The following is a 109915-nucleotide window of genomic DNA, read 5'->3' as shown; positions in this document are numbered from 1 at the left end:
GAGATCGTCTCCTTCTCCGAACTCGAGAGCGATGCGTTCGTCGAGAACGACGACGATCGCTGCTATCACTGCCGGACGATGCGCTTAGGTGAGATGCTCGAGACGGCCCGCGAGGTCGGCATCGGGACGGTCTGTGACGGCACGAACGCCGACGATCCGGGTGCGGGTCACCGCCCCGGCCTGCAGGCCGTCGAGGAACTCGAGGTCCACTCGCCGCTGCTGGCTCACGACATCACCAAAGGAGAGGTGCGCGAAATCGCCGACCGCTACGGCCTCTCCGTCGCCGACAAACCGTCGATGGCCTGTCTCTCTTCCCGGATCCCGACGGGCCTCGAGGTCACCGAGGAGCGACTCACTCGCGTCGAGCGCGCCGAGGCCCTGCTTCGCCAGTGGGGGTTCGACCAGTTCCGCGTCCGCGACCACGACGGCCTCGCCCGCATCGAAGTCTCGCCCGACGAACTCGAGCGCGCACTAGACCGCGCGTTCGTCGAGACGGTTCGAGACGAACTCTCGGACCTCGGCTTCGATCACGTCACGCTCGACCTCCACGGCTACCGGACCGGCAGCGTCAGCCCCGAGAGCGACGACCGCGCCGACGAGGACGCCGTCGAATCCTCGAGCGACGACTGATAATCGAGCGACGGCCGAGCACGGGGAACCAATAGCGATCGTCGGGAGCGAGCGAAGACCCAATTGCAGTTCGGGACTAGATTCACCGTTCGTCCTCCTTTCCTCGCATTCGATGACCATTCATTCGAAATATAATCGCATTTCGCGGAGTGGATTTGCCATTGTTTGTATTTCTGTGTTATCGTCCGGTAATATTGCGCATTTCGGTACGAACGTAGCGCATGGTCCGGTATCAGTGATCGATGGACGCCGACGTGCCGCTCGAGTGGACCACCGAAGAGTGTCGAACCTACACCCCGGCTGAGACAGACCGGGAGATGCAGTATCGAACGTATCGCCACGAATCGGGCGATCTCCGGCTAAAGGTCGCGCCGGCCTCGCTCGACGGCGAGGATCATCCCGGGTACACACTGACCGCGACGAGCTATCCCGGGCTAGATCTCTCCGAGACGATGCGAGTCAGAACCGTCCTGACGTTCGAGCGCTGCGAACGGATCGCCGGCGAGTTCATGGACCTGTTTTCGGCCAGCTACGACGGCCCCGGTTCGCTCGAGGACGCACTCGACTATGCCTACGAGCGGACCCGCGACCACCGCTGACTCACTCGATTTCTAATCGGCCGCCGTCGCCGTCGTCCGCGCCGGCCTCGTCCCACTCGAGTTCGAACTCGACGCTGAGTTCGCCGGGACCGTCCGTCGGCCCCTCGCGCTCGGCTTTCACCTCGAACGTCGGGCGCGCAGGCGGCTCGAGCGTCACGGAGTCAGATCCGGCTGTGAGGGTGATCGCCTCGCCGTCGTCTAAGTTGTCCGCGACGCGTCTGAGCATCGATGCGATCTCCGCGCGGCTGTGCTCGCTTTCGGTTTTGAAGAGGACGTCTTCGGGCATACGCTCCGATACGTCGCGCACGCTGATAAATACGCGCTCGGCCGCGGCCGGATCGACAACGGCCGATCGGCGGTTAGTCGTCCGACGAGGCCACGGATTCGTCGGCCGTCGCGGTCGCCGCGGACTCGCTCTCGGCGAAGGGGTACCACGACTGCTTGGCGTCGGCCATGTAGGGCGCCTCGAAGTCCGTCTCCTCGGGCTCGCAGAACTCCACGAGCTGTTCCTCGGCCGTCGCCTCGACCCACTCGCGGAACGTCTGACCGTCCTCGCGGTGGGCCGCGTAGGCCTCGAGCAAGTTTCGGATCGCGCCCGGGGCCTCGTCGGCCGGGACGCGCTGCTGGACCCAGTCGATGAAGGAGGGGGTCTCGCCGACGCCGCCGCCGACGCCGATGTCGAAGGCCTCGACCATCTCACCGTTCTTGCGGGCGCGCATTCCCTGCAGGCCGATGTCGGCGGTCATCGCCTGCCCGCAGTCGGCCGTACAGCCCGAATAATGCATCTTGATCTTGCCCACGTCTTCGGGGAGGTCGACGGTTTTGTTGAGCCAGCGCAGCATCCGCGCCATCCGCCCTTTCGTCTCGGTCAGCGCGATCGAGCAGAATTCCGTTCCCGTGCAGGCCATCGCGCCGCGTTCGAACGGGCTCGGTTTCGGCGGGTACTCGGAGAGAAGGGGGTCGGCGAGTAGGGCCTCGAGGTCGTCGTCGGAAACGTCGACGATAACGGGGTTCTGTCGACGGGTCAGCCGGACCTCGCCGGAGCCGTACTCGTCGGCCAAATCGGCGAGTTCGATCGCATCCTCGGCCGGCAGGCGGCCGACGGGCACGCTCAGACCGACATAGTTCCGGCCGTCTTGCTGGTCGCCGACGCCGACGTGGTCGTGCTGGCCGTCCGCGACGGGCCGCCCGGCGTTGTACGTGTACTCCTCGCGGAGGTCCTCGCCCGCGGTGTGCATCTCGAAGTCGACGTACTCCTCCTGGAGGGTCTCGCGGATCTTCGCCATCCCCCAGTCCTCGGCGAAGAACCGCGCGCGGTTCTTCGAGCGGTTCTGGCGGTTCCCGTAATCGTGGTAGAGTTCGACGAATCCCCGGCCGACCTCGTAGGCGTTCTCGGGCCGGACGAAGACGTCCAGCGGCGTCGCGGCGCGGGGCTGGCGACCGCCGAGGCCGCCGCCGATGCGTACGTTGAAGCCGCGGATTTCCTCGCCACCGTCGGACTCGGCCGACGAGCCTCCGGCTTCGCCGGAGACGTCTATCTTCTTGGTCGCCGGCTCGAATCCGATGTCGTTGATCGAATCCTGCGCGCAGCCGACCGTACAGCCCGAGACGCTGATGTTGAACTTCCGGGGCATGTTCGCCAGCGCGTCGTCCTTTCGAAGCTCCTCCTCGAAGCGCTCGAGCAGGGGGCCGGACTCGACGAACTCCTCGGCTTTCCCGTGGAGCGGACACCCCGAGATGTTGCGCATCGTGTCCCCGCCCGACGAACGCGAGTGGACGCCGACCGACTCGAGTTGCTCCCAGATCTCGGGGATGTCCTCGAGTTTGATCCAGTGGAGTTGGACCGATTGGCGGGTCGTCAGATCGATCCAGCCGTTACCGAATTCGGGGTTCTCGACGGGACCCTTGGCGTACTCGCGGGCGACCTCGCCGATCGTTCGCAACTGATCGGGCGCTAAGATGCCGCTGGCGTTGGTCAGCCGCATCATGAAGTACGATTCCTGCCCCGAGCGCTGATGGAACAGCCCCCAGAACTTGAACCGGGTGAACCACGTCTCGCGTTCGTCCTCGGGAATGGCCTCGTAGCCGCCGTTCTCGGCGAACTCGAGGATGTGGTCGCGGACCTCGTCGCCGTAACAGCCCTCCTTGCGTTCTTCTTTCTTATGCACCATCGTCACTCACCTCACCGACCGAACGATCGGAGCCGAATTTCCGGGTTGTCTCACCAAACATGTCGCAATTCACGTTTTATGGCCATGTTTCTAAACTATATAACGATAATCATTTACAAACATCTGGTTTTTCTCCGCGTTCGAAATCGGTCGTGGTATCTCCAATGGAATATGGTCTATATTAGGACGTATATCGCGAGCGAGCGGAGGATGGAATGGGCGATTGGGAACACGAATTCGCGGGCATCCGCGTCATTGGACTTCCGTCCGAAACGAAGAGCGCGGCTCGCCGCCCCGATCGAGAGCCCGTCGTTGACGCTGGCGGTCGGAATCACCATACCGAAACGGCGTCGACACTCGGACGATCGAATCGGCAAACGGCGGGCGATCAGTCGTCTGCCGGGAGCGGTTCGCTCGGCGTCGGCCCCGCTCGAGCGCGGTAGAGCCCGGCCGAGAGCCCGACCGAGACGATCGCGAGGACGAGGAAGACGACGAAGCCGTTCGCGTAGCCGGCGGTCCCCTGAATATCGACGAACAGTCCGAGGATCGGTGGAAGAACGAAGCCGCCGAACGCGCCGAGACCGCCGACCAGTCCCGACGCGCCGCCGACGGCCTCCGGCACGTATTTCGGCACGAGGCCGAACACCGCCGCGTTGGCGACGCCGATGCCGATCCCGAGGAGGACCGTCGCGCCGATCGCGAGCGGGACGGTACGGGCTGCGATCAGCAGGGACGCGGCGATGCCAACGACGACGAAACTCGCGATCGCGGTCGGCTCGCCGCCGATACGGTCGCTTACGACGCCGCCCGGCACGCGGACGAGCGCCGCGAGCAGGGTAAACGCGATCGCCGTGAGGGCACCCGCGGCCTGTAGATCGAGGCCGTGAACGGCCGTCCAGTAGGAGGGAAACCACGTCGTCAGCGCGAGAAAGCCGCCGAAGGAGGCGAAAAACAGCGCGACGAGCACCCACGTCCGGGGGATGGCGGCCGCCTCGCGGATCGACGCCATCGCGTCGCCGTTGGGGAACAGGTCCTGGCCCTGCGCTTTGGCCTGCCGTCTCGCAATGCCGGCCTCGAGCCCCCGTTTTCGAAGCTGGAAAAACGGAGGGTCGACGGCGACGATCGCGTAGACGACCGTCCCGCAGACGAGGAACCCGAACCACGCGAGATACGCGCCCGTCAGGCCGAGCGCGGCGAGCGCGACGGGGACGAGAAGCGTAAAGAGGCCCGGCGAACTGTTCCCCAGTCCCGCGTACACCGCGAGCATCGTCCCCTGTCGCTCCTCGGGCGACCAGTACGACGTCTGGGTGGCCCCGACCGAGAACGTCGCGATGCCACACCCGCTCAACGAACCGAAGAGGAAGACGAGCGGGTAGTGGGCCATCGTCAGGCCGTCGGTTCCGAGGGTGACGAGCAGGGTCGACAGGCCGCCCATCCCTGCGATGGCCCCGCCGAGCAGAATCACGAACGGCTTCGCCGCACCGACGTCTTCTACCCACGCGCCAAAGGGAATGCGAAGTAGCGAGCCGGTCAACTGCGGCGCGCCGACGAGCAAGCCGAGTGCAAGCCCGGAAAGCCCCATCGCTCCCTCGAGTTCGGTCGCGACGGGGCCGTAGCAGACGACGCCGGCGAAGCCGACGAAGAAGCCAAGCGTCGCGGACGCGACGCCGCGGCGAGGACTCCCGCGGATATCGGCCCTCCCGTCGCTCGCCGAGTCGGCGGTCGATTCAGCGGACATGGGCGGTCAGGCGCTCGCTTCCGCGACTGCGCCCACGTCTCGCTCTCGGGGCGGCTCGAGGCGGACCGCACACTGTTTGAAGTTGGGCTCGTTCGAGCGGGGATCGACGTCGGGCAGCGTGAGATCGTTGACGTCGGGGTGGTGGATGGGGAGCCAGACGACACCGTCGGGGATCGCCTCGTCGGTCTCGACGCAGACGGTGACCGACGCGCGCCGGGAGACGACCCGGCCGTATCGGGCGTCATCGTCGTCCGCAGGGGCGTCGGTGGGTGCCTCGAGGTCGTCCGCGAGCGCGGCGGCCGTCGCCGGGCTGACCCGCGCCGTCGGCGGCTCGTCCCCGCGAGTCCGCACGCCGGTGTTGTACGCGTCCGGGCGGCGCGCGGTCGTCAGCGTCAGCGGGTAGGACTCGTCGGTCGGCTCCGGGAGCGGGCGAGCCTCGCCGCTCGAGAATCGCGCGCGACCGGAGCCGGTGGGGAACGACCACGATTCCTCGGCCGACGACGGGTCGGCCGACTCGTTGTCGCTCCCAGCGTCGTAATACCGGTACCCAGCCGACACGTCCGGTTTGGGTGCCGGCCAGCGGACCGCACGCTCGGTCTCGAGGCGCTCGTAGCTGATTCCCGAGCAGTCCGCGGGGGTGCCAGCGGTCAGTGCGGCAAACTCGTCGAAGACGGCTTCGGGCTCGAGCGACTCGTCGAACAGGTCGGGAACGACGCGGTCGGCGAGATCCCCGATCAGCTCGAGGTCCGTGCGGACGCCGCTCGGCGTCTCCGTGGCGGCGCGAACCCGTGAGATCGTCCGTTCCATGTTGGTCGTCGTCCCCTCGGACTCGCCCCACGTGGCGGCGGGGAGGACCACGTCGGCCAGTTCGACCGTCTCGCTGTGGAAGGCGTCCTGAACGACAAGGAAGGACTTCTCGAGCTTCTCGCGGACGTGCGTCGCGTCGGGCATGCCCGCGACGGGATTGGTCGCGACGGCGTAGACGGCCTCGACCTCGTCGCCGATCGCGTCGACGATGCCGACCGGTCCCGGCCCCGGATCGTCGGGGAGCCGCGAGGTTGGCACGTCCCACGTCTCGGCGACTTCGCGGCGGTGATCGGGATCGGCGAAGGGGCGGTGGCCGGGCCAGGAGCCCTTCGAAGAGCAAACGCGAGTTCCCATCGAGTTGGCCTGTCCGGTCAGCGAAAACGGTCCTGTGCCCGGCCGGAGGTTGCCGGTCGCGAGACACAGGTCGATCAGCGCGCCCGCGGCCGCGGTCCCGTTGACGCTCTGGTTGATCCCCATCCCCCAGTACAGCAGAGTGGGATTCTCGAGTGCGTCGGCCAGATTGTCGACGTCGGCCATCGAAACGCCCGCCATCTCGGCGGCCTCGGCGGCGTCGGGTAGTTCCGAGCGAAGCTCGTCGAAGCCGGTCGTGGCCTCGGCGACGAACGTCTCGTCGACGCGGTCGGTCTCGACGATTCGGGCGAGGACGGCACGAGCGAGCGCGAGGTCGCCGCCGGGCTCGAGCGGGACGTGGTGGTCCGCGACCTCGGCGGTCTCGCTGTAGACGGGGTCGACGACGATCAGTTCGGAGTCGTCCGCGTCGGCCGACTGGCGAATCCAGCGGAACATGACCGGGTGTGCGGCCGCCGGGTTCGCCCCCCAGACGATGTGGCGCTCGGCCTCGGGAATATCGTCGTAGGTCGGCGGCGGCGCATCGCTACCGAACGCGTCGTAATAGGCCGTCACCGCGCTCGCCATACACAGGGTCGTATTGGCGTCGTAGTACCGCGTGCCGAAGCCGCCGCGGGCGAGTTTGCCAAGCGCGTAGGCGGCCTCGTTGGTCTGCTGACCGCTGCCCAGCACGGCGACGCCGTCGCCACCGTCTGCCAGCGCGGTGCTCAGTCCCTCCGCCGCGCGCTCGAGGGCCGACTCGATGGTCGTCGGCACGAGGTCGCCGTCCGTGCGGACGAGCGGTCTGGTCAGCCACTCGCCGTCGGGGTCGGCGGTTTCGCTGACGCCTCGCTGGCAGGCCAGCCCCTGATTGACCGGATGGGCGGCGTCGCCGCGGACGGTCTCGAGGCCGTAGCCTCGCTCGGGGGCCCGCTGGACGTGCCCACAGCCGACCGCACACCGCATACACGTGGTCGGCACGAGGTCGGTCACGGGCACCACCCCGCGACGTCGAATCGAACGGGATTTTGTAGTTTACAATCAGTCTCGTCTGAGGCACATTCCCTCACTATCATTCAGCTAACCACGCCACAGGGGAACATATCCAACCACTAAACGGTAATCGTTTACGAACTGCAATTTTTCGCCGTCGAATCGGCCGGAGTCCGCAATATGCGAACGGATAAGGAGAATATAAGGACAGTATACGTCGGTGACCGGGGCGGGACGGTCGGACGAATGTCCACGAACTGGCGGTCAGTTTACGCGTGACAAAGGAGAATTCGGAGAGTCGAAAACGGACCGGCAGCCGAGCCGATCTACTCGGTGCCGACCCACTTCAGGACGAGCAGCGTCCCTTCGAACAGCAGGATCATCGTGACCGCGACGAGGACGGGTGCCATCATCGTCGGGTCGATCGTGAACATGAACGCGAGCCCGGCGAACGCCGCCCAGAAGTACAGCCGCTTTTGGATCAGCCAGCGGCGGGTCGTCACGCCCAGCATGATCGCCAGCATGATGAAGAGCGGAATCTGGAAGACGATCGCGAGAAAGCCCGTCAGCGTGATAATCAGGTCGAACGTGTCGCCGAGCGCGTACGCGATCTGTGCGCTCCCCTCTGCGTAGTAGGTGAAGTACTTGAACAGGACCGGCAACACGAGGTGGTAGGAAAACACCATCCCGCCCGCCGCCAGCACCACGCTCGTCGGCACGGCCGCGAGATAGTACTTGCGCTCGTTGGGATACAGTCCCGGCCGCATGAACAGGTAACACTCGTAGACAAACGCCGGCAGCGCGACCATGATCCCCAAAAGCGACGAGATCTTGATCCGGGTCAGCCACAGCTCGAGCGGGTGATAGAGATGTGGCGGCGGCACCTCGCCGTCGGCGTACGGGAAGACGTTAAACCAGACGAAGTGAATGGCGTCAGAGGCCCATAGCAGACCGATCGCCGTCCCGCCGGCCCCGAATAGCAAGACGACCGCCAACCGGAGGACCATCTCCTCGATGTGGTCGGCCAGGGGCATTTCCTCGTCATCCGGCGGCGTCGAGATACCGCCGATGTCGTCGTCGGGGTCGGGATACGTCGGCTCGGGGTCGTGGCGGTCGCCGACGACGCCTTCACCGTCGGTCTCGAGTGTCGAGGCGTCCGCTCGGTCGCGCTCGACCGGGCTAGTATCGGCCGCGGGATCGGGTCCAGCCGCGTCGGCGGGCGCTGGCTGTCGCTCGTCAGGGGCGTCTCGTGGCCCTTCGGAGCCCTCGACGTCGCGTTCATCGACCGGCTCGTCCGACATCTAGGGGGTAGTGATAGGCCACCGGTTATAGGCCTTTTTCTTACGACCCCCCGGTGAAAGTGAGAAGGGCGTTCGATCGACCTTCAACCCGCATACCCACTCGAAAGGTTGATAACTGGATGTCAGTTACCCCAACCCAATGAGTTCTGCCCTCGACGAGGACACCGCCCGCGCCATCAACGCCGGCCGGGAAACGATTGGCACGCTTCTCGCGGGTGCCCAACAGCACCTCCAGAAGGTGTTCATCGTGTTCCTCCTCGGGTTCATCGGCTCCTTTTACGCGCTTCGCGTCGTCATCTGGGATTTCCTTGAAGCGACCGCGACCTCCCGGATGGGAACCGGCCTCGCTGGCTCGACTGACGTCATCACCCGGACGCCGTTCGAAGTGATCCTCTTACAGGCCAAGATCGGGATGATAAGCGGGGTCATCGTCGCGATCCCCGCGCTGCTCTTTTTCACTCGAAAATCGATCCATCGTCGCGGCTACGACAGCGTCGTCCCGATATCGAAAGGTTATCTCGCCGGCTTCGTGGCCATGTCGCTGTTCCTGTTTTCGCTCGGCGTCTTCTACGCCTATAGCGTCTTCTTCCCCTTCGCGTTCGATTTCCTCGCGGGTAACGCCGTCAGCGCCGGTATCAAGCCGAGTTTCGGTATCACCGAGTTCACCGAGTTCATGGCGTTGCTGACGCTGTCGTTCGGACTCGCCGCCCAGTTGCCGCTGATCATGGGCGTGCTCTCCTACACCGAGATCGTTCCCTACGAGACGTTCCGTGACAAGTGGCGACACGCCGTCGTCACAATCTTCGTCTTCGGGGCCGTCTTCTCGCCGCCGGATCCGTTCACGCAGGTCATGTGGGCGACACCGATGCTCGTCCTCTACGTCTTCAGTCTCGGGCTGGCCAAGGTCGTCTCCAACGCCCGACGGCGTGGCGCGGCGAAATCTGAAGGATCGGGAACGGCGCACGTCAAGCGTCGCCTCCTCCAGTTTGGCAGCATCATAACAGTCATCGCGGCCGCTGCCACCGTCGCCGTCGAACAGGGCGCGTTCGACGTCCTCCATCAAGCGGTCTTTCCCGCGTTCCCAGAGCTGATCCGACCCACGGAACCGCTCGGCCTCGAGACGACGGCGGACACCCACGGCCTACTTGGCGCGGTCGCAGTCGGCATCATCGTCAGCCTCGTTGGCGGCTTCGTCGTCCTGCTCGGCTACACGGTCCGCGTCTTGCGGGGTCCGGTCTACCCGCGCGAGGACGATATTCAGCGCGCCGATACACACGAAGACGTCGACTTCGAAACGCTCGGGGCCGACGACATCGCCGACGTGCCGACGCAGGTCTTCCTGAGTATGAGCGAAGACCAGGCGCTCGAGTACTCCCGGCAGGCAATGTACGACGACGACCGGGCGAAGGCGGAGGCGATCCTCGACCGCTTCGACGCGCTCGAGGAGGGTGCCGAGAGCGGCGGCGGGTCGGCCGCAGGCGGGGCGGCAAACGCCGCAGCGAGCGGTGCGGGAGGTGGGGGTGGCGGGGACGGAAACCTCTTTGCAAACACCGCCGCGGGCATGCTCGATCCCTTCACCGAGGACGAGACGACAGAGGACGACATCGGCGGCTACGCCTACGACATCGCCTTCGTCTTCAACAGCCTCACCTCGAAGGTGTTCCGCATCGTGGGGCTGTTCATGGTCGTCATGGGCGGGACCTTCTTCTGGCTCTACTCGGACGGCATCGGACGAATTCTCAAGCTCTTCCTCAGCCGGGTTCCCCGAGACGTGCTCGTTGAGACCGTCGGTAGCGACGTCGATCTGGCCAGCCTGAGCAACTCCGAGAGCCTCGAGGTACTCATCAGCGAACTAGACATCGTCGTCGCCTTGCATCCCGTCGAAGTGCTCATCTTCGAGGCAAAGGTGAGCGCGCTCATCGGCCTCATCGCCACCCTCCCGCTGGTGCTGTTTTACGCCTGGCCGGCCGCCAAGGAGCGCGGGTTGGTCTACGGCGACCGGCGGACGTTCGTTATCTGGGGCGGCGGCCTGCTCGCCGGCTTCGCCGTCGGAATCTACCTCGGCTTCTTCTGGGTCGCACCGTCGATCATCTCGTATCTGATCTCGGACGCACTCGCCAACGGAATGGAGATCTCATATCGGATCAAGAACTTCTTCTGGCTCGTAATCCTCACCACCGTCGGCATCGGCTTCCTGCTGAATATCATCGTCACGATGGCACTGTTCCACGTTGGCGGCATCGTCAGCTATCACTCGATGCTCGAGCGCTGGCGGCCGGTCGTCGTCGGAACCTTCGCGCTCTCGGCCTTCTTCAGCCCGGAGGGAATCCTTATGATGCTACTGTTCGCCATTCCGATCTCGGTCACCTACCTGCTCGGACTGGCCGTCCTCTACGTCCTTACCGGCGGCGGCCGGCTGTTCGGCGGTGGCGGCGGTTCGACAACACAACCCGATGCCGAGGACGCAGCGGCGAAGTGACGACAGCAAGCCAGAAACGCTTTCCTCGGTCTTTCCCGTAGCGCAGATATGTCGACGACCATCGCAACGCCAGACGCGGACCAGGACTGTGCGTACTGTGGCTCGCAGATCTTCGATCACGACCCGATCTGCGTCCGCGACTGTACCGACGACTGTGGATCGCCCACCTACTTCTGTAACTACGCATGTCTCTTGGCGTACGGAGACGAGAACGACCTGACGACCGGCGATGCATGCACGTGGTCGCCCGACGAACGCGATTGCTGTTGACCACGGCGAACGGACGCTGGCCACCAACTACCCTTAAGTCAGGGACGTGCAAACGGCTACCTAACTGATGCCCAAGATCAGCGTCGAAATCCCGCAGGAACTCCTCGAGGACCTCGATGACCACGTTGGCGACGACGGCAAGTTCGTCAATCGCAGCGATGCGATCCGCGCCTCGATTCGAAAGACCCTGGATATCATGGACGAGATCGACGAGCGCCACGACCGCCTCGAGACCGACGAGTGACGGACGGGGGAGACGGTCCACTGGAAGACAGCTCCGGCGTCCCCCGAAAGCGGGTCCGGAGACGCCAGTCACCAGTGATAGCAGCCCGTCTCAGTCCTGCTCGAGACGCTGTGCGAATCCGAAGGTCGGTTTGACGTCCTCGACGCGGACCGTGACGGTCTCGCCGACCTCGGTCCCCGGCACGAACAGTCGGTAGCCGTCGACCGAGGCGATACCGTCGCCCTCGCTGCCGACGTCTTCGATCTCGACCTCGAGTTCGTCGCCCGGCCGCACGGAGGCGGTGAGCCGACCTTTGCCGATGAAGTAGACCTCGGAGGACTCGTCGCGGCTGGCTTTCGGCGAGGTGGCACGGACGTACTGGAACTCGTCTTCGACGTCGGCCCGGAAGTCGTCGACGTCCGGCCCCTCGAAGACCTTCACGACGAAGTCCCCGCCGCTGTCGAGTAGCTCGAGGGCGGTCTCGAAGGCCTGCCGCGCCAGGTGTAGCGAACGGGCTTGGTCGAGCGAGTACTCGCCGGACATGTTGGGTGCCATGTCCGAGACGACTGCGTCGACGGAGCCCCCGGCGGCGTCGATGACTCGGTCGCGCGTTTTTTCCTCGGTCATGTCCCCGCGGAGCGTCTCGACGTTATCGTGGTCGTCGAAGTCCTTGATCCGCTGGAAGTCGACGCCGATCACGTGCCCCTGCGGGCCGACTTCCTCGGCGGCGACCTCGAGCCAGCCGCCCGGTGCGGCCCCGAGGTCGACGACCGTGTCGCCCCGGTCGAGGACGTTCTCGAGGTCGTCGAGCTGTTTGAGTTTGTAGGCCGCTCGAGAGCGATAGCCCTCCTGTTTGGCCTTGTTGTAGTAGTGGTCCTTGCGACTCATTTGGGCCAGATAGCTGCTCGAGGGGGATACGCGTGTCGTTCACCGCTGACCGCGGGGGAACGCCGTGCGCGGGCGGTTTGCTCGTCGGCGTGGTGCGATCTCCGCCCGTGCGTAAAGGGTGGCTTTTTATGGCAACCGTCCGTACGGCGACCTATATGTTCAAGGCCATCGTGAGCGCCGAAACGCTCACCAGCGCGCTCGACTCGGTGAGTGTGCTGGTCGACGAGTGCAAGATCCACCTCGAGGAAGACGGACTGGAGATCCGGGCCGTCGACCCCGCGAACGTCGGGATGGTCGACCTCTCGCTCGATGCGGCTGCGTTCGAGTCCTACGAAGCCGACGGCGGGCTGATCGGCGTCGACCTCTCGCGGCTGGAAGACATCGCCGGCATGGCCGACTCCGGCCAGCTCATCCAGCTCGAACTCGACGAGGAGACCCGCAAGCTTCACATCCAGATCGACGGCCTCGAGTACACGCTCGCGCTCATCGATCCCGACTCGATCCGCCAGGAACCCGATATTCCGGACCTCGATCTGCCCGCGGAGGTCGTCCTCGAAGGGAACGACGTCAACCGCTCGGTGACGGCCGCCGACATGGTCTCTGACCACATCGCGCTGGGCGTCGACGAGGCCGAGGAGTACTTCTACGTCGACGCGGAGGGCGACACCGACGACGTCCACCTCGAGCTCACCCAGGCGGATCTGATCGATCTGCAGGTCGGCCCGGCGCACTCGTTGTTCTCGCTCGATTATCTCAAAGACATGAACAAGGCGATCCCCACGGACACCGAGGTCACGCTCGACCTCGGCGAGGAGTTCCCCGTCAAGATCTACTTCGGCTTCGCGGAGGGACAGGGACAGGTCACCTACATGCTCGCACCGCGCATCCAGAGCGACTGACGCTCCCGATCGGCGACGGGACGTGCCTCACAGCGAGACGGGCCGACGCCGCGAACGCCGTCCGGTAATCGACCCGTCGTCGGTTCTTCAAAGATCGATATGAACAGGGCAGTGATTACCTGACCGCTGGCCCAGTGGGCGCGTATGTCCTCCCCGAACGATTCGCCGGACGAGTCTGCGTCGCGCGAACACGGCTACGTCACGGCGTTCGATCCCGCGACCGAGCGACCGAGCGAGGCCGTCGTCACTGCGGTTGCCGCCGTCTTCGAGGCCGAGCCCGACGATCTGTCAGCACTGTACGATACTCTTGATCCAGACGCGCTCGACTCGCTGGTCGATCACGCCCAGCGGGCCGGGTCCGCTGGAATCCATCGAATCTGGTTCACCTACGAAGGGTTCGACATCGGCGTTCGAAGCGACGGCCAAGTCCGGATTCGAGACGCCACCGCGGCCAGCTAACGCCCTCGCTTCGCTCGGCGACGGCATCGCCGCGCCAAGCATCCTCAGTCCTGTTCGTCGAGGAACTCAAGCAGCCGCTCGTTGACGAACTCGTCGTCCTCGATGAAACAGAGGTGGGAGCCGCCTTCGATGAGTTCGAGACGGCTGTCGGAAATCTTCTCCGCGAGTAGCCGCGCGTTCTCGACGGGGACGACCCGATCGTTCGTCCCGTGGAGGAGCAGCGTCGGCACGCGGAGCCCGTCGAGGCGGTCGCTCACGTCGAAGTTCTGAACGGCGGCGGCCTGGGCCTCGCGGGCGGGGTCGCCGGCGTCTTGCTCGAGTCGCCACTCGAGGATCTGATCCATCAAATGGGGGTTCCGGTTGGTGAAGCGATCGTTGAAGGCGGGCCGCATGCGATGGCGAAGCGTCTCCCGCTTGTTCGCGACGTCGGGCGTATCGAACATGTGCTCTTGTGTTTCGTCGGGGACTGGTGCCGCGTCGGGACCGCCGTGGCTCGTACAGAGGAGCGTCAGCGACGTCGTCCGATTGTACTCGAGTGCGTAGCGCTGGGCGATCATTCCGCCCATGCTCGCACCGACGACGTGAGCGTCGTAGATCCCCGCATTCTCGAGGACGGCCTCGAGATCGGCCGCCAGCCCGCCGATCGAGTAGCCGGCCAGTTTGAGGATAACGAGGGCGCGAAGCCGCCCCGGAAGCCGCGGGACCAGCGGCGGGAGGCCGACGTCCGAACGGCCGGTGCCCCTGTTATCGGGAGCGATGATCTCGTATTCGGGGGCGATGGCTTCGCGTTGCCATCGCCACATCCACCGTCCGAACCCCAGCCCCTGTACGAAGACGACGGGGGTCGACCGGTCGCCGTCGCCACCCTCGCGCTCGTAGTAGATCGACACGCCGTCTCTCGTCGCCTGTGGCATACTCACCGTGACGTGTCGAACACCCTTGAAATCGATCCTCGAGACGGGCACAGACGACGGCAGATGCCGACGGCGGCCGCCGACCGGCGGTAATAGCGTATTACCGCCCCCTGAGAGCCGACCAGCGCAGCGACGGCGAAGACCGACTTTCGGTATCGAATCAGCGAATCGGACGGCCTCTCATAAAAGACGATTAGTGGAACCAGCGCGCTTATCCCGCCGGAGTAAAATCGTCTTACCGATGCAGCGACGCCACGCTCGGTACCCGTTTCTCGAGGCCGCTCGCGAGTCCGTCGCGACGGAGGCGGTCGATCTGGCGACCGTCGTCGAGCAAGACCGGGCGGTCGTCGACCGCGCGCGCCAACGCGTGATTGCCGCGCTCGAGGCGGGCGAGACCGGCGAGCCACACCGCGACACGAGGGTCGAGTTGCTCTCTTATCCCGTTGCGCGCGTCCTCGTGTCGCTGGTCGAGGAACAGATACTCGTCCGGAAGTACGCCCGCGCCGAGGCCGAGACGGCTTACGATCGCTTCACCGCCGATATGGCGGACACGACCGAACTCAAGAGCGTCGAGTCGACGGGGCTGGAACTCACGGACCTCCTCGTCGAGTTCGAGTTCCGAGAGTCGGTCCGCGAATTGCCCGACGGTGACGGCTACCGGATCGACGTCGGCACGTATCTCCTGCTGGCCGCGGACCTGCGGGGCGACGAGTGGCGACTCGTGAACCGGCCACTGGACGCGGGCGAAGTGCCCGTCGACGAGGATGAACTGCTCGCGCTCGTTCGAGAGGCGATCCGGAGTCGCATCGAGGACGGGCTTCCCTTCGATGTTCCCGACGCGATCGCGAACGCGCTCGCGGACGACGCCGCCGAGATTCGCGAGATCCTGGCCGATCTCGACCTCACTCGAGAGATCGACACCGTCGTCCCGGAGCTGTTCCCACCGTGTATGAAGGCGCTGCTCGATCAGATTCAGAAGGGCGAACACCTGCCACACCACTCGCGGTTCGCGATCACGGCCTTCCTCGCGAGCATCGGGATGACCACCGACGAGATCGTCGAACTCTACCGGGTGAACTCCGCGTTCGGCGAGGAGATGACGCGCTATCAGACCGACCACATTCGCGGCGAGACCTCGCCGACGGAGTACTCACCGCCCTCGTGTGCGACGATGCAGTCCTATGGCGACTGCGTCAACAAAGACGACCTCTGTGAGCGCATTCCCCACCCGATGGCCTACTACGAGGAGCGGATCGACGACGCCGACGACGAACTCGAGGACTGGCGGGAGCAGACCGACGCGGGCGAGAACGAAGCCGCGAGCGGCGACTGACGGAACGACGTTCTCCCGGCCGTCGGTCGCAGTCCGTTGCCACGAGAGCACGGTCGCGAGCCCGAACAGGCGGGCCAGCACGACGAGGATGATCCGATCCGACGAGAGATGCCGTGGCGGTGAGAGCGGCAAACAACGGCTGTGAGTGCGAGCGAGACGGCGATCCCCGGAGTGTTACTCGAGGAGACCGATCGACGTTCCCGTCGGTATCAGTCATCTGAGATGGCAGCCGTGAAATGATGAAAGCGTCCCGGCGCGTTCAGAACGTTCCGTTCGCGTCTGAGTCGAGCCCGTCCTCGGGATCGTTCAGCACGAAGGCCAGTCCGATCCCGATCGCAGTGAGCAAGACGATAAAGCCGACGATGACTCCGACGAGCATCCAGCCCCCTTCGAGCGAGAGCGTGCTGGCGGTTCCGTAGGTCGAACCGACGGCGGCCATGGCCGCCAGCATCAGGAGGACGGCGGTGATAGAGACGGCGATTTCGATGACCTGTTCGCGGTCGAGCATCGTTCGATCGGTTTCGGCGGCCGGGTGAAAAGCGCTTCGAAGAGGCCATCGGCGGAGACCCGGTCTCGGCGGTCGTGGGCACGTATAAACCGCGGCCATGAAGGCGCAAGCGAGCCCGTTATCCCCTTCGAGACCGTACTTTCGTCGAATAGCCAACCGACCAGCGAGCCCGTTTCGACGCACCCATGAAAACAACAGCGTCACCGAAAGCACCGCTGCCAGTACCGTCAGACGACCACCTCACGAAGCGATCGCGCCGCGCCCGCACCGAGCCGATGTCGGTGTTGCCGCTGGGCGACGGCCTCTACGAGGTCGAGTCCGCGAGCGATCACACCTACCTCGTCGATCTCGAGGGGGGCCGGTGTACCTGCCCGGATCACGTCTTCCGCAAGGCCCGTTGCAAGCACATTCGCCGCGTCGCGATCGAGATCACGGAAGGACGGACCCCGCCGCCGGGCGAGGTTGCCGTGGACTGTCACGACTGCGGCGAGACGCTCTTCGTCGACGAAGACGAGAGCGAGCCGTTCTACTGCGGGACCCACGAGATCTATCCGGGCGATACCGTCGTCGACCGCGAGACCGGCGACCGACTCACCGTCGTCGACGTCTCGGAACGTCGGGCCGACGCCGTCGAGATCGGCGCGACCGACACGACGGTCGCCGACTACGAGACCAACGCGGACTACGATGCCGACGTGCCCGTCGTCGGCGCGGTCTATCCCCACGCCAGGGTCGCCCGTCGCGGCGTCGTCCCATCGTCGCTGCAAGTCTACGTTTTCCCGCGGACGCGCCTCGAGCGTGAGACCCGAGTCAGGCGGGACTGACACGAGCGGCTACAACTGGGTACCGGCGTTCCCGGACTCGCTTTCGGGGGACGCCGGAACTGCTTTCCAGCCGACCGTATGAAGCGAGGGACCTCGAAAAGGCGACGGCGAAGGACCTCGAGAAGACGACGAAACGCCGTGTCGCCCTCCGAGAGAACACACACCGAGTTGCCACACCACCGCCCGTTTCTCGCCAGTGCTATGGATCTACTCGAGGAGTTCCGCGGCCTCGTCGACGTCCATCACGCCCTGTTCGACGGCGTTGAGCACGCGGAGGGTGTCCTCGTCGGGGCCGTCGTCGCCGTCGGCCGCCGCGGCTTCCTCGAGCGTCACTTTCTCCGAGCGGCCGGTGAACTCGGCGAAGTCGGTGCCTTCGGCGAGGGCGGTTTCTTTTTTGACGCGGTAGTTCCCCCCGTCGGTGACGTGGAGGTCACCGGGATGGAAGAAGTACCAGTCCTCGCGATCGAAGCGGACGCCGATCCGGGGTTTTGCGCCGAAGTTTTGCGCGAAGTAGATCAGCGCCTCGACTTCCTCGCCGGTCAGATAGATGGGGTCGCCCGAACTCGATTTCGCCTCGATCGCGTAGAATTGCTCGCTGTCGCCGGCCAACACGTCGGGGAGTTCGCGTTCAGTCGCGGAGCCGCTGGCGGGCGCGCGCATCACCGCGAAGCCGGCCTCGTCGAGCGCGTTGACGAGTTCCCGTTCACGGCGGTCGCCCTTCGCCTGAGACATATCCCGACCGTCACGGCCCGTCGATAAGAAAGAACCGAACGCGTCGCGAACGTGATCGACCGCGGACAGCTACAGCGGAACGGCGGCGGCGAGATCGACCGCCACCGACATCGATTCGGCGGTCTCGAGGTTGTACTCGAGGACGAGATACTGGAGGCCAAATTGGACGCCGTTGAAGACGGCGTGGGCGGCGATCGGCACGAGGAGGTTGTCGGTCTCCGCGTAGAGGAAACCGAAGATCGCGGCACCGCCCATGACGACCGCGACGGGGACGGCGGTCGCAAGCAGCGACTCCGAGAGCGCGGCGTAGACCGGGAAGTGAATCAGGCCGAAGATGACGCTGGCAATGGCGACCGCTCGTCGCCGAGAAAAGGCGTCGTAGAGGCGCTTCTGGACGATATTTCGGTAGAGGAACTCCTCGGCCGGCGCGTTGAACAAGAAGACGATGGCGATCATCACCAGGAGCATCGTCTGATCGTTTCCGATGTACGTCGAGACCTGATTCTCCGCGGTCGGCAGTGAGAGCAACTGGACGGCGATGCTGATCAGGACGTAAAACGCGATCCCGCCGACGACGCCGGCGAGAACGTAGCCCCATCCCCGCCGCGTCGGCCAGCGGAGGTCGACGTACGACCAGCCCCGGTCGGTGACGGCGAGGTAGATACCGCCGGCGACGACGAACCCGAGGAACCCGAGAATCAGCATGCCTGCTCGGCTGGCGATCGACGCATCAGTCGGCGCGGTGAGCAGTTCCGGATCGAGCAGAAATGCCGGCAGCGTGGTCACCTGCTGGACGCCCAGCCCGAAGAGCGCCAACACGGCAGCGATGACCGTCGAGGAAATCGGACCGTCGGTCCGGCGATGTGAAAACGTGGCCATACCAGCGGTACGGTCACTGTCCCCTTGGGCGTTCCCGTCGAGGAAATCCCGGCTTCGCGAGTCCGGCCGGCGGTCTCGAGAAAGAGAATCCCCGCGTTCATCGTCGAAACGATCGAAGAAACCGTGGGGGCCAACCGCCGGCCGGCCGGTCCAGCTACGTCCCGTGGTCCCAGCTGCTCATGTAGTCGCGCTGGGTGTCCGTCAGCGAGTCGAAGTCGACGCCCTCGGCCTCGAGTTTGATCTCGGCGATCTCTTTGTCGAGGTCGTCGGGAACGTCGTGGACGCCGGCGTCGTACTCGTCGCCGTTTTCCAGCATCTCGCGGACGCAGACGGCCTGAATCCCGAAGGACTGGTCCATGACCTCGACGGGGTGGCCAAGCGAGACGGGCGCGGCGAGGTTAACCAGTCGGCCCTCGGCGATGACGTTGAGTCGACGGCCGTCGGCCAGCTCGTAGGCCTCGACGCCATCGCGGGCCTCGTAGCGGTCGACCGCGAGATCGTCTAAGGTCTCGAGGTCGATCTCGATGTCGAAGTGGCCCGCGTTGGCGAGCAAGACGCCGTCGCTCATCTTCTCGAAGTGTTCCTCGACGATGACGTCTCGGTTGCCGGTCGTCGTCAGGAAGACGTCGCCGACCTCGGCGGCCTCGTCCATCGGCATGACCTCGTAGCCCTCCATGTGGGCCTCGAGGGCGCGGCGGGGCTCGACCTCGGTGACGATGACGTTGGCGTTCTGGCCCGACGCCTTCTTCGCGACGCCCTTGCCGCAGTAGCCGTAGCCCGCGACAACGACGTTCTTCCCGGCCCATGAGAGGTTCGTGGTCATGGCGATGGAGGCCAGTGAGGACTCGCCAGTGCCGTGGACGTTGTCGAACAGCCGCTTCATTGGCGTGTCGTTGACCGCGAAGACGGGGTACTCGAGCGCGCCGTCTGCGTCCATCGCGCGCAGGCGGTGGACGCCGGTCGTCGTCTCCTCGGCCCCGCCGACGATCCCGTCGATCAGTTCGGGGTAGTCCTCGTGGATCGCGGCCACGAGGTCCATTCCGTCGTCGACGGTGATCGTGGGCTCGTGGGCAATGACGGCCTCGATCGCGGCGTAGTACTCGTCGTCGTCGACGCCGCGCTTGGCGTAGCTGGTGATGTTTTCGTGGGTATCCAGCGCCGCCGAGACGTCGTCGTGGGTCGAGAGCGGATTACAGCCCGTGACGGCGACCTCGGCACCGCCCTCGGCGAGCGTCTCGACGAGCATCGCCGTCTTGGCCTCGACGTGCATCGCCATCCCGATGCGTTCGCCCTCGAAGGGCTGCTCGGCGACGAACTCCTCGCGAACGTGCTCTAAGATTGGCATGTGTTGGGCGGCCCAGTCCATCTTGCGGCGTCCCTCCTCGCGAGCGGTCTCGAGGTCCTCGAGTTGCTCGCTGATCGAGGGATATGCGGCGTCGGTCATGGGTCGACTGAGTGGGACCGAGGCCAAAACGGTACCGAACCGAGCCGACAGCAGTATGCGGTGCTCCCGTCACAAGCGTGGGAAAGCCGACCGAAACGCGGACGGGGAAAACGGAGAGGTGGTGGGTTCGGACACCGCGTGCCTCGTCGACCGGCACGACGCCCGCGAGGGCGACCGCCGATCGCGTTCCGACGCCGGCGACGACCGAGGGAGTGGATCGGAACCGTCGGTCGGCGTCAGTCGGTCGACTGCGAACGACAGTCGTTACTCGTCGGAACTCGGTGGACCGGCGTGACTCGGCGGGCCGCCGCCCTTCTTGTCATCGTCGTTTCCGCCGTTGCCCTGATTACCGTCGTCGGTCGGCGGACCGGCGTGGCCCGGCTGGCCGCGCTTACCGTCGCTCTGATTACCGTCGTCGGTCGGCGGACCGGTGTGACCGGGCGGACCGGCGTGACCCAGCGGGCCGGCGTGGGCCGGCGCGTTACCGGGGTTGTTCTCGACGACGAAGTTCGCGACCGCGAGGCCGATCGAGCCGTTCGTCTCGTTTTGCTGTTCCTCGACGAACTGGGAGACGAGCGAGCCGAAGTCCGTCGCGGACTCGTTGGCAGTCTCGTTGCCGCCGGTGTCGGCCGTCAGCGTCGCCGTGGCCGTCGCCGTCTGGTTACCGGCCGCGGCGGTGATCGAGACCGTCACGTTCTGTTCGGGTGCGGGGAGGTCGACCGTGCCGTTCGCGTCGGTCGTGTAGTCGCCCGTCCCACTGTACGATACGTTCTCATCGGTCGTCGCGACAGAAACGGTCGCGTTTTCGACCGTACTGTTCGTATCCGTCACCGTAACGAGACCGTTGCTATCGTCGACGGACACCGATAGATCGCCGTCAACTTCCTGTGCCGCCACCGTGCCCGCCGATGCGAAGACGGACACGAGCATGACGGCCACGAGTGCCGTCGTCAGCAGTCGATTCTTCATCATCCGAGCGTGACTTTCAGGCAGGATTAAATAAACCCGGCCGGCAGTTCTCGGGGTTTGTTACGTGCCAAAGCGGAGCGAGAATCGTTTTGGGAGTTTATCGACCGATCTGAGGGTTTATTTCTCGCTCGGAGGGTTCCGTCGATCGACTCGAGACAGCACCTAGCCGTCAGCACGAGCGGCCAGCGCGTCGGCCGCCTCGAGCGCCCGTTCCCGAACCGCCGCCTCGTCCAGCGTCAGCACCTCGCGGTCGCGCATGAGGACGCGGCCGTCACAGACGGTGTGGCGCACGTCGGCCGCCGCGGCCGCGTACGCAAGGTGGCTCACGAGGTCGTGGGCCGGCGTCAGATGCGGTTCGTCGAGGTCGATCACCGCGAGGTCGGCCGGTGCGCCTTCCTCGAGTCGACCCGACTCGAAGCCGATCGCCTCCGCGCTGCCCCGGGTCGCCATCTCGACGACCGCCTCAGCGGACACCGCGCTGGCGTCGTCGGCCGCGAGTTTGCCGAGCATGGCCGCGTCGCGGGCCTCGTCTAGCATCGAGAGGTCGTTGTTCGAGGCCGCGCCGTCGGTTCCCAGACCGACGGTGACGCCGGCCTCGAGCATGGATTCGACGGGAGCCATCCCGCTTGCCAATTTCATATTCGAGGCCGGACAGTGGACGACGCCGGTTCCGGCCTCGGCGAGCAGGTCGATCTCCGTCTCGTCGAGGTGGACGCCGTGGGCGACGAAGTCCTCGGACTCGAGCATCCCGCGCTCGGCGGCGTACTCGAGGGGGCGCTCGCCGTGTTCCTCGACGATCGGCGCGACCTCGTCTGCGGTCTCGTTGGCGTGGTAGTGGATCGGTACGCCCGCCTCGCGGGCTTCGGGGACGAACTCCTCGAGATACTTGCTTCCGACGGTCGTCAGCGAGTGGGGCATAAACGCCGTCGAGATCCGGCCGTCGGCCGCGCCGTCGTACTCGCGAGCGATCTCGAGGCTCGTCTTCGCGTCGTCGCGGGCGGCCTCGCCGTCCTTGGCGACGGTGACGATCCCGTGGCCGAGCCGGGCGCGGAGCCCCGCGTTCTCGACCGCCGCGGCAACCTTGGGGACGTGGAAGTACATGTCCGCGATCGCAGTCGTGCCGGCTTTGATCTGCTCGAGCAGCCCCAGTTCGGCACCGACGCGGACGTCTTCGGGTCGCAACTCGCCCTCCGCGGGCCAGATGTCCTCCTGGAGCCACGCGTCGAGGGGCTTATCGTCGGCGTACCCCCGCAGGAGCGTCATCGCGACGTGGCAGTGGCCGTTGACGAACCCCGGCGTGACCAGCGAGTTCGCGGCGTCGAGCGTCTCGTCGGCGTCGCCTCCGAGACCGGTCCCGGTCTCGAGGATCTCGCCGCTATCTCGGTCGACCAGTACGTCCGCGGCCGTCACCGACAGGTCGGGTTCGAGGACCCGCCCGTCGGTGATCGCAAGCGTCGTCATTGGTTTGGGATTCTCGTCGGGCCGCCTTAGCCTGTCGATAGACCGCCGTGAAACGAGTCGCGACCTTTATGGATCATTTCGAAGACATAACGGTATGGACACCCAGACTCGAGGGGATCGCACGTCCGCCGGCAGCTATCCGCCACGGGCCGCGCTCACGGACGCATGGGACGAACACCGCCGGTACGTCGGCTTCGCCGCCGGCCTGTTCGCGGTCGGCATCGTCATCGGCATCGCGCTGCTGGCCGCCGGTTACAACCTCCTCGAGATCATCCAGGAGGCGATCGGCGAGCCGCTGTTCCCAGACATCGGCAGCCGGAGCAGGGCCGAACTGGCGCAGTTCCTGTTGCTCAACAACAGCCGGGCGTTCATCTTCTCAATCCTCGGCGCGCTCACGCTCGGCCTCCTGACGGCCTGGGCGATGCTGTTCAACGGCGTCATCGTCGGCAACGTCGGCGCGTCCGTCGCCGGCGAGATCGGGATCGGCTACATCCTCGTCGGCCTGCTCCCCCACGGGATCTTCGAACTCCCGGCGCTGTTCGTCGCCGCCGGCGTCGGCTTTCGGTTCCTGTACCGGATCGGCCAGCGCGTCCGCGGTAGCCGCGACGCCATCGTCACGAAATCGTATCTCTACCGGACCGCTGTCCTCGTCCTCGCGGCCTGGCTCTTACTTGCCGTCGCCGCCGTCGTCGAGGCGTTCGTCACGCCCGCCCTGCTCGAGGCGCTGTTTGCCGGGCAACTCGAGGGCGCGAGCGCGACTCCCTAACGACGGCGATCGGCCACCGTTTCGGTCAGTTCACGGTCCTGAGCGGATCGAATCGCCAGCTCGAGTAGGGCAAGGACGAATACGGCAGCGGAGAGATAGAGGAAGGAGAGACCCGGATGCGGGCCTTCCGGAGCGGGAGACGACGGGAACACCGTGGCAGCGACGATGGCCGGGGCGGCGACCGCATACAGGGTCAGCGGTGCGACGAGGCCGCTAAATCGTAGTCCTGCGAGCATAGCCGCCGTGGCGACACCGGTCGGAACGAGAACGAAGCAAACGGTCGAAACGTCCGTCTGAACGTAGTTTGGAAGATCCAAAAGCCCGACACCGAGACCGACGACGAACCCGGCGCTGCAGAGAGTTAGCCACGATCGAGACCGTGATGGCAGAAAGTCCGGGAGGTGTCGAAGCCGGTCGTCACCGAAGCCGTATTCGGACCGGAGTGTGAACTCGGCGACACCGGCAACGATCAACAGAGAGAGCCACGCGTACCACGATTTCGCGTAGCTCGAGGCATAGACCGGCCCTTCGATAAACAGTTCTGTTGGACCCATCACCGCTTCGGGAGCAGGAGCCGTCAAGACGAGGGACACGACACCGCCGAGAAGCAAACCGAGCCCTCCGGCAGGCGCGACCAGTCGAGTAGCGGCCGTAACGACTACTGGAACGAAGCCGAGAGCGAACACGCCGATCCAGATCTGGGGCGTCTCGAGTACGGAACCGACGAACACGGCGTTGAGAGACGTGGGGTTCCCGGGCTCGAAAAGCGGCGAGTTCACGTGCGTCAGCATTCCAAGCGTTAGGACAACGTTCAGGAACCCGCCGAGGCAACCGAGGACGACCGACCCGACGAGCGAGCGATTCATATCGATCTTCCGCTGTCGCGGAGCGGATGGCCAAAGCGGTTCGATAACCGGCTACCGTCGGCGGGCAGTACGACCGGTTCGGAACCGCACTCACCGGTGGGAAAGCGTGTCCCGAGTGCGGTGCGTGTTCCATCCATCACAGTGGGTTCCGTGGCATCCATGTCTGCGCGTTCTGTACCGAAAGCGGTACTCGAGTATCAATTATAGCTTCCCTCATTTGTAATTTACCCCACATCTTCGTGGATCCCCGTCCGTGGGTACGGGAGAGAACACAGCGAAGCGGCGGAGAGACCGATCGAGCCATCACTTCCGTCCTACGAGGGAAGTCCTGTCCGATATCACCGTTGTCGAAGCACTGTTCGCCGTCCGACTCGAGGGCGCGAGCGCGACTCCCTAACGACGGCGATCGGCCATCGTTTCGGTCAGTTTACGCCGCTGAACGATTCTGAACGGCGTGTATCGTCCCCCCTCTTTTCCTCGGGCAACTGATTTTCATCGAGTATGAATAGACGCGCAATCCAACTGGTACTCGTTGCGGCGCTGGTCGCCATCGCCGGCTGTGCCGGCGGCATGGGTGGACAGCCAGCACAGGAATCGACGAACGACGACGGAACCACGGTGGACTCGAGCGACGGCGGCGTCGGCACGGCCGCGTTCTACGTGAGCGACGAGCCAAGCGTCATCGACGACTTCGAGCATCTCAACGTGACGATCACGAAGGTCGGCTTCAAGAAAGTCGGTAGCGCGAGCGACGGCAGCGGAAACGAGTCCGACGGCGAAGAGAGCGATGCGGACGACGATCCCGAATCGACCAACGAAACGGCGGCCGACGAGACTGACGGCGAGACGGGGAACGAGACGAACACCGACGACGGAACCGGCAACGAGACCGAGTCCGGTGAGGAGAAGAAAGGCGGCGACGGCGGTGACGGCGCGTCCGAGGAGCGCTGGGTCGAGTACGACGTCAACGAGACGACGGTCGACCTCACCGAACTGCAGGGCGCGAACGCGTCCATGATCGACGCGTTCGAGCTGCCGGCCGGCGAGTACGAGACCGTCTTCATCTACGTCAGCGACACCGAAGGCGTCCTGACCGACGGGACCACGACGCGGGTGAAACTGCCGAGCAACAAGCTCCAGCTCCACACGACGTTCACCATCGGCAATAACGAGTCGGTCGACTTCGTCTACGACATCGCGCCCCACAAGGCCGGCAAGAGCGGGAAGTACGTCCTCAAGCCGGTGATCAGCCAGAGCGGCACCGGAGAGGACGTCGAAATCCGCGACGTCGATAACGAGCAGGACGACGAGGAGACGGACGACGAGAAGGGCAACCCCAACGGGAACGGCGACGGAACGGCCACGGAGAAGCCGCGGGAGAACTAACGCAGAAACGCGAACGCTACTTCTCGAGCGGGTCGATACCCGTTCGCCGACGCTGTGAGACGCCGTTCAGCGCCGAAGCCGACCGAGCAGCTGGTAGTCCCGGTCGGGCGTGTACCGGCGGAACAACAGGCTGTTCGAGAGGACCGACACCGACGACAGCGCCATCGCGCCGGCCGCGAGGACCGGCTGGAGCAGCCCCAGCGAGGCTAGCGGGATCATCGCGGTGTTGTAGCCGAGCGCCCAGACGAGGTTCTGCTTGATCTTCTGGAGGGTCGCCTCCGAAATTCGGATGGCCTTCACCACGTCCAGCGGATCGTCGCGCATCAGGGTCACGTCCGCGGCCTCGATGGCCACGTCCGTCCCGGAACCGATGGCGGTGCCGACGTAGGCGACCGCGAGCGCAGGCGCGTCGTTGACCCCGTCGCCGACCATCATCGCCTTTCGACCCGACGACTGGATCTCCTCGACGGCGTCGGCCTTGTCCTCCGGCAGGACGCCCGCGCGGACGTTCTCGGGGTCGATCCCAACGCGCTCGGCGACGGCGCGGGCCGTCCGCTCGTTGTCACCAGTGATCAGCATCACGTCGAGGCCGCGCTCGCGCAGCGCGGCGACCGCATCGGCCGAGCGTTCCTTGACCGTGTCGGCGTCCGCGACCACGCCCGCGACCGCGCCGTCGACCGCGACCAGCATCGCGGTCTTGCCCTCGCGCTCGAGCCGTTCCATCGCCCCTTCGGCGGGCGCGGGATCGACGCCGTCCGACTCGAGCAGCCGCCGGTTGCCGACTAGCACCTCGTGGTCGCCGACGGTCGCCCGAACGCCCTGTCCGGGGACGTTCTCGAACTCGTCGGGATCGGTCGGCTCGAGACCGCGTTCCGCGGCCCCCTCGACGATGGCCTGCGCGAGCGGGTGTTCGCTGTTGCGCTCGGCGCTGGCGGCCAGTCGGAGCACCTCGTTTTGATCGAGACCCGCTCGAGCGGTCAGCGCGCCGCCGTCGGCGGCCGGTTCGCCGCCGTCAGCGGCGGTCGCCGTCTCCCCGTCGTCCTCGAGCGCGACCACGTCGGTCAGCGTCATTTCGCCGGTGGTGAGCGTGCCGGTCTTGTCGAAGACGACGGTGTCGACGTCCTTCGCGCGCTCTAAGACGTCGCCGCCCTTGAACAGGACGCCGTTTTGCGCGCCCAGCGTGGAGCCGACCATCGTCGCCGCGGGCGTGGCCAGCCCCAGCGCGCAGGGACAAGCGATCAGTACCGCGGAGGCGAAGACGACAACCGCGAACTCGAACGTCGAGAGCGCGGCCGGGCCGCCGCCGACCAGCCCCCACAGCGGGAGCGAACCGACGAAGCCCGCGAGCGCCTCGGGGAAGAGGAACCAGATCAGCCCCCAGAAGATCGCGTTCAGGATGACCGCGGGGACGAAGTACGCCGAGATCCGATCCGCGAGATTCTGGATCTCCGGCTGGCGCGCCTGCGCTTCCTTGACCGTCTGGACGATCTGCTGGAGCGCCGTGTCCTTGCCGACCTTCGTCGCCTCGACGGTCAATACGCCGTTCTCGTTGACCGTCGAGCCGACGACCTCGTCGCCGGGTTCTTTCTCGACGGGGACCGACTCACCGGTCACCATCGACTCGTCGACCGCCGACTGCCCGTCGACGACGACGCCGTCCGTCGGCACCTTCTCGCCCGGCCGGACCTTCATCCGATCGCCGACCGTGACGTCCTCGAGGGGCACCTCCTGTTCGGTCCCCTCGTCGTCGACCAGCGTGGCCGTCTCGGCCTCCATCTCGAGCAGCTTCCGCAGCGCCTCGCCGGCCTGGCCCTTCGAACGGGCCTCGAGGTAGTTACCGAGCGTGATGAACACGAGGATCATCGCGGCGGTGTCGAAGTAGAGACTGCCGGCGAGCAGGTCCAGCAGAACGACGAGGCTGTAGAGGTAGGCCGTCGACGAGCCCAGCGCGATCAGTACGTCCATGTTGGCCGACCGGTTCTTGACGAGCGCCGTGTAGGAGTTTGCGAAGAACTCCCGGCCCAGCAGAACGTAGACGGGCGTCGCGAGCAGGAACTCGACCCAGCCAAACGAGATTCCGAAAACGGTCTCGGGAACGAGGTCTCCGCCGAGCAGGAACTTGTCGGCGAGAAACAGCAGGAACGGGGCCGACAGGACCGCGCCAAAAATCGTCAGCCGGCGCTGTTTGCGGATCTCCTCCTGTCGGGCCGCGTCGCGCCGTTCCTGATCAGACTCCTCGCCGCCCTCGTCGCGGACGGGCGTGTAACCCGCCTCCTCGATGGCCTCGTAAAGCGCCGACAACGAGGTGTCTGCCGGGTTGTACTCGACGGCCGCCTCGTCGGTTGCGTAGTTCACGTCGGCGTCGATGACGCCGGAAGTGTCCTCGAGGGCCGACTCGTTGGCCTCAGCGCAGTTCGCACAGGACATGTCGGTGATGCCGATCGACCGACTCGCACGCACCGCGTCGTATCCGGCGTCCTCGATCGCGCCGTAGATCTCCGCGAGCGATACTGCCTCGGGGTCGTACTCGACGGTTCCCTCGTCGGTGGCGAAGTTAGCGGTGGCCTCGTACACACCGTCGAGAGACGTTACGGCATCGGTAATCGCCTGCGAACAATTCGCACAACTCATGCCCCGAATGTCGAGGTGTGTAGTCCGTGTGCTCATTACAAACGTCTAGGGGAGCCAGCTTTACTCGTTTTACTGGCTAGAATCCAAACCAGATCGAGCGAGTGAAATTGGAATCGAAAGTCAGGCCCCCTCCTCGAGTCGTTCGTATCGACCTTCGAACCGGCTCGAGCAGGAGGAACAGCAGAAGTGATACACCTCGCCGTCGATGCGGGTCGATTCACCCTCGCTGTCGACGGTATTGCCGCATTCGGCGCAGGTGAGCGCGAACGAGGTGCCGTCGAGCGACGGCGTCCACTCGGCGTCGTCGAGCAGCGTCACCGCGTAGTCGACACCGTCGGTGGGAAAGAGCCCGTCGAGCCACTCACGGACCCGCTGGACCTGTGCACGCGCGTAGAACCAGAGTTCGCCGTCGGCGGTTACGAAGACGTGCTCGACGGCGTCAGCGTCCGCGATCGCCGCTCTGCAGTCGTCGACCACGCTCGGGGGAACGGTCGCCCGCACGAACACCGGGATGCCGGCCCGGAGCTGTGACTGATCGACGTCGACGGTGAAGCCCTCGATGATGCCGGCCTCCTCGAGGCGGTCGACTCGATCCGAGACGGCCGGTCCGGAGAGACCGACTCGCTCGGCGATCTCGCTGTACGGCCGGCGGGCGTTCTCGCCCAACAGCCGCAGGATTTCCATATCGGTTTCGTCGAGGTCTCGCATACTGGCCGTTCGGTCTCGAGGGCAAAGAGTTCGGGGGATAGTGCTTTCGATTCAAAAGTGGGTATCGTCTCATGCTTCGGGTTATAAAGGATAATGCACAAAGAACCCGAGTCCGTATATGAGCCTATGAGCCGGACAATCACCGTCGAAGGCATGTCCTGTGAACACTGTGAACAGACCGTCGAAGAAGCGCTCGAGGACGTCGACGGCGTCAACTCGGTAGACGTCGACCGCGACGCGGAGCAGGCGACCGTCGAGGGCGACGCTGAGACGCCGGCGCTCGTCGAAGCGGTCGACGAGGCCGGCTACGAGGCATCGGCGTAATCGAGCCAGTCACCGTTTTACGACGCTCCAATCTGCGGTCGAGAGCCGACAGAGTACACCGTGGCTTCGAAAGCGGCCGAGGCCGAGACGTTCGGATCGGTACGCGGCTTCGGCGAGGCAGGTTCGAATTCGGTCAGCGAATCGTGCACAACCGTACATATCGAAGGTGATCCGTACAGCGACCTTGGGTTCGAAGGGAAAATTGCATTGAATACGGAGACCGTTTTCCGAGGTGGAGACGGACGACCCGTCGCCGGTGATCCACATGACAGCAGAGACACGCGACACCCGACTCGCCACGGCCGTCCTCATTGCCATCGGTGCCCTCATCGTACTTCCAATGGTGTTCATGGGGTTCGGAATGCTGGGCTTTGGCCCGATGATGGGCGGCACGTGGGGCCACGGAATGTGGGGCGGCGGAACCGGAGCCGGTTGGATGGCGCTCGTCGCCGTCGCGATGCAGTTAGCGTTTCTCATCGCGATCGTCGGCGGGGGCTACCTCCTCTACCGCGCAATCGCCGGGCCGGGCGGTAACGATCGGGCACTCGAGGAACTGCGCGTCGCGTACGCCCGCGGCGACCTGAGTGAGGAGGAGTACGAGCAGCGACGGAACGCGCTCGAGCGGGATCGATAACGCCGCGGCGGCAGACTGCGCCTCGAGCGGCCCGCGTTACCGCGGTGGCGCGGTCGGCTGCGACGGCCGGGCTCGGTATCGAGACGGTGTGCCGTCTCACGGACTGTCCGCGAACCCGTTCCCGACTCCGTCGTGCCCGTGAGCGACGGCGGGAGCGTCGGTCCGGCTACCGGTCAGACAGTCGCGGCTCAGTCCGCCGGCCGCGGCTCTCCCGACGCGGAGACACCCGGTAGGCTCGGCACGGAGAGGTCGACGCGTCGGAGGAACTGCGCGTTGATCGCGACGATCACCGTGCTGAGCGACATGAGCAACGCGCCGACCGCCGGCGAGAGGAGAACGCCGATCGGCGCGAGGATCCCGGCCGCCAGCGGGAGCGCGAAGACGTTGTAGCCCGCGGCCCAGACGAGGTTCTGTTGCATCTTCCGGTAGCTCGCGCGACTCAGTTTCACGAGCCGAACCACGTCCATCGGATCGTTCTGGACCAGCACGATCTCCGCTGACTGGACGGCGACGTCCGTTCCGCTGCCGATCGCGACCCCGATGTCGGCCCGCGCGAGCGCCGGCGCGTCGTTGACCCCGTCGCCGACCATCGCGACGGCTTTCCCCCGCTCCCGTAGCTCCGTGATCTTCGCGTCCTTGTCCTCGGGCAGTACCTCGGCGAAGACCGTGTCGATCCCGAGGTCGGCCGCGACCGCGTGGGCCACGTCCTCGGAGTCGCCTGTCAGCATCGCCACCTCGAGTCCCAACTCGTGGAGCGCGTCGACCACGCGGTAGCTCTCCGGGCGGATCACGTCCGCGAGCGCGACCGCGGCGATCGGCCGTTCCTCGCGACTCGCTCGGTCTGAGGGCTCGCTGCGCTCGCCCTCGCGAACGAGATACACGACGGTCTGTGCGTTCTCGCCCGCCCGCTCTGCGAACTGCTCGAGTGTCGCTGGCACGTCACCCTCGAGTTCCGCGAGCAGGTTCGGCCCGCCGACGGAGACCCGTTCGCCGTCTCGCGGTTCGTCGCCGCGAGATACTCCGGCGGCGCGAAGCGCCGCCCCGTCGACCGTCGCACGAACGCCGCGACCTTTCAGCGCCTCGAAGTCGGTTGCCGGACGCGTCTCGAGGCCGCGTTCGTCGGCCGCCTCGCGGATGGCCCGGGCGATCATGTGCTCGGAATCGCCCTCGACGGTCGCGGCGAGTGCGAGGGCTTCGTCCTCGGAGACGCCGTCAACGGTCGCGATATCGACGACGCCCTGTTCGCCCTCGGTGAGCGTCCCGGTCTTGTCGAAGACGACGGTATCGAGGGTTCGAGCCTGCTCCATGGCGATCCGGTCGCGGACGAGCATCCCGTTGCGCGCGGCCAGCGAGGTGTTGATCGCGACGACCAGCGGGATCGCCAGCCCGAGCGCGTGCGGACAGGCGATGACGAGGACGGTGACGACCCGCTCGATCACCGCCGAATCGAAGCCCGTCGCGATCGTCCACGCGACGGCCGTGACGACGGCCGCGCCGAGCGCGACGTAGAACAGCCAGCCCGCGGCGCGGTCGGCCAGCGCCTGCGTCTTCGACTCACTCGACTGAGCCTCCTCGACCAGCCGCATAATGCCAGCAAGCGTCGTCTCCTCGCCCGTCGCGCTGATCCGCACGCGAAGGCTGCCGTCCCCGTTGATCGTTCCGCCGATTACCTCGTCACCGGGCTCCTTCGCGACCGCCATCGATTCGCCGGTGATCATCGACTCGTTCACGTCCGAGTCGCCCTCCTCGACGACGCCGTCGGCGGGCACGCTCGCGCCGGGCCGAACGAGGACGAGATCTTCCGCCTCGAGTTCGCTCGCTGGCACTTCTTCGGTCTCACCGTCATCCGTGATCCGCTCGGCCGTGTCGGGCATGAGTTTCGCCAGTTCGTCCAGCGCGCTCGAGGCCCGCCGGACGGAGCGCATCTCGATCCAGTGGCCCAGCAGCATGATGTCGATCAGCGTGACGAGTTCCCAGAAGAACGCCGCCTCCGTAGGGACGACGACGCTCGCGAGGCTGTAGCCGAACGCGACGGTGATCGCCATCGAGATGAGCGTCATCATCCCCGGCGCGCGATCGCGCAGTTCGGGGACGGCCATCTCGAGGAAGGGGACACCGCCGTAGGCGAAGACGATCACCGCGAAGACGGGATTGATCCACTCGCTGCCGGGGAACGCGGGGACCGAAAAGCCGAGCCACGTCTGGAGCGCCTCGCTGTACAACAGAACGGGAATCGAGAGCAGCGTCGAGACGAAAAACCGCCGCCGGAACATCGTCTCGTGGCCCTCGTGCATTCCGCCGCCGTGGTCGCCGTGACCGCCACCGTGGTCGTGGCCACCACCGTGATCGCGATTTCCGTGTTCGGCGTGGCCCTCCCCGCGTTCCTGCCGGTCCTGGATTTCGTCGTGTGCGCGCTCGGCGTCGTCGGCCTCGTCCTCGAGCAGCGACTCCTCGACCCGGTCGGACCGCTCGCGGTCAGCAGCCGACACGCCGTCGTCGTCCACGCGGTGATCGTGCTCGTCCATCACTCCATCCTCGAATGAGATACGGGGCCGTGCCCCAAGGAGCTGGGGGTGGCCGTCGCCGGGAGCGGGCATGCCACGAGCCGACCGCTCGCCCGGATGAAAAGACAATTCCCCGCCGCTACCCAACACCGGACATATGCGAATCGCCGTTCCCAACAAGGGCCGCCTGCACGAGCCGACGATCGACCTCCTAGAGCGGGCGGGACTTCACCTCGAGAACGGTGCCGACCGCAAACTCTACGCCGACACCGTCGATCCCGACGTGACCGTGCTGTTCGCCCGCGCGGCCGACATTCCGGAGTACGTCGCCGACGGCGCGGCCGACCTCGGTATCACCGGCTTCGATCAGGTCTGTGAGGCGCGCGTCGACACCGTCTCCGAGTTGCTCGACCTCGAGTTCGGGCGCTGCCGACTGGTCCTCGCCGCGCCCGAGGACGGCGACATCGAGTCCGTCGACGACCTGGCGGGCAAGATCGTCGCCACGGAGTTTCCGAACATCACGGAAGACTTCTTCGCCGACACCGGCGTCGAACCCGACATCGTCGAAGTCTCGGGCGCGACGGAGCTGACCCCCCACGTCGAGATGGCCGACGCCATCGTCGACATCACGAGCACCGGCACGACGCTCAAGATGAACCGGCTGGCCGTCGTCGACGAGGTGCTCGAGAGTTCCGTCCGGCTGTTCGGCCGCGACGACATCCTCGAGGAGCCGAAAGTCGAGGAGGTCCGGACCGCGCTGTCTTCCGTCAAACACGCCGAGGGGAAGCGCTACCTGATGATGAACGTGCCACAGGAACGACTCGAAGACGTCCGCGACGTCATTCCGGGGATGGGCGGCCCGACGATCATGGAGATTGCCGACGAGGGCGACGAGGAGAAGGTCGCAGTCCACGCGGTCGTCAACGAAAGCGACGTTTTCGAGACGATCACCGAGGTCAAGGCGGCCGGCGCGAGCGATATTCTGGTGACCGAAATCGAGCGACTCGTCGAGTGAGCGGCCGGCGCGAGCCGTCGCGACGAGGTTATTTCAGCCGGGCGGCGATCGGCCGCTCGAGGGAGTCAAACTCGAGGAGGGATTCGAACGCCGAGCAGTTTGTGGCCGGGCCGACGAGGTTTCGAACCCGGTCGAAGCGAACGATATCGTGGTCCTCGAGCAACGGGAGATGAGTTCGGCACAGCGACGTGTGAATTCGCTGGCGAAGCCGATGGATCGTCGTCCCGACCGTCGGATCGTGCTCCGCGTCGGCGAGTCGACCGACCAGCGTGCGGACCGAAATCGGCTCGTCGGTCGCAAGCGCACAGCGGATCACCTCGCGCCGGCGATCGCTCTCGAGCACGTCGCGGATCGTCTTCCGCGGGAGGGGGCGGTACCCGATCGCACCGTCAGTACCGAGGTGAACCCGATCCGAACCGGTCGTCGGTCGCTCTGGATGGATCGTCATGGGCACGTGACAGTCAGCGACCGAGATCCGGATAAACGCGACCGGTCGTTTCGACGAATCCGACTCGGTTCAGTCGAGTCGGGCCTACTCGGGCGAGATTGAACGATCGACAATCCGGTGAAAGCGACGGCGATTCGTGTGACTGGTGACGAAACAGAACACGGACCGAGGTCTCGACCGGTGGTAAGCCGTGACTACCGGCCGGAGGTCGGTGAAAACGAGGACCGCAAACGTCGAGCGCGGCGGTCGTTCACGGCGCGCCCGTCGGCGGCTGGTACTGCGGTGGCGTCGGTATCGGCTCGGGCAGGTGACGAAAACGGACGGCGTTACTCGAGCAGGCCCAGATCCTCGAGCCGAGAGACGATCTTGTCGACGGCGTGTTCGGCGTCTTCAGGCTTCTTGCCGCCGGTGATGACGAGCTTGCCGGAGCCAAACAGCAACGCGACGACCTCGGGCTCGTCGAGACGGTAGACGAGACCGGGGAACTGCTCGGGCTCGTACTCGATGTTCTCGAGACCGAGGCCGATGGCGATCGCGTTCAGGTTGAGATTCCGGCCGAGGTCGGCTGACGTGACGATGTTCTGGACGACAATCTCGGGGTCCTCGTTGACCTGAATCTGGAGTTCGCGGAGCTTATCGAAGACGATACGCAGGCTCTCGTGGACGTCGTCGGTGCTCTTCGCGCCGGTACAGACGATCTTCCCCGACCGGAAGATCAGCGCGGCGGACTTGGGATTCTGGGTGCGGTAGACGAGACCGGGGAACTGCTCGGGGTCGTAATCGGCCCCCTCGAGGTCCATCGCGACGCTCTGGAGGTCGAGTTCCTGCCCGATGCCGGTCGACGCCACCACGTTTTCGATGTTGATGGTGTCCTTCGGATCCGTCATTAGTCGCTTTAAAAAACGTATTTAAGGCTTATAAAGGTTGGTACCGCCACCTGATATATCCGGTTTATACGGTCGGGGCCGACCTGCGAACATTGCCGGTTTTCGGCTGCCTGCATGCGCAGCGGTGGTATCTCGCTTCAGATCCGACGGTCGAGGTGCTATGGCGCGCGCTGACCACAGTTCGCTGGCCGCTCACTGATGGTCGATGAGGCGCGAGGTCTTCGCGAACTTCGTGAGCGAGTGGCTTGGACGACGCTCTTCGTCTGCCAGTGGATAAACGACCGCCCGGCGGGAGTGAGATCGGCTGGGGAGGACGTGGCGCTTCCGTGTCGCCACGATAGCAGAGCGCTGGCCGCCGAAAGACGGTGGAAGAACGGCCATCGGGGAGATGATCCGTAATCGATCCCCGAAAAACGGCAGCCTCATACCCGAGGGCCGGCCACCATCGACCGTGTACCTGCTCGAGCTAGGCGGCGAGGACGACCCGTTCGCGGCCCGCGAAGCGGAGAGTGCCGCCAGCGGCGTCGAACGGATCGCCCCCGGTCTCGCCGTCGCGCGTGTGATCAGCCCCGAACGCGTTCGCGGGCTCGCCTACACCCGCCGCGCGAGCGACCTGCTGGGCCGGGGTGACGCGGACCTCGCGAGCGCCCGCGCCGTCCTCGAGGCCGCCACAATCGACCGCGAGGGCTCGGTCGCCGTGCGCGCGACCGACGTCCACGGCTCGAGCGGCGTGAGCACCGACCGAGCCGAGCGTGAACTCGGGCAACTTCTCGTTGATCGGGGCTTTGCGGTGGACCTCGAGGAGCCAGACCACGTCCTTCGGGTCGCGTTTTCGGAGGGTGTGCTCGATGCCGGCGGAGGTGACGTGCTCGAGCACGCAGACGGAGAAGCTGGCGACGAGCCGACGGGCGAACGGGTCTCCGTCTGCGCGCTCGGCTGGCTCGCGGCCGAGAGCGTCCGCGACTTCGGGAGCCGCGCGCCGACGGACAAACCCTTCTTCCAGCCCGGGAGCATGGACCCGCTGCTCGCCCGGGCCGTCGCGAACATCGCCGGTGCGCGGCCGGGCGCGACGGTTCTGGATCCGATGTGTGGCACCGGCGGCGTCCTCGTCGAGGCCGGCCTCGTCGGCGCGGATGTCATCGGCACCGACGCGCAGGCGAAGATGGCCACCGGGGCGCGGACGAACTTACGGCACTTCCTCGCACGCGACGAGCCCTCGCCGATCGGCGTCGAGCGCGGCGCGTGGCACGTCGGCCGCGGCGACGCGACCCGGCTGCCGCTTTTCGACGACGCGGTCGACGGCGTGGTCTTCGACGCACCCTACGGCCGCCAGTCGAAGATCGACACCCACCGGCTCGAGGATCTCGTCGCCGGTGCGCTCTCCGAAGCCCACCGAGTCGCGCCACGGGCGGTCGTGATCGCCGATCGCTCGTGGGCCGGCGAGGCGCGAGCCGCGGGGTGGGAACTCGAGTCGGCGTTCGAGCGTCGGGTCCACCGGTCGCTGACGCGATACGTGCTGGTGCTCGAGCGGCGGAATCGATAATCGACGGACCGGTGTTCGTTACGTTCGGCCCGAATCGACGAGACCGAACGTTGCACTCGCGGCACCGAGGAGCGTCCACGACCTCCCCAGCCGACTCACTCCCTCCCTGCGGGCGGTCGATCGTCCCTCGCGAGTCACGTCGCGGTTCGTCGGCGACTCACCGCGACCCAGCGTGCCGAGGGTGAGAGCAAAAAGTGGCTCGGCGACGGGTCTCGGCGAGAGATCAAGCGTCCCGACCCAACTCCGCCAGCAGGTGCGAGACGTGGATCCGGTCGCTCGTCCCCTCGTGCATCTCGAACTCGACGTCCGCGGCGAGCCGGTGGATTTCGGCGAGCCGATCGCCCTGATACCGTTTGCGAGCGATCTGGAGGATCGCCTCGAGCACCTCCCCGCCGTCTATCCCCTCATCGACGAGCAGGTCGTCGAGCGTCGATCGGGCGTCGGTAAAGTCGCCGGCCTCGGCGTCGTCTATCATCGACTCGATTTCGTCGTCCAGGCCGACCTCGCCGAGGGTCTCGTAGGCTGCGCTCATCGTCAGTTCGCCCGCGTCCTCGACGGTGGTCTGTGCCGCCAGAATCGCCTGCCGAAGGTTGCCGTTGGCGTAGCCCGCGACGAACTCGAGGCCGTCCGCGTCGTAGTCGACCTCCTCTTGCTCGACGATGCGCTCGAGGACGGTCACGAGCTCCTCGCTCGAGGGCGAGCGAAAGGAAACGGGGAAACACCGCGAGCGGATCGGTGGGATGAGTTTCGTGGGCTGGCGCGTGGCGACGATGAACTGGGTCGTCCGGTGGTGTTGCTCCATGATCCGGCGCAGCGCCTGCTGGAAGTCCTCGCGGACGTCCTCGGCGTTGTCCAGCAAGATCGTGGTGTAGCCGCCCGAGACGGGCGCGTAGCTCGCCGATTCCTTGAGGACGTGGTTGATCATGTCCCGTTTGGACATCGACGAGCGGCCGACGAGGAAGTGTTCGAATCGCGGGTCGTTCTTGATCTCGGTCTTGGTTCGGGCGAAGAAGTCCGCGACGTTGATTTCGACGAAGTCGTTGTCCGGGTCCTCGTGGGCTTTGCGAGCGAGCGCACGCGCCGCGGCCGTCTTCCCGCTCCCGGGTGGACCCTGCAAGAGGAGGTTGATCGGCTCCTCGACGGCTCGCTCCAAGTATTCGCGAGCGTCGTCCTGTGGCAACTCGGCCAGCTCGGGGGCGTGGGTGTCGGTCCACAGCGGCGCGTCCATCGCCGGGAGATAGGGACGGCGCGGGTAAGAATCGGTCGATTGTTCGGCGGCCGGAGCGCGCCCGACGGAGACGGGCCAGCCGGCAGCCGATTAGCCGCCGCTCGAGTTGTCCCCTGAGTCGTTGCCGTCGGCGCTCGCGTTCGCATCGCCGCCGGATTCACCGTCGGCCGCCTCCGCCAGCGTGACCGTCGTCTGAACGGTCTCGCCCTCGAACGTGATCGGCGAGGCTGCGTTCACGTTGCTGGGGGTGCCCGCGTAAAGGGTCGCCGTCACTGCTTCGCGCTGGCCGATCGCCGCGTCGTCGGACAGCTCGACGGTGACGTTCTCGTGTTCGCCGGGCGCGAGTTCGTCGCTCGTCCCCACGATCGTCCCGTTTTGCTCTATGGCGACAAATCCGCGCTCGGGGATCGCCGCGGAGACGGTCACGGTCTCGTTGCCCGCATCGGTGACGGCAACGCTTGGCTCGGTGTGGAACGCGAGGTCAATCTGCGTGACTGCACCGCCGTCCTCGGTGTAGACCCCGATCGTCCGGTTTCCAGGCGGCGCGCCGCGGGTGTCCGTCTCGAGGGTCACGTTCCGGGCCTCGCCGCCCTCGAGTTCCAGTACCTGTCGCTCGTAGACGACCCCGTCAATGCGGACCTCGACGGGCTGTTCGGCCTGGTACTCGGTCGGGTTGTGGATCCGGGCGTTCACCTCGATCGTCTCGTTGGTCGTCGCTTCCGCGGGCGCGTCGATCGAGTCGACGAGGAACGAATCGGTGCGCGCGTTCTCGTCGGTCGACGTCACCGTCGCGCTCGCGCTGACCGGGAAGCCGTCCTCGAGGTACGGCTGATCCTCTTCCCCGCTCGTCTCCTCGTACGCGTAGCCCTCCTGTTCGGAGGTATCCCGGTGTACCGTCGCGGTCAACTGGCCGACGAGTTCTCGCGTCGCGTCGTCCTGGCGCTCGACCGTGACGTTCTCGTGGGTGCCCGCCTCGAGGTACTCGGAGACGGCGAGTGGCTCGTCGCCACCGTCGGTGATGACGACGTAGCCGCCCTCGGAGAGCGTCACCTTCCGAATTGTGACGGTGGTGCCGTTGTGCTGCTGATCTTTGAACGTGATCGAGGCCCGCGGGTTCTCTTCGACGCCGAAGATGGCGGGGGCCTGACCGACGACGATGCCGGCGGCGACGACGATCGCGATTGCGATCAGGATCGCGCCGGCCTGCTTGACCGTGCCGAACGTCAGTCTCGAACTCATTTGGGGTGTCGTCGCCTCCGAATTTGGACTCGACGGACGTAAAACGCACAGTCCGTTTGCAGGACGCCGAATTGGTTCGCGACGTCTCGCTCGAATAGTCGCCAGTTACTACTGTCCACGAACACGGTCCGTCGGGCGGGCCTGACGAACAGGGATCCGAACCGAACGGGTCACTGACCGATCGGCACCCGCGACGAATACAGTGACACCTGGTAGCACAGTCCCGGCAGTGCAAATCGCGTCGTTCGAGAAGACAAACGCGCGTCTCGCGGTCGGCCGCGACCGGCACCGGAACGAATTGGAGTCGCTCTGGCTCGAGCGATCCGAAGCCGGTTTAGCCGCGGCCCGCCGAAGATCGATCGATGCCACTGCGCGTGACGTTCGTAGGGACGGCCGGCGCGATTCCGACGACGGAGCGGAACCCGAGCAGCGTCTTCGTCGCCCGCGAGGGCGAGGGGCTACTGTTCGACGCCGGAGAAGGCACCCAGCGCCAGATGATGCGCTTTGGGACCGGCTTTTCCGTCTCACAGCTGTTCGTCACGCACCTCCACGGCGACCACGTCCTCGGGATTCCGGGGCTGCTCCAGACGATGGACTTCAACGACCGCGAGGACGCGCTGGCGATCCACACCCCACACGGGACGCGCCGCCAGCTCAAATCCCTCGTCAACGCCCTCGGAAACCGCCCTACGTTTCCGGTGCGGATCAACGAGGTCGGCGACGGCGACGTCGCCTACCGCGCCGACGAGTACGAGGTTCGCGCGTTCGAGACCGACCACGACGCCCGCTCGGTCGGCTACGCGCTCGTCGAGGACGAGCGCAAGGGCCGGTTCGACCGCGAGCGCGCCGAGGACCTCGGCGTCCCCGTCGGTCCGAAGTTCTCGAAACTCCACGAGGGCGAGGCCGTCGAACTCGAGGACGGCACCGTCGTCGACCCCGAACAGGTCGTCGGTGAGCCCCGACCCGGCCGCTCGATCGTTTACACGGGCGATACGCGGCCGACGGCGGCGACGATCGAGGCCACCGCCGAGCCCGACCTGCTAATCCACGACGCCACGTTCGCCGACGACAGGGCCGAACGCGCCGCCGACACCGCCCACTCGACGGCGCGACAGGCCGCCGAGATCGCGAATCGGGCCAGTGCAAAACGGCTGGCGCTGATGCACATCTCCTCGCGCTATGCCGGCCAGACCGACGACCACCTCGCGCAGGCCCGCGAGGTCTTCGCGGGCGACGGCGAGGACGTGTTCGTTCCCGAGGATGGGCAGGCCCTCGAGATTCCGTACCCCGACGGCGGGGCGTGAGCCCACCGGCTGAGCGTCCTGCGAACCCGCGCCGGATTTATAGCCGACTCGTCCCTATAGGCCCCTGTGAGTACGCGAACGAGTGCGCTCGATGCGGTCGTCTTCGGTGTCGACATCCAAAGCGGTGACGTGCGCGGTGACGCGCCATCGTACGCACTGGCCGTCTACGACGGCGACGACGTCGTTCGGAACGTCGTCTCCCACCGGAAACTCAGGCGACTTATCGACGACGAGGAGCCGGCGATCGTCGCGACCGACAACATGTACGAGCTGGCCGCCGACAAGGATCAGCTCATCCACTTCCTCGGCTCGCTGCCGTCGGGCACCCGTCTCGTCCAGGTGACGGGTGCCGAACAGCCCGAGCCGCTCTCTCGCGTCGCGAAACGCCACAACGTTCCCTACGGAAAGGATCCGATGCAGGAGGCCGAGGCCGCCGCGCGGCTGGCCGCCCACAACGTCGGCCACGAAGGGTCGGCGTTCACCGACACCACGGAGGTCAAGGTCTCGAGAGGACGCTCGACCGGCAGCGGCGGCTGGAGCGAGGACCGATACACCCGCCGCATCCACGGCTCGGTCCGGAAACGAGCCCGCGAGGTCGAGTCCGACCTCGAGGACGAGAACCTCGAGTACGAAAAGGACGTCCGCGAGTCCTACGGCGGCTACGCGAACGCCGTCTTCACCGTCAAAGCCCGGCCCGACGACATTCCGGTCTCCCGAAACCGATCGGGCGACGTCCGCGTCGAAATCGAGCGCGAGCGCCGCGACGGCATCGAGTTCCAGCCGCTCGTCAAACGGCGTGACCACGTCATTGTCGGGATCGACCCCGGGACGACGACCGCCGTCGCCATCGTCGGTCTCGAGGGGGAGGTGTTAGACGTCTGGAGTTCGCGCACCAGCGACACCGCCGACGTGATCGAGTGGATCGTCGAGCGCGGCCGGCCGATCGTCGTCGCGGCCGACGTGACGCCGATGCCCGAGACCGTCGAGAAGTTCCGCCGGAGCTTCGACGCCGCGGGCTGGGTCCCCGACAGCGATCTGCCGGTCGACGAGAAACAGCACCGCACCCGCGACCACCCGTACGACGACGACCACCAGCGTGACGCGATGGCCGCCGCACTGTACGCCATCGACGCCCACGAGGACCAGTTCGAGCGCATCGCCGCCAAACTGCCGCCAGGACTCGACCGCGGCGAGGTCACCGCCCGCGTCGTCGCCGGCGAGGAGAGCGTCGAGGCCGTCCTGCGGGACCTAACCGACGACGACGACGGCGGCGAGGAGGAGTCGACCGAACACGAACCCCGCGAGCTCACGGAGGAAGAACAGCGGATCAAGGACCTAGAACGCCAGGTCGAGCGCCTCCAGTCCCACGTCGAAACGCTCGAGGGACGCATCGAGGACCGCGACGAACGAATTCACGAACTCGAGAACAGCCTCAGCGGTGCCAAACGCCAGGAGCGCAAGGAAATCCGCAAAGACCGCGAGGTCAGCCGCTTGGAGCGGAAGGCAAACCGGCTCGAGCGCGAGCGCGACGACGCCCGCGAGGAGGTCGAGGCCCTGGAGAAAAAGGTTGAGCGCATGAAGGCCCTCTGGAAGCTCGACCACTCGAACTTCAGCGACGTCTCGGCGAAAAAAGAAGGGCTGGTCCCCGTCAAGGTCGTCGAGAAGTTCACCAAGGGCGCGATCCGCGAGGCCGACGAACAGTACGGCATCGCCGCCGGCGACGTGGTCTACCTCCGGGATGCCAGCGGCGCGGGCCGGTCGACGGCCGAACTGCTCGCGGAGTTCGAGCCCCGCGTGATCCTCAAAGACGGCGGCCTCTCGGAGATCGCAGACGAACTCCTCTTTGACGCCGAGATCCCGGTCGGTCCCGCCGACGACGTTGCCATGCAGGAGGTCGACGAACTCGCCGTCGCCCGCGAAGACGACGTCGAGGCGGTCATCGACGACTGGCACGAGCGGGCCGAGGCGAGGCGACGAGACCGGAAGGCGGCGATGGTCGACCAGCTCATCAGCGAGCATCGCGCGGGCGACAACGAGGTCTAACGCCGGTTAGTCCGCCGACTCCATCGGCGACAGCGCCTGTGGCACCTCCTCGAGCGGAATCTCCTCGGTCAGATCCTCGGCGTCGTCGACCGGTCCGTTGACGAACAGCGCGTGGGCGATGAACCCGATTGCGACGACGCCGAGTGCGACGATCGCGGCCGGGTACGGAACGGGCGTCGCGTAGCCGACGACGGCTCCAAGCCCGAGGCTCACCCCGATACCGACCAACACGAGATCGTAGTACTGGAGCGTGTACGCCATAGCCGGCGTTCGAGATGCAGACGCAAAATGGTTGAGCCGGAGAGGGTGATCGGATGCTCGAGACCGATCAGAACATCCCGAAGTTCTGGAGCATTCCCGAGATCAGCGACTTGACGACCAGTCCGAGGCCGCCGACGATGAGCGCCATCCCAAGGGCGATCAGGAGGTTCTGTGACGCGATGAGACCGATACCGGCGAGCAGAAGCAGGACGCCGACGATCCCGAGCGCGCCGAGGTTTCGTATCATATGCAGGGCTCCAAAGGCGAGCGGAATAAACGGCATGGTTTCGCGTCTGCGGGTCCGATATGAGCCGTCAGCCGCCGGGAAGCCGCGGGCGAGAACGATAAAGGGTTAAACCGATCGAACGAGAATCCTCGGCCATGAGCGACGACGGCGACGGCGGTCGGAAGAACCTCCGGATGCCCGAGGACGACGAGGTCTTCGCGACCGTCACCAACATGCTCGGGGCGAATCGGGTCAAGGTACGCTGTGCCGACGGGACCGAGCGCACCGCGCGCATCCCCGGCAAGATGCAGAAACGCATCTGGATCCGCGAGGACGACGTCGTCCTCGTCGAACCCTGGGACTGGCAGGACGAAAAGGCCGATATCACCTGGCGCTACGAGAAGAGCGAGGCCGATCAGCTTCGGCGAGAAGGTCACATTCAGTGACTCGCTTCGGGGTCGGACCCCGCCACGTTTTTCGAGTTCATTTATAAGGAGAGACGAGACGCCGTCATCCCCGCCGGCCGCCGTGTTCTTCAGATCGACCGTCGACCCGCAGACGGCGGACGCGTCTCACCGCGAGTCGGAACCGCCGGACGGTACCTGCGTCGCCGGTATTCCGTAGTGAAATTCCCTTATAGTCCTCCGGCCGCATACCGAGTATAGGATGAGCGGGCAGCCAGAAACCGAACAGCGAATCAGAGAGGCCGCGTTTCGTGCGCTCGGGAAACACGGCTACGCGGACCTCTCGATCAAGGACATCGGGGAAGAGTTGGGACAAAATCCGTCGATCATATATCACTACTTCGACAGCAAAGACGAGCTCTTGTTGTCGATGCTCGATGTCTTCGTCGAGCTATTCGTCGGACGGCAAGCCGAACGTCCGCTCACCGATCCGGAAGCAGAGCTACGACGATTCGTCGATCAGATGCTGAATCCGACGCACGGAGAGCAAGCCATGTCCTCTCCGCCGGCGGACATGGAGACGGTGGCGTCACGGGTGTACGTCGAATTGTGGGCGCACGCGACGTGGGACAGCGACTTTCGACGCGAAACGACGCAGGTAGAAGAGCGCTTACGGGCGGCACTCGCCCGCATACTCCGCGCCGGAATCGAAACCGATCGGTTCCGTCCGGTGGATGCGGAACAGACGGCGGACCACATCTTCTTTCTCCTCCAGCAAGGGATACACGCCCGGACGACGACGAACCGGGACGACATCGAGCGAATTCGGACGTTAATCGATGCGATCATCGCGGATATCTCCCGCGAAGACTAACGCTGCCCGTCTCCGTCGAGTCCGTTCGGCGCTGCCGATCCTGCTTGACCGAGCCGTGGGAACGCGGTACCGATCGAGTGGCCGTTATCGTCCGCCTCTCGCCGCGAGGACCCGGCTTTTCGTTATTCGATACCGAAAATATCTATCCTAATACACAAAAAGACTATGGCTTATTAACTGGTCAATTAACTCATGTCGACAGACGATTCGGCCGTCGAAATGCGGCAGCCACCGGAAGCGATACGCAGTCGAGAGGGGCAACTCGACCCGTTCGAGTGGTACGCGAAAATGCGGCAGGAAGCCCCCGTCCACTTCGACGAGCAACGGCAAACGTGGGACGTCTTCCGGTACGACGACGCCAAGCGCGTACTCAACGATCACGACGCGTTTACGGCTGACCGGGGGCAAGCCGCCGTCGATTCCGCGACCAGTACCGAAGACGACGGTGGCACGATACTCGAGACGATGATCGGCGTCGATCCGCCGGAACACGAGCGATTACGAGGGTTCGTCAACGAACGGTTTCAACCGGGATCGATACGGGACTACCGATCGCGAATAGCGGAGTTGACGGACGAACTGACGGCTCAGATCGAGGGCGACGGCCAATTCGACTTCGTCGACGAGTTTGCGGTTCCGCTTCCCGTGATCGTTATCGCCGAATTGCTGGGCATTCCCTCCGAACGTCGAGAGCAGTTCAAAGACTGGTCGGATTCGCTCATCGCACGTCCCGATAACACGAGCGCGTCGGTCGAGCGAGTCCAACGGCAACGGGAACAGGCCCGAAAAGAGATGGGCGAATACTTCGCGGAGTTGCTCGAAGACCGTCGGACAGGCGACGGCGACGACCTCATTACGCTGGCGGCGACGACCGAGGAACTCTCCACCGAAGAGCGGATCGGATTCTGTATGCTGCTTCTTCTCGCGGGGAATATCACGACGACGAATCTGCTCACGAACGCCGTGTGGTGTTTCGAAGAGCAGGGACTGATGGACGCGATTCGGACGGGAGAAATCGATCGGAAGAACGCGATCGAAGAGGTGCTCCGATACCGATCGCCGGTCCAATCGGTGCGCCGCATCGCCGCCGAAGACGTCGAATTGAACGGCCACCACATTCAGTCTGGAGCGATCGTAACGGTCTGGCTGGGGTCCGCGAATCGCGATCCGGAAGTCTTCGATGCGCCCGAATCGTTCCGTCCCGAGCGGAAACCGAATCGTCACGTGTCGTTCGGAAGCGGGGTCCACTACTGTTTGGGCGCTCCGCTCGCACGGTTGGAAGCGGACGTCGCACTTGAGGGGCTATTCGATCGATTCGATCGGATCGAAGTGGACCGAACGGATTTGCGCCCGCTACGGAGCCTGTACGGGCTTCGCTCGCTGCCGTGTGAAGCGACACCGAAGACACAGTCCTGACGGGACCGATCGGCAGTCCCGAATGCCCCCTACAGTCCGGCGACGTCTTCGATCGCGTCGGTCAGTTCCCTGATCGACTCGAGGTCGTGTTCGCCCATGTGACCGATGCGGAACGTTTGCTCGCCGAGTTGCGAGCCGTAGCCGTTCGAGAAGACCATGTCGTACTCCTCGTCGACGGTCGCGATCGTCTCGGCGACGTCGATGCCCTGCGTGTTCTCGATGCAGGCCACGGTCTGTGACTCGTAGCCTTCCTCGGGGAACATCGCGAAGTGATCGCGGGCCCACTCGCGGGTGTATTCGGCCATTTCGCGGTGGCGCTGGTCGCGGGTATCGTGGCCCTCCGCGAGCATGTGTTTCATCTGTTTGCGGTAGGCCAGCATGACGGGGATGGCGGGCGTCGAGTGGGTCTGGCCCTTCCGGTCGTAGTAGTCCAGCGAGCGCTGGAAGCCGCCGTACCACGACGCCGACTCGGACTCGAGTTCGCGTTCGTAGGCCTCGTCGCTGACGACACAGACTGCCAGCCCGGGGGGCATGGCGAAGGCCTTCTGGACGGAGGTAAAGAGCACGTCGATGCCGTGGGCGTCGATGTCGACGTAGTCGCCGCCCAGCGCGGAGACGGCGTCGACGATGAAGTAGGTGTCCGGATACTCGGCGACGACGTCGCCGATCTCCTCGATGGGGTTGCGAACGCCGGTCGAAGACTCGTTCATCACGCAGGTGACGGCGTCGTAGTTGGTATCGCGCTCCTCGAGGGCCTCGCGGACGTCCTCGGGTTTGACCGCCCGGCCCCAGTCGTACTCGAGGGTGTCGACGTTCTTCCCGAGGCGCTCGGCGACGTTGGCCTGACGCTCGCTGAAGCTCCCGCAGGTCGTCACGAGGACGTTCTCGTCGACGAGGTTCAGAATCGAACTCTCCATGAACTCGGTTCCCGACCCCGTAAGGACGATGACCTCGTTGTCGGTGCCGAGGAACTCCTTCGTGTCCTCGACGATGGTCGTGTAGAGGTCGGTCATCCGGTCCATCCGGTGGCCGAACATCGGCTCGCACATCGCCTCGATGACGTCCTCGCGCACCTCGGTCGGGCCGGGAATGTACAGCGTCTTGTCGGGGTAGTCGTCTTTATAGTCGCGTTTGTCGGTCACGCAAGTCACCTGAGTACGGCCTACTGCGTCGCGAGGCGGTATGGTACTTTTGATGCCCACCGGGAGCGGACCAGGCAACCGACGGATGCACCCAGCAGTTGGCGATCGGCGAGGACCGCGCTCGAGGCGGTGAAGCCGACTCCTCAGTGTACCGTTACCGTCTCCGGCTTCGCTGCTGAGTCCCGTTCAGACACTCGACTGCAGGCGATAATAGACACCTGATAGTCCGTGGGGTAACAGATGTAACGGTCGGTCAGCAACGACTGCGGGCGTCAGGGCCGGCGAGAAAATCGAGAGAGATGAAAACGGGAGACGGCGACGTCTCGCCGTCACCGCTGCCGCGTTGGGGCGTTATTCGCTGGACTCGTTGCCGCTGGATTCGTTGCCGCTAGACTGGTTGCCACTCGACTCGTTGCCGCTGCCGCCGTCGCTGCTGCTGCCGCTCGTGACCTTAATATCGCCTGCCATCCCGGGGTAGTGCGGATTACAGGCGTATTCGGCGATCTTCGTGCTGGCCGTGAACTCGAGCGTCTGGCCATCGCCAGTGCTAGAGGCGGTCGGGGTCGACTTGTTGTTCCAAACGCTCTCATCGTCTTTTTTGAGCTCGAGGTTATGGCCGGTCTCGTTCTGCGTCCAGCCGATCGTGTACGACCCACCCTCGGTGAGTTCGATCGTCGGATTCGTTTGCCCTTCGATACTGGACGGCTTTTTGCCGACCCACTTATGACCGTTGGCCTTGAACATGATCGTCTTACCGGGCTTGATCGAGACCGGTCCGCTGTCGCTACTGTCGTCGTTGTTGCCGTTGCCGTTACCGCCACTGTCACTGCTACAGCCGGCAACGAGCGCCGTCGACGCGGCCGCGCCCGTCAGCTTCAGTGCCGTTCGCCGTGAAACTGCCTTATCTCGTGCCATCACCTGAAGTTGAGCCTGTGAACATAAAAATTGGTACCTTCTCTCCCTTCAACGTTATGTGGACACATACCACGAAGTAAGAGTGTTAGGGAGACCTGTCACTCGGCGGCCGAGTTACGTATCGCCGCGATCGCTCGTCCGAAACCGGTCGGTCGAGGCAATCGAAAGCCGGAGAAACGCCGGGACGGTGACGACCGCGATCGCGATCTCGAGGCCGCCGACGACGAGAAAGGCCGTACCGTAGCCGTAGCTGCCGGCGACGGTGCCACCGAGGAGGAAGCCGCCGAGGAAGCCGAGGCTGCCGGCGAGGTTGAACCCGGCCATAGCGATACCGCGTTGACTCCCGTCTGCGAGGTCGGTCACGAGCGCCATCGTCGCGGGGGCGACCAACGCGCCGAGGACGCCGACGCCGATCATGGCGACCGCAGCGGTCGGGACCGACGGCGCGGCACCGACGGTAAAGATGCCGACGCCGTAACAGACCGAGCCGATGACGATCGGGATCGTCCGCCCGATCCGGTCCGAAAGGACGCCCATGGGATACTGCAAGAGGGCAAAGGGGGCGAAAAAGCACGCCAGCATCAGTCCGGTCGCTCCGGCGTCGAGACCGAAGGCCGTCTGGAAGTAGAGGGTGCCCACGAGCGCGAAGAACCCGGCCGTGAGCCGGTCGACGAAGCCGAAGGCGTAGGGAATCGTCAGCGTCGGGCGGCGGCGAACGCCCTCGAGCAGCGCTCGCGCCGTTCGGCGGTCGTCGGGGGTGCGGTCGCCGACGAGCGAGGCGAGCGCGCCCACGCAGACGAGCAGGCCGGCGGCGACGAGCAGCGGCGCGACGGGAGAGACCTCCGTGAGTTGGCCGCCGATGGGCGCACCCAACGCAGCGCCCAGCCCGATGGCGATGCCGGCCGCGCCCATGTTCCGGCCGTGGCCGCCCTCCAAGTCCATCAGCATGGTCATTGTCAGCGAGAACGCGCCGATGGTCGTCGCCCCCTGGAAGAGCCGCAGGAGGAGGACGCCCTCGAAGGGGATCCAGCCGACGGCGGGAACGGCAGCGAGGGCGGCGTAGCCGAGGGCTCCGGCCAGCGCGCCGGCCACGACGAACGGCCGGCGTCGGCCGGTCGCGTCGCTCGCGAGCCCCCAGACGCCGACGAACGCGACGTAGGCGGCGAACTCGGCGACCAGAAACCACATGCTCGCGTCCAGCGCCGTCGCCGCGAACGCCGACGTCGCCGCGTCGGCACCCAGCGCCGCCACGAGCGTCGCGACGCCTGGATAGAGCAGTACCTGCGAGAACAACACCGCGAAGACGAGGGCGGCGAGGACGATCCGATCGCGGTCACTCGAGTGCACGCGCACCAATTGGCGACCCGACACTATGAACGCGTTCATCTCGAGAGGCGGCCGATCGACCCGCCTGTTCCACATCGGCGCGAACGACGGAGCGGCGGAAATCGACGTGCTTTCGTCTCCGCCCGACCAGGAGCCGTCGATGACAGTCTCACGTCGGCGGCTCCTCGCGACGGGGGCGGCCGCTGGAACGGCGCTCACCGCCGGCTGCACCGGGTTGCTCCGCGACACGCTCTCGTCGACGCAGGCGACCGTTTCGCAGGCGGCGTTAGACGAGACCGGCTACGACGAACACACCGTGGAGGCGGTCACCATCGAGCGGACCGTCGGCCGGTTCGGGATCGAACGCACGATCGAGGTCGAAAACTGGTACGCCGAGTACGACCGAGCGGTGTCGCTCGACGCGCTCGGCCTGCGGCGCGTCCAGGGGGCGGTCGTCGCCGTCCTGACCACGCCACAGATCTCGTTTTTGGGGAAGACGTTCAATCCCGTCGGCGAGTACTCGACGGACGAACTCGTCGAACTGATCCAGAACCGGTACGACCGACTCGAGAACGTCCAGGCCGTAAGCGAGGAATCGATCTCGATTCTGGGAACGGAAACGACCCTCGCTCGGTACGAGGCGAACGCCCGACTGACCACTGCCGGGACCTCCCTCGACGTCTACCTGCAACTCAGCGAGCCCGTCGCCCACGGCGAGGACTTCGTCGTCTGCGTCGCAGTCTACCCGCAGGTCATAGGCCTCGAGACGGAATCGGAATCGGTTCGGACGATGCTCGCGTCGCTCGAGCACGGCCCCTAAGCGCCCGCACCTGCAGTTATGGGCGGATGTAGGCGTACCCTTCGCTCTGAAGCCGCGTCAGTTCGCCGCCGCCGGACGGAACGGTCTCGACGCCGTCGACGAGGTCCGACTCTGCGAGGTCTTTTAGCTCCAAGGTGTTGCTGCAGGCCTTGACGTCGATACCCGCCTCGAGCAGCGATTCGACCGTGTCGCTGCCGTCCCCGCCGGCCGTCACCGGCTCGATACCGTCGGCCTGCGCGACGACGGCGATGTCGTCGATCTCGACGGAGTCGTCCTCAGTGAGGTTCTCCGCGATCGTCAGTGCGGTCTGTTGCTGGTCCGGGTCGGGGGCGATGAGGTGGAACACTGTCTGCATATGCGCTTTTAGGCGTCGCCCGTCAATAGGGGTTGAGCCTGCAAGCGAAGTGACCGATGAGCGACGCAGCGGCGTCCGTTACCTGCAAGTCATTCTCTAGCCTGCCGTTTTTGCCGTTACTGAGACGCATATGAACGTGGAGAAGTATGCATACTAAACATGAGCGACGACGCGAGCGACGGAACCGACGCTGGCGACGGCGAGCGCGGCTTCGGGACGCGCAGCGTCCACGCCGGCCAGTCTCCCGATCCGGACACCGGCGCGATGGCACCGCCCATCTACCAGACGACCTCCTACGTGTTCGAGGACGCCGAGACGGCCGCCGCCCGCTACGCCCTCGAGGACGATGGCTACATTTACTCTCGGATCGCCAACCCGACGGTGACGACCCTCGAGGACCGCCTCGCCGACCTCGAGGGCGGGGCCGGCGCGGTCGCGACCGGCAGCGGCATGGCCGCGCTCGATTCGGCGACGCTGATCCTCGCGGCGGCCGGCGACAACGTGGTCTGTTCGACCGACACCTACGGCGGGACGACGGCCTACTTCTCGAAGACGGCGACGCGGCGAGATATCGAGCCGCGGTTCGTCCCGACCCTCGAGTACGACGCCTACGAGGAGGCCATCGACGAGGACACCGCGTTCGTCCACGTCGAGACGATCGGCAACCCCTCGCTGGTCACGCCCGACTTCGAGCGCGTCGCCGAGATCGCCCACGACAACGGCGTCCCGCTGGTCGTCGACAACACCTTCGCGACGCCCGCGCTCTGTCGGCCCTTAGAGCACGGGGCCGACGTCGTCTGGGAGTCGACGACGAAATGGCTCCACGGCTCCGGGACAACTGTGGGCGGCGTCCTCGTCGACGGCGGTTCCTTCCCGTGGGGCGAGCACGGCTACGACGAGATCGCGGGCCAGAACCACGCCTACCACGACGTCGACTTCTCGCGTGACTTCCCCGAGGCCCCCTTCGCCGCGACGGCACGGTTCCGTTCGCTTCGCAGTCTGGGCAACCAGCAGTCGCCGTTCGACGCCTGGCAGACTCTCCAGGGCCTCGAGTCGCTGCCGCTGCGCGTCGAAAAGCACTGCGAGAACGCCCAGATCATCGCGGAGTACCTCGACGATCACGATGACGTCGCCTGGGTCACCCACCCCGGTCTCGAGGCGCATCCGACCCACGACAACGCCCAACGGTATCTCGCAGACTTCGGTGGGATGGTCGCGTTCGGGCTCGCGGACGGGTTCGAGGCGGGCAAGACCTTCTGTGAGAACGTCGAAGTTGCCCAGTTCCTCGCCAATATTGGCGACGCGAAGACGCTGGTGATCCACCCGGCCAGTACGACCCACGGCCAGCTCACGCCCGAAGAACGTGAGGAGGCGGGCGTCACCGACGACCTGATCCGGATGTCGGTCGGCATCGAGGATCCGAAAGATATCCTGGCCGACCTCGAGAGCGCGATCGACGCGGCGACACAGGCTTGTCGAGGGGAAGGTGAGTAGCTGTGACGACGAAGGACGCGGTCGATCTCGGCGAGTTCCGGTTCGAGTGCGGGGAGTCGATCCCCAGCCTCGAGGTAGCCTACGAGACCTACGGCGAGTTCACCGGCGACAACGCGGTGCTGGTCTGTCACGCGCTGACGGGCAGCGCCCACGTCGCCCGCCGGCCGGACGCCGGTGACGAGACGGCGGGACAGGCGCGGGCCTGGTGGGGGGACGTCGTCGGTCCAGGGAAGGCGATCGACACGAGCGAGTATTTCGTCGTTTGCGCGAACGCGCCCGGCTCGTGTTACGGGACGACCGGTCCCGCCAGCGAGAACCCGGAAACGGGCGAGCCCTACGGCACCGACTTCCCGCCGGTCACGGTCGGCGACTGGACTCGTGCCCAGCGAAACCTGCTGGACGAACTCGGCGTCGGCCGGCTCCACGCCGTCGTCGGCGGCAGCGTCGGCGGGATGAACGTCCTCGATTGGCTGCGCCGGTATCCCGACGACGTGGAACGAGCGGGGGCGGTCGCGACCGCTGCCCGACTCGACCCGCAATGTCTCGCGCTCGATACCGTCGCTCGCCGGGCGATCACCAGCGATCCGAACTGGAACGGCGGCCACTACTACGATGGTGAGGACCCCGAAGACGGGCTGGCTCGAGCGCGCCAGATCGGCCACATCATGTACCTCTCGAAGGCGTCGATGGACCGCAAGTTCGGCCGCCGGTCGGCGGGCCGGGAGGCGGTCCGCGAGAAGCCACCGGACTCCGCGGCCGCGTTCTTCTCGTACCGAGAGGTCGAGTCCTACCTCGACTATCAGGCCGACAAATTCACCGATCGGTTCGACGCCAACAGCTATCTCTACATGACCCGCGCGATGGACGACTTCGACCTCTCGGCGGGCTACGAGTCCGACGCCGACGCGCTGGCGGCCTTCGAGGGCGAACTCCTCTTGCTCTCGTTTACCGGCGACTGGCACTTCACCGTCGAACAGTCCGAGTCGCTGGCCGAGGCCTGTCGCGAGGCCGACATCGACGTGGCACATCACGTCGTCGAGTCAGACCACGGCCACGACGCCTTCCTCGTCGAACCCGAAAACGTCGGCCCGCCGCTGTCCGAACTGCTCGAGGAGGGGCTCGCTGGCCGGATGATCACCGATACCGCGTCCGACGAGGCCGACGAGACCGGGGAGTTCGCGCCGGTACACACGAGCCTCTTTTCTGAATGATCCGTTGTCAGTACGAATTTCTTATAGTTATTAGGTGCTCGAGAACAGCGCCCAATGCGCCCATATCGGCGCGTCTGACCAATATGTGACAGAATGGTGCCGTAAAGTATAATATTCCCCTGTCTGATGTATCGGTGATGTCAGACGGGAAGCAACTGGAATACGAGGAGGAAGAGCAATCGGTCAATCAACAGCGGATTCCGCGAGACGACGGGACGGAACTGCCGATCAAAGAGGGAGCTGTATTCGGGGCTCTCGCAGTGGTCGTGACGTATCTGGCTCATTTCTTCCTGACGGTCGTTGCATCGGCACAGATGACGCCGGTAGTGAACACCACGGGAGACACGCCAGTTGCGACGGATCTCGTGGCGTCGTGGACCGCCGCGGGATGGAGCTACCTCGCGACGTTCGGCGTTGGATTCAAGGCGAGCGGCGAGGCCATCGCGCTCGGGGACATCCCAAACAATCCCGCTGCACTTGCTAACTCACCCGCTTCACTTGCTAACTCACCCGCTTCGCTTGCTAACTCACCGTTTTTCCTCTCGGGCGCAGTGCTGTTCGCAGTCACCGTTGGAGCGGTGACGGCGGCCGGCTATGGAATCGCTCGCTACACCGACGCCGACGGTCCGGCCGAAGCGGCCAAGGCCGGGATCACAGTCGTGCCGCCGTATCTGGCGTTCGGAGTGATCACGGCGTTGCTGATGACCGCCACGTTCTCCGACTATGCGACCGTGTTTTCCATCCTCGAGAGCGTCCCGCTGCTCCAGACGGACCAGTTCATCAACGTGCAAGAACAGACCGCCTCGTCGAACATCACGGTCAAGCCGTCGACCGGCGACGCCGTCCTTTTCGCTGGGATCGTGTTCCCTGCCATCTTCGCGGTCGTCGGGTCGCTCATCACACAGGGCGAGGAAGTCATCGATGCCGCCGTCGCGAAAGTGGAAGAGCTGACGTAATTCCGTAGAGACGGCGTTCTCACTGGACAGGGCGAAACGATAGTTCGGCGAAGGGAAGCGACAACCGGTTTCAGCGCCGGCCGGCCTGTCCGTGGGCGCGAACGGCGTCAGCCGAAACGTACTGTTCTGCGTGAGACCGGTCCGAACGCCGACGTGTGAGCCAGTGTTGGACGTCGGAGACGAACAGTGCGAGGTTTTTTCGGGCGAACAGCTTCATCGAGACGCCCTGTGGCGATCGAAACAGCGCGATCAGCGACCACATCGAGCCGGCGGCGAACGCACCGATCGCGGAAAACGTCATTCCGAGCGTGAAAAACGTCGTTGCGTAGGTGAAGCCGATCCCCATCGACGGCAGGCTCGTTCCCAGCGGGACGCGCGCGCCGGCGTCGCGCAGCGTCGGCGCGAGGAAGAGGATCGAAAGGCTGCTTCCGCACATGAATACGAGGTCTTGCCACATCATCATGAGTACTTACTCGGCTACGAGTTAATAACTCTCTCGGTCCCGAAATCAGCTCTTGAGCCGGATAGTCACCGATAGACGACCGATAGCCACTCGAGAACGAAAGCGCGTCTACCGGCCACCAGCGGCGGACCTGGGTCTCGAGCAGTGGGCAACAGACGATTACGGACGCTAAACAAGCCGCTACTCGAGTCTTATTACTGCTCGGCGAGGACGGACTCCGCGAGCAGCGTCTCGCGGGCCTCGGCCATCGACGAAACGACGACGTCGCAGTGGGGTTCAACCGCCGGCTTGGGCTCGAAGCCGATTGCCAGCCCGGCGACCTCGAGCATCGGCAGGTCGTTGGCCCCGTCGCCGACCGCGACGGTGTCCGTGAGGTCAACGCCAACATCGTCGGCGAGGTCCGCGAGCGCGTCGTCTTTGGTGCCCTCGATCAGGGGCCCCTCGACTGCACCGGTGAGCTCTCCCGCTTTCATCGGCAGCCGGTTCGAGACGATGTGGTCGACGGAGACTCCCTGGCGCTCTAAGGCGGCCGCGACGCCGCGTTCGAAGCCGCCCGTGAGGATGGCGGTCGTGATACCGGCCTCGTTCAGTTCCTCGATGAGGTCGGCGGCCCCCTCCCGAAGAACGACCTCGTCGAAGGCGGCCTCGGCCTCGGCCTCGGGGAGTCCCTCGAGTAAGGCCGCACGCCGGCGCAGGCTCTCGGCGTAGCCGATCTCGTCGTTCATCGCGCGCTCGGTGATGTCGGCCATGTCGGCGGCGACGTCGCGGCGGTCGCCGAGCAGTACGGTCATCTCGGAGTCCGAAAGCGTCCCGTCGAAGTCGAAAGCGACGACTGTCATTGCACGCCGATTGTCGGTCCCCGGATAAACCACTTCAGGTTTCCCGACGTGGCGAGCGGTAGTTCTAGTTCCACGATCCCTCCGACCGAAAGCTATTATTCGTCCGCCTGTGTCACAACGAACATGTCTCGGGAACGACGGTTCGACTACGATAAGGGGCCCAGCCTCGAGGAGGGAGAAACGATCGAGAACGACGGCGAGAACGGCGAAACCGACGGCGATGTCGAGGACACCGGACCGAGCAATTCGAACGAGATTCGTCGGCCGAGCGTGGCCGTTGACCCCACCGGCTCCAGCCCTCAAATGGGTTCGGCGCTATACCGACGCCAGCGAGTGAACAAACTCAAGAATTAGGCCGCTTTCGAAGCTTTCAATGGCCAGTTGTTCTACTTTTCGCTTGAGCGGTGATTTATCACCGGATGACTTGAGTAGATAAAGTAGGAAGAATTTTTTGACAAAATATCTACTTGAGAATATTTATTATAATGGGGCCAGGGGTTTATTATTTATCCCTGAATGTCACATGGTACTCATCCAATATGAAGTGGCCATGGTGGTTACCATGTGGAGTTTTCATTGCGTCAATCGTTGTTGTAGCTGATCCTGCTGCTGCTGCAATACAAATAGATTCAAAACCAATATTTATTTGATCACCGTAATAATCTTTGATATAGAGCCCCTCAGTATATGTATCTGAAGTTGACCAAAAATCGACAATGAATTGATTCTTTCGCAAGGCCGGTGAGGTTCTGACTTTGTTTCCAGAGTCATCTTCTAGGTAACACCGAAGGAGTATTTCAGATGCACCAAGCCCATTCAGGCCAGAAGCTGCGTATTCACCATTAAATTCAACGCTCACCTCATGATGATTATTCGAATGTGTCCATTCATCCCAAGCCTCTACACGTGCTTCTCCATAACCCGCTCCCGTAGCTCTAGCTTTTGTTTCTATATGATCAGTAGTCCCGTTGTGGTGATTTGCATCCACTTTTGCATCTGCAATCACTGGCGTTGATGCCCAGTAAGTGTCAAAATTAGCCATATCCTCATGTGTCGCCTTGAATGCAGATGTAGTGATTGAGGAAGCCACTTGAGTGCCCGAGTTTGCTGAGCCCAGTTGATTATCGCCGTTAAATGGCTTTTTATTATTCCCTACAGAATCTTTCTTTTCCCCACCAATACTTTTTAATCTTACTTTAGCCTTGTTTAAGCGGTTTGTCAGAACATTCCGGAGATTCTGCCGATCAAGTTTAAATCGCTTTCCATTGATGGTAACGATAACCCATTTCTGGTTATCTACCGTTGTCTGGGTGATTTCTGTACCGTCTTCATATTTTATCAACTCTTTTGAGATCCCATCTGGTTCCTTCCGTGAGACTGTTTGAGGGTTATGGATATCTGAAACGTTAATATCCTGTGAAACATTATCTGGATCGGCGACTTTTCCGTCTCGACTGACTATTGTTTTTGACTCTACTTTTTGACCGTGCTTCTTTGAGAGTTCTTTACAATAATTCTCAAGTTCTGAGACAGAAGCGTTCTGAACTTTGCTAGCCTGCGCATTACCAATAGTTGCGCTTCCAGCTATGATGCTACCGGCAATTTTGAGGGTTGATCTTCGGTCCACGACACACAATACAAATTACTATAATATAATAGTTGTGGAAAAATACACTGTTTCATGCTACCCTTAATCTATTTATATACTATACCATAGAACTAAACTAATTAGGGGCTATACTGCTTGAGAATCAGTGCGTCAGCAACTGTTCGCAAAAATGGGCCCCTGGATTGGATTAAATGAGCTTTTATGTGGCCAATCTCCTAATTCTCGAGTTTGTTACGATATTATTTCGAAAATTGGATCTCACCATCTCCGGCCGAATAGTAGATAGCGCAAGGGTGTGCTGGTGTGCGCCACCACGAGAGCATGCGCTATCGAAGCGAGATCGATCGCCTGATGGTCGGTCTGATTGGTCAGCAACGGAACTTTCTCTTTAAACCAATCTAAGATGTGACGACGAGATGAGGATAGGATGGTACTCTCTTGACCTATGTCCTAGCACGTAGTATACAGGTGTCTACCGTCCGCGTCCACACTGTTTCTGCTAGGTCATCGCACAACGCACCAAGATGGATGTTTGAGCGAGTTTCCATCCGATAAGTGGCATGATTTCGTCACTTTTGAGAGGTATCACTCTCACTGCTCCGCATTGACTAATAATCCATCAACCGTGAGCGTTAGATATTTTGACTTGGACACCATCGCTGCAAATATGCCCCTCACCGAATATGCACCGCCAGCATTTGTTATCGGCTTTTTCATGATATATTTGTCAACGATACTTCTTTCATTCTATTGGGTGTTCTTGGATGCGAAAAAACAGGGAAAGCAGTGGACAAAGGCGCTACTCTGGGGTATTGTAGTTGGACTCTTTCTTCCAATGGGTCTTCTTTACCTCTACCTCAGAAAGGATAGCGGATATACACCTTCGCCGATTTTGCGTACTGAACAACTGATCAAAGTGTTTATCATCGGTGGTGTGATTGCATTATGTGTCGGTGGGATTATTGCGCCCCCTGATCCCCTTACTCAGGTTCGGTACACTGTGATTGCCTTTCCACTGTGCTTGGTCATAGGATACCTCATTATCCAACGAAAGAAAATACTTTCTAGTTTATAATATAACTTAAAGGGCACTCTCTCGTCATAGTTGAATTTTGAGAGGTATACGTAGTTCACGAGGTTGTTGTTGTCGTATTTCTTGGTGTCCGAGTTCGGATCGTCGTTGCCCTACAGTGCGACCGGACTGATTACCTTAACGTGACACTCGCCCTCCTTCGGGCCCGTTCGGTAAAGCCGGTGGTGTGGCTGGCACGAGCGCGTTTGCCGTCTGTCTCGCGGTGCTGTATCAGTTGGCCGCGTCGATGGACGCAGTCGGGCGGTTCGGGAGTGGCGAAAACGGGCCCAGCCGCTTCGTGATCGCGGGGCTGACCGATCTGGTGAACCACGGTGTAGTGCTCGAGCGGGGCGGCGAACCGATCGAGATCGGGGTCGGATCCAGTAACAGTGCCGGATTTTCGTCACACGTGACGGCGCTAGTTCTGCCCCTCGTGCTGGCGGCCGCCGGCTATCTGCTCGTTCGCTCCGTTCGCCTCGAGACGCGACGGGAGGCCAGGCTCGCGATCGGGTCGCTTGTGGCGTGCTACGCCGTACTGACGGCCGGACTCGCCACGGTCGCCCGCTGGACGCCCCAGGTGGCCGACTCCGAACCCAATGCCGAAGCGATCGGCGCGCCGATCGATTTCGGCACGCTGCTGACGATCAGCAGGACGGCGTTCACCTTCGCAGTGATCGGGGCCGTCGTCGCCGCCCTGCCGCGGCTGCTGGCGTCGAGCGAGTTGCTCGAGCTGGATCGGTGAGTGACGGCACGCTACTGACCGCGGGGAGTGCTGGTGACTACTCCGCTCCCTCCTCGACGGGCGTTTTGACGATCGTCACCGGCCGCGAGGCCACTCGTGTGACCCGATCCGTGACGCTGTCCAGTAGCTGGCAGTACTCGCCGGGTCGCGACCCAACACGAGCAGGTCGAGGTCCGCCCCGTACTCGCCGTCGCTGTAGGAGGCGTAGACGTCGCTGTCGACGACGGACAGCCGGTGCAGTGTCGCGCCGGTCCGTTCGGCGACCAGAAGTCGATGACGACCGGCGGCCGCTAGCGCTGATACGGGTCGGTTTCGTTCCACCAGAAGCGGAGTTATTTGCCGGCCCCGACCACAACGGAAGGGTTTACGTTCTTCGCACGGTTGTCTCGCGCATGAAAGTACTGGTCACGGACCCGATCGCCGACGCGGGTCTGGACGTACTCAGCGACGCCGGCCACGAGGTCGAGACGGGCTACGAACTCGAGGGTGAGGAGCTCCTCGAGGCGGTCTCGGACGCCAACGGACTCATCGTCCGCTCCGGGACCGAGGTGACGGAGGAAGTCCTCGACGCCGCCGAGGATCTGGTCATCGTCGGCCGAGCCGGCATCGGGGTCGACAACATCGACATCGACGCCGCGACGGACCACGGCGTCATCGTCGCCAACGCGCCCGAGGGCAACGTCCGCGCGGCCGCCGAGCACACCGTCGCGATGACGTTCGCGGCCGCCCGCTCGATCCCGCAGGCCCACATCCGCCTGAAGAACGGCGAGTGGGCCAAAAGCGACTACCTCGGGGCCGAACTCGACGGCAAGACACTGGGCGTCGTCGGTCTCGGCCGCGTCGGCCAGGAAGTCGCCAAGAAGCTCGACTCGCTTGGCATGGACGTCGTCGCTTACGACCCCTACATCAGCGAGGAGCGCGCCGACCGCATCGGCGCGGAACTGGTCGATCTCGAGGCGAGCCTCGAACGGGCAGACTTCCTGACCGTCCACACGCCGCTGACGCCGGAGACGGAGGGGTTGATCAGCGAAGACGAACTCGACCTGCTGGGCGACGGCTACCTGATCAACTGCGCCCGCGGCGGCGTCGTCGACGAAGACGCGCTCGCGGCGAAAGTCGAGGACGGAACCCTGGCCGGCGCGGCACTGGACGTCTTCGCCGAGGAGCCCCTGTCGGCCGACTCGCCGCTGCTCGAGCACGACGACGTCATCGTCACGCCCCACCTTGGAGCCTCGACGGAGGCCGCCCAGGAGAACGTCGCCACGTCGACGGCCGAGCAGGTCAACGCAGCGCTAATCGGCGAACCCGTCGCGAACGCCCTCAACGCCCCCTCGATCGACGAGAGCGCGTTCCCCCGCGTCGAACCCTATATCGACATCGCCGAGACCGCCGGCAAGGTTGCCGCCCAACTGCTCGAGGGCCGCATCGAGGACGTTCAGGTCGTCTACGAGGGCGACATCGCCGACGAGGACGTCGAGTTCGTCACCGCGAGCGCGCTCAAAGGTATCTTCGAACCCCTCGAGTGGCAGGTCAACGCCGTCAACGCGCCCCAGATCGCCGAGGATCGCGGCGTCGACGTCACCGAGTCCAAGACCCGGCAGGCCGAGGACTTCCAGAGCCTGATCTCGGTAACCGTCAGCAACGACGACGACGACGTCTCGGTCGACGGCACCCTCTTTGCCGGTGACGACCCGCGGATCGTCCGCATCGACGGCTACCGCGTCGACGCCATCCCCCACGGCCGGATGGTCGTCGCGCGCAACACCGACGAACCCGGCGTCATCGGCCTCATCGGCTCCGTGATGGGCGACTACGACGTCAACATCGCCGGCATGTTCAACGCCCGCGAGACCATCGGCGGCGAGGCCCTGACCGTCTACAACGTCGACAGCGACGTGCCCGACGGGGCCAAGGAGGAACTCGAGTCCGACGAGCGGATCATCGGGATCAACGATATTACGCTGAACGGCCAGAACTGAGCGGTCGCGAACCGCCCCTTTCGGCGAGTTGCCGCGTTTCGATGCCGTCTAATCCCACGAGCGACTGCCAAGCACCCGGACGCTGGACAGTCCGGTTCACCGAAGACGCGGTTTATGCTCACTGGTAACGTTTGTACCACCGGTGGTGAAAGAGATGACGTCCCCGTACCGCGGTCCAGAACACTATCCGACGAAGAGCGCCCTCGAGGACGCCACAGAGACGAGATGGGGGATTCGGGAGGGGATCGGCCTCGCGATCGCCTCGATATTCGGTCTCCTCTTGCTAGTCGTCGGCCTCATGCTGGCGTCGGGCCTGATCGCGGCCTCGACGACATCCGTAGTCGCGACCGTCGTGGCGATCGGCTTTCCGCTGGCCGTGGTCGTGCTCGTCGCAGTCGCCCGCTGGAGTTGGAACGGACGGTAGAAGCGGACGCGTGTTTCCAGACGAAGCCGACTCCGCTCCGGGGCTCGAGTGGCCACGGAGACGTATGTCCCCACGGGTCGGGGTCGCAATCTGAATCGGATACCGCGGCAAAAGACCTATCGCTCGGCCGACCGATGCCTCACGTATGGACGACGACGTTTCGGTCGACTTCGGCGAGGACGGACTCGTCCCCGCCGTGGCACAGGACGCCGATAACGGCGAGGTGCTGATGCTGGCGTACGTCTCGCCCGAAGCCCTCGAGCGAACCCGGGAGACCGGCCGGGCACACTACTACTCCCGGAGTCGGGACGAGTTATGGGAGAAGGGCGCGACGAGCGGCCATGTGCAGGCCGTTGAGGAGGTCCGCGTCGACTGCGACGCCGACACCCTGCTGTACCTGGTCGACCAGGAAGGCGGCGCGTGTCACACCGGCCACCGGTCCTGTTTCTACCGGACGGTAGAGGGAGAGCACGTCGGCGAGAAAGTGTACGATCCGGACGCCGTCTACGAGTAAGATGAGTGAGCGCGCCCACCCGTCCGACGCCGGCTCGAGCGCCGGCGTCGGAAGTGACGGCGAGGCGACGCCACACGAGGCCCTCGAGGCGGCCCGAAACCGACTCGAGGCGATCGAAACGCGGATCGACGACCACGGCGAAGAAACCGTCGAGGCTGTCGCCGAAGCCTATCGGAGCGCGAGCAAACTGCTCGCGGACTACGTCGACCGCGCGACCGGGACCGGCCAGGAGAACTTCCAGGCCTACATCGAACTCGAAGGGAAATTCGATACGCTCGTGTCAGACCTCTCCGACGACCTCCCGGCGTACGAGGCCTTCGAGGACGCACTCGACGCGATCGACAAGCGCCGGCTTAGCGAGTCGGACTTCGAGCGCGCTCGGGAGGCCTTAGATCCCGCCGCCGAATACGCGGACATGCTCGACGAACGCGAGGCCGCACGCGAGTCCCTGGCGGAGGCGCGCAAGACCGCGAGCAAGCGCCGGCGCGAACTCGACGATGCGATCGCCGACCGCGAACGGCTGCTCGAACTCTCGAACGCCGATCTGGACGCGCCGGTCGAGCGGCTTCGAGACCCGATCGAGTCGTACAACGAGGCCGTCCGCGAGGCGTTCGAAGCGTATCGCACCGAGGCCAGCGCACGCGAGGTGTTCGACCTCCTCGAGCGCAGTCAGTGGTACCCCTTCGTAACCTACGAACGGCCGCCCGACGATCTGACGGCGTACGTCGCCGAGAATCCGGCGGGCGAGTATTCGATCTCCGAGTTGCTCGAGTACGCCGATTACTCGCGATCGAAGCTCTCCCACTACGTCGACAGCGCCGACGAACTCAAGCGCTCGGTTGCGACCCAGCGGACGTTCCTCGACGGGATCGACGCCGAGCCGCTGACGATCGACTGGCCGCCGGGTCCGGCCGGGGAACTGCGCCGCCGAATTCGGGAGTACCGACCGTTCGTCGCCCGGGTCGCCGACGAGGAAGTCGTCGCCGCGCTGCGCGAGGTCCGTCTGCTGACGACCGACGCCGACTACGACCGGCTGCAGACCGCGGCACAGGCCGTCAACCAACTGACGCCGACCGAGCGCGAACGGCTGGCCGACGGGCGCGTCGACGCCGAACTCGAGGAACTGCGGGCCGAGCGCGAGCGACTCGAGGCCGCGCTCGAGATCGACGACCCCGTCTGAGCGACGCGGGGGCGGCCCGTCTTTTAGCCGCTGTGACTCGATGTGACGCACATGAGCAGACACGTCCTGGTCCCGATGGACGACTCAGAGCCGGCGCGGGCAGCGCTCGAGCACGCCCTCGAGTGGGAACCTGCCGATCGACTGACGGTCGTCCACGCGATGGACGAGCTCGAGGCGAGCTACGGCGGCCGTTCGACAGGGTCAGAACCGGACTTCTTCGCCGGCGTGCGCGCGGTGGCCGACGGGTACGATGCGACGCTCGAGACGGCCGTCGTCACGGGGACCGGAACGGCGGACGCGATCCTCGAGTACGCCGACGAGGCGAACGCCGACGCGATCGTGATGGGGAGCGAGGGGAAAGCCGGCGTCTCGCGGATGCTGCTGGGAAGCGTCGCCGAGTCGGTCACCCGGCGCGCAGAGATCCCCGTGACGATCGTTCCGTGACGGACAACGCCGGACAGTCGGACAGTACCGTCTCGATCCACGCGATCGTGGGAGTTGGGTCCGCGGCCCGAATGCTGGCGGGTACTCAGTCCGAGAGCGCGACGAGCGTCCCACCTTCGTCGCGGGAACTCCAGTAGGAGGGGACGTACAGCCGTCCGTCGGCGGCGACGGCGTCGAAGCCGACGTTGCCCGGTTGGTCGACGGACCACCGCGTCTCGCCGGTCTGCCGGTCGACGGCGTAGGTCGTCACGTTCTCGTCCAGTTGCGGTTTTTCCGTCGTTACGACGACCGACCGCTCTGTCACGAGGGGGCGCGTTCGGAGGTAGACGCCGTCGTCGGCAGCGAGGGTCGCTCGCCATTGCTCACTGCCGTCCGCCGTCGCGTAGGCGACGAGGTCTCCCGACGGGGTAGTGACGAACAGTCGATCGCCGTCGGTCGCGATGCTCGAGGAAACGGTCACGTCCCTCGTCCAGAGACCGTCGCCGGTAGCGACATCGACGGCGTGGAGCCGGTCGTGGCCGGGTACGTACACCGTCTCGTTGGCCACGGTCGGCGTCCCGAACCGTCGATCGTCCCGATACAACCACTCCGGGACACCGCTATTAGCTGCCGGATCGATCGCGACGATGCTTCCGAGGATCGCGGTCGTGTAGATGACGAAGCCGCCGCCGACGGCCGGTGGTGAGAACGAACTGCGGTCGTTACCGGTCCGGTAGGTCCAGTTGGTATGGCCGCGCTCGCTAAACGCCAGCAACTCGTCGCCGGTCGAAGCGAAGACCTGCTTTCGGAAGCCGACGGCGGCTTCGTTGACCGAATTGTCCGTCTCGTGTCGCCATCGGGGGGTTCCCTCGCGCGCGTCGATCGCGTACACGCCACCCGCTCCGGCGTGTCCGACGTACACCGAGCCCCGATAGACGATGGGTGGACAACCGGAGTAGCCGCTACTGATATGCGGTAGATTGCGCCGCCACTGCTTGCGTCCGTCGTCCGCCCGGAGCGAGAACACCGCACCACCGGTACCGCCGTCGTCGTCGTCCGATTCCGGTTCGGTGCCGCCGTGGACGACGACGCGATTGCCGACGACGGCCGGCGGTGCCATGCTCCCGGCGAGGCCGAACGTCCAGTCCTCGCTCGGATCGTCGATCCGGACCTCGGGAGCGAAGCCCGTGTGGCGAGCGGTCCGGCCGTACTGGGGCCAGCCGTCGGATTCGCCGGGGAAGGGGGCAGTCGTCTCGGCGGCGGTCGTCGACCAGTCAAACAGGCTCGTCCCGTTGATACTACAGCCCGCAAGCGCCACGATGCCGGTGGTGCCGGTGATTCCGAGGAATCGTCTGCGTGAGTGGAGGGGCATACTATCCACTGATCCGATATATTGATAAAAGCGACTATACAGTAAGATATCTATAATTTCGAGGCAGCGACTGGCGAAGGATCGATCGGGGACCGAGACGTTCTCAGGCGTCTGCCTTCGCGTCGGCCAACGCCTCGTACATGTCGTCCGCGAGTTCCGCGGCGCGGTCGCCCTCGCGGGCCTCGGCGTAGATTCGGACGAGCGGCTCGGTGCCGGAGGGGCGGGCCAGCACCCAGGCGTCGCCGTAGTCGAGCCGGTAGCCGTCGCGGGTGTTGAGTTCGGCGTCGGCCGCCTGCGCCTGGTTGGCCGCCGCGTCGAGCATCGCGTCGCGCTCGGCCGTCGACTCGTAGGCGACGTTGCGCCGGACGTTGACGTAGCCGTCGTAGGGGGCGACGAGTTCGCTGACCGGCCGCTCGGCGACCAGTTCGAGGAAGCGAGCGGCCGTGAACGCGCCGTCGCGCGAAAGCCGGTATTCGGGGAAGAAGATTCCGCCGTTGCCCTCGCCGGCGATCGGCACTCGCTCGCCGTTTTCCTCGAGTTCCTCGATACGGGTGATGATGTTCGTCGAGCCGATCGGGGTGAGTTCGAGGTCGGCCCCGACCTCGGAGACGACGTCGACGAGCCGTTGGGAGACGTTGACCGCGGAGACGGTGGTGTCGCCGGGCTCGAGTTCGGCGGCGGCGAGCGCGGCGAGGGTGGCGTCGCCCTCGACGTACTCGCCGTGCTCGTCGAAGAAGATGGCGCGGTCGGCGTCGCCGTCGTGGGCGACCCCGACGTCGGCGTCGGTCGCGCGAACGAGTCGGCCCAGATCGGCGAGATTCCCCGGAACTGGCTCGGGATCCCGGCCGGGGAAGTGGCCGTCGGGCTGGGCATTGACGGTGACGACGCGACAGCCGAGTTCGCGGAAGAATTCGGGGCTGGTCAGCGAGCCTGCGCCGTGGCCCGGATCGAGTGCGACGGTCAGGTCGGCGTCGGCGATCGCCACTCGGTCGGCGGCCGCGAGCAGTTCGTCGACGTACTCCCGGTCTGCGCCGTCGATCTCGCGGACGCTGCCCGTCTCGTCCCAGGGGGCGACGGTGAACGATTCGGCGAGTAGCGTCTCTTCGATCGTCTCGAGGTCGGCGATCGAGAGTTCGACGCCATCGGCTCCGATGAGTTTGACGCCGTTGTACGGCGGCGGGTTGTGTGAGGCGGTGATCACCATCACCGGCACCCCCTCCCGTTCGGCGTAGGCCTGCGCCCCCGGCGTGGGGATGACCCCAAGGCGATCGACATCGGTTCCCGTACTCGCCAACCCGCTTGCGGCCGCGTCGGCCAGCATCCGCCCGGTGTGGCGAGTGTCACGGGCGATGGCGATCCGGCCCCCACCGCGGCCGTCGCCCCAGACCGTCCCCGCCGCTTTCGCGACGCGCAGGACGAACGCGGGCGTCAACTCCTCGTTGGCGACGCCCCGGGTCCCGCTCGATCCGAACACTTGCATCATGCGCTAGTCTGACCGGCCTCCCCAAAGGGATTCCGCAAATCGACCGGTCGGCGGCCGCCGTGACGGAACGTTTTCGGCCCGTCCCCGCGACGGTCCGATATGGATTCCATCGAGGAAAAGCGCGTCTTCGGCGATCGCGAGGGGGCGCTCACAGCCTACGTCGCGAGCGCGATCGGCGTCGTCCGCGTCCGGGTCGCCGGCGACACCGTCGGCGAGTTCAGCCTCTGCGAGCGCTGTACCGCACGCGGCATCGCGGCGACCCCGAGCAGCGTTGCCGTCGCGACCGACGAGGACGTCCGAGCGTTCTCGCTCAAGGACGGCACAGACGAGGCGGGAAGCGACGCACCGGTCGCCGCCGGCGACGAGACGTTCGCCGAAACGGGGTTCGGCCCGGCGGTCGCCGTCGGCTACGACGGCGGCGATCTGCTCGCGGCCGGGCCGGACGGTCGCGTCGCCCGTCGATCGCGCGGAACCGACGAGTGGACGACCCTCGAGAGCGATTTCGGTGCGGCCGTACGGGCGATCGACGGGGACCTGCTCGGCACCGAAGATGGCGTCTACCGCGTTCACGACGGTGGGCTCGATCACGCCGGCCTGACGGATGTGCGCGACGTCTCGGCCGCCGGCATCCCGCTCGCTGCCACCGCCGACGGGCTCTACAAGCTCGGCAACGGCTGGCTGGCAGTCCTCGAGGGGGCGTTCGAGACCGTCGCGGCGGACCCGCGCTCGGAGCCGGGACGGCTCGTACGTGCCCACGCCGTCTCAGACGCGGTCTACGAGTACGCGGCCGACGACGAGTGGCAGCCACTCGAGGGCGCAAGCGAGCCGAGCGACCGGGTCGTCGATGTCGGCTACGGGGACACGGTCTACGCCGTCACGGCCGATGGAACCTTCCTGTCGGCCAGCGACGGCGGCTGGCGGACGCGAACGCTGGGCGTCACCGACGTTGCCGGCCTGGCGATCCCTGCGGCCGAGGTGAGCGAGACGGCCGCCGACGAGACCGACTGACGGCGCAACTCCGAAGGTGAGCGCCAGAAGAACGAAAACTGGTTTACCCCCCAGCCTGTCCCACCGATTATGATCGTCAGCGGATCTGCGTCGCAGGCCCTCGCCGCGTCGCTCGCACGCGAACTCGAGGAACCGCTCGCCGCCGTCGAGTACGACCGCTTTCCCGACGGTGAACTGCTCGCCGCCGTCCCCGGCGTCGCCGACGCCGACCCGGATCGGGCGGTGATCGTCGCCTCGACCGTCTCGAGCGACGCCCACCTCGAGGTGCTCCAGTTGCAAGACGCCGTTCGCGAGGCCGGCGTTGAGGAGGTGATCACTGTCCTGCCGTACATGGGCTACGGCCGGCAAGACGCCGCGTTCGAGCCGGGCCATCCCGTCTCCGCGCGGGCGGTCGCCCGCGCGATTTCGACCGGCGCGGACCGAGTATTGACCGTCAACCCCCACGAGGAAGCAGTCTGTGAATTCTTCGAGCCGACGGCGACCGCGGTCGACGCGGCGGGCCGGCTGGCCGAGCCGCTGCCCGACGACCTCGCGGATCCGGTCTTCCTCTCGCCCGACGCGGGCGCGATCGACCTCGCCGAGACCGCCCGCGACGCCTACGGCACAGGCGAAATCGACTACTTCGAGAAAATCCGCCATTCCGGCACCGAAGTCGAGATCACCCCGAGCGACGTCGACGTGGCCGGCCGCGACGTCGTCGTCGTCGACGACATCATCGCGACGGGATCGACGATGAGCGAAGCCGTCTCGGTCCTTCGCGACCGGGCAGTCGGCCGCGTCTTCGTTACCTGCGTCCACCCGCTGCTGGCGCGAAACGCCGTCACGAAGCTTTCACGGGCCGGCGTCGAGGCGATCTACGGTACCGACACCATCGAACGCGGGGTCGCTACCGTCTCGGTCGCACCGGTTCTCGCAAGACACCTGTAAGTAAACGATTAAGTAGCCCCCGAGAAGTTGCTTAGTTGTTAGCGCGTGGCACGAGAGGGCCGACTGCGGGACGTGTCACGAGAGCGGAGAGAAGGAAGCCATATGCACGGAATCGTCCACAAGTCCCTCAAGGAGTACGTCGTCGAGCGAGCCGACGATGATACCTGGGACACGATCGTCGAGCAGTCCAATTTCGAGCCGAAGCTGTATCTCCCCGTCACCCACTACGACGACGGGGAGATCGACGCCGTTCTCGGGGAACTATCGTCGATGGCGACCCAAGACAGGGACGCCATCGAGCGCGACTTCGGTCGAACGCTCGCTTCCGAACTGCTCTCGACGTTCAACGCCCACCTGCGGCGTGACTGGGAGTTCGCGGAACTGCTCACGTCGCTCGCAGCCGTCTCCAACGACGTCAACGGTGCCACGGAGGAAGCGTCGCTCCCGACTATTTCCTGTACCCGCGAGTCAGACGCCGCGATCGTCACGTACGACACCCACCGCGATCAGCAGTACTGCGGACTGGCTCACGGCATCCTCGAGGGGCTCGCCACCGCCTACGGTACCGACGCGACGGTCACGAAGACGGCCTGCGTCGACGACGGTGCCGGCGAGTGTACGTTCCGCGTCGACCTCGAGTAACGGCCACGGCGTCACGGTCTCTCTTCTGACCGATCACCGCGCAACTATGGTTTTTAACGGCGTCTGGCCAGCACCGCGCTGACAAGCGCCGCCGCGACGGCAGCGAGCGCCGCCGGAACGCCGAAGCCGGGCACCTTCTCGATCGCCGCTGCCGGGCCGCCGACGCTGACCGTCGTCGTCGCGTCGCCAACGGCGACTTCGTACCGGCCGCGCTCGGCGAATCGGAGGGTCGCGTCGATCGTCCTCGTCTCGCCGGGCCGAATCGCGACCGCCCGCTCGGCGGCGACGCCTTCGGCGGTTCGGAACTCGAGGACGGCCGCGCCGGGGCGGTCGCCCGCGGCTGCGACCGTCGCGGTCACCGTCACCGGTTCGCCGGGATCGGTCGCCCCGGAGGCCCGCAAGTCGGTGACGGTCACGCTCGAGGGCGAGCGGACGACGGCGGTCACCCGCTCTGAGCCGACGCGGACGTCGTACGTGCCGGGCTTGGCCGGCGTCCACGAGAGGCGGTGACTCGTCCGCTCGCCGGGCGAAAGCGTTCCCTGCCGGCGGTCGACGACCCGGCCGTCGATCTGTAACATCGCATCGTAGCTTCCGTCGCGCTCGCCGACGTTCTCGACCGTACTCGGAACGGAGACGGCTTCGCCGGCCGGGACCGCGATGACGTCGGGCTTGCCGCTCTCGCCTCCAGTCGCGTCGGCCGACCAGCGCTCCCACTCCCGCCCGGCCACCTCAAGCGAACCGTCCCCGAACCCGTATTCGAAGGCCGCGACCGGTTGGTCGAAGGCGGCCTCGTGTTCGCTTCGGCTCCACATCGTCGGGGTCGCGTCGGTCCGCGTGTACCGCTCGGCGGCGGCCCGGAGGTCCGTGCCGCCAGCGTTCTCGAGCGCCGCCAGCACGTCGGCCTCGGTTATCGTCTCCTCCTGTGCGTTCAGCGTCCGGAAAACGTCCTCGAGCGTGCGATCGCCGTCGGTCGCGAGTCGCAGCCGGCGGTCGAGGTCGCCATACACGAGCGCCCCCTTCGCGTAGTCTGCGCGTTCGCCCTCCCACGTCGAGGGATCGGCGAGCACCGCGTCGGCGTACGGCGACCGCTCGCCGCGCTCGAGGAGCTGACTAAAGTCCGAAAACTCGGTGCGACCGGTCTCGAGGGCGAGCAGGCCCGCGTAGTAATCGGCCTGGGCCTCGACGAGCCACTCGACTTCGGGTGCGACATCGTCCTTCGCGTTGGAAAAGCGCTGGCGGACGTGAACGTACTCGTGGAGCCAGACCGGATTCCGTTCATCGAGGGTGGCGTCGTCGACCACCCACGCGTCCGACCGGCCGTACTGAATGCCCCGCGGCCCCCAGTCGACCGTGTTCGGAACCGCGACGACGAACACCTCGTCGCTTCGCATCCCGACCTCGAGTCGGCTGCTCGCGTCTGAAAGTGCCGAGAGGATCGCGTCAGGTGACTCCTCGAGGTCGGCGGCGTCGGGGACGACGAGCCTGAACGTCTCTCCGTTCACGTCGCGCTTGTGGGTCGTCACCGCGCCGAAGAAGGCGATGTCGCCGCCGGTCGCGCCCGGCCCGTCGACGGTCACCGTCTCCTCGATGCCGACCGGCTCGGTCCGCTGCAACGAAAGCGACACACCGGGAACCGGCACGACGCCCCACTCGCCGGTATCGACGAACGTGTACCCGTCGCCGGACGCCCCGGCCCGTTGCTCGCCCTCACCCGTCCGATCGGCCGGCATCGCGAACCGCACCGTCGGCGACGCGGTCTCACCGGTCCACCGGAACGTCCGTTCGCCCGTCCGCTCGAACCCCGTCGCTGACTCGACGCTCGCACCCTGCTCGAGTTCGATCTCGAGTTCCGTCACCGACTCCGGAACGGTGAACGTCATTTTCACCCCGAACGCGTCGGGATCATCCGGCCGATGACTGAGGACCGTCGTCCGATGAAGGATATCCTCAGAGCCGCCGGTCGCGGTCGCCGACCCGGCAGCCGTTCCGACCGCGGCGACCGACTGCGCGCGACCGGCCGCGAGGCTCGACTCCGACGCGGAATCGGTCTGCGGTGCCGGCTCGAGGGCACCGACGCCGGCCGGCAGACCCCCAACAAGCAAAACGACGAACACGAAGACGGCGGCCCGAGATGTCACTAGCCGTCTCTGGTAAGTCAGTGCTCAAGACGTTTATGGCAGCGCGATTGTCACGAGTTACTGAACTATCGGACGAAATATTACAGGATAGGATTGCACCAATCCGTTCGTTCGACGCCTCAGCGGTCGCCACCGCTCGCGCAAAAATCTGGACCAAAAAGACCGGACGGTCGACTTCGTCTCCCGGCTGGAAATTTGCGGTGTTAGTCCGACGCTTCCGCCGTAGCCAGCGGCTCGATCGCGATTTCCATCGTCACGTCCTCGACATCCCACTCCTTGCGGTGGCCGTCCTCGACCGCACGGCGCTCGTCGGCGCGGACCTCCTCGCGGATCAGGGCCTCGCGCTCGGCGACGAGGTCGGCGATTCGGTCGTCGTCGATCTCGAGTTCGAGGGCGATCCGCTCTTCGACGTCGAGGTCGAGGTCTTTGCGCATCTCCTGAACGCGGCGGATGACCTCGCGGGCGTAGCCCTCGCTCTCGATGTCGTCGGTCAGCGAGGCGTCGACGTACGCGACACCGCGGTCGTCGCCATCGGTGCCAAAGGCGGTGCCGGCGACGCCGTCGGGCGTCTGGGTGACAAAGGAGACCATCTCGTCGGTGATCTCTTCGTCGTCTTCGAGCACGTCGCTGACAGCGTCCTCGAGCGCCGCGAGACTGGGGTCGTCGATCCGGGCCTCGTTGAGCGCGTTCATGACCTGTCCAGCGCGGTCACCGAAAGCTGGGCCGAGTTCGCTCATGTCGGCCTCGGCGCTGTACCGGAGTTCGCCCCAGCGGTCGTCCGGCGAGACGAGTTCGATCTCGCGGGCGTTGAGTCGATCCTCGAGCAGTCCGGTGTGGCGGGAAACGGCCTCGACGACGCGGTCGTCGTCCGCGGCGACAACCACGCGCGGGACCGGCCAGCGAAGCTTGCGACCGGCCTGCTGGCGCGCGTTCGCGCCGGCCTCCTCGATGGCGCGCAGGAGGGCGACGTCCTCCTCGAGTTGCTCGTCTTCCCAGTACTCGTCGACGGCGGGCCAGTCTTCCATGTGGACCGTGGGGTGGCCCGCGTCGCCGGTCAGCGTCCCGTAGATCTCATCACTGATGAAGGGGGCGTAAGGCGCAAGCAGCGCGACCGTCTCGCGAAGGACGCGGTAGATCGTCGCGTAGGCGGCCGTCTTCGAGGCGCTGTCCTCGTCCTCCCACATGCGCTCGCGGACGGCCTGCACGTAGAATCGCGAGACGTCCTCGACGATGAACTCGATCAGGGCGTCGATCGCCTGATCCTGCCGGTAGTCCTCGAAGTGGTCGGTCATCTCGGCTTTCGTGGACTGCAGCCGTGCGAGCACCCACTCGTCGATCAGCTCGAGGTCCGAGTCTACGTCCTCGAGACTCGTCTCCTGCGGATCGAAATCATCGAGGCGCATGTACGGCAGCGGGAACCGGAAGACGTTCCAGAGCGTCCGGAGGTGGTTCTCCATCGTCTGCATCCCGTCCCACGAGAAGCGCATGTCGTCGCCCTGCGGGTTGTTGGACAGCAGGAACATGCGCATCACGTCGCGGCCGTGGCGGTCGATCGCCTCGTGGGGATCGATCAGGATGTCCTTGGACTTGCTCATCGCGCGGCCGTCGGGCATCAGCGCGTGGCCGTGCATCAGCACCTCCTCGTAGGGGATCTCACCGATCGCGGCGGTGCCCATCCCCAGCTGGGACCAGAACCAGCCCCGCGTCTGGTCGTGGGCCTCGAGGATGAGGTCGGCGGGCCAGAGCTCGTCGAACCGGCTGTCGTCCGCGGGGAAGTCAAGCGTGCCCCACGAGGCGACCGAGGAGTCGAGCCAGACGTCGAAGACGTCGGGGACGCGCGTGTAGGTGGTACCGTCCTCGGTGATCGTCAACTCGTCGACGGTGTCCTTGTGGAGGTCGACCGCGTCGGGGTCGACGTCCTGATCGACGCGCTCGGCCAGCTCCTCGCGGTCGCCAACGACAATTCGGTCCGTGTCGTCGTCTCGGTCCTCCGGCGTCCAGACCGGGAGGGGAATGCCCCAGTAACGCTGTCGGGAAACGTTCCAGTCGGGGGCCTCCTCGACGAAGTCCCGGAAGCGGTTGTCGCGGGCCCAGTCGGGGTGCCACTCGCTGTCCTCGATGTTCTCGAGCAGTTCGTCCTTGACGTCCGTGATCGTGATGAACCACTGGTCGGTGACGATCTGGATGATGCCAGTGTCACAGCGCCAGCAGTGGCCGTAACTGTGGGTGATCGTCTCCGAGGCGAGCAGGGAGCCGTCGGCCTCGAGGTCGGCGATGATCTCCTCGTTGGCGTCGCGCACGAACTCGCCCGCGTACGCACCCGCCTCGTCGGTGTAGACGCCGTCGCCGCCGACAGGACAGAAAATCGAGAAGCCGAGTTCGCGACCGCGCTCGAAGTCCTCCTCACCGTGGCCGGGCGCGGAGTGGACGAGTCCGGTGCCGTCGCCGCCCGTGTCGACGTAGTCGGCGGCGTAGACCTCACAGGTTCCCTCGGAGTCGGGGTGGGCGGGGACCTCATCAGCCATCGGGTGGTCGTACGACCAGCCGAGTAGGTCCTCACCCGTGTGTTCCTCGACGACCTCGTAGTCGTCATAGCGGCCGGCTTTCAGTACCGCCTCGTGTTTCGCTTCGGCGACGTACAGCAGTTCTTCCTCGCCGTCCTTTTCGGCGCGAACGCCGACGTAGTCGCCCTCCTCGTCGACCGCGACGAAGGTGTTGGCCGGAACCGTCCACGGAGTCGTCGTCCAGATGACGAGTTTGCCCGCTCGGTCCTCGAGGTCGAATTTGACGTAGATTGATGGATCCTCGACGTCCTCGTACTCGACCTCGTTGTTCGCGATGGCGGTCTCACACCGGGGACACTGGGAGATCGAGCGGTGGCCCTTCTCGACCAGACCGCGGTCGGCGGCCTTCGAGAAGCCCCACCACGCGGCCTCCATGTACTCGGGGCTGACCGTCCGGTAGGGGTTCTCCCAGTCCATCCAGACGCCGAAGTCCTGAAAGTCCGACTGCAGCCCCTCGAGTTGTTCCTCTGCGTACTCCTTGCAGGCCTCGATGAAGTTCTCCTCGCCGTACTCCTCGATGTCCTTCTTGTTCTCGAAGCCCAGTCGCTCCTCGACGCGGGTCTCGATGGGGAGGCCGTGCATGTCGTACCCCGGCCGGTCGGTCACGTCGTAGCCCTGCATCCGCAGGAAGCGGATGTAGACGTCCTTCAGTGACTTGTTCCAGGTGGTCCCCATGTGCGCCGATCCCGACGTGTACGGCGGGCCGTCGACGAAGAAGAAATCGTCGCCGTCCGATCGGTGCTCGACCGTCCGCTCGTAGGCGTCGACGTCGTCCCAGTACTCGAAGACCCGCTGCTCGAGCGCGTGTGGGTCGTACTGGTCGTCGACCTCACCGAACCTGCTCATACCCGACCTAATCGCCTCCGGCAGTAAAGAGGAATCGATATTGCGGGTCGCCCGCGTCGCCGGTAGCGGCGGTCCGCGAGCGACCACCCGCGACCGCAGCCGCTCAGACGTATTCGGAGACGAGCTTTTGATAGCCGAGGCTGTACGTACCCGCATAGAGCATGACGCCGCCGAGCGCGCACAGCCACAGCGCGATCATCGCCTCGCCGGCACCGAGATGCTGGAAGCCCGCCTGTTCGGCGAGCACGCCGCCGACGGTCAACGCGCCGGCGACGATGGTATAGACGGCTAACTGAAAGGATTCTGCGAGAAGCTCTGGACCGATCGATGGCATTGCCGGTGTGGTACCCGCCCGGTGAAGGTAAACTTGTCCCCTCGAATGCGACGCGATCGCACGGCCGCGACCGAGTGGACCGACCCGCATATACCGTCGCAGACGTACCCTCGAGTGTGCCCGCGTCCGATTCCGACGCCGACACTGAATCGACCGGCGACGCTGCGTCCGATTCGGCAGCCGATGGCGAGCTCGCCTTTCCGACCCGTCGCAACGTCCTCGAGCCCGACTGCGCGCGCTGTCCGAACCTGGCCGAGTCCCGTGAGTGTATCTCGTGGGGAACCGGCGATCTCGACGCCACAGTCGCGGTCGTCGGCGAGGCCCCTGGCTACGGTAACCCCGACGCGGAACGCTGGCAGGGCGGCAACTGGACCGGCAAGGCCTACACCTCGCGACACTCCGGTCGGCGCATCCGCCGCATGCTCGAGCGGGTCGGTGACGGCGACGCGTACTTCACGAACGCGGTGAAGTGCTTCCCGGCCGATCCCGACGACCCGACGACCAATCGGGAGCCCACGCCCGAGGAACGCGCGAACTGTCGGTCCCACCTGCTGACCGAACTCGAGACGGTCGACCCCGCGGTGGTGCTCGCGACCGGCAAACACGCGACGAAGACGGTGCTCGCGGCCGAGGGCCGGGACCTCGAGGGGTTTCTCGACAGCGTGCTCGAGCCGGTGTGGTGTGAGCGACTCGACGCGTGGCTTGTCCCGATTTTGCATCCGTCCTATCAGGATGTCTGGATCGGCCGGTTGGAGTTCGAGCCCGAGGGGTACCTCGAGGCGATCGAAGAGACGCTCGCGGAGGTGTGCAACGACCGGAAAGCGAACTGAACGGACCGACCGAAGACCGGCAACGCGGCCGAATAGTCGGGAAACCTTCATACGGAGCGCCGACGGATACTCGCGTATGAGTACGATCTTCAGCCAGATCGTCGAGGGGGAGATCCCCGCGCGAGTCGTGTACGAAGACGAGACGACGCTCGCCTTTCTGGACGCCAATCCGCTGGCACCGGGGCACACGCTTGTCATTCCGAAAGACGAGTACGAGCGGCTGAACGACGTGCCAGCAGACGTCGCGGAGGAGCTCTATGCCACGGTCCATCGTATGGTCCCGGCCGTCGAGGAGAGCGTCGACGCCGACGCGACCACCGTCGCGTTCAACAACGGCGAAGAAGCCGGCCAAGAAGTGCCCCACGTCCACTGTCACATCGTCCCGCGGTTCGAGGGCGACGGCGGCGGGCCGATCCACGCCATGTTCGGCGGGCAAGAAGAGATCGACGACGACCGACTCGACGAGATCGCCGGCGAGATCGAGTCTCGAGCGTGACTAACCCGGCAGGATGACAGGAGACGCGACGCCCGAACCGCCGTGACGTTTTTCCCGTCACCCGCCGAGTCTCGTGTATGACCCTCGCCGGCATCGCCGCCCGGATTCGCGAGTATCCCGTCGCCGCGATCCTCGAACTCGGTAGCGTCCTCGTCTGTCTCCTCCTGTTTGCGAGCATCTTTGCCCTTCTCTCGACCGGTGCCCCGACCGGCAGGGGCGATCCGTGGCTGGCGCTGATCGGCGTCGGCACCGCGTTCGTGCTCTTCTGGACGGCGCTCGTGCCGCTGTACGAGCGAACGCTGTGATTTAGAGTAGCGTGCCAAGGAGGAGGTCGCCGTAGATCAGGGCGAGCAACAGCCCCGCGAAGATCGGCACGAGAAACGGCGTCCCCGGCGAGATCCAGACCGTCTCCTCGGTCGCGAGCACCTCGAGCCCGTCGCGAAGCGTTTCGGGGGTCGTGCCGTAAGCCGTACCCTCGATGTCCTCGAGGAAGGCCGCGGCCCCCCACGGATCGTCCGACTCGGCAGCGATCCCCGCCGCAGCCCGGTCGTCGGCGCTCGTCTCGAGGGGGCCGCCGTCACTGCGCGTCTGCACGTCAGCGGTCACCGCGCCGTCGGTCGGCGGGTTCGGCTCAGCGGGCAGCGTCGCCGGGTCGCGGTACCGGTTGGGCTCATCGCGCAACTCGGCGAGCGTGAGCCCCCGCCAGCGGAGGTACATCCGCAAGGCGTCGAGGTCGAGACCGCCCCGAGAGAGCCCCGACGTGGTCTCGAGCAGGCGACCGTGGGTTTCGGGAATCCGTCCCCACGAGGTCGGCCAGCCGACGAACATCACCGGCGCGATCCGACCCGCGACGGCGTTGCGAACGGCGAGGACGAGCGGCAAGGCGATTCCGACGAGCACGGTGTTCGTCAGGATCGTAAACGAGAACGCACCAATCGGAGGCGTCTCCAGTGGAAACGACCACGAACCGAGCGCGTATTCGGGAAACGTCGGAAAGAGGACGGCGAGGACGAGCAGCGCCTTCGCGTCGGCCCCGCCGAAGCCGCCGACCCACCAGAACAGGTAGGCAATCGGGACGACCAGCCCGACGCTGATCGCCGTCGGGAGCAGAAACTCGTACGTCCAGACGGACTGGCCCGCGTTCCAGGCCAGCCAGCCGTCCCAGACGAGCAACGCGGTCCCGAGCAGCGAGAGAGGAATCCAGACGGCACTCGAGACACGTCTGGTCTCGATATCGCGGACGGCGGTCCAGGCGAAGACGGGGACGGCGAGCAGCCGAAGCAGGTCCGGGCCGGTCGCCGCGACACCAGCGAGCGTCACGACGGAGTCTCCGAAGCGCGATGCCGTTACGTTTTCGGCCCGACTCGAGAACGGGGCGATCCGGCGGCGTCGGTGTCCCCGTTCGGATCGACCTCGAGGAACGGACGGTCGACGCCGGGACGCGAGCCGACCGCCGCGAGACCGAAAGCCGGGAGTGCGCGTGAACGGGATAGAGGCTCCGAAAAAACGTGTCTGTGGCCAGCGGCCACGGCGCAGCTTTAAATGACGCGGTTCTCACCTCAATTCTGGGGACAGAATGGGTACAGTTAATATCATGGAATTTGTCTGATTATCCACTATGCCGAACCGCTCGAAAACCATCAAAGTACGCCTCACACCTTCTGAAAAAGAGGAAATAGAGGAACACCTTGACGAGAGTAACGAGACGGCCTCGTTGAGCGACTTCGGTCGCCTCGCTCTTCTCCGGCACATCCGAACAGACGACGAGGAAACGGCAACCATTGACTCCGAGGAAATTACAGATGCGGTTGATGTTGCGCTCTCGGACGTACACGAGCGTCTGGATAGGATGGAAAGCCACATCCTCGCAATCGACTCGCACACGAACAACGATGACGAGATAGACAAACTCGCCCGAGACATCTTCAGGTCGCTCCCGACAGCGACAGACGCCTCTGAGTTGCCCAGTCTGTGGGAAGTTGGTACCACGACAGCCGATGATGACTACTCGCTCGCCCAATCGCTCTCAACCCCGTCAGCGTGGGCTAATTACTACGATGTGGATGTCCCTGTAGCACGTCGAGCCTGCGCTCGGATGCTCGAATACTTCAAGCCAGATGTCCAGTACGACGTACTCGAAGGAGGTGGCGACGTGCCTGTCGAAGGGGAAGGGTACAGCGAGAATGTCGGAGTTTCCGAACGCCGTTACTACAAGACCCAATAAATGCCGAGACGAACTTACCGTAGTGATTCGGAGTGTCGCCCTGCAATCCAACGTCGAGCCCGCGACCTCCGCCTATCGTCATCCAATGAAAATGACGAAGTTCGGAGTAAGAAAACTGCTGAAGCCTATATCAAGGACTTGAGGTGGTTCGACCACTATCTGGATGAAATCCCCGTTGACCCGGATGATGATATTCTCCTCAAAAACGCCGAAGAGGATGATGAAGGCAGGTCGGACGGTGGTGAGAAAGTAGAGGTGGAAGTTGGATTGGAGAAAGTGACGGACTTCACCGCAGAACACGCCAAACTCCTTGGTTTTACTCTCGTAGAGCGGTTTAACGGGACCACGCCGCAGAACCGTTGGAAGCAAATCTACAACCTGTACGATGACCTTCGACGGAGCGGGAAAATCGACGACAACCCGATGGAAAAGTGGGACGAGGTGAAGCGAACCAGGTTCGGAATCACGAAGAGTACGGAACAGTCGAAGCACCTCGAAGACGGTGAGGACTACGCCCCGAGTCGGGATGAAATCGAACTGATGCTTGAAAACGTCGGTGTTCCCCGGCATCGCAACCAGACCCTCATCCGATTTTTGTATCAGACGGGTCTTCGTCGCGGTGAAGCTGCCGACCTAACCTTGGATGACATCAACCGAGATACTCGCGAGGTCGTCGTACGTGCATCCGTTGCGAAGAACGGGACGAAGCGGACGGTCGCTTGGCAAAAGTCGCTTGATGGCCTGATGGACCTCTGGCTAGACGTTGATAGAGATGCGTACACGAACGGCGACCCCGACAATCGCTGGTTATGGGTGAACCGCTCCGGTGGGAAGATGGAAGGCGAAAGTATCAACGAGGTTGTCGTCAAAGCCGCCTGCAACGCAGGAGTTAACAGGGCGCTCTATGCGGATGCGAATGCCCCGCTCGATGAGAATGACGAGCCGATTCCGAACCGCTGGAAGATTTCGGCACATAACCTCAGGGTCGCGCTCGGAACGTATCTTGCGAACGAGACGGAGGCGGGGATTTACGAGATTTCGCGCGCCTTGGGGCACAAATCGGTGAAAATAACCGAGGAAAAGTACGTAGAGGACGGTGACCGTGCAGGACTGGCCGACCTAAAGAAGTACGGCCCTGACTAACGGAACTCGCACCGTTCCTCGTGGCGCACAGCATCTGACTTGTTCTCCGCGCCGATATAGACCTTCGCGCCACACCAAAGGCAAACGTGCCACCCGGGGTCGTCTTCATCCTCACACGGTTCGTACTGGTTGGGGACCCACTCTCGGTCGTGTTCCATACCAAAAAGGACGCAGAGGGAGTGCAACGGTTCAGGTTCCGTGCAAAGGAGTTACGGGGAAAGAAGATGTCTGCTTTATCCTCACCGGTGGCGTCAGTCGTCACTACTGATGCCGCGTGAACACTACTATCGAGTGGAGGCGTTCCAGGTCGTTCTAACTGAGGCCGATGAGAACGAGGTCCACCCGTGGGAAGAGGTTGAGTGCGAGTGCGAGGACTATCACGACCGTTTAACGAGTATCCATCATAAGACGCCTGAAGAGCACCGCTGCCGCCACATTCGAGAGGCTATTATGTTTCACCACTTCGCGCAGCGAGTTGAGCCGGTCGAAGCGAAGCAGGAGTCCCTCTCGGCGTTCACCGCGACCGCCGACGACTAACAAAGTAGAGGAACACCTTAGCCATCCAACTTCGAAGATGCTGATGATGCTCTTACCGTCCGTTCCAACGAACGGGCGATGATTTTTACTCCTGAACCACAGAGCGACTGCGAGCGAGTGTGTCCCTCCACCGTTGTTACGTGTTACACCGCTGTGTTATTGTTACACCTATGTCTAAATCCGTGAAATCGAAGCATGGCTCTACCCTGTATTATTATTACAGTACTGTAACACGTAACACACACTACGCACTACTACCTTCGTACAACCAAACCGTGTTAGCATACATCACACCAGTATCACGGTTAACTCAGTACGCTAGTGCTTCATCGCTTCACTCGCTACGCTCGTTCCGCTAGGGCCGGGAAAAGAAGTGTGTCTACTCGCCGTCGAAGTACTCGTCCAGCGCAGCCTCAACCTCGTGCTCCTCTCGCGGCGTCAGTCCGTTGAACAGGTCTTCGGCAGCATCAACCTCATCTTCGGTTACGTCGCGGCCTGTCTGGAACACGTCGGTTGGGAGACTGGCATCTTCGAGGTCATCAGTCACATACTCCCCGATTGGGACTCCATTTGGATTGATAGCGTGGAGGTCGCACGTATGGTAGATGTCAAGCAGGTCATCCCGAGGCAGGTCAGTCGGGTTCTTTCCGTTCTTGATGCGCTTCTCCTGATACTGCTCCTCTTTGCGGACGACCCCGTGGAAGAGGTTTAGGACCTCTTCGTACGTCTCGTTACGCCGTCCTCGGTGATGTTCGAGCTTAGCTTCGAGTTCTGCAATTTCGCCGTCCAGTCGCTGCTCCTTCTGTTCGACTTCACGCTTCTCTTCTTTGCGCTCTTCAAGCTGCCGTTGGATGCGCTCTTCTGCGGTCATCTGGTGGGCCGCACGATGTTCCTCCAACTGTTCGCGGACGAAGCCGGAGAAGTTGTCCAGTTGGCTGGCGTACTCATCGAGGTCTGGCGGCAGACTGACGCTGCGGGTCTTTCGCTTTGCCATACATTGCGATTGGTCGTATGACTTATATGTGTTACTCCGATTGGATTTGTAACACAGGTTGACGGAGTATCGCGAATTTCACTCCACAGTCCACGAAGTAGCATCTTCGTAGGGACTACTGATGTCATTCCCTGGATAGCTCAGCAGCCACTCGTAGCAGTCTGGGCAGACTGGTACGTGGCCGTCAGCGTCGGGATGGTTGAGCGCACGGGCGTCCTCAGCGGCCACGACATCACAACATGTCCAGATGTCTCCGTCCTCAGCACGGTCCACTGCGCAGCGGACGGTTTCCTCGCGCTCGATAGTGTCTACAACCTTGAGCCACTCATCTTCGCAGTCAGGACAGAGATGGAGCGAGGCATCCGCTACGGGGTCTCGGTCGTGATGCACGACTCGGGCGTCTGCGTCGTTACAGTCTGCCCCGCAGAGTGCCGTATCATCGTTATGAAAACGGATATGTTCGGGAGTCTTCAAAACGAGTTCAGCGACAACCATATTCTTCAGAACGAGGGGTTTGAGCAAAAGAGCGCCTATCCGTGTTAGTGTGCGTCGGAGACTGCCTCAATTCGCTTGCACTGGGGTACCTGCTCTACACACGAGACCTCCCGGATGAATGTCGGTCAGGTCAGCAAGTCGTGAACCACCAGCATAGAGAGGTTGCTTCACCTGTTGACTCCCAGAAGTGGCATAATCAGAAAACGTTATGTCGCCACCATGACTCATCAGATGTAAACTATGGGTCAGACCCAAATTGTTAACTCCGAACCGGACCCTGTTTACCTCCGATACAAGGAGGTACAAGGGACCGAACTGACCGAGCAAACACTTACTAGTGAGGTTGAGGTTCGGAATGTTCTTGATGTCATCAAGGGTCTTGACCGTCAAACTAAACCTAGTTCCGTAGAATCCGACCTCGAACTAGATGCCAATCCAGAGATGTGGCTTACCCACCTCCTTGAAAACTATCCTGACCCACCGGAGGTGTTTGACTCCTCGCTCATCAACAATTTCTGCGACAGCCTCTACACTACGGCCCGCCAACCCGGTAAGTACGCAGTGCTTCTCGTCGTGGCAAACTCAGTTATCATCTGCCACACTGACTCCAAGGAAAAGACAATTACGACGGAAGCGGATGTTCTGGAACGCCTGCTGGATACGGACAACGTGGACAAGTACGTCCGTTTCAAAAGGGAACGAGACGGAATCGTTGCTTATCACTTCGAGCGGAATCAGAACACAAAATCGTTCTCCGAGTGGCTAGGCCTTCAGCCGGAGGAAATTGCCTTTGAGGAAGCGGGCGATGTGAAGATATACTGCCGTCAGAAGGATGCAACAAGCATTTTTCAGTATCCTCGTGATGAGTTCGTAGAGAAGTTCCTGTTGGACGAGACGCATACTCTGGTCTCAGGCGTTCTTCGTTTTCCTGATGGCGAGGAGTTCCCGGTTGACCAGGTGAAGCTTGGACGCCGGTCATTCGATACCGTAGACGAGTTCCTCCAAGGGTTCTACAACATCTACTACGACTTACAGACCTACCGTACTAAGTATGGGAACCTCACCGAATCACTTGGGGCATGGCAGGGCGATATTATTGACTACGACTCGAAGGTAACAAAGGAACTGGACGGCGAAATCGTCCTGAAGAAAGAACACGATGAATTCAATATTGTCTTCGCAGACAAGCTCATTGACCTCTCAGCAGGTTGGCGATTAGAACTTCTCTCCAAGTTCATCAACGGTGATGAAACCCGGCTATACCACGTAGGGTCGGATTTCACTGAGGAACCGCAGTCCATCGGTCCGTTCCTTGTATATAATGAGGCCGACGGTGATTTCGAGCGACTGAACGAACTTTACCAGATAATATCGAACTTCGACACTGGAGATACGATGGCGAATATCGTATCGTACGTCATTTTCGATACGGCCTCCGAATGGTTCGGAGGCCCGGAGTCGCACTTTTTCCGTCAATTGGGAGAAAAATGCGTTGAGAATCTTGATGCAGAAGGTGTCGTCATCCCTGAAGAGGGCAGTATCATCGAATATAAGTCCCGAGATTGGTTCAACGGCATAGACAACGACGAGTTGGCTAACAGAATCACAAAGGAAATACAGAACGATACAACGTTGCTAATCGGCGGAATAGAGGACGAACAGGAGATTCGTCCTATATCGCGGAGCCGCTTCGACCCTGACCGTGATAACGACATTCGGGAGATACTTCTCAGCAAAAACGGTAACCACTCCACTATCAACTTCTCCACGCTCCCGGTTCGCGAAGACGAGTGTTTGGCTCTCGTCTTCAGTGTCAAGAGCGATATGGGTGTTGACTTGAGCTTCGTGGAGACACCATCATAGATTCCATCTCAATAGAAGAGGGTCGCGCTTACTGAGACGACCTCGTGGGGGCGGTCATCGGGTCATCGTCGCCGCGAGTTACTCAGGTCGCCAGACACCGTTCTCGTCTTGGGTCTGTGGTCGCCCCGGGTCGTATAGGCAGTCGTCGCACGTCCATCCGACGTAACCGAACGGGAGCGAGACCTCGATGTTGATGTCGTGTGAGTCGCAGGATGGGCAGGCGAGCCATTTCCGCATCGCGTCCTGGTCGTCATCGGTGAGGTTCGAGACCTTTGCCCGGCAATCGGTACACGAGAGTTCTACCTCGGGTTCATCGTTTGAGGAACTTACAGTAGTTGAAACGTTGTGCGACCCACACTCAGGACACGAGACCCACTTGTCGGTAGTCATACTCCCCTCAGAGCACCCGTAGGATAATCAGTTCTGGCCAGAAAAATAGTCCAGAGATGAGGCCCGAGATGTAGGGAAAAAGCGGCATAATGGAGATGAGTCCGTAAATCACCGCACCGAGCATCCCGAACTCAGCCCATCCTTGCGATAGCATCATCTCGATTATGCGCGGATACAGCGTCCAGAGGTCGATGAATCGCGGCCACATCGTCCCGATGACGGTCGCACTGGACAAACTGGGAACCATAGTATAACAGACCCACACGACTGCCGTGGTCAGCAATCCGTACAGGGAAATTTTGGTGGTCAAAAACCCTGCGACCAGCACTCCGAAGCACACGAGTGTGTAGTCGATGAGATATTCGAGCATCAATTATTCAATATTTTGATGAGGTAAAGAGAGTGGTATCTTTCCACTGTCAATTCATCTCAGATATTTACGGTTCGAAGCGTGTGAACGGTGGATAGTACCGTATGGCTCTGATTTGACTCGGCACTAAATCAGCTCAAGATAGTGTCAATTGAGTGGCGTATCAGCTCAAGGGAGAAACACTTATCTAGGGACAGCTCATGAGATTTGACAGACTCAATCGGACGACTCGTACGAAATGGAAGGACAGCGATACGACGAGTTCGATGTAGAAACCTTAAGTTAGACATGGCGCAATCTACAACAGAACCCGAGAGGACCAGTTTAATGGAGGAGGTACCTGGCGTAACAGATTTGATGGACTCCGAGGCGTACTACACCGCCGAAGGAGGGGCTTGCTATCACGGTGATAGCCGCGAGCTTCTCGATGAACTTCCAGATGAGTCCATCGACCTCGTGATGACCTCACCGCCGTTCGCCTTGAAACGCAAGAAGGAGTACGGCAACAAGGACGCTGCGGAATACAACGAGTGGTTCCTCGAATTTGCAGAGAAAGTCAAGAGAGTCCTTAAGCCCGATGGGTCCTTCGTCGTGGACATCGGGGGCTCTTGGACCAAGGGAGAGCCGTATCGGGACTTATACCACTTCGAACTGCTAACCGCGCTCGCGGGCTCAGACGGCCCGTTTGAGCTTGCTCAGGACTTTTATTGGCACAACCCTGCAAAGCTCCCTACGCCTGCGCAGTGGGTCACTATTGAACGCATCCGTGTGACTGACGCCGTAAACCACGTCTGGTGGTTTAGCAAGGGCGAAGATGGCGAACGACCCGAGGCCGACAACACCCGTGTTCTGCAAGAGTACAGCGACTCGCAGAAGAAGCTGATGGAGAACGGCTACAAGGACAAGAAACGTCCTTCTGGTCACGACATCAGCGACAAATTCGACGAACCGGAGAACGGCGAAGGGAGTATCCCTGACAATCTTATCGAAGCTGCGAACACGGCGTCGAACACTCACTACTTGAAGGCCTGCCGTGAATTGGGTGTAGATTCGCACCCGGCGCGCTTCCCGCGAGACCTCCCAGAGTTCTTCGTTAAATTCTTGACCGAGAACCCGCCGTACGAGGATGAAGACGACCAGCCTATCGTGCTGGACATCTTCGCCGGAAGCAATCTCACTGGGCGAGTAGCTGCTGACTATGGACGTAACTGGTTAGCGTTTGAACGGCAGGAAAAATACGTCCAGACCTCGCAGTTCAGATTCATGGAGATGGCAGCAATCGAACAGATGGTTGACGACGACCAGACTGACTTTGGGGATTTTGCCAGCGTCGAGCAAAACGACGACTAACAACACCATGTCCGACAACACCCCTACTGACGTTCGAGATGCCATAGAAGCTGGATTAGAGACTTACAATATCGATGTGGCTGGAGAACTATCGGCAACCCAAATCAGTGATAATCGATATGAAGTCAAAGTACCGTTTACGGGAGAGTTGTTGCTTGAGAACGCCCTTTCGAATCAGGGGAACCTCCTTTACAATAAGGAAGCTGAGATTACGTGGAAAGGAGTCAAAGACGGAGAGCTAGTCCTCACGGTACAGATAGATAATTAATCGAAAAGTCGATTACTTAAAGTCGCCTAACGAAGCGTCTTCCGTCGATTCTTGGAACTTTTCGAGTTCCTCTTGATACTTATCCAACGCCTCTTCCTCCCTGCTCGAAACAATCTCTTCGTCCTCATCCTCAACGTACTCGGCTTCCCCAAGTCGCTTGAGGTTACTAATCCGTCGGGACCCGCCCTGTAGGACGTGGTGGAGGTGGGTGGTGTTCTGGTCAAGCTCCTCAAGGTCGTCCCCTGTGAGGAACATCACCGCGATATTTTCGTGACGCATAACTCGGTTCGCGAACTGACGAGCATCACCAGATACGCCGCCCCGAGCAATCATCAAAATCGTATTTGTTTGGAGCATCCGTGAGATTCCGACCTCTCGGGCGATGTGCTTCGTCTCAATCTGGCTCTTCGTGTTCTTACACTGGATTTGGACCCGATTGAACAACTCTCCGATGTCGTCCATCACCACGTCCACTTCGGAGCCGCCGGTCTTGCGACCGCGCACACGCCACCCGACGAACGTCAACCCGAGGAGACGCCCAATCTTGACGGCCAGTGTTTCCAGAGCGACACCCTTCTCGTGAGTACTGTCGGCATCCAGGTCGTCGAGTAGCTCATCGAAGGAGAGCCGGAGAACGTGGCGAGGCACGCCAGTCCGCCCCGCGAGGTCATCGAGAATCGGTTTGAGAATCTCGGCTTCGAACTTATCCGTCGTTTCAATCCAATTCGCCTTCCCAGAGACGTGTTCCCACTTGATGTAGCCCGCTTCTTCGAGTGGGTTGAGCGTGCGTCGGCTGATGTTACTCTGGGATATATCGACGCCGTAAGCTTCCTCCGCAACCTGCTTCACGACGCTATTCTGAATTCGTCCCTTCGGATTAATGAGTGCGAGAGCGCGCAGGAATGCTTGTTGCTGGTCGCTCAGCCCATCAAGTTCGAGAATGTCGTCCGACCCAAGACCGATTAGCTCCTCGATGCGTGTCCGGTCAATTTTGTAGATGTGCGTCCCAGTGTTGACGACGCCTGCTTTCGCCAGCCACGCACGCATCTGAGACCAGTGATTCGAGGTCTCGTCGATGTGGAAATCGTACTGCTCGCGAAACTCGCGCTTCAGGTCATCATTCGTCGTTGAACGCCCCTGGGCTTCGAGGTCTTCGACAATCTCGATGCCCTTCAAGCCGTGGAGATTCCGCAGGATATGTTGTGCGAATCGGTCGTATAGTGCGTCAGAGTCGTCCTTGAGTCCGTAGAGTTCCTCACCAAGCTCGGTGAACTGAAAATCCTCGTCAACGATTTGGTATCCTGCCGGGCCGACGCCGAGCCGCACGTTCTTCGCGCGGTCCATTGACGGGAAGAATCGCTCCTGAATCGCCTTATCGAAGTCGTCGGGGCGGCCCTCGTACTCCTTGATGAGTTTGAGGATGGCAATAAGCTCCTCGTCGTCATCAGTATCGAGTTGCGCGGGCGAGAATGCGTCCCCAAACGGCAAATCCGTATTTTCCCTCGCCATTAGATGACATGAGCTGTTAACCCCCACTGCATGAACTTATCGGACTACCCGAACGTACCCGGGCATTTCATTCATTCCAGCAGATAGTACCGCGATTTCTATATCCACTGAAACTGAAACAGGCGATTCGGTAACTACGTGTGCGTATTGAACAGAAGAAACTATAGTTTCACATCAGTCGAAAATACTTGAGCGAACGAGAGCCATAAACTCCTCAGGGTTAGCAGGTTTGGTGAGAAAATCACTCACATCAAGCTCACCCTGCTCAAAAGTGGTGTGTTCCTCTTGTGCGCTGGTTACGATGATAACTCGAATGTCATCCAGTTCAGAATCATTTCGAATTTCATCAAGAACCTGTCTCCCATCCACTTTTGGTAGGTTCAGGTCCAGAAGAATAATATCAATGCGAGGGGCATCGGTGAATTCATTACGGCGATGAAGGAAGTCGAGTGCTTCCCTCCCATCGCTTGTGATATGAAGGGTGCTATTTGTCTCGTCAAGGGCCTCCTTAATCAACCGAACGTCTCCGGGATTATCCTCGACTAAGAGAATTTCCACGTCGGTCTCAGCCCCCTCATCCATGTCACTCTGCTTTGAGTCACAGGACTAAAAGGATGTGTATCGGTTCTGCTTGAATCTCAGCTAACGAATCCCTTGGTGGTCACTGTCTTACCTGTACTGAACAGCAACTACGTATGCGAACAGATTGTCCCACTAAGATGGTTCTCTGTTCATCTCGCCTTTCGTGAAGTAGAGTATGTGAGCTTGGTCTTATTTCAGACAAACCTCGTAAAGGAGCACCGTCAGTCGCAACGAGCGCGGATGGCTTCGGTCACGCCGATGTCCTCGGCTTCAAGTGCATCGCGGATACCAAACAAAGACGATTCTACACCATCTGCCCATTCTCCCATCATCCAGTCAAGGTCGCCATTGAGGTCGTTAACCTGTGCTTCGACGGTGTGGAGCGTATCGACTGCTGCATCCACCTTATTCTCCAATCGGTTGATGTCCTCCCGGATTGCTCGCACCTCGGCCACCAGGTCGTGAATTTCCTCTGAGTCGCGCGCCTGGTCGATGTCGTAAAGCAGACCGCGCTCAACCTCAGCGCGCGCCTTCCCAGTCAGCTTGGCGACTCGGGGAGGGTCGCGGTCACCGCGCCCGTGGTCCGCGTACGAGACCTCAATGAGACCGTAGTCCTCGAACTTGCGGAACCTCCAGTCTGCGACATCCCAGTCCATCCCTGTCCGCTGGCGAATTTCCGTCATCGTCGCCTCTCCGCCGTAATACTCTATCGCTGCAATAAACCGCCGACCTGCACGGTCTACCTCACTCCTAATGTCAATATCTTCGCTCATTCTATACAATACCTGACAAGGGTGCAAAGGTGCATCGTCGTAGACCCTCGTGAGACCATCGGTGAGTACAAAGGGACGTGACAGGGTTCACGAGGAGGTTATCCACCCTCCCGAGTCCCCTTATTGAGCCTCGGGGATGAATCCTCTACGAGACAACCCCAATGAGGCTCCCACAGCACCCATAGAGTCCGACCATCACGAGACAGGGGAATCCCCTATCTCGACGCATCCTATCCAAAATAGAGGTATCTACGGAGTCATTGACGACCATCTCGCCGCTTCTCAGGGCGCGAAGGGAATCTGAACGGATTCTCGTCTTCCTCGTCGTTCACGTTGGTGCCAATCTCATCAACGAATTGTTCAACCGCATCTAACGTCGAGACCGGCGTGTCCGTTGCACACTCTTTCTCTTCGAGCCGTTCACGCGCATCTGAGACGGCCTCTTGGCGAGCTTCCTCGATGATGAATGGGAGCCTCGCGCAGAGATACCGATAGGATTCCAGACGGATGAGGAGTATTTCACGCTCAACACCAGTGAGCGACTCGCCAGACTCAATCTTCGCACGGATATTGCTCATCGCTCACCTGGGGCAACACCCCCAAACATAGCCTTGGTCTCACGACGGTCGATAGCGATGAGATGCGCGGTCTCTTCCTCGGTCCAGCCCACCTCCTCAAACGAACCCCAGTCCGCCTTCCCGCGCTCAACAACGTCTTCTGGTTGCCCACAGTTAGACATGATATTTTATTCTCAGGAATGGGGCATTAGTGTTCTCCTGACCCCCTCTCCTTGCTCATCGGGTCATCAACGATACGAACACCGAATCTGAGGTATTCCGCGCGGTGCAGCTTCTTGTCGAAATGTAATTTGAAGCTATCAGCCGAGAATATCCGTATCTGCTGGCTTTCAGGGCTATAGCCCGTTAGAAAGTGTTTTGTGAATTGTGCAGTACAGCGCCAAACCCAGAGTGGGACCACAATGGGCCCACTTTCAGGGTTAGATGACGCGGTTCTGCAGGTAGTCGAGGTGCTTCGCGTTGTAGACGATCTTGACCTCGTCGGTCTCGGCCGACCCGATACAGGTCAGGCGGACGTTCTTGTCCTCGACCTCCTCGTCCGAGAGGATCTGCTGCATGTCCATCTGGATCTCACCCTCCTTGACGATTGCCGCGCAGTTCGCACAAGCGCCAGCGCGACACGAGAACGGCCAGTCGTAACCCTGGGCTTCGGCCGCCTCGAGGATGTATTCGCCCTCGGCGACGTCGAGTGTGCCGTAGTCCTCGTCGTCGAGACCGGCGTCGGCGGCCTCGTCGAAGAGATCGTCGTCGTCCATGTCCCAGCCCTGGTCATCCAGCACTTCGTAGTTGAGGTATTCTACCGTGGGCATCAATCGCCGGTTCGAGTCCCGTACTGGTATAGCTTGCTGTTCAGTCCTAAATTGTCTTTGAGTCAGAATTTACCAGTGCGAAGGGAAGAATGCCCGCATTCGTGAGAAGATCTGCATCCGAACGAGAGAGGGAAACAGAAATGCGTCGGCGAAGTCGACGGAACGTCGAGTAGCCGCCGCGTTCGGAATCCGGGGCAGGCGGCCGAGCGACGGCCGATCCGCCGGCCGCGTCTCGAGGAGGGAATCGCGACTGGTGACCGGCGGTGACAACCGGAACTCAAACCGGGACGACGAGGAAGAACGCAAACGCCAGTCCGGCCGACGCCGAGGGACCGATGATCCAGAACGCGACGAACCGCGCGACGGCGTCCGGCCTGACCAGATCGTCCGCGTCGATGACGTCGTCAGGTTCCTCCTCGCCGATCTTCGGCACCTCCGCCGGCGTCTCCTGCGTGAGGACGTTCATCGAGAGCTCGAGTTCCTCTTCCCCCCGTGCGAGGCCGGTGATCGTCGCGGTGCGGCTGGCCCGCCCCCAGCCCAGTCCGACGATGGTCATCACGGTCGCCATCACGAGGCTGATCGGGATGCCAATCGACGAGAGGAAGGTAGTAATCGAGGCGGCGGTGACGGCGACGATCAGGGCCGCCAGCAGCGGGAGTTCGGTGAGGTCGTTGCCGACCGCCTCCATCGTGCGCCGGGCGATGGTAAACCCGCCGAAGCTGATCGCGATCGCTCCGATCGCGATGCCGACGTCGGTGCCGTCGTAGCCGGCGATATCGAGCGCCCCACTGCCGACCAGTGGGGCGACCGCGTTCGCGACGTTACTCGCGCCCGCACCGAAGGCCATGTAACACGCGATGATGACGATCAGGATCGTCGTCGCGAGCTCCTTGGGGGTCGTTCCCGGACCCATCACCGGTCTCGGAACGGGACCCGAGCGCTCGAGCGTAAGTAACGGGCCGGCCGACTGGCGGATCTCGAAGAAGCGATCGAGGTGTGGGTAGAAGTAGCGGCCGACGATGCCGCCGATCCAGAACGCGAGGATCGGCGTGACGACCCACCACGAGATGATCCGCCCCATCACGGCCATGTCGAGCGTGCCGGTCGCGAGCCCGAGACCGGCGATGGCACCGACGGCTGTCATCGACGTGGGGACGGGGACGCCGAAGAGGTTCGCGACCAGCATCCCCAGCCCGATAAAAAAGAGCACGACGATGCTCGCCTGCAGCGTGAAGATGTCGGCGGGGACGATGTCGCCGCCCATCGTTTCGATGACGTTACGGCCGACGGTCCAGCCGCCGGCGAAGACGAAAACCGACATGAGCGCCGCAGCCGCCGTCTTTCCGATGACTCCCGCGCCGACGGCCGGCCCCCAGGCGATTCCCGTGGACGAGCCGCCGATATTGAATCCGACGAAGACGGCTACGACGATTCCGACGACGAGAATCGCGGAAACCATACCCCAGACCATTCTCCCTGCCGAAAAAGACGTTTCGGGGCGACGACACGACTATCATCGACCGCGACAGGTCTGCGGCTCGAGGTCGCGGCGGGCGGCCGGCGCGACGATCGACGCGCCGTCAGAAGCCAAAGATCGGGATGAACCGGAACGTGAGGTAGGCCCCGACCGTCGAGATAGCCGGGACGATGTTCTGCATGAGGATGACGCGGGCCGTCGTCGACGGATCGAAGAGATCCGACGCCTGCGGGATGTCTTCGGGTTCCTCCTCGCCGATCTTGGGTGAGCGTTCGCCCTCTTCCTCGGCGGTCAGCGCGCCGACCGAGACGGGGGTCTCTTCGCCGGCGCGCACGCCAGAGAGCGTCGTCGTCCGCGTGGCCCGACCCCAGCCCAGTCCGACGATACTCATCGTCGCGATGACGACGAAACTCGCGGGGATGCCGAGCCACGAGAGCGTGACGACGATCCCCGAACTGATGACCGCGACGACGATGGCCGCGGTCAGCGGCAGGTTGGTGATGTCGCTGCCGAGCGTATCGAGGGTGCGACGCGCGATCGTAAAGGAGCCGACCGCGACCGCCCCACAGCCAAGCAGGATGAGCGTCGTCATGTTGACGTCGCCAGTGCCGTAGATCGGCGCGATGGCGTTGGCGATGTTGCTCGTCCCCGAGGCAAAGCCCATCAGACAGCCGATCGCGACGACGATCAGCGCGCCGGTCATCTCCCGCCGATCACCGTCTGCACGAAATCGGAACTGCGGCACGAGTCCCGATCGGTCGATCGCGATCATCGGATCGCCCTGCTGATCGCCCTCGATGGCGATCCAGGCGTTGATTCGGGGATAGAAATACCGGCCGACGACGCCGGCGACCCAGAAGCCGATGATCGGCGCGACGACCCACCAGATGACGACCTCGCCGAGGATGTCCCAGTTCAGTTCGCCGGTCGCGAAGCCAAGCGCCGAGATCGCCCCGACGGCAGTCATCGACGTCGAGGCGGGGACGCCGGCGTAGTTGCCGACGAACAGCGCACCGCCGATGAAAAAGAGGACGGCGGCGTTGGTTCGGAGTGTGAAGATCGACGTACTCTCAACGAGATCCTTTCCCAGCGTCTCGACGACCTCCGGGCCGATCGTGTACGCACCGATGAAGAAGAAGACCGACATCAGTGCGGCGGCCGTCACTTTCGTGATTACGTTCGCTCCAACGGCCGGCCCGAACGCCGGCCCGGTCGTCGAGCCACCGATGTTGTAGCCGACGAAGATCGCCGTGAGGAGTCCCACGATAAGCAGTACTTCCGGCACATTCGGAAGTCACGTGATCCGACCGTAAAAACGCGACTGTTTCGTCCGATCCACGGCGATCGCCACCGCTCGAGTGACCGTCAGTTCGGCGAGTTCGGAGCCAAGTCCGGCTCAGACTCCCCAGAACGCGGCGATGCCGAGGACGGTCACGATCGAGAGCAGTAACTGCAGTGGTGCGCCGATTCGGAAGTAGTCGCCGAACCGATAGCCACCGGGGCCGTAGACGAACAGGTTCGTCTGGTAGCCGATCGGACCGAGGAAGGCGGTCGAGGCCGCGAAGGTCACCGCGAGCACGAACGCGAACGGGTTCGCACCGATCCCCGTGGCCGCGGCCGCCGCGACGGGGAGCAAGAGGACGACGCTCGCGTTGTTGCTGATGACCTCCGTGAGGAGGCCCGTCAGGATATAAAAGAGCCACAGCACGGCGATCGGCGGCAGGAAGCCGGCCGACTGGACGACGAGCCACGCGAGATACGCCGCGCCGCCGCTCGCCTCGAGCGCGATCCCCAGCGGAATCACTCCCGCGAGCAGGAAGATGATGTCCCACTCGACGGCGTCGTACAGTTCGTTGGGCTCCAAGACGCCCGTAACGACCATCGCGACGACGCCGGCCAACGCGGCGATCAGGATCGGATAGAGCTCGAGGGCGGCGACGGCGACGACGGCGACCATGATGGCGACGGCGATCGGGGCCTTGTCCGCCCGATAGTCGGGACGAGGTGGTTCGCGAGCGACGATCACGTCGTCGCGGCGCGCGAGTCGATCGAGCGTGTCCGGTGGTGCCTGCACCAGCAGCGTATCGCCCACGTCGAGGCGTTTGCCGACGATGCGGTCGGCGACGAGCTCGCCGTGGCTGCGCAGCCCGAGGACGGCCGCGTTGAACTCCTCGCGGAACGCTTCCGGGTCGAGCCGCTCGCCGACGAGCCGCGAATCGAGCGAGACGACCAGTTCGGTGAGGACGCCCGTCGCCGCGTCGGTCGGGAGCCGCAGCGCCGAGTTCGAGCCGCCGACGAGTTCGCCGCCGACGGTGTCCTCGAGCGTCGTGATCGCGTCGCGGTTCGTCCGGACAACGAGGACGTCGCCCTCGCGAAGAGTGGTCGCCTGCCGCGGGGCGACCGACCGCTCGGCGTCGTGGATCACCTGCACGACATCGACCTCCGGGCCGAGCGCATCCGTCGCGTCGCGGACCGTCTCGCCCACCAGCGGCGATCCCGGGGTGACGGCGATATCGGCGAGGTAGTCGCCGACCGCGTACTCCTCGAGATAGTCGGCGCGGGGCGGCACCCGTTCGGGCAGGAGGTAGTGGCCGACGAAGATCAGATAGAGGCCGCCGACGAGGACGACGATGACCCCGAGGCCGGTGAACTCGAACATCGAAAATCGATGGAGTTCGGGATACTGCGAGCCGAGGCGCGCGGAGATGTCGCTCGCAAGGATGTTCGTCGAGGTGCCGATCAGCGTGAGCATACCGCCCATCTGCGAGGCATACGAGAGCGGAATGAGCAGCTTCGACGGCGACGTGTTCCCGCGGTTGGCCACGTCGGTGACGACCGGCACCAGCAACGCGACGACCGGCGTGTTGTTCAGGAAGCCGGAGACCGGACTTGTCGCGGCGACGGTCGCGAACAACTGCTTCCGGAGGCTATCGCCCGCGAAGCCTGCCATCCGCCGGCCCAGTTCCTGAACGACGCCGGTCCGGCTGATGCCGCCGCTCAGGATCAACATGGCCAGCACGGTGATCGTCGCCTCGTTCGCGAATCCGGAGACGGCGGTCTCGGGATCGACGCCCGTCCAGGGCTCGAGCACGGCCAGCACCACGATCAGCAAGATTGCGGTCACGTCGATCGGCAGGCGCTCGGTGAGAAAGAGGATCAGCGCGAGGACGACAACGCCGAAGACGACGAGGGCGTCCGTCGTCAGTTCGGGCCGGGTAGCAGTCGCTTGCGCGAGGGAAACGCGCTCCTGCAGCGCCATGAGAGACTCCACACCGACGCCATATGAAATAATTCTGTTGCGTCTGGATACAGTGTGTCGGCGATGGTCGTTCGGCGAAACCGTCGCCTTTACTCGCAGCCGTCTCGCTCACACGGATATGAGCACCGACGCGAACGAGGGACGTGGCGGCTTCGAGGAGTTCGAGGTGATTCCGGCGGTCGACATTCAGGACGGCGAGGTCGTCCAACTCGTCCAGGGCGAACGCGGTACCGAGAAGACCTACGGCGAACCGGTCGAGGCCGCCCGGCGGTGGATCGACGCCGGCGCGGAGACGCTCCATCTGATCGACTTAGACGGCGCGTTCGAAGGCGAGCGCGAGAACGCCGCCGCGATCGACGCGGTGATCGACACCGTCGACGTGCCGACGCAACTCGGCGGCGGCATTCGCACCGCCGAGGAAGCGATCGACCTGCTCGAGCGCGGCGTCGACCGCGTCATCCTCGGCACCGCAGCGGTCGAAACTCCCGAAATCGTCGCCGAGATCAGCGAGGAACACCCGGGGAGCGTCGTCGTCAGCCTCGACGCGAAAGACGGCGAAGTCGTCGTCGAAGGCTGGACCGAAGGGGCTGGACTCTCGCCCGTCGAGGCCGCCGAGCGCTACGCGGATCTGGGTGCCGCCGCGATCCTCTTTACGAACGTCGACGTCGAGGGCCGGCTCGAGGGAGTAGCCACCGAACCGGTACGCGAGTTGGTCGAGGCGACCGAAATCCCGGTGATCGCCAGCGGCGGCGTGGCGACGCTCGAGGACGTGCGAGCGCTCGCGGACGCCGGTGCCGCGGCGGTCGTGGTCGGCAGCGCGCTTTATGAGGGGACCGTCACGCTCGCGGCGGCTCAAGACGCGGTTGACGGCACTGAGTAGCTCGAAACCGGTTCGCTCTCGGATCGGCTTTGACGGGACCGAGCGGAGGGAAGGCGAGTCGGTCGTCGGGCCGATGAGACGGGTCAGCGGTTGTAGCCGTGGCCGAGGTAGAGAGCAGAGATGTTGACCGCCAGAAGGGCAGCAAACGTCAGCGTGACGGTCGGATCGCCGAGCCCCTGTGCAAGGAGGGGGAGATGCACGAAGGGCAGGGCGATCGCGACCCAGAACGACAGGAACTGTGCCGGGCCTTTGACGGAACGGACGAGACGGTGTCGACGCTCCGTTTCAGGGCTCGACGGAGCGATCGATTCGTTCGAAACGGGGGAGGGATTTGACATCGGGTCGGGACACCTCTTCACAATAGCGACATTCAGTCTATCGATTATATAACGGGCCGAATATTGGCGTCGTTTCGGTCCGTTTCACTCCCGGTTCCGAGGTGGTACCACCCGTTTGAGACCGAATTATATCTGCCTAGACGTTTTATAATCGAATTACATTCAGTAGTAGCGGTCCAGGCAGGTAACGGCCGATTGATCTACGAGTTCGCCCGCTGTGACAGCGATGCTGGCGAGCGGAACCCCCTTGTACCGGGGGCGGCATGAATGCTCCATGAGCGAGCGAACGGCGACCCGAACGCGCGAGACGGCCGAAACGTCGATCGAGTGTCGGCTCGCGATCGACGGGAACGGCGCGGCGACGATCGATACCGGTATTGGATTCTTCGATCACATGCTGACGTCGTTCGCCAAACACGGACTGTTCGATCTGGAAGTCGAGTGCGACGGCGACCTCGAGATCGACGATCACCACACAGTCGAGGACGTGGCGATCGTCCTCGGCGAGGCGTTCGACGAGGCGCTTGGCGATCGCGCGGGGATCGTCCGGTACGCCGACCGCAAGGTGCCACTGGACGAGGCCGTCGCGGAGACCGTCGTCGACGTGAGCGGCCGGCCGCGGTTTTACTTCGACGGGGCGTTCTCCCAGGAGTCAATCGGTGGCTTCACCAGCGATATGGCGCGTCACTTCGGCGAATCGCTTTCGATGAACGCCGGACTGACGCTCCACCTCGCGGTCGACGGGGAAAACGCCCATCACGAGGTCGAGGCGCTGTTCAAGGCGCTGGCCCGTGGCCTCGACGACGCGACGCGGTTCGACGAGCGCCGAGAGGGAACGCCCAGCACGAAAGGGACGCTGTAACGGCACCCGGTACGGACGTTATGGCCGGACGAGCATCTCGCGCTCCTCGACGAACTCGCCGTCCTCGAGCGCGTAATCGACGATCGCCTCGGCCTCGTGGCTCTCGAGGTCGTAGGCTCCTGCGGCCAGTTCCTCGACGGCGCGTCGTTGCATGGGGAATTCGCGATTGCGGAGGAGTCGAACGACCTTGCTGTAGACCGCCGGGGGACTCGTCGGAGCGTCGGTCGAGTCGTCGTCGGACGCCGTCCCTTCGTTGTTCTCGGCCGCCGATTCGCCGTCCGACGCCGTCCTTTCGTCGTTTTCGTCTGCGTCCGTCGCGTCGGATTCGGCTTCCGCGACGAGTTCGTCGATCGCCGTCGCATCGACTTCGGCGTCGTCCGCCTCATCGCCGTGTTCGAACGTGATCCCGTCCTCGAGCAGCGACGCATCGCTCGCGTCGGCCTCGTGTGCGGTCTCGGACGCAGCCTCGGGATCGGCGTCGGTCTCTGGGTCCGCGTCCGACTTTGAGACGGTCGCGTTCGGGCGCGAACGTGGCGTTCGGTCGCGTTGCCGCGTTGAATCGCCCGTCGTCGCGACGACGGAACCGGTGCTCGCCGAGTCGTCGTCAGAGGCGTCGCACTTGTCGGCGGCAGTCTCCTCGAGACCGGCGCGAGCGAGCAGCGGTTCGAGTAGTGTCTCGAGACGGTCCTTGCAGTCGGCACAGAGGACGACGCGGCGTTGTTCGGCCTCGGTCGGCTCGAGTTCGGGCGGAACGATCTCGAACGCGCCGGCGGCATCGGCACCACAGAAATCGCAACTCCGGAGTTCGTGCATATATGACCTATCGATGGCCGTGTATAAAAGTGTCCGCCGGCGACCGGCGGCCGATTGAGGACGGTGTCGCGGCCGTCTCGCGGAGATCGATCACCGGACATTATACTTCGGCGTGCGTATGCACACCGAGCATGTTCGACGAGATCATGGAGAAGTTCGAGGGATCGCCGAGCCAGCAGGCGGTCATCCGGCTGCTACTCGAACGGGGCTTCTCCGTCAACGACGACGGCCGGGTCGTCTCTGGCGGTATCGAGATTCCGAACACGGGAATCGCCCGCGAGATCGGCGTCGACCGCCGGGTCGTCGACTCGACGACGGACGTCATCCTCGAGGATCCAGAACTGCGGCGTATCTTCCAGAATATCTCGCAGGTGCCGAGCCTGATGGATCTGGCACCGGTGTTGGACCTAACGGTGCTGTCGATCGCCGTGGATAACGCCGAGCAAGAGGGGATCGTCGCCGAGATCACGGGGACGTTGGCCGACCACGGCATTTCGATCCGCCAGACCATCAGCGAGGATCCGGAGTTTACTGACGAACCCCGACTCTACCTGATTACCGACGAGGAACTGCCGGGCGAGGTGATCACCGCGATCCGCGACCTCGAGTTCGTCCGAAAGATCGAGCTCCAGTGACACCGTGCGTCACTCGCCGGCCGTCCCCGCATCTGGAATGTCGGCGTCGACGTCGTCAGCGAACGCTTCGAGGACCGACTCGAGGGCGCTGGTGAGTTCCTCGAAGCGCTCGATCGACATATCGTCGGTCGTCACCCAGACGCCGTGGGGCCCCCGAATGACCCGCGAGAGGAAGCCGTTCTCGAACATTCGAATCGTCGCCTCGTAGTCGCCGAGTTGGGTGTTCCGATAGGCCGACTGCGAGTGGAATCCCAGCCGCTCGTGATCGGCGAAGCCGACGAGGTCAGCGGTCCGCTCGAGATCCGATCGGAGGTACAGTTGTTCGACGTCGTCTTCGGTGAAATAGGTGATACTCCGTAGTTCGTCCCCGACGGCCGTGCGGCAGACGCTGTAGATCTCATCTTCGAGTTCGGAATCAATTGCATCGCCGTCCATGTGTGCACACATGGCATTCGAAGACAATAGCGTATGGGGTTGAACGGACCGGGCGATACAGTCCCAAACGAGGGACCGACGGGCTCTTTTCGCCGGCCGACGAACCGCCGCCATGAGCAGCGTCGAGACGCGAGCCGGGCCGCATGACGCGCCGAATCGGCGGGGAGGCCGATCGTGAGCCGCGTCTATCGGACCGTCGCGGAGCCCGCGACCGCCGAATTCGTCGTTCAGGGCTCGGAGTTCATCGGCCACGTCCGACCCGTCGACTCCGTCTCGGCCGCCGAGGCGTTCGTCGACGCCGTCGACGAGGAGTACGCCGACGCAACCCACAACGTCCCCGCTTACCGCGTGCGAGCGGACGCCGAGGGTGACTTCCTGCGTGAGTACTCGAGCGACGACGGCGAGCCCTCCGGCTCTGCCGGAAAGCCGGCGCTGAACGTCCTCACACAGCAGGACATCGAGAACTGCGCGGTCGTCGTGACCCGCTACTACGGCGGGACGAACCTCGGCGTCGGCGGCCTCGTTCGCGCCTACGCCCGCGCGGTGAAAGAAGTGGTTGAGGCGGCGAACGTCGTCGAGGAGCGTCCCCACGAGCGCGTGACGATAACCGTCGAATACGACGACTCGGGCACCGTTCGCTCGATTCTGGAAAGCGAGGGCTACGAGTTCGACGCCGACTACGAGGCCGCGGTCACCTTCGACGCGTACGTCCCGCTCGCGGAGAGCGAGGCGCTTCGAGACCGGCTTCGAAGCGCGACGAGCGGCCGGGCCGATCTCGAGTAGGGCCACGAGACCCGCACAAATCGCCACCTACTCAACGTTTGCGTCCGCTCGGGCCGCGTCGAGACGCTGTTTGATCGCCGTCTGTGCCGCCTCGAGGTCGGCGAGTTGGTCGCGCTCGAACCGCACGTCGAAGAGCCCGCGCTCGAGGACGAGTTCGCCCTTGCGTAGCTGAACGCGGGAGATGTCAGACCACAGGACGATCGACTGTGTGTAGGGCCGTTGCTTGACGAGTCCGGCATCGTGGACGCGCACTTCGGGCGTTTCACCGACCGATCCGATCCGCCATCGCCCTTCGGCGAGGCTCGTACACGCCCAGACGACCGCGAGTCCCGTCCAGACGATCGCGCTTGCCCACTCACCGGTGTACGCGTTGGCAGCGCCTAGCAACAGCCACAGTGCGAGGACGATCACGTCCAGTTTCGGGGACCTCGGCGGCGTCCACTGCCAGCGCGCAACGGGATCGTCGGCGGTGAGCGATGCCACGTAACAGGTCTCGGCCAGACGCATAGCGACGTAACCGGTGATCGCGACGGCGAACATCGCCCCGAGTCCGACGAGGCCGACGCGGGGCTCGAGCCAGCCGAGCCACGCAGCGCCGGCAACCAGACCGAACGGCGCGGCCGGGCTCAGGACCGCGGTCTGTCGACGCCAACTTCGGCCGAGACGCGCCGCGAGCCCCCGACTTCGTCTCGCGAGGGCGACGCCGGCGAGCGTGCCGACCGAGAATCCAACGGCTGCGAGCGCGCCGGTGACCGCGGCCGGCGCGGCGTCTGCGCGTACGACGGCGACCGTCGCGAGACCGGCGACGAGCGTGCCGAGGTAGCCGCCAAACGCGAGTCGAAACACCGTCTCGGGCGACTCGAGACGTCGGTCGCCGATAGCGGTTCGGTCGGCCGCGTCGCGACCAGTCATAACTAAGCCGATGGGAGGTCATGTTAAAAGAGTAACGTGTGCAGTCGAGACACTGGACGACCGAGTTCGGTTGGGAGTGTGCGCCCATGGCGGCCGGGTTGCAGGGAGCATCGATATCCGTCTGCCGCTCGTCCGGCCGGATATGGATCGGAACGTCGGCGGGTTCGATCGCATCGGCCGTGTCGTCGTCGCGGCGGCGTTACTGCTGCTCGGCTACCGCAATCGCGACCGGACGCTCGGCACGCTCGCGTTCATCGCCGGCAGCGACCTCCTCGCAACCGCGGTCATCCAGCGGTGCCCGGTGAACGCACTGCTGGGAGTCAATACCTGCGGAAACGGCTCCTAACCGCCGGCGACTCGAGCCGGTCTGACTACCACGACACCGCGCTTACGTCTCGGGCTCGTACGGGACGACGTCGTCGGAGACCGGCGGTGCCCCAACCGCGACGACCGAGACCCGTTCCTCGGCGTCGGCGGGATTGTACGCCCGATGGGGTGCCTCGGGCGGGGCCACAAACAGCGATCCCGCGGAGACCTCGAGGTCGCCGTCGGGCGTCTCGACGTGTAACGTCCCTGAGAGGACGATGAACGCTTCCTCCTGCGTCTCGTGGTAGTGGTAGGCCAGTGGTAACTGCTCGCCCGGGTCGGCATCGAAGCGGTTGATCGCGACTTCGTCCATCCCCGCGGCCTCGCTCAGCCGGCGGAGGTCACAGGGGCGATTGTCGACGGACTCGAGGTCGGCGGGATCGACGACGGTGTAGTCCATAGGAAAGCGATTCGGAGGGATCCGCAAAAGCCCGTCGGCAGTCAGTCGAAGCGACGGCCCGGCTCAGGTCGTCCGGAACGCGCGGTCGCCGGCGTCGCCGAGTCCGGGGACGATGAAGCCGTCGTCGTCGAGGCGGTCGTCGATGGAGACGGTCAGCAGGTCGGCGTCGGGACACTCCTCGTCGACGCGGAGCAGTCCCTCCGGCGCGGAGACGGCCGAGAGGACGATCAGGTTCTCCGGTTCCGCGGCGTTCTCGACGACGTGCTCTAAGACGGTACACATCGTGCTGCCCGTCGCGAGCATGGGGTCGGCGATAATGACCGTGTCCTCCTCGTTGATCTCGGGTAGTTTCACGTAATCGACCGTGATCGGGAACGAGCCGTCCTCGTCCCGGCCGGCTTCCTCGTTGCGACTCGCGCTGATGACGCCCTGTCGCGCCCGCGGGAACGCCTTCAACAGTCCCTCGACGAACGGCGTCGCGGCGCGCAAAACGTTGATGATCACTACGTTGTCGAGCCCGCGAACGCGCTCGCCCATCGTCGGCTCCAGTGGCGTCTCGATCTCGACGTACTCGGTCTCCATCCGGCCGTCGATGATCTCATAGCCACAGATCCGGCCGAGTTTGACCAGCCCCTTCCGGAAGCTGACCTGCTCGGTCTCGACATCGCGCAGGCGCGAGAGCGTGTCTTTGGCCAATGCGTGCGTAATAAGATACGCGTCGTCCCGGTCTTCGATCGGCATATCCGTACAGCCATTCGCCGTGCAGTTCACAGTATCGATCAACCGCGAGCGGCGGCCCCGGGTGCCATTCTCGCCCGTCGTACCCGCTCGAAAGACGGCAGTGAAACTGCTAACGAGAAATTACCGATCCGTTCGCGGCGCTTCGATCGGGTTTCGGGGGACCAAGGTGCCGATCTGAAAACGGCGCTTTGCCGCCGAAAACGGTCGTAACGGTGGCCCCGCTTTAATCGCCGGATCGGCGTAGCTCTCGACGCCCGATCGCGGGCGGTCACTCACAATGAGCCATCAGTTCCAACAACAGTCACCGCAGGGACAGCCGACCGACCAATACGGACAGCAGCCGACGCAGTCGATGGGGGGCCAGCAGATGGGCGGCCAAGAACCCATGGCCGGCAACCAACAGCCGATGACCGGCGGCCAGCAGGGAACGCAGGGGATGGGCGGTCAGCAGATGAGAACGCAAGGGATGGGCGGCCAGAGGATGCAAGGGCGACAGTCGTTCGAAGACCACCTGACGAACGAGCTCCGGATCGCACTCGAGGACTTCACCGAGCTATCGCACATCGCCGACTGGTGTGCCAAGGAGTGTGCGATGGAGGGACTCTCGACGTCCGCACAGATCACACACGACATCGCGGAACTCGCCGAGCTCAACGCGAGACTGATCGCGCGCGACTCGATGTTCGGTCCCGAAGTCGCGGACGTGTTCATCCGCGTGGGGACCGAGGGGCTGCGAGAACTCCAGCAGTACCAGCAACACCCACACATCACCGAGACGATGTCCGCGATCGATCGCACGCTCGACTCCTGTTCGACCGTACTCGAGATGGTCGGTGGCGGTGGGCAGATGATGGGCGGCAGCCAGCAGATGGAGGGCCAGCAGATGGGGGGCCAGCAGATGGGGGGACAGCAGATGGGGGGTAGCCAGATGACGGGCGGCGGTGGCCAGATGATGGGCGGCGGTCAACTGACCGGCGGTCAGCAGGGTACACAGGGGATGAGCGGCCAGCAGATGGAACCGCAGGGAATGACCGGCGGTCAGCAGATGGGCGATCGGCAGATGGGCGGCCAGCGCTAGCCCGCCGACCGACGGCACCTGTGCAGGCGGGCGACGGCAGAGAAGTTTATACCGATCCAGGCGCTACCACTCGGTCAGCCGAATGGAAGAGAGCATCTCGGGGTTTAAGATTCGTGGCGACTGGGGCGACGTCGTCGAACACGGCGAACGCATCACGCGCGCGCTTCAAGACGCCGGCGTCCACGATGCCGACCGGGACTCCGACGAGAGCGACGCCCGCGCCTTCGAAGAATGGGACGAGTGGCGGCCCAAGGCCCACGAGACCCTCGACGCCGACGTCAGCGAGAAGACCGCCGATCAGGCCAGCGTCGAAGAGGGCAAAGGAGAGAAAGCTGGCAAGGAACCCGACGAGGACATCAAGACCGCCGGGGAGAAACTCTCTAAGTCCTACGAGCGACTCGAGGACGACGACGCCGAGGCGGCGGTCGGCACCTGGAAGGAGTCGATCGACTACGTCGCGCGCGCGGCCGACTCCGCGGGGCGCAAGGCCCTGCGCCGGGTCGAAGACACGGTCTACCAGAACGTGATGACCCAGCTTGCGCCCTACTACTTCGACAACGAACTCGTCAGCGCCAACGTCCAGCAGTCGACGCGCAACGGTAACAACGGCGAGCAGTTCGTCTTCGAGGTCAACGTCAACGACGACGAGCTCAAAGACGAGGTCTCCGACCGTCTCGCGGAGTACGAAGACGAGATCGACCGCTGGCACGTCGAAGTCGAGAAAGACACCGACGCAGCCGAGGCCATCGAGGGTGCAGAGCCGCCGCCGGAATCCGACGATAACTCGCGGTCGACGATGAACTGAGTGGGCTATTGTCGTTCGCGGGCGACCGGCCGGCGCTGCCGACCGAAGGCCGGCACACACTTGTAGACCCCGCTAATAGAACCCCGATAGATGGTCGATATCGCCACGCTGGGAACATTCGCCGTGGCCGCGGTCGCGAGTCTCTTCATGGCCTGGGCGATCGGTGCCGGCTCGAGCGGCTCCACCCCGTTCGCTCCGGCCGTCGGCGCGAACGCGATTTCGGTGATGCGGGCCGGCTTCTTCGTCGGACTGCTCGGCTTCGGCGGCGCGGTCCTCCAGGGGGCGAACGTCTCGGAAGCTGTCGGGACCGAACTGATCGGCGGGGTGACGCTGTCATCGCTCGCCGCCACGATGGCGCTACTGATCGCGGCCGCCCTCGTCGCGATCGGCATTTTCACCGGGTATCCGATCGCGACGGCGTTTACCGTGACCGGGGCGGTCATCGGCGTCGGCCTCGCGATGGGCGGCGATCCCGCGTGGGCCAAGTACACCGAAATGGCGACGCTGTGGATACTGACGCCGTTCGTCGGGGGTGGCATCGCCTACGCAGTGGCCCGGCTCCTCCGCGCCGAAGGACTGTCTGAAGCATCCCTCATCGTCGTCTTTGCCGGCCTCGTCGGTGCGATCGTCGCTAACATCGAATTCGCGCTGCTCGGGCCGCCGGACGCCGGCGGGGCCTCGATCGCACAGCTCGCGGGTGGCTGGCTTCCCGGCACCGAACTCGTCGGCGTCGCCGCCGCAACGCTCGCGATCGCGGCGCTCTGGTCCGGCGCGATCGCGCTCGATCTCGGCAACGGCGTCGAGCGCGGCGAGCGACACTTCCTGCTGGTCCTCGGCGGCCTCGTTGCCTTCTCTGCCGGCGGCAGCCAGGTCGGACTGGCCATCGGGCCGCTGATCCCCCTCTCGAGCGAACTCGAGCTCCCGTTGCTCGCGATGCTCGTCGGCGGCGGCTTCGGGCTGTTGCTCGGCTCGTGGACCGGCGCGCCGCGGATGATCAAGGCGATCTCACAGGACTATTCCTCGCTTGGACCGCGCCGGTCGATCGCGGCGCTCATCCCCTCGTTTATCATCGCACAGGCCGCGGTTTTCTACGGCATTCCGGTCTCGTTCAACGAGATCATCGTCAGCGCGATCATCGGGAGCGGCTACGCCGCGGCCGGTGCCGGTGGCGGCGTCAGCGCGCGCAAGATGGCCTTCACCATTCTCGCGTGGATCGGCTCGCTTGCCGGTGCGATCGCCGTCGGCTACGTCGGCTACACCGCTATCGGCACGGTCGTGCTCTGAGCCGGGCGACATCGAACGGTCTTTACACGACGGGTCGTGAGTGCGAGTATGGACGAGGACACCGTCCGCACTGGAGACGGGGCGGGAGCGGAAACGGTCCAGTGGCGACGGGACACAAGCACGTCGCGCACCGTCCGGCTTCTGTGGATGTTCGGCGTCGGCACCTTCTTCGCCGCGATTAGCATCGTCATCTGCTGGCGACTGTACCGGCTGGGCGACGAGGCGTTCGGCGGAGTCGGCCGGATCGCGGTCCTCGCGCTCATCGCCGCGGGTGCCGCGACGGTTATCGCGCTGGCCGTGGCCAACGACACCGAAGGACACATAGCGCGAGTCGCCGGGCCGCTCCCGTTCGACGCCCCGACGGGCGCGAGCGCAGACCGGGCGATGGACGCCGCGGTCGGTACGGTCGCGATGGGCGCGATTATCGGCGTTCTGATGGGCGTCGGCCGGTACGTCTCACAGAACGAACTGCTGGCCGTCGGCGCAGGACCGTTCACCGGGCTGGCCGCCCTGTTTCTTCCGCTTGCGCTCATCGCGCTCGTTCTCGCGTCGTTCCTGCAGTCGGTCGGCACACTCGACAGCGACGAAGGCGCGATCTACCTCTACGAACCCGACCAGCGCATCGACCTCGAGGTGATCACCGACGTTTCGATCCGTCGGCTGGGAGACATCGCCATCCTAAAACTGAACTACGCTCAGCCGGGCGGCCAGTACGTCCAAGGGCCACGTCGGATCGTCGTCCCGCCCGCAGTCGCCCGCGACGTGGCGGCACTCGTCGGATCGTAGATCCGACGCTTACGTATCGTTTTCGTCGATTTCGAGCGGTTCTGTCTCGTCTTCCTCGTCGGTCTCGGGCGGTTCCTCGACGATCTCGAGTTTCCGGAGCCGAGCCTTCATGATGCGGGTGTTCTCGACGCTTTCGACGGTGATGCGGACGCCGTCGTAGGTGATCTCCTCGCCCTCCTCGACGAGCCGGCCCGCGCGGTTGAAGATGAAGCCGGCGATGGTCTCGAACTCCTGGCCCTCCGGCAACTCGATCTCGAGGGCCTCGTTGACGTCCTCGATGTTGACCTCGCCGCGGACGAGGACGGTGTCCTCGCTGATCTCCTCGATGGGCTGTTCCTCGCCGCCCTCCAAGATCTCGCCGACGATCTCCTCGATCATATCCTCCATGGTCACCAGCCCCTCGGTGGTGCCGAACTCGTCGATGACGATCGCCATGTGCATCCGGTTTTCGCGCATCTCCGAGAGGAGCTCGTCGACGTTTTTCGATTCCGGGACGTGCAGCGTCGGCTGGATGAGATCGCCGAGTTCGAGCGCGTCGTCGCCGGTCTCGCCGTAGTTGAGATCGCGGACGAGATTGCGGATATGGGCGACGCCAAGCACGTTGTCTAAGCTCCCCTCATAAACCGGGACACGTGCGTGGCCGCTCTGAATGCAGGTCTCGATGGCCTCGTCGATGCCGGCGTCTTTGGGCACCGCCGTCATGTCCAGTCGCGGCGTCATGACTTCCTTGACGATCGTGTTGTTGAACCGGAAGATCCGCTGAAGCATCTCGTGTTCGTCCTCCTCTAAGACGCCCTCGCGCTCGCCAGACTCGATCATCTCCTGGATCTCGTCGCGGGTAACGTACGGCGTTTCGATCGCGCCGGTCGTCGAGCCGGTGAGCCGGTTGAGTTGTCGAGTGAGATAGTCAAAGAGGACGACGAGGGGAAACATCAGTCGCTCGGCGATTTTCAGCGGCCCGGCGACGCGAATCGACCAGGATTCGGTGTTCTCGACGGCGTAGGACTTCGGTGCGCTCTCGCCGAAGAGGAGGACGACAGCGGTGATTCCGAGGGTGGCGACCGTGACCGCCGCTAGACCACCGAAGTAGAGCCCGAGGATCGCCGTCGCGATCGACGACATCGCGATGTTGACGATGTTGTTTCCGACGAGGATCGTCACGAGCAACCGATGTGGGTCTTCCTTGAGCGTTTTGACGCGCTCCGCGCCGGGAATCCCGTCCTCGGCCATTCCCTCGACGCGATGTTTCGGAATCGAAAACAGCGCGATTTCGGACGACGAGAAAAACGCCGAGAGACCGACGAGCACGACGAGTGCGAGTACGCCGAGGACCGTCACCACCGACTGCTCGATCTCGAGTCCCATCACTGGAACCTCGTATGCAGCCAACACGACCTCGAGGGGTGGAGACAACGCCATTGATGTACAGCGTTATGGCTGGATCGGTTAACCGTTTCCCATTTGACGGTCAATGACGGCCATCGCCGCCGGCGACGACACGTTTACCCGGCCGTTTGCCCTACGGTCGTGTATGAGCGCGACCGACGATCCACCGATCACGTTCTACCGGCTCCAGGGCTGCCCGTTCTGCGAACGAGTTGCCCGGCGGCTGAACGAGTACGACCTCTCGTACCGATCGCGGTTCGTCGAACCGATGCACTCCGAACGGAACGTCGTCAAGCGCGTCGCCGGCGTCCGAACCGTTCCCGTCGTCGTCGACGAGAACACCGGCGTCACTATGGCGGAAAGTGCAAATATCGTCGACTACCTCGAGTCGACCTACGGCGAGGGCGACCGCCCCGATACGGCCGCTGCGGACGCGGGGGGTGACGACTGATGCCGGAGTTCGACGTCGTCGAGTTGGGCCCGACGGACCACCCCGAGCCCGGCGCGGAAGCGCCCGACTTCACCCGCCCGCTCGTTTCCGACGAGTTCTGGGAGGACCGCACCCTCTCGGAACTGGTCGGCGAAACCGACGGAACGACGGTCCTCGTCTTCACGCCGATGACCGGCTCGTTCGTCGCGAAATACGTCTGGGACGAACTCGCAGACCGTGACTGGGACGAGCGCGCAGACCGAGTCGTCGGTATCACGGCCTCGACCCCCTACGGAGTCAAGCGGTTCCTCGAGGACAACGACTACCCCTTCCGCTTTTTCACCGACCCCGGCAACGACGTGGCCGAGTCGTACGGGATCGCCCACGACCTCGACGGCATGACCGGCGTCAGCGAACCCCGCGTCGCCTTCTTCGCCCTCGACGCCGACCGCACCGTCGAGGGCGCGTGGGTCGCCACCGACTGGCCCGACTTCCCCGACTACGACGACCTCGAGTCCGAACTCGGCCTCGCCTGAGGGTCGCATCCCGAACGATAGCTTTTTGGCCGAAATAGACCGATTTCGAACCGAATGAGCGAACTTGACCGCGCAGCCGAGGCGATCACGTCCGGGGAACTGGTCGTCTATCCTACCGAGACCGTCTACGGGCTCGGTGCGGCCGCGCTCAATCCCGAGGCCGTCGATCGGGTCTTCGAGGCGAAGGGCCGGGATCGGTCCAAGCCACTGTCGTTTGCCGTGCCGTCGGTTCCCTCGGCGCTGCAGCACGTCCGTGCGACCGAGCGCGAGCGGCGGTTCATGGCGACGTTTCTCCCCGGCCCCGTGACGGTCCTCTGCCGGCGACGTGAGTCCGTCCCCGACGACCTCACGGCGGGGCGGGACCGCGTCGGAGTCAGGGTGCCGGACCACGCCGTCGCGCTGCGACTCTGTGAGCGAGCCGGGACGCCGATCACGTCGACGAGCGCGAACGTCAGCGGACGAGCAAGCGCCCGACGGGTCGCCGGCCTCGATCCCGAGATCCGCGAGGCCGCAGCCGTCGTCCTCGACGACGGGGAAACTGACGGCGGGACCGAGAGCACCGTCGTCGACGTCTCGAGCGAAACGATCCACCGCCGCGGCGCGATGGCCGACGAGATCGAGGTCTGGCTCGAGACCCACTAGAAACCCAGCATCGATCGCAGCGTTCTCGTTTTGACGCCACACTCTGTGGCGAACTCGCAGGGTTCGCATTTCGAACGGTTGGTCGTCCGCGCCGGCGGGCCGTCCAGTTCGCGGACTGCACGAAGCGCGCGTCGATACTGCGCCTTCCGACGAGTCGTGAGGTCGAGCGAGCGGATCTCGCCGTAGGCCGGATACTCGAGCCAGGCTCGCTCGACCGACTCGCCGTGTTCCCAGGCCAGCGCCTTCGCGGCCGCGACGGCGTGGACCGACTGTGGCTCCCAGACGCCGTTCTCGGGCGGCTCGCCCGTCGAAATCACGACCGGCTCGAGCGGTTCCGCGAGCACCTTGTGGACGACGCCCCGGCAGTGGCGGCCGGCGGCGAAGACATCTCGATCGTCGGGCTCCCGGAGTCGGTCCCAGTGGCCCGCATCCGCGAGTCGGTCGCGGGTGGATGCCAGTCGATCGCGGTATCTGACGGGCGAAACGGCGATCGGCTCGCGCTTGAGGTCGTCCGGCAGAGCCTCGAGGAGGGCTTCGTACCGGGGCTCGAGGCCGCGGATCGCCTCGACCTCCGGTGGCGGCTCGCGATCCTCGTCGGGCAGCGCCCGCTGATAATAACACTTCCGCGGGCAGTAGGCGGCGGTCCGCAGATCGCTGAACGAAACGTGCGTACGGGTCACGGGCCGTCTGGCCGCGGCTTGGTATAAGAAGTCTCGCCGAAATCGGCAGCGAACGTCACAGGGTGCTCGAGGCAGAACGAGCACTGTTATCCTCCTCGTGACGGGGATGCGGTACACGTGATCGTACCGAGCGCGAGCAGAGCGAGCGCTCGGCCTTTTTCATCGACGTTTTTTGCTCGAGCGGTCGGCTGGAGGCCGATCTGAGAGTAAAAACCGTCGTCGCTTAGAAGTCCACGTCGGTCTCCATCCCTTCGGTCGCATCCTCGAGTCCGTCCTCGCGAACGTCGGTCGTCATCCGCTCGGAGAGTTCGGCGTCGGCGAGGATGCTGTCGAACTCGTCGCGGTAGCGGTCGTTGGCGGCTCGAGACTGGTCTTGGGCTTCGGCGATGCGGCGGTAGCGGCGGATCTGCGCCTCGCTGACGTCGTATTCGTCGGCCAGCGTCGCGTCGTCTTCCTCGCGGTCGCGGATCGCCACGAGGTCGACTTCGTCGGCGTCGTCCTCGCCCACCAGATGGAGGGACATCCGGGCCTCGAAGACCGCGTCTCCGTCGGCGTCGATCTCGTCCGCGATCTCCGCATCGCTCCGATCGTCGTAGAACCCTCTGGCGACCGCGATCAGGTCATCGTCTGAGAGGGCGGTCTCGAACGCGTAGCGTTCGCGCATCTGCGTGACGACGCTCTCGAGGCGCTCCTCGTCGGTCCGTTCGTCGCGCTCGAGGGAGCCGCGGGTGTCTTCCTGCGACTCGGTGACGGTTTCTTCGCCGTCGGTGACGTTGGTGAAGATGTCTCGAAGTTCCTCGGTCTTGTCGTTCATGGATGGAC

At 63.9% G+C, this 109915-nt stretch carries 114 protein-coding genes and 1 pseudogene (1 of these 115 running past the window's edge); 58 read left to right on the top strand and 57 right to left on the bottom strand.

The annotated features are described in order from the left end of the window. On the top strand, nucleotides 1-630 hold the 3' portion of the coding sequence (gene larE, locus ACJ70B_RS09455; RefSeq protein ID WP_408956746.1) for an ATP-dependent sacrificial sulfur transferase LarE. It extends 225 nt beyond the left edge of the window; the window shows 630 of its 855 coding nt (coding positions 226-855); its start codon lies off the left edge, out of view; its stop codon occupies nucleotides 628-630. Nucleotides 631-872: 242 nt separating this feature from the next. Then, the gene (locus tag ACJ70B_RS09450; protein ID WP_408956745.1) at nucleotides 873-1229 is read left to right on the top strand and encodes a hypothetical protein; all 357 of its coding nucleotides are present in this window, start codon (nucleotides 873-875) and stop codon (nucleotides 1227-1229) included. Between the two features lies 1 nt (nucleotide 1230). Here ACJ70B_RS09450 and ACJ70B_RS09445 read toward each other — a convergent pair whose 3' ends face one another. The 5 genes from ACJ70B_RS09445 to ACJ70B_RS09425 form a co-directional block, all read right to left on the bottom strand. Next, nucleotides 1231-1515, bottom strand: a complete 285-nt coding sequence (locus tag ACJ70B_RS09445) for an amphi-Trp domain-containing protein (protein ID WP_408956744.1) — start codon at nucleotides 1513-1515, stop codon at nucleotides 1231-1233. A gap of 73 nt (nucleotides 1516-1588) precedes the next feature. Further along, complete coding sequence (locus ACJ70B_RS09440; protein WP_408956743.1) at nucleotides 1589-3400, bottom strand: nitrite/sulfite reductase; 1812 nt, start codon at nucleotides 3398-3400, stop codon at nucleotides 1589-1591. Nucleotides 3401-3788: 388 nt separating this feature from the next. Beyond that, nucleotides 3789-5138 carry a nitrate/nitrite transporter gene (locus ACJ70B_RS09435; protein ID WP_408956742.1) on the bottom strand — a complete coding sequence of 450 codons (1350 nt, stop codon included), beginning with the start codon at nucleotides 5136-5138 and terminating at the stop codon, nucleotides 3789-3791. A gap of 6 nt (nucleotides 5139-5144) precedes the next feature. Further along, on the bottom strand, nucleotides 5145-7259 hold the full coding sequence (gene nasA / locus ACJ70B_RS09430) for an assimilatory nitrate reductase NasA (protein ID WP_408960096.1): 2115 nt from the start codon (nucleotides 7257-7259) through the stop codon (nucleotides 5145-5147). A 353-nt stretch (nucleotides 7260-7612) separates the two neighbouring features. Beyond that, nucleotides 7613-8587, bottom strand: coding sequence for a twin-arginine translocase subunit TatC (locus ACJ70B_RS09425; protein ID WP_408956741.1), 975 nt, complete (start codon nucleotides 8585-8587; stop codon nucleotides 7613-7615). Nucleotides 8588-8726: 139 nt separating this feature from the next. Between ACJ70B_RS09425 and ACJ70B_RS09420 the strand changes: the two genes are divergently transcribed. The 3 genes from ACJ70B_RS09420 to ACJ70B_RS09410 all read left to right on the top strand — a co-directional run bounded on the left by ACJ70B_RS09420 (nucleotide 8727) and on the right by ACJ70B_RS09410 (nucleotide 11580). Continuing rightward, nucleotides 8727-11066 (top strand): twin-arginine translocase subunit TatC, encoded by a 2340-nt coding sequence (locus tag ACJ70B_RS09420; RefSeq protein ID WP_408956740.1) that lies wholly within the window; start codon nucleotides 8727-8729, stop codon nucleotides 11064-11066. A gap of 48 nt (nucleotides 11067-11114) precedes the next feature. Further along, nucleotides 11115-11336: a hypothetical protein gene (locus ACJ70B_RS09415; protein ID WP_408956739.1), complete on the top strand. Its 222-nt coding sequence runs from the start codon at nucleotides 11115-11117 to the stop codon at nucleotides 11334-11336. A 67-nt stretch (nucleotides 11337-11403) separates the two neighbouring features. Continuing rightward, on the top strand, nucleotides 11404-11580 hold the full coding sequence (locus tag ACJ70B_RS09410) for a ribbon-helix-helix domain-containing protein (protein WP_408956738.1): 177 nt from the start codon (nucleotides 11404-11406) through the stop codon (nucleotides 11578-11580). A 90-nt stretch (nucleotides 11581-11670) separates the two neighbouring features. On the opposite strand, the gene ACJ70B_RS09405 is transcribed toward ACJ70B_RS09410, so the two are convergent. After that, entirely contained in the window at nucleotides 11671-12447 is a 777-nt protein-coding gene (locus ACJ70B_RS09405; RefSeq protein ID WP_408956737.1) for an SAM-dependent methyltransferase, read from the bottom strand. A gap of 155 nt (nucleotides 12448-12602) precedes the next feature. On the opposite strand from ACJ70B_RS09405, the gene ACJ70B_RS09400 reads away from it, so the two are divergent. Next, a complete protein-coding gene (locus ACJ70B_RS09400) occupies nucleotides 12603-13346 on the top strand; it encodes a DNA polymerase sliding clamp (RefSeq protein ID WP_408960095.1) in 744 nt (247 codons plus the stop codon). A gap of 144 nt (nucleotides 13347-13490) precedes the next feature. Further along, complete coding sequence (locus ACJ70B_RS09395; RefSeq protein ID WP_408956736.1) at nucleotides 13491-13805, top strand: HalOD1 output domain-containing protein; 315 nt, start codon at nucleotides 13491-13493, stop codon at nucleotides 13803-13805. Between the two features lie 44 nt (nucleotides 13806-13849). On the opposite strand, the gene ACJ70B_RS09390 is transcribed toward ACJ70B_RS09395, so the two are convergent. Then, nucleotides 13850-14719 carry an alpha/beta fold hydrolase gene (locus tag ACJ70B_RS09390; RefSeq protein ID WP_408956735.1) on the bottom strand — a complete coding sequence of 290 codons (870 nt, stop codon included), beginning with the start codon at nucleotides 14717-14719 and terminating at the stop codon, nucleotides 13850-13852. Between the two features lie 241 nt (nucleotides 14720-14960). Between ACJ70B_RS09390 and priL the strand changes: the two genes are divergently transcribed. Next, the gene (gene priL, locus ACJ70B_RS09385) at nucleotides 14961-16052 is read left to right on the top strand and encodes a DNA primase regulatory subunit PriL (RefSeq protein WP_408956734.1); all 1092 of its coding nucleotides are present in this window, start codon (nucleotides 14961-14963) and stop codon (nucleotides 16050-16052) included. Nucleotides 16053-16311: 259 nt separating this feature from the next. On the opposite strand, the gene ACJ70B_RS09380 is transcribed toward priL, so the two are convergent. Beyond that, nucleotides 16312-16560: a hypothetical protein gene (locus ACJ70B_RS09380; RefSeq protein WP_408956733.1), complete on the bottom strand. Its 249-nt coding sequence runs from the start codon at nucleotides 16558-16560 to the stop codon at nucleotides 16312-16314. A gap of 185 nt (nucleotides 16561-16745) precedes the next feature. Here ACJ70B_RS09380 and ACJ70B_RS09375 point away from each other — a divergent pair, with 185 nt between their 5' ends. Continuing rightward, a complete protein-coding gene (locus ACJ70B_RS09375; protein ID WP_408956732.1) occupies nucleotides 16746-17384 on the top strand; it encodes an SWIM zinc finger family protein in 639 nt (212 codons plus the stop codon). A gap of 207 nt (nucleotides 17385-17591) precedes the next feature. On the opposite strand, the gene hjc is transcribed toward ACJ70B_RS09375, so the two are convergent. The 5 genes from hjc to ACJ70B_RS09350 form a co-directional block, all read right to left on the bottom strand. Continuing rightward, on the bottom strand, nucleotides 17592-18116 hold the full coding sequence (hjc, locus tag ACJ70B_RS09370) for a Holliday junction resolvase Hjc (RefSeq protein WP_408956731.1): 525 nt from the start codon (nucleotides 18114-18116) through the stop codon (nucleotides 17592-17594). 69 nt (nucleotides 18117-18185) lie between these two features. After that, entirely contained in the window at nucleotides 18186-18995 is an 810-nt protein-coding gene (locus ACJ70B_RS09365; protein ID WP_408956730.1) for a lysostaphin resistance A-like protein, read from the bottom strand. Nucleotides 18996-19149: 154 nt separating this feature from the next. Next, entirely contained in the window at nucleotides 19150-20439 is a 1290-nt protein-coding gene (locus ACJ70B_RS09360; RefSeq protein WP_408956729.1) for an adenosylhomocysteinase, read from the bottom strand. 264 nt (nucleotides 20440-20703) lie between these two features. Next, nucleotides 20704-21408 carry a hypothetical protein gene (locus ACJ70B_RS09355; protein ID WP_408956728.1) on the bottom strand — a complete coding sequence of 235 codons (705 nt, stop codon included), beginning with the start codon at nucleotides 21406-21408 and terminating at the stop codon, nucleotides 20704-20706. Between the two features lie 162 nt (nucleotides 21409-21570). Then, nucleotides 21571-22869, bottom strand: coding sequence for an amidohydrolase (locus tag ACJ70B_RS09350; protein WP_408956727.1), 1299 nt, complete (start codon nucleotides 22867-22869; stop codon nucleotides 21571-21573). 94 nt (nucleotides 22870-22963) lie between these two features. Here ACJ70B_RS09350 and ACJ70B_RS09345 point away from each other — a divergent pair, with 94 nt between their 5' ends. Next, nucleotides 22964-23635 (top strand): stage II sporulation protein M, encoded by a 672-nt coding sequence (locus tag ACJ70B_RS09345; RefSeq protein WP_408956726.1) that lies wholly within the window; start codon nucleotides 22964-22966, stop codon nucleotides 23633-23635. Here ACJ70B_RS09345 and ACJ70B_RS09340 read toward each other — a convergent pair. Next, nucleotides 23632-24501: a hypothetical protein gene (locus ACJ70B_RS09340; RefSeq protein ID WP_408956725.1), complete on the bottom strand. Its 870-nt coding sequence runs from the start codon at nucleotides 24499-24501 to the stop codon at nucleotides 23632-23634. The two genes, ACJ70B_RS09345 and ACJ70B_RS09340, sit on opposite strands and share 4 nt — an antisense overlap. 501 nt (nucleotides 24502-25002) lie before the next feature. Between ACJ70B_RS09340 and ACJ70B_RS09335 the strand changes: the two genes are divergently transcribed. Next, on the top strand, nucleotides 25003-25887 hold the full coding sequence (locus ACJ70B_RS09335; protein ID WP_408956724.1) for a DUF4382 domain-containing protein: 885 nt from the start codon (nucleotides 25003-25005) through the stop codon (nucleotides 25885-25887). Between the two features lie 66 nt (nucleotides 25888-25953). Here the strand turns inward: ACJ70B_RS09335 and ACJ70B_RS09330 are convergent, their stop codons facing one another. Beyond that, nucleotides 25954-28554, bottom strand: a complete 2601-nt coding sequence (locus tag ACJ70B_RS09330; RefSeq protein ID WP_408956723.1) for a heavy metal translocating P-type ATPase — start codon at nucleotides 28552-28554, stop codon at nucleotides 25954-25956. Nucleotides 28555-28638: 84 nt separating this feature from the next. Next, a complete protein-coding gene (locus tag ACJ70B_RS09325; RefSeq protein WP_408956722.1) occupies nucleotides 28639-29226 on the bottom strand; it encodes an AsnC family transcriptional regulator in 588 nt (195 codons plus the stop codon). A gap of 126 nt (nucleotides 29227-29352) precedes the next feature. On the opposite strand from ACJ70B_RS09325, the gene ACJ70B_RS09320 reads away from it, so the two are divergent. Beyond that, nucleotides 29353-29550 (top strand): heavy-metal-associated domain-containing protein, encoded by a 198-nt coding sequence (locus ACJ70B_RS09320; RefSeq protein WP_408956721.1) that lies wholly within the window; start codon nucleotides 29353-29355, stop codon nucleotides 29548-29550. Between the two features lie 265 nt (nucleotides 29551-29815). After that, nucleotides 29816-30184 carry an SHOCT domain-containing protein gene (locus tag ACJ70B_RS09315; protein ID WP_408956720.1) on the top strand — a complete coding sequence of 123 codons (369 nt, stop codon included), beginning with the start codon at nucleotides 29816-29818 and terminating at the stop codon, nucleotides 30182-30184. Nucleotides 30185-30372: 188 nt separating this feature from the next. Here the strand turns inward: ACJ70B_RS09315 and ACJ70B_RS09310 are convergent, their stop codons facing one another. Continuing rightward, the gene (locus ACJ70B_RS09310) at nucleotides 30373-32709 is read right to left on the bottom strand and encodes a heavy metal translocating P-type ATPase (protein WP_408956719.1); all 2337 of its coding nucleotides are present in this window, start codon (nucleotides 32707-32709) and stop codon (nucleotides 30373-30375) included. A 136-nt stretch (nucleotides 32710-32845) separates the two neighbouring features. Between ACJ70B_RS09310 and hisG the strand changes: the two genes are divergently transcribed. Then, nucleotides 32846-33703: an ATP phosphoribosyltransferase gene (gene hisG / locus ACJ70B_RS09305; protein ID WP_408956718.1), complete on the top strand. Its 858-nt coding sequence runs from the start codon at nucleotides 32846-32848 to the stop codon at nucleotides 33701-33703. A gap of 28 nt (nucleotides 33704-33731) precedes the next feature. Here hisG and ACJ70B_RS09300 read toward each other — a convergent pair whose 3' ends face one another. Continuing rightward, a complete protein-coding gene (locus tag ACJ70B_RS09300; RefSeq protein ID WP_408956717.1) occupies nucleotides 33732-34151 on the bottom strand; it encodes a hypothetical protein in 420 nt (139 codons plus the stop codon). Nucleotides 34152-34477: 326 nt separating this feature from the next. Next, nucleotides 34478-35038 (bottom strand): TATA-box-binding protein, encoded by a 561-nt coding sequence (locus ACJ70B_RS09295; protein ID WP_006671604.1) that lies wholly within the window; start codon nucleotides 35036-35038, stop codon nucleotides 34478-34480. Between the two features lie 451 nt (nucleotides 35039-35489). Here ACJ70B_RS09295 and ACJ70B_RS09290 point away from each other — a divergent pair, with 451 nt between their 5' ends. After that, nucleotides 35490-36581: a TIGR01177 family methyltransferase gene (locus tag ACJ70B_RS09290; protein ID WP_408956716.1), complete on the top strand. Its 1092-nt coding sequence runs from the start codon at nucleotides 35490-35492 to the stop codon at nucleotides 36579-36581. 223 nt (nucleotides 36582-36804) lie between these two features. Here the strand turns inward: ACJ70B_RS09290 and ACJ70B_RS09285 are convergent, their stop codons facing one another. Then, nucleotides 36805-37809, bottom strand: a complete 1005-nt coding sequence (locus tag ACJ70B_RS09285; RefSeq protein ID WP_408956715.1) for an AAA family ATPase — start codon at nucleotides 37807-37809, stop codon at nucleotides 36805-36807. A gap of 90 nt (nucleotides 37810-37899) precedes the next feature. Beyond that, on the bottom strand, nucleotides 37900-39048 hold the full coding sequence (locus ACJ70B_RS09280; protein WP_408956714.1) for a CARDB domain-containing protein: 1149 nt from the start codon (nucleotides 39046-39048) through the stop codon (nucleotides 37900-37902). A 362-nt stretch (nucleotides 39049-39410) separates the two neighbouring features. Here ACJ70B_RS09280 and rnz point away from each other — a divergent pair, with 362 nt between their 5' ends. Together rnz and ACJ70B_RS09270 are read left to right on the top strand one after the other, a co-directional pair. After that, a complete protein-coding gene (gene rnz, locus ACJ70B_RS09275; RefSeq protein WP_408956713.1) occupies nucleotides 39411-40352 on the top strand; it encodes a ribonuclease Z in 942 nt (313 codons plus the stop codon). Between the two features lie 66 nt (nucleotides 40353-40418). Then, nucleotides 40419-42395, top strand: coding sequence for a DUF460 domain-containing protein (locus ACJ70B_RS09270; RefSeq protein WP_408956712.1), 1977 nt, complete (start codon nucleotides 40419-40421; stop codon nucleotides 42393-42395). 6 nt (nucleotides 42396-42401) lie between these two features. On the opposite strand, the gene ACJ70B_RS09265 is transcribed toward ACJ70B_RS09270, so the two are convergent. Then, nucleotides 42402-42656: a hypothetical protein gene (locus tag ACJ70B_RS09265; RefSeq protein ID WP_408956711.1), complete on the bottom strand. Its 255-nt coding sequence runs from the start codon at nucleotides 42654-42656 to the stop codon at nucleotides 42402-42404. A gap of 67 nt (nucleotides 42657-42723) precedes the next feature. After that, nucleotides 42724-42903: a hypothetical protein gene (locus ACJ70B_RS09260; protein WP_408956710.1), complete on the bottom strand. Its 180-nt coding sequence runs from the start codon at nucleotides 42901-42903 to the stop codon at nucleotides 42724-42726. Between the two features lie 134 nt (nucleotides 42904-43037). On the opposite strand from ACJ70B_RS09260, the gene eif1A reads away from it, so the two are divergent. The 3 genes from eif1A to ACJ70B_RS09245 all read left to right on the top strand — a co-directional run bounded on the left by eif1A (nucleotide 43038) and on the right by ACJ70B_RS09245 (nucleotide 45576). Continuing rightward, complete coding sequence (gene eif1A / locus ACJ70B_RS09255; protein WP_254762504.1) at nucleotides 43038-43328, top strand: translation initiation factor eIF-1A; 291 nt, start codon at nucleotides 43038-43040, stop codon at nucleotides 43326-43328. Between the two features lie 220 nt (nucleotides 43329-43548). After that, nucleotides 43549-44160: a TetR/AcrR family transcriptional regulator gene (locus tag ACJ70B_RS09250; RefSeq protein ID WP_408956709.1), complete on the top strand. Its 612-nt coding sequence runs from the start codon at nucleotides 43549-43551 to the stop codon at nucleotides 44158-44160. Between the two features lie 192 nt (nucleotides 44161-44352). Beyond that, nucleotides 44353-45576, top strand: coding sequence for a cytochrome P450 (locus tag ACJ70B_RS09245; protein ID WP_408956708.1), 1224 nt, complete (start codon nucleotides 44353-44355; stop codon nucleotides 45574-45576). A 29-nt stretch (nucleotides 45577-45605) separates the two neighbouring features. Here the strand turns inward: ACJ70B_RS09245 and ACJ70B_RS09240 are convergent, their stop codons facing one another. The 3 genes from ACJ70B_RS09240 to ACJ70B_RS09230 form a co-directional block, all read right to left on the bottom strand. Continuing rightward, a complete protein-coding gene (locus ACJ70B_RS09240; protein WP_408956707.1) occupies nucleotides 45606-46718 on the bottom strand; it encodes a pyridoxal-phosphate-dependent aminotransferase family protein in 1113 nt (370 codons plus the stop codon). A gap of 351 nt (nucleotides 46719-47069) precedes the next feature. Next, entirely contained in the window at nucleotides 47070-47633 is a 564-nt protein-coding gene (locus ACJ70B_RS09235; protein ID WP_408956706.1) for a twin-arginine translocation signal domain-containing protein, read from the bottom strand. Nucleotides 47634-47747: 114 nt separating this feature from the next. Beyond that, nucleotides 47748-48980 carry an MFS transporter gene (locus tag ACJ70B_RS09230; RefSeq protein WP_408956705.1) on the bottom strand — a complete coding sequence of 411 codons (1233 nt, stop codon included), beginning with the start codon at nucleotides 48978-48980 and terminating at the stop codon, nucleotides 47748-47750. Between the two features lie 139 nt (nucleotides 48981-49119). Here ACJ70B_RS09230 and ACJ70B_RS09225 point away from each other — a divergent pair, with 139 nt between their 5' ends. Then, nucleotides 49120-49779, top strand: coding sequence for a DUF6517 family protein (locus tag ACJ70B_RS09225; protein ID WP_408960094.1), 660 nt, complete (start codon nucleotides 49120-49122; stop codon nucleotides 49777-49779). Between the two features lie 16 nt (nucleotides 49780-49795). Here the strand turns inward: ACJ70B_RS09225 and ACJ70B_RS09220 are convergent, their stop codons facing one another. Then, entirely contained in the window at nucleotides 49796-50134 is a 339-nt protein-coding gene (locus ACJ70B_RS09220; RefSeq protein WP_408956704.1) for a DsrE family protein, read from the bottom strand. A 159-nt stretch (nucleotides 50135-50293) separates the two neighbouring features. Between ACJ70B_RS09220 and ACJ70B_RS09215 the strand changes: the two genes are divergently transcribed. From ACJ70B_RS09215 to ACJ70B_RS09205, 3 genes are all read left to right on the top strand, one after another. Then, nucleotides 50294-51628 (top strand): O-acetylhomoserine aminocarboxypropyltransferase/cysteine synthase family protein, encoded by a 1335-nt coding sequence (locus ACJ70B_RS09215; protein ID WP_408956703.1) that lies wholly within the window; start codon nucleotides 50294-50296, stop codon nucleotides 51626-51628. Between the two features lie 2 nt (nucleotides 51629-51630). After that, complete coding sequence (gene metX / locus ACJ70B_RS09210; RefSeq protein WP_408956702.1) at nucleotides 51631-52839, top strand: homoserine O-acetyltransferase; 1209 nt, start codon at nucleotides 51631-51633, stop codon at nucleotides 52837-52839. Between the two features lie 137 nt (nucleotides 52840-52976). Beyond that, the gene (locus ACJ70B_RS09205; RefSeq protein ID WP_408956701.1) at nucleotides 52977-53795 is read left to right on the top strand and encodes a hypothetical protein; all 819 of its coding nucleotides are present in this window, start codon (nucleotides 52977-52979) and stop codon (nucleotides 53793-53795) included. A 70-nt stretch (nucleotides 53796-53865) separates the two neighbouring features. Here ACJ70B_RS09205 and ACJ70B_RS09200 read toward each other — a convergent pair whose 3' ends face one another. Together ACJ70B_RS09200 and serB are read right to left on the bottom strand one after the other, a co-directional pair. Beyond that, entirely contained in the window at nucleotides 53866-54255 is a 390-nt protein-coding gene (locus ACJ70B_RS09200) for a hypothetical protein (protein WP_408956700.1), read from the bottom strand. A gap of 197 nt (nucleotides 54256-54452) precedes the next feature. Further along, a complete protein-coding gene (serB, locus tag ACJ70B_RS09195) occupies nucleotides 54453-55097 on the bottom strand; it encodes a phosphoserine phosphatase SerB (RefSeq protein ID WP_408956699.1) in 645 nt (214 codons plus the stop codon). 123 nt (nucleotides 55098-55220) lie between these two features. On the opposite strand from serB, the gene ACJ70B_RS09190 reads away from it, so the two are divergent. Next, on the top strand, nucleotides 55221-55451 hold the full coding sequence (locus tag ACJ70B_RS09190; protein WP_408956698.1) for a hypothetical protein: 231 nt from the start codon (nucleotides 55221-55223) through the stop codon (nucleotides 55449-55451). Between the two features lie 148 nt (nucleotides 55452-55599). On the opposite strand, the gene ACJ70B_RS09185 is transcribed toward ACJ70B_RS09190, so the two are convergent. Beyond that, a complete protein-coding gene (locus ACJ70B_RS09185) occupies nucleotides 55600-56724 on the bottom strand; it encodes a hypothetical protein (RefSeq protein ID WP_408956697.1) in 1125 nt (374 codons plus the stop codon). 649 nt (nucleotides 56725-57373) lie between these two features. Here ACJ70B_RS09185 and ACJ70B_RS09180 point away from each other — a divergent pair. Both ACJ70B_RS09180 and ACJ70B_RS09175 read left to right on the top strand, forming a co-directional pair. Next, entirely contained in the window at nucleotides 57374-57781 is a 408-nt protein-coding gene (locus tag ACJ70B_RS09180) for a hypothetical protein (protein WP_408956696.1), read from the top strand. Between the two features lie 184 nt (nucleotides 57782-57965). Next, nucleotides 57966-58520 carry a hypothetical protein gene (locus ACJ70B_RS09175; protein WP_408956695.1) on the top strand — a complete coding sequence of 185 codons (555 nt, stop codon included), beginning with the start codon at nucleotides 57966-57968 and terminating at the stop codon, nucleotides 58518-58520. Between the two features lie 37 nt (nucleotides 58521-58557). Here ACJ70B_RS09175 and ACJ70B_RS09170 read toward each other — a convergent pair. After that, nucleotides 58558-58856 (bottom strand): annotated as a pseudogene (locus ACJ70B_RS09170) (hypothetical protein). Between the two features lie 56 nt (nucleotides 58857-58912). Between ACJ70B_RS09170 and serA the strand changes: the two are divergent. From serA to ACJ70B_RS09145, 5 genes are all read left to right on the top strand, one after another. After that, nucleotides 58913-60499 carry a phosphoglycerate dehydrogenase gene (gene serA, locus ACJ70B_RS09165; RefSeq protein ID WP_408956694.1) on the top strand — a complete coding sequence of 529 codons (1587 nt, stop codon included), beginning with the start codon at nucleotides 58913-58915 and terminating at the stop codon, nucleotides 60497-60499. 154 nt (nucleotides 60500-60653) lie between these two features. Then, nucleotides 60654-60923, top strand: a complete 270-nt coding sequence (locus ACJ70B_RS09160; RefSeq protein WP_408956693.1) for a hypothetical protein — start codon at nucleotides 60654-60656, stop codon at nucleotides 60921-60923. Between the two features lie 145 nt (nucleotides 60924-61068). Continuing rightward, nucleotides 61069-61437 (top strand): phosphoribosyl-AMP cyclohydrolase, encoded by a 369-nt coding sequence (gene hisI / locus ACJ70B_RS09155; RefSeq protein WP_408956692.1) that lies wholly within the window; start codon nucleotides 61069-61071, stop codon nucleotides 61435-61437. Between the two features lies 1 nt (nucleotide 61438). Further along, nucleotides 61439-62617, top strand: coding sequence for a hypothetical protein (locus ACJ70B_RS09150; protein ID WP_408956691.1), 1179 nt, complete (start codon nucleotides 61439-61441; stop codon nucleotides 62615-62617). A 51-nt stretch (nucleotides 62618-62668) separates the two neighbouring features. After that, complete coding sequence (locus ACJ70B_RS09145) at nucleotides 62669-63061, top strand: universal stress protein (protein ID WP_408956690.1); 393 nt, start codon at nucleotides 62669-62671, stop codon at nucleotides 63059-63061. Nucleotides 63062-63146: 85 nt separating this feature from the next. Here the strand turns inward: ACJ70B_RS09145 and ACJ70B_RS09140 are convergent, their stop codons facing one another. Continuing rightward, nucleotides 63147-64412: a PQQ-binding-like beta-propeller repeat protein gene (locus ACJ70B_RS09140; RefSeq protein ID WP_408956689.1), complete on the bottom strand. Its 1266-nt coding sequence runs from the start codon at nucleotides 64410-64412 to the stop codon at nucleotides 63147-63149. Between the two features lie 103 nt (nucleotides 64413-64515). Beyond that, the gene (gene glmM / locus ACJ70B_RS09135; RefSeq protein WP_408956688.1) at nucleotides 64516-65892 is read right to left on the bottom strand and encodes a phosphoglucosamine mutase; all 1377 of its coding nucleotides are present in this window, start codon (nucleotides 65890-65892) and stop codon (nucleotides 64516-64518) included. A 102-nt stretch (nucleotides 65893-65994) separates the two neighbouring features. Between glmM and ACJ70B_RS09130 the strand changes: the two genes are divergently transcribed. The 3 genes from ACJ70B_RS09130 to ACJ70B_RS09120 all read left to right on the top strand — a co-directional run bounded on the left by ACJ70B_RS09130 (nucleotide 65995) and on the right by ACJ70B_RS09120 (nucleotide 68472). Then, nucleotides 65995-66903, top strand: a complete 909-nt coding sequence (locus tag ACJ70B_RS09130; RefSeq protein ID WP_408956687.1) for a hypothetical protein — start codon at nucleotides 65995-65997, stop codon at nucleotides 66901-66903. Nucleotides 66904-66972: 69 nt separating this feature from the next. After that, on the top strand, nucleotides 66973-67830 hold the full coding sequence (locus tag ACJ70B_RS09125) for a ribose-phosphate diphosphokinase (RefSeq protein WP_408956686.1): 858 nt from the start codon (nucleotides 66973-66975) through the stop codon (nucleotides 67828-67830). 102 nt (nucleotides 67831-67932) lie between these two features. Continuing rightward, nucleotides 67933-68472 (top strand): heme NO-binding domain-containing protein, encoded by a 540-nt coding sequence (locus ACJ70B_RS09120; protein WP_408956685.1) that lies wholly within the window; start codon nucleotides 67933-67935, stop codon nucleotides 68470-68472. Nucleotides 68473-68525: 53 nt separating this feature from the next. On the opposite strand, the gene ACJ70B_RS09115 is transcribed toward ACJ70B_RS09120, so the two are convergent. From ACJ70B_RS09115 to ACJ70B_RS09105, 3 genes are all read right to left on the bottom strand, one after another. After that, nucleotides 68526-70610 (bottom strand): hypothetical protein, encoded by a 2085-nt coding sequence (locus tag ACJ70B_RS09115; protein ID WP_408956684.1) that lies wholly within the window; start codon nucleotides 70608-70610, stop codon nucleotides 68526-68528. A 203-nt stretch (nucleotides 70611-70813) separates the two neighbouring features. Further along, nucleotides 70814-74020: an isoleucine--tRNA ligase gene (gene ileS / locus ACJ70B_RS09110; RefSeq protein ID WP_408956683.1), complete on the bottom strand. Its 3207-nt coding sequence runs from the start codon at nucleotides 74018-74020 to the stop codon at nucleotides 70814-70816. Nucleotides 74021-74123: 103 nt separating this feature from the next. Further along, nucleotides 74124-74354: a hypothetical protein gene (locus ACJ70B_RS09105; RefSeq protein ID WP_408956682.1), complete on the bottom strand. Its 231-nt coding sequence runs from the start codon at nucleotides 74352-74354 to the stop codon at nucleotides 74124-74126. 116 nt (nucleotides 74355-74470) lie between these two features. Here ACJ70B_RS09105 and ACJ70B_RS09100 point away from each other — a divergent pair, with 116 nt between their 5' ends. The 3 genes from ACJ70B_RS09100 (at nucleotide 74471) to ACJ70B_RS09090 (ending at nucleotide 75985) form a co-directional block, all read left to right on the top strand. Then, nucleotides 74471-75184 carry a uracil-DNA glycosylase family protein gene (locus tag ACJ70B_RS09100; protein ID WP_408956681.1) on the top strand — a complete coding sequence of 238 codons (714 nt, stop codon included), beginning with the start codon at nucleotides 74471-74473 and terminating at the stop codon, nucleotides 75182-75184. Between the two features lie 76 nt (nucleotides 75185-75260). After that, on the top strand, nucleotides 75261-75680 hold the full coding sequence (locus ACJ70B_RS09095; protein WP_408956680.1) for an HIT family protein: 420 nt from the start codon (nucleotides 75261-75263) through the stop codon (nucleotides 75678-75680). 77 nt (nucleotides 75681-75757) lie between these two features. Continuing rightward, on the top strand, nucleotides 75758-75985 hold the full coding sequence (locus ACJ70B_RS09090; RefSeq protein WP_408956679.1) for a hypothetical protein: 228 nt from the start codon (nucleotides 75758-75760) through the stop codon (nucleotides 75983-75985). Between the two features lies 1 nt (nucleotide 75986). On the opposite strand, the gene ACJ70B_RS09085 is transcribed toward ACJ70B_RS09090, so the two are convergent. Beyond that, complete coding sequence (locus ACJ70B_RS09085) at nucleotides 75987-77000, bottom strand: A24 family peptidase C-terminal domain-containing protein (RefSeq protein WP_408956678.1); 1014 nt, start codon at nucleotides 76998-77000, stop codon at nucleotides 75987-75989. Between the two features lie 20 nt (nucleotides 77001-77020). On the opposite strand from ACJ70B_RS09085, the gene ACJ70B_RS09080 reads away from it, so the two are divergent. The 4 genes from ACJ70B_RS09080 to ACJ70B_RS09065 all read left to right on the top strand — a co-directional run bounded on the left by ACJ70B_RS09080 (nucleotide 77021) and on the right by ACJ70B_RS09065 (nucleotide 79584). Continuing rightward, nucleotides 77021-77164: a hypothetical protein gene (locus tag ACJ70B_RS09080; protein WP_408956677.1), complete on the top strand. Its 144-nt coding sequence runs from the start codon at nucleotides 77021-77023 to the stop codon at nucleotides 77162-77164. 134 nt (nucleotides 77165-77298) lie between these two features. Next, nucleotides 77299-77904 carry a hypothetical protein gene (locus tag ACJ70B_RS09075; protein WP_408956676.1) on the top strand — a complete coding sequence of 202 codons (606 nt, stop codon included), beginning with the start codon at nucleotides 77299-77301 and terminating at the stop codon, nucleotides 77902-77904. Nucleotides 77905-78042: 138 nt separating this feature from the next. Further along, complete coding sequence (locus ACJ70B_RS09070) at nucleotides 78043-79047, top strand: tyrosine-type recombinase/integrase (protein ID WP_408956675.1); 1005 nt, start codon at nucleotides 78043-78045, stop codon at nucleotides 79045-79047. Between the two features lie 291 nt (nucleotides 79048-79338). Then, a complete protein-coding gene (locus tag ACJ70B_RS09065) occupies nucleotides 79339-79584 on the top strand; it encodes a hypothetical protein (protein WP_408956674.1) in 246 nt (81 codons plus the stop codon). Between the two features lie 379 nt (nucleotides 79585-79963). Here the strand turns inward: ACJ70B_RS09065 and ACJ70B_RS09060 are convergent, their stop codons facing one another. Further along, nucleotides 79964-80578, bottom strand: a complete 615-nt coding sequence (locus tag ACJ70B_RS09060; RefSeq protein WP_408956673.1) for a hypothetical protein — start codon at nucleotides 80576-80578, stop codon at nucleotides 79964-79966. A 177-nt stretch (nucleotides 80579-80755) separates the two neighbouring features. On the opposite strand from ACJ70B_RS09060, the gene ACJ70B_RS09055 reads away from it, so the two are divergent. Continuing rightward, nucleotides 80756-81121: a hypothetical protein gene (locus tag ACJ70B_RS09055; RefSeq protein ID WP_408956672.1), complete on the top strand. Its 366-nt coding sequence runs from the start codon at nucleotides 80756-80758 to the stop codon at nucleotides 81119-81121. A gap of 192 nt (nucleotides 81122-81313) precedes the next feature. Beyond that, nucleotides 81314-82936, top strand: coding sequence for a hypothetical protein (locus ACJ70B_RS09050; RefSeq protein ID WP_408956671.1), 1623 nt, complete (start codon nucleotides 81314-81316; stop codon nucleotides 82934-82936). A gap of 78 nt (nucleotides 82937-83014) precedes the next feature. Here ACJ70B_RS09050 and ACJ70B_RS09045 read toward each other — a convergent pair whose 3' ends face one another. Both ACJ70B_RS09045 and ACJ70B_RS09040 read right to left on the bottom strand, forming a co-directional pair. Continuing rightward, the gene (locus ACJ70B_RS09045; protein WP_408956670.1) at nucleotides 83015-83326 is read right to left on the bottom strand and encodes a hypothetical protein; all 312 of its coding nucleotides are present in this window, start codon (nucleotides 83324-83326) and stop codon (nucleotides 83015-83017) included. Between the two features lie 7 nt (nucleotides 83327-83333). Continuing rightward, nucleotides 83334-83696: a hypothetical protein gene (locus ACJ70B_RS09040; protein ID WP_408956669.1), complete on the bottom strand. Its 363-nt coding sequence runs from the start codon at nucleotides 83694-83696 to the stop codon at nucleotides 83334-83336. Nucleotides 83697-84023: 327 nt separating this feature from the next. On the opposite strand from ACJ70B_RS09040, the gene ACJ70B_RS09035 reads away from it, so the two are divergent. Together ACJ70B_RS09035 and ACJ70B_RS09030 are read left to right on the top strand one after the other, a co-directional pair. Further along, nucleotides 84024-85046: a DNA-methyltransferase gene (locus ACJ70B_RS09035; RefSeq protein WP_408956668.1), complete on the top strand. Its 1023-nt coding sequence runs from the start codon at nucleotides 84024-84026 to the stop codon at nucleotides 85044-85046. Nucleotides 85047-85053: 7 nt separating this feature from the next. Next, complete coding sequence (locus ACJ70B_RS09030) at nucleotides 85054-85314, top strand: hypothetical protein (protein ID WP_408956667.1); 261 nt, start codon at nucleotides 85054-85056, stop codon at nucleotides 85312-85314. A 12-nt stretch (nucleotides 85315-85326) separates the two neighbouring features. On the opposite strand, the gene ACJ70B_RS09025 is transcribed toward ACJ70B_RS09030, so the two are convergent. From ACJ70B_RS09025 to ACJ70B_RS08990, 8 genes are all read right to left on the bottom strand, one after another. Then, nucleotides 85327-86823, bottom strand: coding sequence for a restriction endonuclease (locus ACJ70B_RS09025; protein ID WP_408956666.1), 1497 nt, complete (start codon nucleotides 86821-86823; stop codon nucleotides 85327-85329). A 174-nt stretch (nucleotides 86824-86997) separates the two neighbouring features. Then, entirely contained in the window at nucleotides 86998-87405 is a 408-nt protein-coding gene (locus ACJ70B_RS09020) for a response regulator (protein WP_408956665.1), read from the bottom strand. A 221-nt stretch (nucleotides 87406-87626) separates the two neighbouring features. Then, nucleotides 87627-88178, bottom strand: a complete 552-nt coding sequence (locus tag ACJ70B_RS09015) for a hypothetical protein (RefSeq protein WP_408960062.1) — start codon at nucleotides 88176-88178, stop codon at nucleotides 87627-87629. A 257-nt stretch (nucleotides 88179-88435) separates the two neighbouring features. Beyond that, a complete protein-coding gene (locus ACJ70B_RS09010) occupies nucleotides 88436-88756 on the bottom strand; it encodes a hypothetical protein (protein ID WP_408960061.1) in 321 nt (106 codons plus the stop codon). Nucleotides 88757-89175: 419 nt separating this feature from the next. After that, complete coding sequence (gene fer, locus ACJ70B_RS09005) at nucleotides 89176-89565, bottom strand: ferredoxin Fer (RefSeq protein WP_408960060.1); 390 nt, start codon at nucleotides 89563-89565, stop codon at nucleotides 89176-89178. Between the two features lie 277 nt (nucleotides 89566-89842). After that, nucleotides 89843-91024, bottom strand: coding sequence for an anion permease (locus ACJ70B_RS09000; protein ID WP_408960059.1), 1182 nt, complete (start codon nucleotides 91022-91024; stop codon nucleotides 89843-89845). A gap of 121 nt (nucleotides 91025-91145) precedes the next feature. Further along, a complete protein-coding gene (locus ACJ70B_RS08995) occupies nucleotides 91146-92327 on the bottom strand; it encodes an anion permease (protein WP_408960058.1) in 1182 nt (393 codons plus the stop codon). A gap of 111 nt (nucleotides 92328-92438) precedes the next feature. Beyond that, a complete protein-coding gene (locus ACJ70B_RS08990; protein ID WP_408960057.1) occupies nucleotides 92439-94301 on the bottom strand; it encodes an SLC13 family permease in 1863 nt (620 codons plus the stop codon). A 118-nt stretch (nucleotides 94302-94419) separates the two neighbouring features. Here ACJ70B_RS08990 and hisA point away from each other — a divergent pair, with 118 nt between their 5' ends. Next, a complete protein-coding gene (hisA, locus tag ACJ70B_RS08985; protein ID WP_408960056.1) occupies nucleotides 94420-95181 on the top strand; it encodes a 1-(5-phosphoribosyl)-5-[(5-phosphoribosylamino)methylideneamino]imidazole-4-carboxamide isomerase in 762 nt (253 codons plus the stop codon). Between the two features lie 83 nt (nucleotides 95182-95264). Here the strand turns inward: hisA and ACJ70B_RS08980 are convergent, their stop codons facing one another. Next, entirely contained in the window at nucleotides 95265-95519 is a 255-nt protein-coding gene (locus ACJ70B_RS08980; protein ID WP_408960055.1) for a hypothetical protein, read from the bottom strand. Between the two features lie 274 nt (nucleotides 95520-95793). Here ACJ70B_RS08980 and hisB point away from each other — a divergent pair, with 274 nt between their 5' ends. Continuing rightward, a complete protein-coding gene (hisB, locus tag ACJ70B_RS08975; protein ID WP_408960054.1) occupies nucleotides 95794-96381 on the top strand; it encodes an imidazoleglycerol-phosphate dehydratase HisB in 588 nt (195 codons plus the stop codon). Between the two features lie 18 nt (nucleotides 96382-96399). Here the strand turns inward: hisB and ACJ70B_RS08970 are convergent, their stop codons facing one another. Continuing rightward, the gene (locus ACJ70B_RS08970; protein WP_408960053.1) at nucleotides 96400-97194 is read right to left on the bottom strand and encodes a hypothetical protein; all 795 of its coding nucleotides are present in this window, start codon (nucleotides 97192-97194) and stop codon (nucleotides 96400-96402) included. A 131-nt stretch (nucleotides 97195-97325) separates the two neighbouring features. On the opposite strand from ACJ70B_RS08970, the gene ACJ70B_RS08965 reads away from it, so the two are divergent. After that, the gene (locus ACJ70B_RS08965) at nucleotides 97326-97829 is read left to right on the top strand and encodes an amino acid-binding protein (protein ID WP_408960052.1); all 504 of its coding nucleotides are present in this window, start codon (nucleotides 97326-97328) and stop codon (nucleotides 97827-97829) included. A gap of 9 nt (nucleotides 97830-97838) precedes the next feature. Here the strand turns inward: ACJ70B_RS08965 and ACJ70B_RS08960 are convergent, their stop codons facing one another. Beyond that, complete coding sequence (locus ACJ70B_RS08960) at nucleotides 97839-98264, bottom strand: hypothetical protein (RefSeq protein ID WP_408960051.1); 426 nt, start codon at nucleotides 98262-98264, stop codon at nucleotides 97839-97841. A gap of 174 nt (nucleotides 98265-98438) precedes the next feature. Here ACJ70B_RS08960 and ACJ70B_RS08955 point away from each other — a divergent pair, with 174 nt between their 5' ends. Then, complete coding sequence (locus ACJ70B_RS08955) at nucleotides 98439-99047, top strand: IMPACT family protein (protein WP_408960050.1); 609 nt, start codon at nucleotides 98439-98441, stop codon at nucleotides 99045-99047. A gap of 27 nt (nucleotides 99048-99074) precedes the next feature. On the opposite strand, the gene ACJ70B_RS08950 is transcribed toward ACJ70B_RS08955, so the two are convergent. Beyond that, nucleotides 99075-99959 (bottom strand): hypothetical protein, encoded by an 885-nt coding sequence (locus tag ACJ70B_RS08950; protein ID WP_408960049.1) that lies wholly within the window; start codon nucleotides 99957-99959, stop codon nucleotides 99075-99077. Between the two features lie 142 nt (nucleotides 99960-100101). Here ACJ70B_RS08950 and ACJ70B_RS08945 point away from each other — a divergent pair, with 142 nt between their 5' ends. Next, entirely contained in the window at nucleotides 100102-100305 is a 204-nt protein-coding gene (locus ACJ70B_RS08945; protein ID WP_408960048.1) for a DUF2892 domain-containing protein, read from the top strand. 42 nt (nucleotides 100306-100347) lie between these two features. Here ACJ70B_RS08945 and ACJ70B_RS08940 read toward each other — a convergent pair whose 3' ends face one another. Both ACJ70B_RS08940 and upp read right to left on the bottom strand, forming a co-directional pair. Beyond that, a complete protein-coding gene (locus ACJ70B_RS08940; protein WP_408960047.1) occupies nucleotides 100348-100725 on the bottom strand; it encodes a cupin domain-containing protein in 378 nt (125 codons plus the stop codon). Nucleotides 100726-100788: 63 nt separating this feature from the next. Then, a complete protein-coding gene (gene upp, locus ACJ70B_RS08935; RefSeq protein WP_408960046.1) occupies nucleotides 100789-101466 on the bottom strand; it encodes a uracil phosphoribosyltransferase in 678 nt (225 codons plus the stop codon). A 277-nt stretch (nucleotides 101467-101743) separates the two neighbouring features. Between upp and ACJ70B_RS08930 the strand changes: the two genes are divergently transcribed. The 4 genes from ACJ70B_RS08930 (at nucleotide 101744) to ACJ70B_RS08915 (ending at nucleotide 105419) form a co-directional block, all read left to right on the top strand. Next, nucleotides 101744-102544, top strand: a complete 801-nt coding sequence (locus ACJ70B_RS08930; protein WP_408960045.1) for a hypothetical protein — start codon at nucleotides 101744-101746, stop codon at nucleotides 102542-102544. Between the two features lie 82 nt (nucleotides 102545-102626). Next, nucleotides 102627-103349: a DUF5828 family protein gene (locus ACJ70B_RS08925; protein ID WP_408960044.1), complete on the top strand. Its 723-nt coding sequence runs from the start codon at nucleotides 102627-102629 to the stop codon at nucleotides 103347-103349. A gap of 90 nt (nucleotides 103350-103439) precedes the next feature. Then, complete coding sequence (locus ACJ70B_RS08920; RefSeq protein ID WP_408960043.1) at nucleotides 103440-104633, top strand: anion permease; 1194 nt, start codon at nucleotides 103440-103442, stop codon at nucleotides 104631-104633. Nucleotides 104634-104681: 48 nt separating this feature from the next. Further along, nucleotides 104682-105419 (top strand): hypothetical protein, encoded by a 738-nt coding sequence (locus tag ACJ70B_RS08915; RefSeq protein WP_408960042.1) that lies wholly within the window; start codon nucleotides 104682-104684, stop codon nucleotides 105417-105419. A gap of 9 nt (nucleotides 105420-105428) precedes the next feature. Here ACJ70B_RS08915 and ACJ70B_RS08910 read toward each other — a convergent pair whose 3' ends face one another. Then, nucleotides 105429-106838 carry a hemolysin family protein gene (locus ACJ70B_RS08910; protein WP_408960041.1) on the bottom strand — a complete coding sequence of 470 codons (1410 nt, stop codon included), beginning with the start codon at nucleotides 106836-106838 and terminating at the stop codon, nucleotides 105429-105431. Nucleotides 106839-106950: 112 nt separating this feature from the next. Between ACJ70B_RS08910 and ACJ70B_RS08905 the strand changes: the two genes are divergently transcribed. Genes ACJ70B_RS08905 through ACJ70B_RS08895 form a run of 3 tightly spaced genes read left to right on the top strand, consistent with a single transcriptional unit; the run spans nucleotide 106951 to nucleotide 108413 of the window. Then, nucleotides 106951-107256: a glutathione S-transferase N-terminal domain-containing protein gene (locus ACJ70B_RS08905; RefSeq protein ID WP_408960040.1), complete on the top strand. Its 306-nt coding sequence runs from the start codon at nucleotides 106951-106953 to the stop codon at nucleotides 107254-107256. Next, nucleotides 107256-107771, top strand: coding sequence for a redoxin domain-containing protein (locus ACJ70B_RS08900; protein WP_408960039.1), 516 nt, complete (start codon nucleotides 107256-107258; stop codon nucleotides 107769-107771). Before ACJ70B_RS08905 ends, ACJ70B_RS08900 begins: the two co-directional genes overlap by 1 nt. 54 nt (nucleotides 107772-107825) lie before the next feature. Next, nucleotides 107826-108413, top strand: coding sequence for an L-threonylcarbamoyladenylate synthase (locus ACJ70B_RS08895; RefSeq protein ID WP_408960038.1), 588 nt, complete (start codon nucleotides 107826-107828; stop codon nucleotides 108411-108413). Here ACJ70B_RS08895 and ACJ70B_RS08890 read toward each other — a convergent pair. Further along, the gene (locus ACJ70B_RS08890; RefSeq protein WP_408960037.1) at nucleotides 108410-109093 is read right to left on the bottom strand and encodes a hypothetical protein; all 684 of its coding nucleotides are present in this window, start codon (nucleotides 109091-109093) and stop codon (nucleotides 108410-108412) included. The genes ACJ70B_RS08895 and ACJ70B_RS08890 overlap by 4 nt on opposite strands. A gap of 223 nt (nucleotides 109094-109316) precedes the next feature. Beyond that, entirely contained in the window at nucleotides 109317-109907 is a 591-nt protein-coding gene (locus ACJ70B_RS08885) for a conditioned medium-induced protein 4 (protein ID WP_408960036.1), read from the bottom strand. Nucleotides 109908-109915 lie beyond the last annotated feature (8 nt).

Origin of the sequence: Natrinema sp. 74 (assembly GCF_046097095.1) — an archaeon.
Taxonomy (GTDB): domain Archaea; phylum Halobacteriota; class Halobacteria; order Halobacteriales; family Natrialbaceae; genus Natrinema.
Note: the sequence above shows the minus strand (reverse complement) of the source record. Positions and strands in the feature narration are given on the sequence as shown.

What these genes read in the sequence shown, in the direction of transcription:
- ACJ70B_RS09450 (WP_408956745.1), top strand. Translation starts at nt 873, where the DNA reads ATGGACGCCGACGTGCCGCTCGAGTGGACCACCGAAGAGTGTCGAACC.
- ACJ70B_RS09445 (WP_408956744.1), bottom strand. Translation starts at nt 1,515, where the DNA reads ATGCCCGAAGACGTCCTCTTCAAAACCGAAAGCGAGCACAGCCGCGCG.
- ACJ70B_RS09440 (WP_408956743.1), bottom strand. Translation starts at nt 3,400, where the DNA reads ATGGTGCATAAGAAAGAAGAACGCAAGGAGGGCTGTTACGGCGACGAG.
- ACJ70B_RS09435 (WP_408956742.1), bottom strand. Translation starts at nt 5,138, where the DNA reads ATGTCCGCTGAATCGACCGCCGACTCGGCGAGCGACGGGAGGGCCGAT.
- nasA (WP_408960096.1), bottom strand. Translation starts at nt 7,259, where the DNA reads ATGCGGTGTGCGGTCGGCTGTGGGCACGTCCAGCGGGCCCCCGAGCGA.
- ACJ70B_RS09425 (WP_408956741.1), bottom strand. Translation starts at nt 8,587, where the DNA reads ATGTCGGACGAGCCGGTCGATGAACGCGACGTCGAGGGCTCCGAAGGG.
- ACJ70B_RS09420 (WP_408956740.1), top strand. Translation starts at nt 8,727, where the DNA reads ATGAGTTCTGCCCTCGACGAGGACACCGCCCGCGCCATCAACGCCGGC.
- ACJ70B_RS09415 (WP_408956739.1), top strand. Translation starts at nt 11,115, where the DNA reads ATGTCGACGACCATCGCAACGCCAGACGCGGACCAGGACTGTGCGTAC.
- ACJ70B_RS09410 (WP_408956738.1), top strand. Translation starts at nt 11,404, where the DNA reads ATGCCCAAGATCAGCGTCGAAATCCCGCAGGAACTCCTCGAGGACCTC.
- ACJ70B_RS09405 (WP_408956737.1), bottom strand. Translation starts at nt 12,447, where the DNA reads ATGAGTCGCAAGGACCACTACTACAACAAGGCCAAACAGGAGGGCTAT.
- ACJ70B_RS09400 (WP_408960095.1), top strand. Translation starts at nt 12,603, where the DNA reads ATGTTCAAGGCCATCGTGAGCGCCGAAACGCTCACCAGCGCGCTCGAC.
- ACJ70B_RS09395 (WP_408956736.1), top strand. Translation starts at nt 13,491, where the DNA reads ATGTCCTCCCCGAACGATTCGCCGGACGAGTCTGCGTCGCGCGAACAC.
- ACJ70B_RS09390 (WP_408956735.1), bottom strand. Translation starts at nt 14,719, where the DNA reads ATGCCACAGGCGACGAGAGACGGCGTGTCGATCTACTACGAGCGCGAG.
- priL (WP_408956734.1), top strand. Translation starts at nt 14,961, where the DNA reads ATGCAGCGACGCCACGCTCGGTACCCGTTTCTCGAGGCCGCTCGCGAG.
- ACJ70B_RS09380 (WP_408956733.1), bottom strand. Translation starts at nt 16,560, where the DNA reads ATGCTCGACCGCGAACAGGTCATCGAAATCGCCGTCTCTATCACCGCC.
- ACJ70B_RS09375 (WP_408956732.1), top strand. Translation starts at nt 16,746, where the DNA reads ATGAAAACAACAGCGTCACCGAAAGCACCGCTGCCAGTACCGTCAGAC.
- hjc (WP_408956731.1), bottom strand. Translation starts at nt 18,116, where the DNA reads ATGTCTCAGGCGAAGGGCGACCGCCGTGAACGGGAACTCGTCAACGCG.
- ACJ70B_RS09365 (WP_408956730.1), bottom strand. Translation starts at nt 18,995, where the DNA reads ATGGCCACGTTTTCACATCGCCGGACCGACGGTCCGATTTCCTCGACG.
- ACJ70B_RS09360 (WP_408956729.1), bottom strand. Translation starts at nt 20,439, where the DNA reads ATGACCGACGCCGCATATCCCTCGATCAGCGAGCAACTCGAGGACCTC.
- ACJ70B_RS09355 (WP_408956728.1), bottom strand. Translation starts at nt 21,408, where the DNA reads ATGAAGAATCGACTGCTGACGACGGCACTCGTGGCCGTCATGCTCGTG.
- ACJ70B_RS09350 (WP_408956727.1), bottom strand. Translation starts at nt 22,869, where the DNA reads ATGACGACGCTTGCGATCACCGACGGGCGGGTCCTCGAACCCGACCTG.
- ACJ70B_RS09345 (WP_408956726.1), top strand. Translation starts at nt 22,964, where the DNA reads ATGGACACCCAGACTCGAGGGGATCGCACGTCCGCCGGCAGCTATCCG.
- ACJ70B_RS09340 (WP_408956725.1), bottom strand. Translation starts at nt 24,501, where the DNA reads ATGAATCGCTCGCTCGTCGGGTCGGTCGTCCTCGGTTGCCTCGGCGGG.
- ACJ70B_RS09335 (WP_408956724.1), top strand. Translation starts at nt 25,003, where the DNA reads ATGAATAGACGCGCAATCCAACTGGTACTCGTTGCGGCGCTGGTCGCC.
- ACJ70B_RS09330 (WP_408956723.1), bottom strand. Translation starts at nt 28,554, where the DNA reads ATGAGCACACGGACTACACACCTCGACATTCGGGGCATGAGTTGTGCG.
- ACJ70B_RS09325 (WP_408956722.1), bottom strand. Translation starts at nt 29,226, where the DNA reads ATGCGAGACCTCGACGAAACCGATATGGAAATCCTGCGGCTGTTGGGC.
- ACJ70B_RS09320 (WP_408956721.1), top strand. Translation starts at nt 29,353, where the DNA reads ATGAGCCGGACAATCACCGTCGAAGGCATGTCCTGTGAACACTGTGAA.
- ACJ70B_RS09315 (WP_408956720.1), top strand. Translation starts at nt 29,816, where the DNA reads ATGACAGCAGAGACACGCGACACCCGACTCGCCACGGCCGTCCTCATT.
- ACJ70B_RS09310 (WP_408956719.1), bottom strand. Translation starts at nt 32,709, where the DNA reads ATGGACGAGCACGATCACCGCGTGGACGACGACGGCGTGTCGGCTGCT.
- hisG (WP_408956718.1), top strand. Translation starts at nt 32,846, where the DNA reads ATGCGAATCGCCGTTCCCAACAAGGGCCGCCTGCACGAGCCGACGATC.
- ACJ70B_RS09300 (WP_408956717.1), bottom strand. Translation starts at nt 34,151, where the DNA reads ATGACGATCCATCCAGAGCGACCGACGACCGGTTCGGATCGGGTTCAC.
- ACJ70B_RS09295 (WP_006671604.1), bottom strand. Translation starts at nt 35,038, where the DNA reads ATGACGGATCCGAAGGACACCATCAACATCGAAAACGTGGTGGCGTCG.
- ACJ70B_RS09285 (WP_408956715.1), bottom strand. Translation starts at nt 37,809, where the DNA reads ATGGACGCGCCGCTGTGGACCGACACCCACGCCCCCGAGCTGGCCGAG.
- ACJ70B_RS09280 (WP_408956714.1), bottom strand. Translation starts at nt 39,048, where the DNA reads ATGAGTTCGAGACTGACGTTCGGCACGGTCAAGCAGGCCGGCGCGATC.
- rnz (WP_408956713.1), top strand. Translation starts at nt 39,411, where the DNA reads ATGCCACTGCGCGTGACGTTCGTAGGGACGGCCGGCGCGATTCCGACG.
- ACJ70B_RS09265 (WP_408956711.1), bottom strand. Translation starts at nt 42,656, where the DNA reads ATGGCGTACACGCTCCAGTACTACGATCTCGTGTTGGTCGGTATCGGG.
- ACJ70B_RS09260 (WP_408956710.1), bottom strand. Translation starts at nt 42,903, where the DNA reads ATGATACGAAACCTCGGCGCGCTCGGGATCGTCGGCGTCCTGCTTCTG.
- eif1A (WP_254762504.1), top strand. Translation starts at nt 43,038, where the DNA reads ATGAGCGACGACGGCGACGGCGGTCGGAAGAACCTCCGGATGCCCGAG.
- ACJ70B_RS09250 (WP_408956709.1), top strand. Translation starts at nt 43,549, where the DNA reads ATGAGCGGGCAGCCAGAAACCGAACAGCGAATCAGAGAGGCCGCGTTT.
- ACJ70B_RS09245 (WP_408956708.1), top strand. Translation starts at nt 44,353, where the DNA reads ATGTCGACAGACGATTCGGCCGTCGAAATGCGGCAGCCACCGGAAGCG.
- ACJ70B_RS09235 (WP_408956706.1), bottom strand. Translation starts at nt 47,633, where the DNA reads ATGGCACGAGATAAGGCAGTTTCACGGCGAACGGCACTGAAGCTGACG.
- ACJ70B_RS09225 (WP_408960094.1), top strand. Translation starts at nt 49,120, where the DNA reads ATGACAGTCTCACGTCGGCGGCTCCTCGCGACGGGGGCGGCCGCTGGA.
- ACJ70B_RS09220 (WP_408956704.1), bottom strand. Translation starts at nt 50,134, where the DNA reads ATGCAGACAGTGTTCCACCTCATCGCCCCCGACCCGGACCAGCAACAG.
- ACJ70B_RS09215 (WP_408956703.1), top strand. Translation starts at nt 50,294, where the DNA reads ATGAGCGACGACGCGAGCGACGGAACCGACGCTGGCGACGGCGAGCGC.
- ACJ70B_RS09205 (WP_408956701.1), top strand. Translation starts at nt 52,977, where the DNA reads ATGTCAGACGGGAAGCAACTGGAATACGAGGAGGAAGAGCAATCGGTC.
- ACJ70B_RS09200 (WP_408956700.1), bottom strand. Translation starts at nt 54,255, where the DNA reads ATGATGTGGCAAGACCTCGTATTCATGTGCGGAAGCAGCCTTTCGATC.
- serB (WP_408956699.1), bottom strand. Translation starts at nt 55,097, where the DNA reads ATGACAGTCGTCGCTTTCGACTTCGACGGGACGCTTTCGGACTCCGAG.
- ACJ70B_RS09190 (WP_408956698.1), top strand. Translation starts at nt 55,221, where the DNA reads ATGTCTCGGGAACGACGGTTCGACTACGATAAGGGGCCCAGCCTCGAG.
- ACJ70B_RS09180 (WP_408956696.1), top strand. Translation starts at nt 57,374, where the DNA reads ATGCCCCTCACCGAATATGCACCGCCAGCATTTGTTATCGGCTTTTTC.
- serA (WP_408956694.1), top strand. Translation starts at nt 58,913, where the DNA reads ATGAAAGTACTGGTCACGGACCCGATCGCCGACGCGGGTCTGGACGTA.
- ACJ70B_RS09160 (WP_408956693.1), top strand. Translation starts at nt 60,654, where the DNA reads ATGACGTCCCCGTACCGCGGTCCAGAACACTATCCGACGAAGAGCGCC.
- hisI (WP_408956692.1), top strand. Translation starts at nt 61,069, where the DNA reads ATGGACGACGACGTTTCGGTCGACTTCGGCGAGGACGGACTCGTCCCC.
- ACJ70B_RS09150 (WP_408956691.1), top strand. Translation starts at nt 61,439, where the DNA reads ATGAGTGAGCGCGCCCACCCGTCCGACGCCGGCTCGAGCGCCGGCGTC.
- ACJ70B_RS09145 (WP_408956690.1), top strand. Translation starts at nt 62,669, where the DNA reads ATGAGCAGACACGTCCTGGTCCCGATGGACGACTCAGAGCCGGCGCGG.
- ACJ70B_RS09140 (WP_408956689.1), bottom strand. Translation starts at nt 64,412, where the DNA reads ATGCCCCTCCACTCACGCAGACGATTCCTCGGAATCACCGGCACCACC.
- glmM (WP_408956688.1), bottom strand. Translation starts at nt 65,892, where the DNA reads ATGCAAGTGTTCGGATCGAGCGGGACCCGGGGCGTCGCCAACGAGGAG.
- ACJ70B_RS09130 (WP_408956687.1), top strand. Translation starts at nt 65,995, where the DNA reads ATGGATTCCATCGAGGAAAAGCGCGTCTTCGGCGATCGCGAGGGGGCG.
- ACJ70B_RS09125 (WP_408956686.1), top strand. Translation starts at nt 66,973, where the DNA reads ATGATCGTCAGCGGATCTGCGTCGCAGGCCCTCGCCGCGTCGCTCGCA.
- ACJ70B_RS09120 (WP_408956685.1), top strand. Translation starts at nt 67,933, where the DNA reads ATGCACGGAATCGTCCACAAGTCCCTCAAGGAGTACGTCGTCGAGCGA.
- ileS (WP_408956683.1), bottom strand. Translation starts at nt 74,020, where the DNA reads ATGAGCAGGTTCGGTGAGGTCGACGACCAGTACGACCCACACGCGCTC.
- ACJ70B_RS09105 (WP_408956682.1), bottom strand. Translation starts at nt 74,354, where the DNA reads ATGCCATCGATCGGTCCAGAGCTTCTCGCAGAATCCTTTCAGTTAGCC.
- ACJ70B_RS09095 (WP_408956680.1), top strand. Translation starts at nt 75,261, where the DNA reads ATGAGTACGATCTTCAGCCAGATCGTCGAGGGGGAGATCCCCGCGCGA.
- ACJ70B_RS09090 (WP_408956679.1), top strand. Translation starts at nt 75,758, where the DNA reads ATGACCCTCGCCGGCATCGCCGCCCGGATTCGCGAGTATCCCGTCGCC.
- ACJ70B_RS09080 (WP_408956677.1), top strand. Translation starts at nt 77,021, where the DNA reads ATGCCGTTACGTTTTCGGCCCGACTCGAGAACGGGGCGATCCGGCGGC.
- ACJ70B_RS09075 (WP_408956676.1), top strand. Translation starts at nt 77,299, where the DNA reads ATGCCGAACCGCTCGAAAACCATCAAAGTACGCCTCACACCTTCTGAA.
- ACJ70B_RS09060 (WP_408956673.1), bottom strand. Translation starts at nt 80,578, where the DNA reads ATGGCAAAGCGAAAGACCCGCAGCGTCAGTCTGCCGCCAGACCTCGAT.
- ACJ70B_RS09050 (WP_408956671.1), top strand. Translation starts at nt 81,314, where the DNA reads ATGGGTCAGACCCAAATTGTTAACTCCGAACCGGACCCTGTTTACCTC.
- ACJ70B_RS09045 (WP_408956670.1), bottom strand. Translation starts at nt 83,326, where the DNA reads ATGACTACCGACAAGTGGGTCTCGTGTCCTGAGTGTGGGTCGCACAAC.
- ACJ70B_RS09040 (WP_408956669.1), bottom strand. Translation starts at nt 83,696, where the DNA reads ATGCTCGAATATCTCATCGACTACACACTCGTGTGCTTCGGAGTGCTG.
- ACJ70B_RS09035 (WP_408956668.1), top strand. Translation starts at nt 84,024, where the DNA reads ATGGAGGAGGTACCTGGCGTAACAGATTTGATGGACTCCGAGGCGTAC.
- ACJ70B_RS09030 (WP_408956667.1), top strand. Translation starts at nt 85,054, where the DNA reads ATGTCCGACAACACCCCTACTGACGTTCGAGATGCCATAGAAGCTGGA.
- ACJ70B_RS09025 (WP_408956666.1), bottom strand. Translation starts at nt 86,823, where the DNA reads ATGGCGAGGGAAAATACGGATTTGCCGTTTGGGGACGCATTCTCGCCC.
- ACJ70B_RS09020 (WP_408956665.1), bottom strand. Translation starts at nt 87,405, where the DNA reads ATGGATGAGGGGGCTGAGACCGACGTGGAAATTCTCTTAGTCGAGGAT.
- ACJ70B_RS09015 (WP_408960062.1), bottom strand. Translation starts at nt 88,178, where the DNA reads ATGAGCGAAGATATTGACATTAGGAGTGAGGTAGACCGTGCAGGTCGG.
- ACJ70B_RS09010 (WP_408960061.1), bottom strand. Translation starts at nt 88,756, where the DNA reads ATGAGCAATATCCGTGCGAAGATTGAGTCTGGCGAGTCGCTCACTGGT.
- fer (WP_408960060.1), bottom strand. Translation starts at nt 89,565, where the DNA reads ATGCCCACGGTAGAATACCTCAACTACGAAGTGCTGGATGACCAGGGC.
- ACJ70B_RS09000 (WP_408960059.1), bottom strand. Translation starts at nt 91,024, where the DNA reads ATGGTTTCCGCGATTCTCGTCGTCGGAATCGTCGTAGCCGTCTTCGTC.
- ACJ70B_RS08990 (WP_408960057.1), bottom strand. Translation starts at nt 94,301, where the DNA reads ATGGCGCTGCAGGAGCGCGTTTCCCTCGCGCAAGCGACTGCTACCCGG.
- hisA (WP_408960056.1), top strand. Translation starts at nt 94,420, where the DNA reads ATGAGCACCGACGCGAACGAGGGACGTGGCGGCTTCGAGGAGTTCGAG.
- ACJ70B_RS08980 (WP_408960055.1), bottom strand. Translation starts at nt 95,519, where the DNA reads ATGTCAAATCCCTCCCCCGTTTCGAACGAATCGATCGCTCCGTCGAGC.
- hisB (WP_408960054.1), top strand. Translation starts at nt 95,794, where the DNA reads ATGAGCGAGCGAACGGCGACCCGAACGCGCGAGACGGCCGAAACGTCG.
- ACJ70B_RS08970 (WP_408960053.1), bottom strand. Translation starts at nt 97,194, where the DNA reads ATGCACGAACTCCGGAGTTGCGATTTCTGTGGTGCCGATGCCGCCGGC.
- ACJ70B_RS08965 (WP_408960052.1), top strand. Translation starts at nt 97,326, where the DNA reads ATGTTCGACGAGATCATGGAGAAGTTCGAGGGATCGCCGAGCCAGCAG.
- ACJ70B_RS08960 (WP_408960051.1), bottom strand. Translation starts at nt 98,264, where the DNA reads ATGGACGGCGATGCAATTGATTCCGAACTCGAAGATGAGATCTACAGC.
- ACJ70B_RS08950 (WP_408960049.1), bottom strand. Translation starts at nt 99,959, where the DNA reads ATGACTGGTCGCGACGCGGCCGACCGAACCGCTATCGGCGACCGACGT.
- ACJ70B_RS08945 (WP_408960048.1), top strand. Translation starts at nt 100,102, where the DNA reads ATGGATCGGAACGTCGGCGGGTTCGATCGCATCGGCCGTGTCGTCGTC.
- ACJ70B_RS08940 (WP_408960047.1), bottom strand. Translation starts at nt 100,725, where the DNA reads ATGGACTACACCGTCGTCGATCCCGCCGACCTCGAGTCCGTCGACAAT.
- upp (WP_408960046.1), bottom strand. Translation starts at nt 101,466, where the DNA reads ATGCCGATCGAAGACCGGGACGACGCGTATCTTATTACGCACGCATTG.
- ACJ70B_RS08930 (WP_408960045.1), top strand. Translation starts at nt 101,744, where the DNA reads ATGAGCCATCAGTTCCAACAACAGTCACCGCAGGGACAGCCGACCGAC.
- ACJ70B_RS08925 (WP_408960044.1), top strand. Translation starts at nt 102,627, where the DNA reads ATGGAAGAGAGCATCTCGGGGTTTAAGATTCGTGGCGACTGGGGCGAC.
- ACJ70B_RS08920 (WP_408960043.1), top strand. Translation starts at nt 103,440, where the DNA reads ATGGTCGATATCGCCACGCTGGGAACATTCGCCGTGGCCGCGGTCGCG.
- ACJ70B_RS08915 (WP_408960042.1), top strand. Translation starts at nt 104,682, where the DNA reads ATGGACGAGGACACCGTCCGCACTGGAGACGGGGCGGGAGCGGAAACG.
- ACJ70B_RS08910 (WP_408960041.1), bottom strand. Translation starts at nt 106,838, where the DNA reads ATGGCGTTGTCTCCACCCCTCGAGGTCGTGTTGGCTGCATACGAGGTT.
- ACJ70B_RS08905 (WP_408960040.1), top strand. Translation starts at nt 106,951, where the DNA reads ATGAGCGCGACCGACGATCCACCGATCACGTTCTACCGGCTCCAGGGC.
- ACJ70B_RS08900 (WP_408960039.1), top strand. Translation starts at nt 107,256, where the DNA reads ATGCCGGAGTTCGACGTCGTCGAGTTGGGCCCGACGGACCACCCCGAG.
- ACJ70B_RS08895 (WP_408960038.1), top strand. Translation starts at nt 107,826, where the DNA reads ATGAGCGAACTTGACCGCGCAGCCGAGGCGATCACGTCCGGGGAACTG.
- ACJ70B_RS08885 (WP_408960036.1), bottom strand. Translation starts at nt 109,907, where the DNA reads ATGAACGACAAGACCGAGGAACTTCGAGACATCTTCACCAACGTCACC.